The sequence below is a fragment of the Microvirga sp. HBU67558 genome, from assembly GCF_018069605.1.
Classification (GTDB): Bacteria; Pseudomonadota; Alphaproteobacteria; order Rhizobiales; family Beijerinckiaceae; genus Microvirga; species Microvirga terrae.
In genome coordinates, this window is the sequence record NZ_JAGPUP010000559.1 from 56831 (window position 1) to 138694 (window position 81864).

Annotated in this window: 72 protein-coding genes, 1 tRNA gene and 1 pseudogene (1 of these 74 running past the window's edge); 20 read left to right on the forward strand and 54 right to left on the reverse strand. The window is 63.5% G+C overall.

Annotation, left to right across the window (positions count from 1 at the left end; genetic code table 11):
- Together rpmB and KBI52_RS28380 are read left to right on the forward strand one after the other, a co-directional pair.
- Window positions 1-180: the 3' portion of a 50S ribosomal protein L28 gene (gene rpmB / locus KBI52_RS28375; protein WP_173948114.1), read on the forward strand. The gene continues 111 nt to the left of window position 1, outside the view; the window shows 180 of its 291 coding nt (coding positions 112-291); its start codon lies beyond the left edge, outside the window; the stop codon is at window positions 178-180.
- A 100-nt stretch (window positions 181-280) separates the two neighbouring features.
- Window positions 281-913, forward strand: a complete 633-nt coding sequence (locus KBI52_RS28380; protein ID WP_173948113.1) for a queuosine precursor transporter — start codon at window positions 281-283, stop codon at window positions 911-913.
- A gap of 94 nt (window positions 914-1007) precedes the next feature.
- Here the strand turns inward: KBI52_RS28380 and KBI52_RS28385 are convergent, their stop codons facing one another.
- The 8 genes from KBI52_RS28385 to KBI52_RS28420 form a co-directional block, all read right to left on the reverse strand.
- Complete coding sequence (locus KBI52_RS28385) at window positions 1008-1757, reverse strand: peptidase (protein ID WP_173948112.1); 750 nt, start codon at window positions 1755-1757, stop codon at window positions 1008-1010.
- Window positions 1758-1810: 53 nt separating this feature from the next.
- Window positions 1811-2629 (reverse strand): transglutaminase family protein, encoded by an 819-nt coding sequence (locus tag KBI52_RS28390; protein ID WP_173948111.1) that lies wholly within the window; start codon window positions 2627-2629, stop codon window positions 1811-1813.
- Between the two features lie 3 nt (window positions 2630-2632).
- Window positions 2633-3577: an alpha-E domain-containing protein gene (locus tag KBI52_RS28395; protein WP_173948110.1), complete on the reverse strand. Its 945-nt coding sequence runs from the start codon at window positions 3575-3577 to the stop codon at window positions 2633-2635.
- A 15-nt stretch (window positions 3578-3592) separates the two neighbouring features.
- The gene (locus KBI52_RS28400; protein ID WP_173948160.1) at window positions 3593-4990 is read right to left on the reverse strand and encodes a circularly permuted type 2 ATP-grasp protein; all 1398 of its coding nucleotides are present in this window, start codon (window positions 4988-4990) and stop codon (window positions 3593-3595) included.
- Between the two features lie 205 nt (window positions 4991-5195).
- The gene (locus KBI52_RS28405; RefSeq protein ID WP_173948109.1) at window positions 5196-6200 is read right to left on the reverse strand and encodes an esterase-like activity of phytase family protein; all 1005 of its coding nucleotides are present in this window, start codon (window positions 6198-6200) and stop codon (window positions 5196-5198) included.
- Window positions 6197-8107 (reverse strand): cobaltochelatase subunit CobT, encoded by a 1911-nt coding sequence (gene cobT / locus KBI52_RS28410; protein ID WP_173948108.1) that lies wholly within the window; start codon window positions 8105-8107, stop codon window positions 6197-6199. The genes KBI52_RS28405 and cobT overlap by 4 nt, the downstream gene beginning before the upstream one ends.
- A gap of 146 nt (window positions 8108-8253) precedes the next feature.
- Entirely contained in the window at window positions 8254-9243 is a 990-nt protein-coding gene (gene cobS / locus KBI52_RS28415) for a cobaltochelatase subunit CobS (protein WP_173948107.1), read from the reverse strand.
- 116 nt (window positions 9244-9359) lie between these two features.
- Complete coding sequence (locus tag KBI52_RS28420; RefSeq protein WP_173948106.1) at window positions 9360-9989, reverse strand: J domain-containing protein; 630 nt, start codon at window positions 9987-9989, stop codon at window positions 9360-9362.
- An 89-nt stretch (window positions 9990-10078) separates the two neighbouring features.
- Between KBI52_RS28420 and KBI52_RS28425 the strand changes: the two genes are divergently transcribed.
- Complete coding sequence (locus tag KBI52_RS28425) at window positions 10079-10345, forward strand: BolA family transcriptional regulator (protein WP_173948159.1); 267 nt, start codon at window positions 10079-10081, stop codon at window positions 10343-10345.
- 123 nt (window positions 10346-10468) lie between these two features.
- On the opposite strand, the gene KBI52_RS28430 is transcribed toward KBI52_RS28425, so the two are convergent.
- Window positions 10469-11635, reverse strand: a complete 1167-nt coding sequence (locus KBI52_RS28430; RefSeq protein ID WP_210812449.1) for an acetyl-CoA acetyltransferase — start codon at window positions 11633-11635, stop codon at window positions 10469-10471.
- Window positions 11636-11817: 182 nt separating this feature from the next.
- Here KBI52_RS28430 and KBI52_RS28435 point away from each other — a divergent pair, with 182 nt between their 5' ends.
- Together KBI52_RS28435 and KBI52_RS28440 are read left to right on the forward strand one after the other, a co-directional pair.
- Window positions 11818-12396: a TIGR00730 family Rossman fold protein gene (locus tag KBI52_RS28435; RefSeq protein ID WP_173948104.1), complete on the forward strand. Its 579-nt coding sequence runs from the start codon at window positions 11818-11820 to the stop codon at window positions 12394-12396.
- A complete protein-coding gene (locus tag KBI52_RS28440) occupies window positions 12393-12803 on the forward strand; it encodes an NUDIX domain-containing protein (protein ID WP_259060434.1) in 411 nt (136 codons plus the stop codon). Before KBI52_RS28435 ends, KBI52_RS28440 begins: the two co-directional genes overlap by 4 nt.
- On the opposite strand, the gene KBI52_RS28445 is transcribed toward KBI52_RS28440, so the two are convergent.
- Both KBI52_RS28445 and KBI52_RS28450 read right to left on the reverse strand, forming a co-directional pair.
- Window positions 12791-13939 carry a 2OG-Fe(II) oxygenase gene (locus tag KBI52_RS28445; protein ID WP_210812450.1) on the reverse strand — a complete coding sequence of 383 codons (1149 nt, stop codon included), beginning with the start codon at window positions 13937-13939 and terminating at the stop codon, window positions 12791-12793. The two genes, KBI52_RS28440 and KBI52_RS28445, sit on opposite strands and share 13 nt — an antisense overlap.
- Window positions 13940-14010: 71 nt before the next feature.
- Window positions 14011-14913: a DMT family transporter gene (locus tag KBI52_RS28450; RefSeq protein ID WP_173948101.1), complete on the reverse strand. Its 903-nt coding sequence runs from the start codon at window positions 14911-14913 to the stop codon at window positions 14011-14013.
- Window positions 14914-15103: 190 nt separating this feature from the next.
- Here KBI52_RS28450 and KBI52_RS28455 point away from each other — a divergent pair, with 190 nt between their 5' ends.
- From KBI52_RS28455 to KBI52_RS28465, 3 genes are all read left to right on the forward strand, one after another.
- A complete protein-coding gene (locus KBI52_RS28455) occupies window positions 15104-16516 on the forward strand; it encodes a D-alanyl-D-alanine carboxypeptidase family protein (protein ID WP_210812451.1) in 1413 nt (470 codons plus the stop codon).
- Between the two features lie 116 nt (window positions 16517-16632).
- On the forward strand, window positions 16633-17544 hold the full coding sequence (locus KBI52_RS28460; protein WP_173948099.1) for a DMT family transporter: 912 nt from the start codon (window positions 16633-16635) through the stop codon (window positions 17542-17544).
- A gap of 4 nt (window positions 17545-17548) precedes the next feature.
- Window positions 17549-18685, forward strand: coding sequence for a GTP-binding protein (locus KBI52_RS28465; RefSeq protein WP_210812452.1), 1137 nt, complete (start codon window positions 17549-17551; stop codon window positions 18683-18685).
- A gap of 31 nt (window positions 18686-18716) precedes the next feature.
- Here the strand turns inward: KBI52_RS28465 and KBI52_RS28470 are convergent, their stop codons facing one another.
- From KBI52_RS28470 to KBI52_RS28480, 3 genes are read right to left on the reverse strand one after another with little or no spacing between them, the layout of a single operon-like run.
- The gene (locus KBI52_RS28470) at window positions 18717-19484 is read right to left on the reverse strand and encodes an ABC transporter permease (RefSeq protein WP_210812453.1); all 768 of its coding nucleotides are present in this window, start codon (window positions 19482-19484) and stop codon (window positions 18717-18719) included.
- A gap of 7 nt (window positions 19485-19491) precedes the next feature.
- Complete coding sequence (locus KBI52_RS28475) at window positions 19492-20283, reverse strand: ABC transporter ATP-binding protein (protein ID WP_173948096.1); 792 nt, start codon at window positions 20281-20283, stop codon at window positions 19492-19494.
- Between the two features lie 60 nt (window positions 20284-20343).
- Window positions 20344-21381: an ABC transporter substrate-binding protein gene (locus KBI52_RS28480; RefSeq protein WP_210812454.1), complete on the reverse strand. Its 1038-nt coding sequence runs from the start codon at window positions 21379-21381 to the stop codon at window positions 20344-20346.
- Window positions 21382-21684: 303 nt separating this feature from the next.
- On the opposite strand from KBI52_RS28480, the gene KBI52_RS28485 reads away from it, so the two are divergent.
- Window positions 21685-22692, forward strand: a complete 1008-nt coding sequence (locus KBI52_RS28485; RefSeq protein WP_173948094.1) for a TerC family protein — start codon at window positions 21685-21687, stop codon at window positions 22690-22692.
- Window positions 22693-22850: 158 nt separating this feature from the next.
- Here the strand turns inward: KBI52_RS28485 and KBI52_RS28490 are convergent, their stop codons facing one another.
- Complete coding sequence (locus KBI52_RS28490; protein WP_173948093.1) at window positions 22851-23312, reverse strand: Lrp/AsnC ligand binding domain-containing protein; 462 nt, start codon at window positions 23310-23312, stop codon at window positions 22851-22853.
- Window positions 23313-23426: 114 nt separating this feature from the next.
- Between KBI52_RS28490 and putA the strand changes: the two genes are divergently transcribed.
- Window positions 23427-26525 carry a bifunctional proline dehydrogenase/L-glutamate gamma-semialdehyde dehydrogenase PutA gene (gene putA, locus KBI52_RS28495; RefSeq protein WP_210812455.1) on the forward strand — a complete coding sequence of 1033 codons (3099 nt, stop codon included), beginning with the start codon at window positions 23427-23429 and terminating at the stop codon, window positions 26523-26525.
- A 141-nt stretch (window positions 26526-26666) separates the two neighbouring features.
- On the opposite strand, the gene KBI52_RS28500 is transcribed toward putA, so the two are convergent.
- The 9 genes from KBI52_RS28500 to KBI52_RS28540 all read right to left on the reverse strand — a co-directional run bounded on the left by KBI52_RS28500 (window position 26667) and on the right by KBI52_RS28540 (window position 35921).
- Window positions 26667-27182 carry a 2'-5' RNA ligase family protein gene (locus tag KBI52_RS28500; RefSeq protein ID WP_210812456.1) on the reverse strand — a complete coding sequence of 172 codons (516 nt, stop codon included), beginning with the start codon at window positions 27180-27182 and terminating at the stop codon, window positions 26667-26669.
- Between the two features lie 39 nt (window positions 27183-27221).
- Entirely contained in the window at window positions 27222-27623 is a 402-nt protein-coding gene (locus KBI52_RS28505) for a F0F1 ATP synthase subunit epsilon (RefSeq protein WP_173948090.1), read from the reverse strand.
- A 116-nt stretch (window positions 27624-27739) separates the two neighbouring features.
- The gene (gene atpD / locus KBI52_RS28510) at window positions 27740-29194 is read right to left on the reverse strand and encodes a F0F1 ATP synthase subunit beta (RefSeq protein WP_210812457.1); all 1455 of its coding nucleotides are present in this window, start codon (window positions 29192-29194) and stop codon (window positions 27740-27742) included.
- A 22-nt stretch (window positions 29195-29216) separates the two neighbouring features.
- Window positions 29217-30089 carry a F0F1 ATP synthase subunit gamma gene (locus tag KBI52_RS28515; protein ID WP_173948088.1) on the reverse strand — a complete coding sequence of 291 codons (873 nt, stop codon included), beginning with the start codon at window positions 30087-30089 and terminating at the stop codon, window positions 29217-29219.
- 55 nt (window positions 30090-30144) lie between these two features.
- Window positions 30145-31674, reverse strand: coding sequence for a F0F1 ATP synthase subunit alpha (atpA, locus tag KBI52_RS28520; RefSeq protein ID WP_173948087.1), 1530 nt, complete (start codon window positions 31672-31674; stop codon window positions 30145-30147).
- On the reverse strand, window positions 31674-32246 hold the full coding sequence (locus tag KBI52_RS28525) for a F0F1 ATP synthase subunit delta (protein WP_173947412.1): 573 nt from the start codon (window positions 32244-32246) through the stop codon (window positions 31674-31676). The genes atpA and KBI52_RS28525 overlap by 1 nt, the downstream gene beginning before the upstream one ends.
- Before the next feature lie 242 nt (window positions 32247-32488).
- Window positions 32489-33049: a histidine phosphatase family protein gene (locus KBI52_RS28530; RefSeq protein ID WP_210812458.1), complete on the reverse strand. Its 561-nt coding sequence runs from the start codon at window positions 33047-33049 to the stop codon at window positions 32489-32491.
- Between the two features lie 49 nt (window positions 33050-33098).
- A complete protein-coding gene (locus tag KBI52_RS28535) occupies window positions 33099-35261 on the reverse strand; it encodes a primosomal protein N' (protein ID WP_173947414.1) in 2163 nt (720 codons plus the stop codon).
- Window positions 35262-35300: 39 nt separating this feature from the next.
- The gene (locus KBI52_RS28540; RefSeq protein WP_259060433.1) at window positions 35301-35921 is read right to left on the reverse strand and encodes a bifunctional 2-polyprenyl-6-hydroxyphenol methylase/3-demethylubiquinol 3-O-methyltransferase UbiG; all 621 of its coding nucleotides are present in this window, start codon (window positions 35919-35921) and stop codon (window positions 35301-35303) included.
- Between the two features lie 177 nt (window positions 35922-36098).
- On the opposite strand from KBI52_RS28540, the gene KBI52_RS28545 reads away from it, so the two are divergent.
- Window positions 36099-37007, forward strand: coding sequence for a tyrosine recombinase XerC (locus KBI52_RS28545; RefSeq protein ID WP_247654706.1), 909 nt, complete (start codon window positions 36099-36101; stop codon window positions 37005-37007).
- 5 nt (window positions 37008-37012) lie between these two features.
- On the opposite strand, the gene KBI52_RS28550 is transcribed toward KBI52_RS28545, so the two are convergent.
- Together KBI52_RS28550 and lpdA are read right to left on the reverse strand one after the other, a co-directional pair.
- Window positions 37013-37636 (reverse strand): thymidine kinase, encoded by a 624-nt coding sequence (locus tag KBI52_RS28550; RefSeq protein ID WP_173947416.1) that lies wholly within the window; start codon window positions 37634-37636, stop codon window positions 37013-37015.
- A gap of 9 nt (window positions 37637-37645) precedes the next feature.
- On the reverse strand, window positions 37646-39046 hold the full coding sequence (lpdA, locus tag KBI52_RS28555) for a dihydrolipoyl dehydrogenase (RefSeq protein WP_210812459.1): 1401 nt from the start codon (window positions 39044-39046) through the stop codon (window positions 37646-37648).
- Between lpdA and KBI52_RS33530 the strand changes: the two genes are divergently transcribed.
- Complete coding sequence (locus KBI52_RS33530; RefSeq protein WP_256439521.1) at window positions 39045-39170, forward strand: hypothetical protein; 126 nt, start codon at window positions 39045-39047, stop codon at window positions 39168-39170. The two genes, lpdA and KBI52_RS33530, sit on opposite strands and share 2 nt — an antisense overlap.
- On the opposite strand, the gene odhB is transcribed toward KBI52_RS33530, so the two are convergent.
- From odhB to sdhC, 13 genes are all read right to left on the reverse strand, one after another.
- A complete protein-coding gene (gene odhB / locus KBI52_RS28560; protein ID WP_173947418.1) occupies window positions 39167-40405 on the reverse strand; it encodes a 2-oxoglutarate dehydrogenase complex dihydrolipoyllysine-residue succinyltransferase in 1239 nt (412 codons plus the stop codon). The two genes, KBI52_RS33530 and odhB, sit on opposite strands and share 4 nt — an antisense overlap.
- 24 nt (window positions 40406-40429) lie before the next feature.
- On the reverse strand, window positions 40430-40750 hold the full coding sequence (locus KBI52_RS28565; RefSeq protein WP_259060432.1) for a YciI family protein: 321 nt from the start codon (window positions 40748-40750) through the stop codon (window positions 40430-40432).
- 20 nt (window positions 40751-40770) lie between these two features.
- The gene (locus KBI52_RS28570) at window positions 40771-43731 is read right to left on the reverse strand and encodes a 2-oxoglutarate dehydrogenase E1 component (protein ID WP_173947419.1); all 2961 of its coding nucleotides are present in this window, start codon (window positions 43729-43731) and stop codon (window positions 40771-40773) included.
- A gap of 60 nt (window positions 43732-43791) precedes the next feature.
- Entirely contained in the window at window positions 43792-44679 is an 888-nt protein-coding gene (sucD, locus tag KBI52_RS28575) for a succinate--CoA ligase subunit alpha (RefSeq protein ID WP_114768157.1), read from the reverse strand.
- Between the two features lie 12 nt (window positions 44680-44691).
- Window positions 44692-45891 (reverse strand): ADP-forming succinate--CoA ligase subunit beta, encoded by a 1200-nt coding sequence (gene sucC / locus KBI52_RS28580; RefSeq protein WP_173947420.1) that lies wholly within the window; start codon window positions 45889-45891, stop codon window positions 44692-44694.
- Window positions 45892-46001: 110 nt separating this feature from the next.
- Window positions 46002-46964 (reverse strand): malate dehydrogenase, encoded by a 963-nt coding sequence (mdh, locus tag KBI52_RS28585; RefSeq protein WP_210812460.1) that lies wholly within the window; start codon window positions 46962-46964, stop codon window positions 46002-46004.
- Between the two features lie 224 nt (window positions 46965-47188).
- On the reverse strand, window positions 47189-47818 hold the full coding sequence (locus KBI52_RS28590) for a TetR/AcrR family transcriptional regulator (RefSeq protein WP_173947422.1): 630 nt from the start codon (window positions 47816-47818) through the stop codon (window positions 47189-47191).
- Entirely contained in the window at window positions 47815-49008 is a 1194-nt protein-coding gene (gene zapE / locus KBI52_RS28595; RefSeq protein ID WP_262265598.1) for a cell division protein ZapE, read from the reverse strand. The genes KBI52_RS28590 and zapE overlap by 4 nt, the downstream gene beginning before the upstream one ends.
- A 236-nt stretch (window positions 49009-49244) precedes the next feature.
- On the reverse strand, window positions 49245-49832 hold the full coding sequence (locus KBI52_RS28600; RefSeq protein WP_210812461.1) for an AprI/Inh family metalloprotease inhibitor: 588 nt from the start codon (window positions 49830-49832) through the stop codon (window positions 49245-49247).
- A 167-nt stretch (window positions 49833-49999) separates the two neighbouring features.
- On the reverse strand, window positions 50000-50782 hold the full coding sequence (locus KBI52_RS28605) for a succinate dehydrogenase iron-sulfur subunit (protein WP_173947424.1): 783 nt from the start codon (window positions 50780-50782) through the stop codon (window positions 50000-50002).
- A gap of 14 nt (window positions 50783-50796) precedes the next feature.
- Entirely contained in the window at window positions 50797-52620 is a 1824-nt protein-coding gene (gene sdhA / locus KBI52_RS28610) for a succinate dehydrogenase flavoprotein subunit (protein ID WP_173947425.1), read from the reverse strand.
- 11 nt (window positions 52621-52631) lie between these two features.
- Window positions 52632-53051, reverse strand: a complete 420-nt coding sequence (gene sdhD / locus KBI52_RS28615) for a succinate dehydrogenase, hydrophobic membrane anchor protein (RefSeq protein WP_173947426.1) — start codon at window positions 53049-53051, stop codon at window positions 52632-52634.
- Window positions 53052-53063: 12 nt separating this feature from the next.
- Complete coding sequence (gene sdhC / locus KBI52_RS28620) at window positions 53064-53459, reverse strand: succinate dehydrogenase, cytochrome b556 subunit (protein ID WP_210812462.1); 396 nt, start codon at window positions 53457-53459, stop codon at window positions 53064-53066.
- A gap of 200 nt (window positions 53460-53659) precedes the next feature.
- Between sdhC and KBI52_RS28625 the strand changes: the two genes are divergently transcribed.
- Window positions 53660-54547 carry a LysR substrate-binding domain-containing protein gene (locus tag KBI52_RS28625; protein ID WP_173947428.1) on the forward strand — a complete coding sequence of 296 codons (888 nt, stop codon included), beginning with the start codon at window positions 53660-53662 and terminating at the stop codon, window positions 54545-54547.
- A gap of 113 nt (window positions 54548-54660) precedes the next feature.
- A complete protein-coding gene (locus KBI52_RS28630) occupies window positions 54661-55332 on the forward strand; it encodes a hypothetical protein (RefSeq protein ID WP_173947429.1) in 672 nt (223 codons plus the stop codon).
- Window positions 55333-55377: 45 nt separating this feature from the next.
- Here the strand turns inward: KBI52_RS28630 and folD are convergent, their stop codons facing one another.
- The 3 genes from folD to KBI52_RS28645 are packed head-to-tail and all read right to left on the reverse strand — an operon-like array spanning window position 55378 to window position 56898.
- On the reverse strand, window positions 55378-56280 hold the full coding sequence (gene folD / locus KBI52_RS28635; RefSeq protein WP_210812463.1) for a bifunctional methylenetetrahydrofolate dehydrogenase/methenyltetrahydrofolate cyclohydrolase FolD: 903 nt from the start codon (window positions 56278-56280) through the stop codon (window positions 55378-55380).
- A complete protein-coding gene (locus tag KBI52_RS28640) occupies window positions 56277-56594 on the reverse strand; it encodes a DUF167 family protein (RefSeq protein ID WP_210812464.1) in 318 nt (105 codons plus the stop codon). The genes folD and KBI52_RS28640 overlap by 4 nt, the downstream gene beginning before the upstream one ends.
- Window positions 56595-56607: 13 nt before the next feature.
- Window positions 56608-56898 (reverse strand): YggT family protein, encoded by a 291-nt coding sequence (locus KBI52_RS28645; RefSeq protein WP_210812465.1) that lies wholly within the window; start codon window positions 56896-56898, stop codon window positions 56608-56610.
- Between the two features lie 181 nt (window positions 56899-57079).
- On the opposite strand from KBI52_RS28645, the gene KBI52_RS28650 reads away from it, so the two are divergent.
- Both KBI52_RS28650 and KBI52_RS28655 read left to right on the forward strand, forming a co-directional pair.
- Window positions 57080-57155, forward strand: a tRNA-Ala gene (locus KBI52_RS28650).
- A gap of 110 nt (window positions 57156-57265) precedes the next feature.
- Complete coding sequence (locus KBI52_RS28655; RefSeq protein WP_210812466.1) at window positions 57266-58234, forward strand: site-specific integrase; 969 nt, start codon at window positions 57266-57268, stop codon at window positions 58232-58234.
- 73 nt (window positions 58235-58307) lie between these two features.
- Here the strand turns inward: KBI52_RS28655 and KBI52_RS34310 are convergent, their stop codons facing one another.
- The gene (locus KBI52_RS34310) at window positions 58308-58613 is read right to left on the reverse strand and encodes a hypothetical protein (protein ID WP_371823224.1); all 306 of its coding nucleotides are present in this window, start codon (window positions 58611-58613) and stop codon (window positions 58308-58310) included.
- Window positions 58614-58688: 75 nt separating this feature from the next.
- Window positions 58689-59012, reverse strand: a complete 324-nt coding sequence (locus KBI52_RS28660; protein ID WP_210812467.1) for a hypothetical protein — start codon at window positions 59010-59012, stop codon at window positions 58689-58691.
- Window positions 59013-59722: 710 nt separating this feature from the next.
- Between KBI52_RS28660 and KBI52_RS28665 the strand changes: the two genes are divergently transcribed.
- The 3 genes from KBI52_RS28665 to rnhA all read left to right on the forward strand — a co-directional run bounded on the left by KBI52_RS28665 (window position 59723) and on the right by rnhA (window position 63351).
- On the forward strand, window positions 59723-60208 hold the full coding sequence (locus KBI52_RS28665; protein WP_210812468.1) for a hypothetical protein: 486 nt from the start codon (window positions 59723-59725) through the stop codon (window positions 60206-60208).
- Between the two features lie 978 nt (window positions 60209-61186).
- The gene (locus KBI52_RS28670) at window positions 61187-62479 is read left to right on the forward strand and encodes a DEAD/DEAH box helicase family protein (RefSeq protein WP_210812469.1); all 1293 of its coding nucleotides are present in this window, start codon (window positions 61187-61189) and stop codon (window positions 62477-62479) included.
- 392 nt (window positions 62480-62871) lie between these two features.
- On the forward strand, window positions 62872-63351 hold the full coding sequence (gene rnhA, locus KBI52_RS28675) for a ribonuclease HI (protein WP_210812470.1): 480 nt from the start codon (window positions 62872-62874) through the stop codon (window positions 63349-63351).
- 204 nt (window positions 63352-63555) lie between these two features.
- Here the strand turns inward: rnhA and KBI52_RS28680 are convergent, their stop codons facing one another.
- From KBI52_RS28680 to KBI52_RS28720, 9 genes and pseudogenes are all read right to left on the reverse strand, one after another.
- The gene (locus KBI52_RS28680; RefSeq protein WP_210812471.1) at window positions 63556-63810 is read right to left on the reverse strand and encodes a trypco2 family protein; all 255 of its coding nucleotides are present in this window, start codon (window positions 63808-63810) and stop codon (window positions 63556-63558) included.
- Window positions 63811-64070: 260 nt separating this feature from the next.
- Window positions 64071-64511 (reverse strand): contact-dependent growth inhibition system immunity protein, encoded by a 441-nt coding sequence (locus KBI52_RS28685; RefSeq protein WP_210812472.1) that lies wholly within the window; start codon window positions 64509-64511, stop codon window positions 64071-64073.
- A 182-nt stretch (window positions 64512-64693) separates the two neighbouring features.
- Window positions 64694-65176: a contact-dependent growth inhibition system immunity protein gene (locus KBI52_RS28690; RefSeq protein ID WP_210812473.1), complete on the reverse strand. Its 483-nt coding sequence runs from the start codon at window positions 65174-65176 to the stop codon at window positions 64694-64696.
- Between the two features lies 1 nt (window position 65177).
- Window positions 65178-74897 (reverse strand): hemagglutinin repeat-containing protein, encoded by a 9720-nt coding sequence (locus tag KBI52_RS28695; RefSeq protein ID WP_210812474.1) that lies wholly within the window; start codon window positions 74895-74897, stop codon window positions 65178-65180.
- 89 nt (window positions 74898-74986) lie between these two features.
- Window positions 74987-75856, reverse strand: a complete 870-nt coding sequence (locus tag KBI52_RS28700) for a tetratricopeptide repeat protein (protein WP_173947448.1) — start codon at window positions 75854-75856, stop codon at window positions 74987-74989.
- Between the two features lie 14 nt (window positions 75857-75870).
- Window positions 75871-77661, reverse strand: a complete 1791-nt coding sequence (locus tag KBI52_RS28705) for a ShlB/FhaC/HecB family hemolysin secretion/activation protein (protein WP_210812475.1) — start codon at window positions 77659-77661, stop codon at window positions 75871-75873.
- A 92-nt stretch (window positions 77662-77753) separates the two neighbouring features.
- Window positions 77754-79715, reverse strand: a complete 1962-nt coding sequence (locus tag KBI52_RS28710; protein WP_210812476.1) for a filamentous hemagglutinin N-terminal domain-containing protein — start codon at window positions 79713-79715, stop codon at window positions 77754-77756.
- Window positions 79712-80116 (reverse strand): annotated as a pseudogene (locus KBI52_RS28715) (invasion associated locus B family protein); the annotation flags it as partial. The gene KBI52_RS28710 and the pseudogene KBI52_RS28715, both read right to left, overlap by 4 nt.
- 595 nt (window positions 80117-80711) lie before the next feature.
- Window positions 80712-80948 carry a hypothetical protein gene (locus KBI52_RS28720; protein WP_210812477.1) on the reverse strand — a complete coding sequence of 79 codons (237 nt, stop codon included), beginning with the start codon at window positions 80946-80948 and terminating at the stop codon, window positions 80712-80714.
- Between the two features lie 299 nt (window positions 80949-81247).
- Between KBI52_RS28720 and KBI52_RS28725 the strand changes: the two genes are divergently transcribed.
- The gene (locus tag KBI52_RS28725) at window positions 81248-81475 is read left to right on the forward strand and encodes a hypothetical protein (RefSeq protein WP_173947453.1); all 228 of its coding nucleotides are present in this window, start codon (window positions 81248-81250) and stop codon (window positions 81473-81475) included.
- Window positions 81476-81558: 83 nt separating this feature from the next.
- Here KBI52_RS28725 and KBI52_RS28730 read toward each other — a convergent pair whose 3' ends face one another.
- Window positions 81559-81717, reverse strand: a complete 159-nt coding sequence (locus KBI52_RS28730; RefSeq protein WP_173947454.1) for a hypothetical protein — start codon at window positions 81715-81717, stop codon at window positions 81559-81561.
- Between the last annotated feature and the right edge of the window lie 147 nt (window positions 81718-81864).

The following is an 81864-nucleotide window of genomic DNA, read 5'->3' on the forward strand; positions in this document are numbered from 1 at the left end:
CTCCAGTCTGACACCCTGCAGCGCTCCGTGCGCCTGCGCGTCTCCGCCAATGCGCTCCGCTCGGTCGAGCACCGCGGCGGCCTCGACGCCTTCCTGGCCAAGGCCAAGGCTGACGAGCTCTCCACCACCGCCCTGGCGGTGAAGCGCGAGATCGAGAAGAAGCTCGCCGCCGCGAGCTAATCTTTCGGTCCGCCGATCAGATCTGCGTTGCGGGCGGCCTTGAGGCCGCCCGTTTTGCATTGCTTCAATGGCTTAGCTGCCGTCCCGGGAAGATCCTGCCATGACCAAGCTCGACCGCCGCGACTTCCTCATCGCCCTGACGGCGATGACCCTGATCGTTCTCTCGTCGAACATCCTGGTCCAGTATCCCTTCCAGCATCTGGGCCTGGGCGATTACCTGACCTGGGGCGCCTTCAGCTACCCGTTCTCGTTCTTGGTCACCGACCTGTCGAACCGGCGCTTCGGCCCCAAGGGCGCCCGCCGGGTGGTCTATGCCGGGTTCGTCCTGGCCGTGCTGCTCTCGGTCGTTCTCGCGTCGCCGCGCATCGCCATCGCGTCGGGGGCGGCCTTCCTGGTGGCCCAGCTTCTCGACATCCAGATCTTCTTCCGCCTGCGCGGCCATGCCTGGTGGATGCCGCCCTTCGTATCCTCGGTGATCTCGTCGGGCCTCGACACGGCGATCTTCTTCTCGTTCGCCTTCTATTGCGGCGTGGTGCCCGGCCTCGGCCTCACCATCAGCGACGCGCTCGGCCAGGTTGGCATCGCGGATCAATGCATCGCCCTGCCCTGGGCAAATCTGGCCGTGGCCGACTATCTGGTGAAGCTCTCGCTCGCTGCAATCGCGATCGCCCCCTACGGAGCGGTCCTGCGGCTCATGCGCTCCGAGGCGAAGCACCACCATCAGACGGCCTGAGACATCACCGGGCCTGGAGGAGCCGAGCCCTCGTCGCGGAAGCGACCTTCCGCCCTCGGACAGCCGGGCCGGCGGCCCCGGCGATGACCTGCGATCAGAGGACCTCTTCCGCATAGGGCGGATGCGGGATGGCCTGATGGGCCGCGCGCAAGGCGGCCGACCAGCGCTCGCGCAGATCCCGGAAATAGGGCTCGTCCTCCTGGATCCGGTAGGTGATCTGGGTTTTCAGGGCATCGCGCTTGGCCACCACGATGTCGATCGGCAGGCCGACGCCGAGATTCGACTTCAGGGTCGAATCCATCGAGATGAGGCCGAGCTTCAAGGCCTCCACGAGGCTGGTGCCGTGGGAGATCGCGCGGTCCAGGATCGGCTTGCCGTATTTGGGCTCGCCGATCTGCAGGAAGGGCGTGTCGATGGTCGCCTCGATGGCGTTGCCGGCGGAATAGATCTGGTAGAGCCGCATGGGCGCGGCGCCGATCTGCCCGCCGAGCAGCATGGTGACGTCGAAGGTCATCTGGCGCTTCTCGATCTCGACCCCGTCGACCTCGTAGACCTGGCGGATGGCGCGGCCGACGAGCTGGGCGGCCTTGAACATGCTGGGCACCGTCAGAAGCGTCTCGACGGCGCCGGTTTCGGGATTTTCGAGTCCGTCGCTCAACAGGGACAGGACCGACTGGCTCGCCGACAGATTGCCGGCCGTCGCCAGGGTGATGATGCGCTCGCCGGGCCTCTCGAACAGGTGCAGCTTGCGGAAGGTCGCGATGTTGTCGACGCCCGCATTCGTGCGCGTATCGGCGATCACGACGAGACCATCCCGCACCAGGATGCCGACACAGTACGTCATGGGGGTTCCTCCAGGGGCCTTCTGGTCGAGTTGCTGCGCTGTCGAGGCCATTCTCACGCCTGTGCTTGACGGGCGCTTTCGATCCTCAGACGAACGTCGAGCGCTTCACGGGTGATTCCGTAATAGCTTCCTCGAACCGGGGCCGCATCAAGATAATCGAGCCCGATGGCCAATCTGACGTAGTGTTCCGTTGCGGAAACGGCGTTTGCCGGGTCGAAGCTCACCCAGCCGAGATCCGGGAGATGGGCCTCGGCCCAGGCATGCCCCGCCTCCTGCTCGGTCTCGCCGGGCTTGTGCAGGTAGCCGGACACGTAGCGGGCCGGGATCCGCAAGAGGCGGGCGGCGCTCAGGAACACGTGGGTGAAGTCCTGGCAGACCCCGTGGCCGGCCGCAAAGGCATCCGCGCCTGCGGTCGCGGCGCTCGTCGCCTGCGTGTCGAAGCGCAGGCGCTCGGGGATGGCGTTCATGAGCGCGTGGGCCTGGTCGAGCGGATTGGTGAAGCGGCCGGCCGTGAGCCCGGCGAATTCGCGCAAGGCGGCGTCCGGCCGGGTCAGCGGCGTCTCCCGCAGATAGAAGAGCTCCGGGAAGCGCTCGACCCCTCCCCGGACGAGGCCGGCCGTGTCCGTGGTCTCGACCTCGCCGGCCACGCGCAGGGTGATCTGGCTCACGGGACCCGAGACCGACAGGCTGTGGACGATGTTGCCGTACCAGTCCTCCCGGCGCATCAGCCGTCCGTCGCCGTCCATGTCGATGGTCCAGGACAGGACCGTCTGGTTGTCGGAACCCCGCGGGGTCAGACGCAGGAGCTGGATCGCCGACTTGGCGGGCTCGCTGTAGTGATAGACCGTCTCGTGGGTGATTCGGATGCGCATGGGTCAGCACAGATACTGGTTCGTGATGGCGTGTCCGAGGCGGTTGTTCTCGGCAAGGAACTCCTGCAGGAACTCGTGCAGCCCGTGCTGGAAGATGTCCTCGATGTTCTGGTTCGCCAGCCGGGCATGAGTGGCCCGCGCCTGACGCTGCGCCGATCCCGACGTGCCGTAACGGTGGGAGATGTCGTCGAGATGGCGTGAGAGCGCGGCATAGCAGGCGGCCAGCGACCGCGGCATCTCCTCGCGCAGGATCAGGAGATCCGCCACCAGCCAGGGCCTCAGGTTCTGGTGATAGACCCATTGATAGCTCACCAGCGCCGAGACCGAGCGCAGAATGGCCGCCCACTGGTAGTAATCGATGCCCCCGCCCACTGCCGCATCCTGCGGCAGGAGCACGTGATACTTCACGTCCAGCACCCGCGCGGTGTTATCGGCGCGCTCGATGTAGAGGCCAAGGCGCGAGAACCAGTACGCGTCGTTGCGCAGCATGGTGCGCATGGCGGAGCCGTCATAGCGCAGGGACGCCTCCTTCACCAGGTTCAGGAAGCGGGGGAGGTCCTCCACGTTGATCGACCGGGCCTTGTAGCGGCGCAGATCGAGCCAGGCGGAATTGATCGCCTCCCACATCTCGGAGGTGAGCGCCGAGCGCACGGAGCGGGCATTCTGCCGGGCCGTGTCGAAGCAGCACTGGATGCTCGACGGATTGGCCTCGGAGAAGGCCAGGAACTCGATCACGTTCTCGGGCGTCGCCTCTCCGTGGACGGCGCGGAACTGGTCGATCCCGCCGGCAGTGATCAGGGCGGATTCCCATTCGTTGGTCTCGACGCCGTTGTAGGAGATCGGCATCGACGCCATGCGGTAGGCGACATCGAGGATGCGGGCCGTGTTCTCGGCCCGCTCCACGTAGCGGGAGAGCCAAAAGAGGCTGTCGGCATCACGGCTCAGCACGAGAAACGCTCCGGCTCATTCACTCAACACCCAGGTATCCTTGGTCCCGCCGCCCTGGCTCGAATTGACCACGAGCGAGCCCTCCGTCAGGGCCACCCGGGTCAGACCGCCCGGCACCAGCCTGACGCCGTCGCGCCCGGTCAGGACGAAGGGGCGCAGATCCACGTGCCGGGGCGCCAGCCCCTTCTCGGTGAAGATCGGGCTCGTCGACAGGGCGAGCGTCGGCTGGGCGATGTAGTTGTCGGGGCTGGCCAGGATCCGACCCTTGAAATGCTCGCGCGCTTCCGCGGTCGCATGCGGGCCCACCAGCATGCCGTAGCCGCCCGAACCGTTGACCTCCTTCACGACGAGCTCGTGCAGGTTGTCGAGCACGTAGGAGAGCGAGTCCTGCTCGCGGCAGCGCCAGGTCGGCACGTTCTTCAGGATCGGCTCCTCGCCCATGTAGAAGCGCACGATGTCGGGCACGTAGGAGTACATGGCCTTGTCGTCGGCCACTCCCGTTCCGGGCGCATTGGCGATGGCCACGTTGCCGGCCCGGTAGGCGGCGATCAGGCCCGGCACGCCGAGGGCGGAATCGGGCCGGAACACCAGCGGGTCGAGGAAGTCGTCGTCGATGCGGCTATAGATCACGTCGACGCGCTTGGGCCCTTCGGTCGTGCGCATGTAGACCATCTCGTCGCGCACGAAGAGGTCGCGTCCCTCGACCAGTTCCACGCCCATGCGGTCGGCCAGGAAGCTGTGCTCGTAATAGGCGGAGTTGAGGGATCCCGGTGTGAGGAGAACGACGGTCGGGTCCCAGGGGGAGCTCGCCGGCGCGACGGATTTGAGGGTGCCCAGGAGCTCGTCGACGTAGTTCTCAATCGGCCGGATGCGCTGCATGCCCACGAGTTCGGGGAAGAGGCGCATCATCACCTCCCGGTTCTCCAGCATGTAGGAGACCCCGGAGGGCGTGCGCAGGTTGTCCTCAAGCACGTAGAAGTCCTGGTCGTCGACCCGGACGATATCGATTCCCGCCACCTGCACGTAGATGTCGCTGTTCAGGGACAATCCATGCATCTGCGGGCGGTAATACGGATTGAGATAGACGAGTTCCGGCGGCACGATCCCGGCGCGCAGGATCTCGCGCGCGCCATAGATGTCCTTGAGGAACATGTTGAGCGCCTTGACCCGCTGCTCGAGGCCACGGGCGAGGCGGGTCCATTCCTGGCCCGACAGGATGCGCGGGATGATGTCGAAGGGGATCAGCCGCTCTTCGGCCTCCGTATTGCCGTAGACCGCGAAGGTGATGCCGACCCGGCGGAAGAAGAGCTCCGCCTCCTCGCGGCGGTGTTCCAGCAGTTGCGGCGGCGCCGATTTCAGCCAGTCCTGAAGAATGCGATAGGCATCCCGGCTGCGGCCGTCATGGCCGCTCATTTCGTCGAAGATCGCCTGTGCCGCCACCGGATCTCCTCAAGCCTTTCGAGGCGGACACCCGGCGCAACAATTGGCGCCGGGCCCGCAGAAAGGAAGCTTAGTTGCCTAAAACCTAGGGCTTCAAGCGAGACGAAGGGATAGAGGCAGGCAAAGATTGGTGAGAAAAATGGCAATTGCCCTTGCGGAAGGCAGGGTCGCCGACAGCTCAGACCGCAAGCGCGAATTCGAGCAGCACGGTTCTCTGCAGGGAGCTGAAATTGTCGTCGGAAATCAGGGACAGGACGATGTCGCCGCTGTCCCGATGGACGGCGAGCCCCTCCATGTTGTCGATCTGATGCGAGGCTTCGCTCTCGTAGAGGATGTCGCCGTCCACGCTGGCGCCGGCCTTGAATGCACCTGCCTCGATGCGGCGGAGACGGCAGCCGAAGCCGCCGAAGAGCGAGAAGCGGCGCTCCAGGATCACCGCATCGCCATCGGGCAGGAACGCGAGATCGGTGACGTTGTAGCCGTCCGAAAGGGCAATCTGAAAGGCGCCCTGCCGCGGCCCCGTGAGGATGAAGCCGCTGCCGCCCTCCGCGATCCCCACGAGGGCCCCGTTCAGGGGCGAGCGCTGGGGCGCGACGCCGAGGGCTTCCAGGCCGCCGTTGCTCGGCAGGTCCCGCAGTTCCTTCGGCACGGGAATGGGCACGCCACGGATGATGCTTCCCGTCGCCGTCCGCTCGAACCGGATGACCGCATGGTTGCGCTCGACGCCCACATAGGCGGCATTGCCGGCAAGCGCGAGGCTCTCCGTGTCGTAGTAGCGCGAGCGCCTCAAGGGAACGCCGTTGCCCAGGATCAGAGGCGAGAGCACCGGGCCGGACAGGCCCGACAGCCGTCCGTCCGACGTCTCGATCCGGGCTTTGAGAACCTGCGCATTGTCGGCCAGCGCGACGATGTCCTGGCCGCTCGCCGAGCGCCACAGGCCGGAGAAGCCGCCGAAGGCCGTCACCGGCGAGCGCAGAGCGACCCCGGAGCGGAACATCAGGGCCCCGAAGCGGCTGCGATCCGGATCGGTGGTGGAGAGCCTGCCGATCGGCCTCGCCTCCACGTCGATGGGCGTGGCGCCCCGGAAGGCCTGCGGGCGCTGCGCCAGGGCGACGCCCGTGCAGGCGAGCGTCGCCGCGGCAGCGCCCGCACCGGTCAGGAAGCCGCGACGGGTGAGCCTCAAGCGACGGCTCTACGGCGGGGCGCGCCCCTGGAAGCACCTCTGGCCGGCGGGCCGGCATTCTCCTCGAACAGCTCGGCGAGCTTCTCGGTCATGACGCCGCCGAGCTCCTCCGCGTCCACGATGGTCACGGCGCGGCGGTAGTAGCGCGTCACGTCGTGGCCGATGCCGATGGCGATGAGCTCCACGGGTGAGCGGGTCTCGATCTCCTCGATGATGAAACGCAGATGCCGCTCGAGGTAGTTGCCGGGATTGACCGAGAGGGTCGAGTCGTCCACCGGCGCGCCGTCCGAGATCACCATCAGGATGCGCCGCTGCTCGGGCCGTCCGAGCAGACGCTTGTGCGCCCAGTCGAGGGCCTCGCCGTCGATGTTCTCCTTCAACAGGCCCTCGCGCATCATCAGGCCGAGATTCTTGCGCGCACGGCGCCAGGGCGCGTCCGCCGACTTGTAGATGATGTGGCGCAGGTCGTTCAGGCGGCCGGGATTGGCCGGCTTGCCGTTCTGCAGCCAAGTCTCGCGGGCCTGCCCGCCCTTCCAGGCCCGAGTGGTGAAGCCGAGGATCTCGACCTTCACGCCGCAGCGCTCCAGGGTGCGGGCGAGAATGTCCGCACAGGTGGCCGCGACGGTGATCGGGCGCCCGCGCATGGAGCCGGAATTGTCGAGGAGGAGCGTCACCACCGTGTCGCGGAAGTTGGTGTCCTGTTCCTGCTTGAAGCTCAGGGGCTGGAACGGGTCCATGACGATGCGCGGCAGGCGCGCCGGATCGAGGGCGCCCTCTTCGAGGTCGAACTCCCAGGACCGGTTCTGCTGCGCCATCAGGCGGCGCTGCAGGCGGTTGGCCAGGCGCCCCACCACCCCCTGGAGATGAGCGAGCTGCTTGTCGAGATAGGCGCGCAGGCGCGTCAGCTCGTCCGCGTCGCAGAGGTCTTCCGCGTGGATGATCTCGTCGAATTTTGGGGTATAGGCCTTGTAGTCGGGCCCCCGCGCCTCGTTGGAACGGGAGGGCGGACGCCAGGATTCGCCGGCATCCTCCGAATCCGCCTCCTCGGATTCCTCGGGCAGCTCGCCGGAAGGACCGTCGGCCTCCTCCGTGGCACCATCCTCCATTTCGTCGCTCGAATCCTCGCTGATTTCCACCTCGGCGCGATCGCCCTGGCTCTCCTGCTCGGATTCACCCTCACCCTGCTGTTCCTGCTCCTCGGACTCGCTATCGTCCTCGTTCTCCTCATCCTCGGAGTCGAGCGCCGACTCGTCGGCCATGTCGAGGGAGGAGAGCAGGTCGCGGATCGAGCGGGCGAAGCTGCGCTGGTTCTCGATGTTCTTCAGCAGGCCATCGAGGTCGCGTCCGGCGCGATCCTCGATGAAGGCGCGCCAGAGATCGACGATCTTGGCCGCGGAGGCCGGCGGCTTCGCGCCGGTCAGGCGCTCGCGCACCAGGAGAGCGAGGGCGTCCTCCAGGGGTGCGTCGGCCCGATCGGTGATCTCCTCGTATTTGCCGCCGCGGTGGTAGCGGTCCTCCAGCATGGCCGAGATGTTGGACGAGATGCCGGCCATGCGCCGGGAGCCGATGGATTCCACGCGCGCCTGCTCGACCGCGTCGAACACGGCCCGGGCGGCCTGGCCCTCGGGGGCGAGCTTCCGGTGCAAGGTGGTGTCGTGGCAGGCGAGGCGGAGCGCCATGGCGTCGGCATTGCCGCGCAGAACCGCCACGTCCTGCGCGGTCAGCCGCCGGGGCGGCTCCGGCAGGCGCGCCTTGTCCTGACCCATGAGCACCGGACGGTCGGACGCGAAGGCGACCTCGAGATCGGGCTTGCGGGCGATCGCCTTCATGGTGCCGGCGATGGAGCGCTTCAGCGGCTCCGCCGGCGCTTCCTTCTTCTCACCCGGCTTGCGGTTCGAGATGGACATCTTTGCCTGTCGCTTCCGATAAGCCCTTGTCCCGAGGAGGCCGAGGGCCGTCTCGACGGACGCGAGCGCTTCCAGAAATCCCCCGACCCGGCATCCTCGTCCTTCGAGAGGCTCTGCTCCTCACGATGAGGATGCCCGATCGTCGATTAGCTCAGCACCATGTTCACGGCGCTCTCCGGCAGTTCCTTGCCGAAGGAGCGCTGGTAGAACTCCGCCACGAGGGCGCGCTCGAGCTCGTCGCACTTGTTGAGGAAGGTGACCCGGAAGGCGAAGCCCGTGTCGCCGAAGATCTCGGCGTTCTCCGCCCAGGTGATCACCGTGCGCGGGCTCATGACCGTCGAGAGATCGCCGTTCATGAAGGCCGAGCGGGTGAGGTCGGCCACGCGCACCATCTTGTTGACGATGTCCCGGCCGGACGCATCCTCCTGGTAGTGCTTCGCCTTGGAGAGGACGATGTCCACCTCCTTGTCGTGCGGCAGGTAGTTGAGCGTCGTGACGATGGACCAGCGGTCCATCTGGCCCTGGTTGATCTGCTGCGTGCCGTGATAGAGGCCCGAGGTGTCGCCGAGACCCACGGTGTTGGCCGTGGCGAAGAGGCGGAAGGCCGGGTGAGGCCGGATCACGCGCTTCTGGTCGAGGAGCGTGAGCTTGCCCGACTGCTCGAGCACGCGCTGGATCACGAACATCACGTCCGGGCGGCCGGCGTCGTATTCGTCGAACACGAGGGCCACGTTGTTCTGCAGCGCCCAGGGCAGGATGCCGTCCTGGAAGGCCGTGACCTGCTTGCCCTCCTGCAGCACGATCGCGTCCTTGCCGACGAGATCGATGCGCGACACGTGGCTGTCCAGGTTCACGCGCACGCAGGGCCAGTTGAGGCGGGCGGCCACCTGCTCGATATGGGTCGACTTGCCGGTGCCGTGATAGCCCGTGATCATGACGCGGCGGTTGCGCGCGAAGCCCGCCAGGATCGCCAGCGTCGTGTCCCGGTCGAACAGGTAGTCGGGATCGAGATCGGGCACGTGCCCCTCGGCCTGCGAGAAAGCGGGAACTTCCAGATCCGAGTCGATGCCGAAGACCTGTCGCACGGACACCTTCATGTCAGGCAGAAGGGTCGCTGTCTCGGTATGTGCCGTCATAGGGGCCTCTCGGTCTTTGAAGGGTGTCTCTCAAATGTCATGGGCTTCTTAACCTCCATGACGGAATGGCGCAATTTCCTAATGCGCCTAGCAGCTTTGCCTGAAGCGGTATCGGTTCAGCACAGGCCGGCGGTCTTGAGGGCGTCGTGCGCCTTGATGATGTCGCGCAGGCGCTCCTCGAAGGAACGGTCGCCCCCGTTCGCGTCGGGGTGAAAGCGCTTCACCAGGGCCTTGTACTGGGCCTTAATGGTGGGGCCGTCGGCGGTCTCGTCGAGGCCCAGGATGTCGAGGGCCCGGCGCACCGCTCCCGTATGGCGCGGCCGCTTCGGCTCGGGCCGCGCCCGGCTGGTCCTGGCCTGGGTGAAATCCTCGCCCTTGAGAATGCCGAGGGGATCGAAATAGCCCCAGTCCCGCGGCTCCGCCTTGGCGCCCTGCTCCTCGCTCTGGCCGGAGGCGTTCATGCCCATGGTCCAAGTCGGGCGATGGCCGATGATGGAATCCTTCTGGAAGGCGGCCACGGCCGAGTCGGACATGCCGGCGAAGTAATTGTAGGAGGCGTTGTATTCGCGCACGTGCTGGAGGCAGAAGCGCCAGTACTGGCCCTCCCGGTCACGCCCCTTGGGCGCGCGGAATTCCCCTGCCGCCTTGCAGGAGGGGTGCTCGCACACGGGTCCCTTGGCCTCCTGCGGTTCCTCGCAGGAAGGCTTGATCCGGATGCGGTCGAAAAGAGGCGAGTTGAGATCCATGATTCAGCGATTATGAGTGGCTTGGGGCCTTGAGCCAAGGCCTGAACGCTTTTCGCCGCAGACCCGTTCAAAAAGGTTTACAAATCAGCATGACCCTTCAGCACTGGATCACACGGACTTTGCAGGACAGCCTGCAGCCGGCCGAACTGACCGTCACGGACGAATCAGAAAAGCACCACGGCCACGCCGGCTGGCGAGAGGGCGGAGAAACTCATTTCCAGGTTTATATCGTGTCGGAGGCCTTTTCCGGCAAGAGCCGGGTCGAGCGTCACCGGCTCGTCAACGACACCTTGAAAGGCGCCTTCGACCGGGGCCTGCACGCCCTGGCCATCCAGGCCAAGGCGCCGGGAGAATAAGCGAAAGCCGCTGGCTTGTCATGGCCGGCCCTGACCCGGCCATCCCGATCCGGTGAAGCGCAGCGCCTCAAGCAGATGGGATCAGCGGGTCAAGTCCGGTGATGACGAAGCCGTGCGGCTTCGTCATTTGATCCGCTCGAGCACGCTCACGTAGTTCGCCACCGCGGCCCCGCCCATGTTGAAGACGCCGCCGAGCACCGGGTTCTTCACCTGGATGCCGCCGGCCTCCTCGCAGAGCTGCATGGCCGAGAGCGCATGCATGGAGACGCCGGTGGCGCCGATGGGATGGCCCTTGGCCTTGAGGCCGCCGGAGGGATTCACCGGCAGCCTGCCGTCGCGGTTCGTCCAGCCTTCCTTGACGGCCGTCGCGCCCTGGCCGCGCGGGGTCAGGCCCATGGCCTCGTATTCGATGAGCTCCGCGATGGTGAAGCAGTCGTGGGTCTCGACAAAGGACAGATCCGTGAGCTGGATACCCGCTTGAGACAACGCGCGCCGCCAGGCTTCCGCGCAGCCCTCGAACTCGATGATGTCGCGCTTCGACATGGGCAGGAAATCCTGCGCGTGGGCCGTCGCCCGGAAGGCCACCGCGCGCTTCATCCGCAACGCCGTCTCGGTATCGGCCAGCACCAGGGCGGCGGCGCCGTCGGACACGAGCGAGCAGTCGGTGCGCTTGAGGGGACCGGCCACGTACGGATTTTTCTCGCTCTCGGCGCGGCAGAAATCGAAGCCCAGATCCTTGCGCATCTGCGCATAGGGATTGTCGACGCCATTCCTGTGGTTCTTGGCCGCGATCAGCGCCAGGGCGTCGGACTGGTCGCCGTAACGCTGGAAGTAGGTGCCGGCGATCCTGCCGAACACGCCGGCGAACCCGCCCGGCGTGCCGCCGTCCTCGGGCAGATAGGAGGCCTTGAGCAGGATGTTGCCGATCTCGGGGCCGGGCGTCGTCGTCATCTGCTCTACGCCGACCACCAGCACGGTCCGGGCGCGCCGCGCCTCGATGGTCTTGATCGCCTGATGCACGGCCGCCGAGCCGGTCGCGCAGGCATTCTCGACCCGGGTCGCCGGCTTGAAGCGGAACTTGTCGCTGGCCTGGAACACCAGGGAGGCGGTGAAGTCCTGGGCCGAGAAGCCGCCGTTGAAATGGCCGAGCACCACTTCGTCCACGTCCTCGGGCTGGAGCCCCGCATGGTCCAGCGCCTCGTTGGCGACGCGGACGATCAGGCTCTCGACGGTCTCGGTGTCGAGCTTGCCGAACGGGGTATGAGCCCAGCCGACGATGCAGGCGGTCATGGATGTCTCCTCGGGGATTGTCTTGTTGGACGACAAGGTGGCCCTCTTTGCGGCTTTCAGCAAGTCGGGCAGGCGATGGCAGGTCTGCGCCGAGCTCAAGGCCTCAACCTGCTTCCAGGCCTTGAGCTCGGCGCAGACCTGTCGTTCATCGATCCGTGACGCGAATCAGGAAGGACGATCCCATGCGACTGTGTGTCTTCTGCGGCTCCAGCAGCGGCCACGACCCGGTCTATCTCGAGGCAGCCCGGTCCCTCGGCGAGACTATGGCCGCCCAAGGCATCGAACTGGTCTATGGCGGCGCCTCCGTGGGGCTCATGGGGACGGTGGCGGACGCCGTCCTGGGACGGGGCGGCCACGTGACCGGCGTGATGCCGCAGGCGCTGGTGGACAAGGAGATCGCCCATGGCGGATTGAGCGATCTGCGGGTGGTGGGCTCCATGCACGAGCGCAAGGCCCTGATGGCGGAGCTCGCCGACGGCTTCGTCGCCCTGCCCGGCGGGCTCGGCACCTTCGAGGAGTTGTTCGAGGTCTGGACCTGGGCGCAGCTCGGCTATCACCGCAAGCCCTGCGCGCTCCTGAACGCGGGCGGCTTCTACGACAAGCTGACCGACTTCCTGGACGACGTGGTCGATCGTGGCTTCGTGAAGCCGGTCCACCGGGCGATGCTGATCGTCGAGAACGAGCCCGCCGCCCTGATCGAGGCCGTGCGCGCCTATGAACCGCCCAAGGTCGACAAATGGATCAAGGCGGGCGAGCGGTGATCGAGATCGTCGCCGCCCTGGTACGCGACGGGCGCGGCCATGTCCTGCTCGTGCGCAAGCGCGGCACGGAGAGCTTCATGCAGCCCGGCGGCAAGCGCGAGCCGGGCGAGGCCGACCTGCATGCCCTCGCCCGCGAACTGCGCGAGGAGCTCGGCTGCGGCCTCGTTCCGGGCTCCGCGACGAGCCTCGGCCTCTTCGAGGCGCCGGCGGCGAACGAGCCAGGGCGGCAGGTGCGGGCCGCCCTCTACGCGGTGAGGCTTGCCGGCGCGATCGTCTGCCAGGCCGAGATCGAGGAATACGCCTGGATCGACCCGCGCGATCCGGGCGACGTTCCGCTCGCCCCTCTCACGCGGGACGCCATCCTGCCGCTCGCCCTGTCCCTGGAGGAGACCTGTCAGGCCTTGTAGGCCCCCACGCCCTCGCCGAGATGGGCGTTGTTCGCCTCGCGGATCCTGGCCGCCTCCTCGTCGTAAAGGAAGGGCAGGAAGGCGAAGCGGCGGCCCTGCGTGACGCGCGACACCGCATGGAGCAGCGGGCACGAGAACACCACGGCCCCGCCGGGCGGAGCCTTGTAGCTGCGTGGTCCGAATTCCGGGAAGCTGACTTCGCCGCCTTCGAAATCGCCGTTGAGATTGATGGAAACGGCGAAGCGGCGATGGGCCGTGCCGCTCGTCGTGTTGTCCCGGTGCGCCCGGAAATGCCCGCCGTCCTCCGCCGCGTAGCAGGAGACGATGTAGCGCTCCATGCGGGTGGGCTTGAAGAAATGCACCCGCTCGATTTCCGGATTGATGCGACGGACGATGCGGTGCTGCACCTGCCGGATCAGGTTCGCATCCTCGATCGTGTAATCCTTGCGCCGCTTGTGGTTCGGATCATGGACCGCGACGGTCTTGCCGCCGACTTCCCGCATGAAGCCCGATTCCTGCCCGCCATGCCGCTCGTAGAGACCGATCAGGTGTTGGCAGAATTCGGGCTCGAACACGTCCGGGATGACGAGCACCGGCGCCGGCATCTCAAAGCCGGCGAACCGCTCGACCGGCGGCAGGGCCCGCAAGTAGGCCATCACCTTGTGGCGGTCGCTCCCGTCCGGCTCGAAGGGGAAGACGGCGCGCACGCGCAGGGTCGGATTGAGCACCATCCAGAAGCGTCGGATCGGGATCTGCGACGGACCCTCCGGGCTGTTGCGCGGAAGCGCCCCGTAGAGGCGCCCGACGGCGCCGTCGAAATCCCAGAAATGACGGATGCCCGGGACGATCTGCTTGGCCCGCGCTTCCGCCTCGTCCGACGGGTCGACGCTGACGCCGAAGATCGCGATCCTGTCGTCGTCGAACAGATCCCGATTCTCCTCCTGAAAGGACGCGAGGGTCGCGCGCCCGACCTTGTCCGAGCCCGTGCCGTAGAAGCACAGGACGACATAACGCCCGGCCACGGAATCGAAGCTGTAGTTCGGATTGCTGGACGAGTTCTGTTTGAACCAGGGTACCGGATCGCCGACCTGGAGGACGCGGTAGGCGGGTTGGGCGATCTCAGCGGCATCGGTCATGGGGAACAGGTCCGGACACGGTCACAGGAACGAAACAATGTTCATTAACACGCGTCTGCCGCAGCGACAAGCTAACGTTGCGCCCACAGGAGCAGCCCGACCCCCGCCAGGATCAGCAGCATGCCGGCCAGTTCCCGCCGGCTGGTCGTCTGCGCCAGGAAGCGGTGGGACACCGCCTGCGCCATGAGGAGTTCGACGAGGGCGAGGGTGCGCACGTTCGCGGCCGTGGTGAGCGCGAAGCCGATGAACCAGAACTGGGACGCGAGCGCGCCGAGGAAGCCTGCTCCAAGGGAAGGTCGCCAGGCCGCGAAGCTCGCCACCAAGGCCTTGCGGTCGAAGAGCCCGAGCCAGATCAGGAGGATGACCGTCTGCAACCCTAAGCCCCAGACAAGGGTCGTGGACGCCCGGATCAGGGCGGAGCCCCCGTCGAGCGACAGGATGGCGCCGCGAAAGCCAATCGCCGCCAGGGCGAAGAAGGCTCCCGAGGCGAGGCCGAAGAGAACGGGCTTCGGGCCGGACGAGGCGAGATTCGTGCCCGGCTTCACGGACATGAGCAGAACCCCGCCTGTCGCCACCAGGATCGCCAGCGCCATGGCGGGCGTCAGGTGATCCCCCAGCAGCACCAGGCCAAACAGGGCCACCTGTACCGGTTCCGTCTTCGTATAGGCGGTCACCACCGAGAAGGCGCGCTCCCGCATGGCCGCGAGCATGAGGGCCGTGGCCAGAATCTGCGTGACGGCGCCGGTGAGAGCATAGGCCAAAAAGCTTGCGTTCGGTCCCGGAACAACCTCTCCCGTCACGAGGTTCATCACGACCAGGGCCAGAAGCGCGAAAGGCAGGCCGTAGAGGAAACGGACCTGCGTGGCACCCACGGTTCCGATCGTCTCGGTCAGACGGCGCTGGGTGGCGTTGCGTCCGGTCTGAGCAGCCGCGGCGGCCAGGGTCACCGGAATCCAGAGAAGGGATGTTGTCATATCGATCTTCAAACCGCGCCGCTCTTGCCACTCTCTTGCCACGGATTTCGTTAAGAAGGGCGTACAAACAAGCAAAAATCGACCCAGCCTAGCCAAGGTCTAGGTTTGGGACTAAAAATGGCCCAGCTGACAGGCGGGGCTTGATCGAGATCCTCTCCTATCGTTGGACGAAGCCAAGGAGTCGTTCCGCATGAACGTTAGCCGAGCCCTCCGCGTGACAGCCTTTGCCCTTGCCGCCCTGATGGGTGGTTCGGCTCTGGCCGCCGGCGGCCCTGCTCTTGTCGTTGAACTCGAATCCGGCCGCGTGCTGCACGCGGAGCGGGCAACCGATCCCTGGTACCCGGCCTCGATCACCAAGCTGATGACCGCCTATGTGGCGCTCGACAAGGTGCGCTCCGGCCAGATGAGCATGGAGACGCTTCTGACCGTCACCGACGGTGCGGCGGCCCTGCCCCCGTCCAAGATGGGCTTCAAGCCCGGCACGGAGATCCGCCTCGACAACGCCCTCAAGATCATGATGGTGAAGTCGGCCAACGATATCGCGGCGACCATCGCGGAAAACATCGGCGGCTCGATCGACGGCTTCGCCGAGCTGATGAACGCCCATGCCCAGCGTCTCGGCATGATGAGCAGCCATTTCGCCAACCCGCACGGCCTGCCCGACGACCGCAACCAGACCTCGGCCCGGGACATGGCGGTTCTGGCCCGGGCGCTGCTGCTGGAATTTCCCCAGTACCGGGATCTGTTCGACATCGGGGCGGTACAGTTCGGCCGGCGCATCATGCGCAACACCAACGGGCTCATCGGCCGCTATCCGGGGGCCGACGGGATGAAGACCGGGTTCATCTGCTCGGCCGGCTTCAACGTGGTGGCCAGCGCCACCCGCAACGGCCGCCACCTCATCACGGTCGTGCTCGGCGCCCCCTCGGCCAACGAGCGCACCATCAAGGCGGCCGAGCTGTTCGACCGCGGCTTCAGCAGCAAGGTGAACTTCACCAATCCGGAACTCGCGGCCCTGCCCGCTTCGGCCAATGCCACGCCGCCGGACATGCGTCCGGTCATCTGCGACCGGCGCGGACCGATGCCGCAGGAAGAGGATGCACCGGCGGTCGCCGAGACCGACAGCAACATTCCGAACCTGTTCTCCTCCGAGGTGATGGCCTTTGCCGGAGCGACGACGGAAAAGCCCGTACGCACCGTGCTGGGGCCCCGCACGGCCGTCGAGCCCGAGCGCGTGTGGATCGGGCTCAATCCTCCCTCGGAATCCGAACTGGCCGCTCAGGCGGCCGCGGAAGACGCCGCCGAGCAGGCCCGTAAGGCGAAGACCAAGAAGGCAACCGCCTCCAAGAAGGCGCCAGCCAAGGGATCTGCTCCGAAGGACGCGGCCGACAAGGCGTCGGACGACAAGGCCGACGACAAGGAGCCCGTGAAGACGACGGCGAAAGGCAAGGATCAGCCGCGCGCCAGCGTCGCGGTCAAGCCGGTGACCGGCTCCTCGAAGCCGGCCGCCAAGACGCCTGCGGACAAGACGCCTGCCGACACGAAGGCGAAGGCGCCTCAGAAGGCGGACGCCGCCGCAAAGCCCAAATCCGTCGCGAACTGATCCGCGACGCCCTCATGTCCTGCGACGCCCGGTCATCGACCGGGCGTTTTGCCTGATCCCTTGCTTTTGCGGGCGATCCGCGCGAACGGTGCGGAGACTTGAACCTCAAGGTCGCGATGACCCGCTCCTCTTCTCCAGCCAACGGCCTGCTCTTCGCCCTCACGTCGGCCGGCCTCTACGGCTTCAACATCGTCTATGCGCGCATCGCATCCTTCACAGGGGCGAGCGGGTCGGCCATCGTGGTCTACCGGGTTCTTTTGATGCTCGTCCTGGTGGGCCTCGTCGCCGCGATCCTGCGAAGCTCGCTCGCGATGGAGCGGGAGGAACGAGGCAAGCTGCTCCTCGTCGGCGTTTCCAGCGCCCTCCAGGGCATCGGCTACCTCTCGTCCGTCGCCTTCATTCCCGTGACGGTCGCGGCTGTGGTCTTCTACACCTATCCCATCATCATCGTCCTCGTGAGCCCCTTCGTGGAGAAGACGCCGCTGACGCAGGCCCTCGTCGCAATCGTCGCCGTCGCGACCCTCGGGGTCTGCCTTGTTGTCGGACCGGCCTTCTCCGACCTCGACTGGCGCGGCCTCGCGCTCGCGTTCGGGGCCAGCATCGCGACGGCCGTCCAGTTCTTCGCGGCCGCGCGCTGCACCAGGACCGGCGTTGTGGCGAAGGTGTTCTGGATCCAGTTGATCATCCTGCCCACCGCCATCCTCGTCAGCCTCGCGACCGGCCAATTGGCACCCCCGTCGATCCTGGCCCTCGCGCCCTTCGCCGTCACGATGACGATCGCCGGCTACGTGGGCGGGTTCGTCCTGCAGTTCCTGGCGCTCGGGCGCATCTCGGCCGTGGCGGCCGGAATCCTCTATTGCGCCGAGCCGGTCGTGGCCGCCGTGTCCTCGGCCCTGATCCTCAACGAGACCCTGGCTCCCCTGCAGATCGCCGGCGGGGCTCTTGTGCTGGCCGCTATCGTGGCCAACGTTCTCCTGGAACAGCGCCGCCGCCTGAAGGACGCCGCCCTGGTGCCGATTGCCGATTGACAGGATGACCGCCATGACCCCTCCCGCCCTGATCCCGCTTACCATCCTCACCGGCTTCCTGGGCTCGGGTAAAACCACTCTGCTCAACCGCCTCCTGAAGGATCCGGCCCTGCAGGACACGGTGGTCATCATGAACGAGTTCGGCGAGATCGGGCTCGACCATCTCCTGGTGGAGACCGTCGACGAGGGCATGGTGCTGCTCTCCGCCGGCTGTCTCTGCTGCACCGTGCGCGGCGACCTCATCGCGACCCTCGAGGACCTCCTGCGCAAGCGCGACAACGACCGCATCCTGCCGTTCAAGCGCGTGATCATCGAGACCACGGGCCTGGCCGATCCGGCGCCGATACTGCACGCGGTGCTCTACCATCCCTATCTCTCGCTGCGTTACGCCGTAGAAGGCGTGGTGACGGCGGTCGATGCGGTCAACGGCGCCGCAACCCTGGATGCGCATCGGGAAGCCGTGAAGCAGGCGGCCGTCGCCGAGCGCATCGTGATCACCAAGACCGATCTCGTTCAGGACCCGGACGGCCTCGTCCGCCTGCACGAACGGTTACGCCAGCTCAACCCGGGCGCTGCCCTTCTGGCCGCGGATGCTCCGGCCGAGGCGGTCGTCTCGGGTGGTCTCTTTGGCCTCGACGGCAAAATCGGCGACGTGGCCGAATGGCTGAAGACGGAAGCCGTGGAGGCGGCGGAGCACGCGAGCCATGCGCACCAGCACGGACATCACCATCATCACGGGCAGGACCATCACCATCATCACGACGTGAACCGGCACGATGACAGGATCCGGGCCTTCTGCCTCACCAGCGATCAGCCGGTCCGCCAGGGCACCCTCGACATGTTCCTCGACCTTCTGCGCTCGTCCCAGGGCGCAAAGCTGTTGCGGGTGAAAGGTCTCGTGGCGCTCGCGGAGGATCCGGATCATCCGGTGGTCATCCACGGCGTCCAGCACGTAATCCACGTTCCGGCCGTTCTGCCGCGCTGGCCGAGCGCCGACCGGCGCAGCCGCCTCGTCTTCATCGTGGACGATCTGGAGCGGGACACCGTGGAGAGGCTTTGGAACGCCTTTCTCGGGCGCCCCGCCGTCGACCAGCCCGACGCGGCGGCGCTCTCCGACAATCCTCTGTCGTTGCGGAGGTGAACCCTGGTTCGCTCCCTCCGAAAGAAGGAGACTAGGCCGCCATCTGTGAGCGCTGGGCCCAGCCGGTCATCGAGCGCTCCACGGCGGCCGTGATCGCGTACATAATGACGCCGAGAACCGCCAGGACCACGAGGGCGGCCCAGACGAGGGGCACCTCGAAGGCGGCGGATGCGCGGGTGAGCAGGTTGCCGATGCCGACATTGGACGCGTTCTGCTCGCCGATGACGGAACCAACATAGGCGAGCGTGATCGCCACCTTGAGCGAGCCGAAGAAATACGGCATGGCCCGGGGCACGCCGACCTTGAATACGATGTCGCGCTTCGAGGCCCCGAGCGCCCGCAGCACGTCCTCCATTTCGGGCTCCACCGTCGAAATGCCCGTTGCGACGTTCACCACGATGGGAAAGAACGAGATCAGGAAGGCGGTCATCACCGGCGGCACCCAGCCGACGCCGAACCAGAACACCAGGATGGGCACCACGGCGACCTTGGGGATCGAGTTGAAGCCCACGAGCAGCGGGTACGAGCCGGCATTGATGAGTCGCGAGGAGCCCAGCACCATGCCGAGCAGCAGGCCGAATCCCACCGCGAGGCCGAAGCCCGCCAGCGTCATCCAGAGGGTGTGCATGGCGTGATAGGCGAGCTGGGTCCGATACTCCCATACGGCGAGCAGAATCGTGGAGGGCGCGGGCAGGATGAAGCTCGAGATCCTCAGGGCGTGGCAGAGAACCTCCCAGAGCACGAAGAAGCCGATGGTGAAGACCCAAGGGGCGAGAGCGAGCTGGTTCTTGGTTTTCATGGATCTTTCACGCCGCCTGACGCGCCTTCGCAATGTGGCCACGCAGTTCATGGACAAGTTCGGAGAATTCCGGCGTATAGGTGATTTCGAGATCGCGCGGCCGTGGAAACGGCACCTCCTTCTCGGCGACGATCCGGCCCGGCCGGGCGCTCATGCAGAAGATCCGGTCCGCTAGGAACGCGGCCTCGCGCAGGTCGTGGGTGACGAGAATGATCGTGACCTTCTGGGCCGCGTGGAGATCGCGCATCACGCACCACAACTCCTCGCGGGTGAAGCTGTCGAGGGCGCCGAAGGGCTCGTCGAGCATCAGGAGCTTCGGCTCGTGGATCAGGGCGCGGCACAGAGAGGCCCGCTGCTGCATGCCGCCCGAGAGCTGCCAGGGAAATTTGTGCCCCTGCCCAGTCAGGCCTACCTGGGCGAGCAGGCTTTCGGCCTTCCCCACGTACTCCGCCTTGTGGCGGCGCAGCCGCGAGCGGTGTGGCTCGACGATCTCGAGCGGCAGGAGGATGTTGTCGAGCGTCGTCCGCCAGGGCAGCATGGTAGGGTTCTGGAAGGCCATGCCGGCAAGCTTGACGGGAGCTCCCACCTGCTTGCCATCGACGATCACCGTTCCCTCGCGGGGAAACTGCAGCCCGGTGGCGAGCTTCATGAGGGTGGACTTGCCGCAGCCCGAGGGGCCGACGATGGCGGCGAACTCGCCCTCGCCGACCTTGAGATTCAGGTTCCGGACCGCGGGCAGGCCGTCCTCGGCCCGGGCATAGACGTGGGTGACGTCATGGATATCGACGAAGGGTTTCATGAAGCCGTGCCGGTGAGCCAAAGAAAAAGCCCGGCTGTTGTAACGGCCGGGCTCAGCTGATCAGTTCACTTTGCGCTGGTCAGCGGCGGGCAAGAACTCCTCCGTGAACACGGCGCCGACTTCAGGTTTGTTCTTGTAGGTGAAGGTCAGGCCGATCTGGTCGAGGGCCTTGGCGAAGCGCTCCTTGTCGATGCCGCCGAAGCCGTTCTCCTTGACCCAAGGGGTGATCATGTTCTGCTCGAGCACCATCTTGAGGCGTTCGAGTTCCACGTCCTTCTTGGCCACGTCGTTGCGCTTGATGACCGAATCGACCGCGCTCGAGGGATCCTTCACCGTGTCCTGCACGCCCTTCATGATCGCGCGCAGGAGGCCCTTGACGGCCTCCGGCTTCTCCTGGGCGAATTTCTGCGACACGATGATGGTGTTGCCGTAGAGATCGACGCCGTAATCGCTCATGAGCATCACGACGATGTCGTCCGCCGGGACACCGCGCGATTTCAGGTTGATGTAGGACGACATGGAGAAGCCGAACACCGCGTCGACCTCTCCTTGCGCCAGCATCGGCTCGCGGACCGGGAAGCCCACGTTCTCGAACTTCATGGTGGAATCGTCGATCTTGTTGACCGCCTTGAAGATCGGCCATTGCGCATAGGCGCCGTCCGCCGCCGGGGCGCCGAACTTCTTGCCCTGCAGGCTCGACACCTCCTTGGTGATGCCGCGGCTCTTGCGCCCGATGAGCGCGAAGGGGGGGCGGTCGTAGATCACCATCACGGCCTTGATGTCGGCACCCGGATTCTCGTCGCGAAAGCGCACGAGGGAATTCACGTCGCCGAAGCCCGCGTCATACGTGCCGGACGCCACGCGCGAGATCGGCTCGCGCGAGCCTGCCGCCGGATCGATGGTCACGTCGAGCCCCTCGGCCTTGAAGTAGCCCTTGTCGATCGCAACTGCGAAGGGGGCCGCCGGCCCCTCCCAGCGCCAGTCCAGCGAAAACCTCACCGGCGTCTGGGCCTGGGCGGACGCGGATCCGAGGAGCACGGCCGCGCCGGCCAGCATCCCCGTGATCCACCTCGCCTTGGTCGAACGATCCGCAAACATCACCGTCACCTCTGATTGTTATGGCCCGGAGCCTCGTGGCGCTCTTTAGGGCCGCCTGCCCGGTTCCTGACCATGCAATCAGATCGGCTCTCCGGGTCAAGTCTCTTGGCCGGGCACCCCTGCCCTCAGGACGGGCATCTGACGGAAAATTGAGCAGAAAAAGTCGGGTTCCGCGCTCTTGACGGCCGGACGGGCTCTCCCCACGTTGGATCCCATCGGTGACCGGGCCCCTCTGGCAGGACGTGAGCACACGACTGCGATGTCGGAGCCGATGCTTGAACAGAAGCAATCAAAGGTCCGGTTATGCCAGAATTCCTGCTCATGGAATGGCTGGGGAAGCCCGTCTGGATGTGGACGGCTTTCCTGAGCCTTGTCGTTTTTCTCCTCGCTTTCGATCTCGGTGTCCTGAACAGGAAGGACCGGGAGCTCGGCGTGAAGGAGAGCCTTCTCCTGTCCGCCTTCTACATCGGCATCGCGACCGCCTTCGGCGCTTATATCTGGTGGTCGTTCGAGACCGGCCTGCTGGTGACCGAGGACGGCACACATGCGGGCATTTCCTACTTCACGGGCTTCTTCATCGAGAAGTCCCTGTCGATCGACAACGTCTTCGTGATCTCGCTGATCTTCAGCTATTTCGCGATCCCCCGGAAATACCAGTATCGCGCCCTCGTCTGGGGTATCGTTGGCGTCATCATCCTGCGCGGCATCATGATCGCCGTGGGCGCGGCCCTGGTGCAGGAATACGCCTGGATGCTCTATCTCTTCGGCGCCTTCCTCATCGCAACGGGGATCAAGATGCTGATCGTCCCCGAGAGCGATCCCGACATCGAGAAGAACCCCCTTGTCCGTTTCCTGCGCAAGCACATGCGGGTGACGAACCGGCTTCACGACCAGCACTTCTTCGTGCTCGAGCCGGATCCGAAATCGGGCCGGATCGTCACCTGGGCGACGCCGCTCTTCCTGGCCCTCGTGGTGATCAACGTGGCCGACCTGATCTTCGCGGTGGACTCGGTGCCGGCGATCTTCGCGATCACCACGGACACCTTCGTGGTCTACACGGCCAACATCATGGCGATCCTGGGCCTGCGGGCACTCTATTTCGCCCTGGCCGCCATGGTGCACCGGTTCCACTACCTGAAATACGCCCTCGCCCTGGTGCTCGTCTTCATCGGCGGCAAGATCTTCTGGAACCAGCTTGTGGGCAAGCTCGATCCCACCATCTCGCTCGGCGTCACCCTCACGCTGATCGCCGGCGGCGTCCTCTACTCCCTGTGGAAGACGAAGGACGAGGAAAAGACGGTGGCCGGCTAAGGCACTTCCTGCGCGATCACCGGCCTTTCGCCGGTGAGGACGCCCACCACGTCATGGCCGGCCTTGTGCCGGCCATTCCGACTGTCGGAAGCGCTCAGCCTCTCGCATCGGGACCACCGGCCCCAGGCCGGTGATGGCGGAAAGGCACGCCACGGCCATCACACGGGCAGCATCCCGTCGCTCTTCACCTCCTCCATGACCGCATAGGTGCGGGTTTCCTTCACGCCCGGCAGGGCCAGCAGGATCTCGCCGAGGAAGTGGCGGTAGGCGCCCATGTCGGCCACGCGGGTCTTGACCAAGTAATCGAAGCCGCCCGCCACCATGTGGCACTCGAGAACCTCGGGGGCCCGCTTCACGGCGGCGGCGAATTTCTCGAAGACGTCCGGCGTGGTCTTGTCGAGAGAGACCTCCACGAAGACCAGGAGCTCGAGGCCGAGCCGGTGCGGATCGAGCCTGGCGCCGTAGCCGGCGATGACGCCCTCCCGCTGCAGGCGCTTCACCCGTTCGCCCGTGGACGTGGGCGACAATCCCACCTTCTCGGCCAACTCCACGGTGGCGATGCGGCCATCGGCCTGGAGAGCTTTGAGGATCTTGCGATCGATCCGGTCCAAATCCGCCATTCGCACGGTCTTTCCAGCTTTTCTCCGCTCTTTCTAAGGCAAGACCCCAAATTTTGCCATCGAAGCGCGGTCTCAGGCCACCTATATTTCTGGAAACATCCAGAGGACATTCCGATGAGCCCCGCCCCCAACGCCGCCCTGCCCTTCAACCCACCTTTCGCGGAAGACGATAAGGCCCTCGCCGCCCGCCTTCTCGCGAGCGCGCGCCTCTCGCCGGAGCGGGAAAAGCGGGTGGACGAGCAGGCGACCCGCCTGATCGAGGCGATCCGCGCCAAGGGCGGCGGACTCGGCGGCGTCGAGGAGATGCTGCGGGAATACGCGCTCTCCACCAAGGAGGGTCTCGCGCTCATGGTGCTGGCCGAAGCGCTGCTGCGGGTGCCAGATGCCGCCACGGCCGATCGGCTGATCGAGGACAAGCTGGGCCAGGCCGACTTCGCCGGCCACGAGGCGAAGTCCGACGCATTCCTCGTCTCGGCCTCGGCCTGGGCGCTCGGCATCACGGCGCGGATCATCCAGCCCGGCGAGACCCCGGAGAGCATCCTGGGCCAGCTCACCAAGCGCCTGGGCCTGCCCGCCGTGCGCACCGCCACTCGCCAGGCCATGCGGGTCATGGGCAACCACTTCGTGCTGGGCCAGACCATCGACGAGGCTCTGAAGCGCGCCACCTCGTCCAAGGGCCGCCTCTACCGCTATTCGTTCGACATGCTGGGCGAAGGCGCCCGCACGGCCGATGACGCCCGCCGCTACTTCGATTCGTACGCCTCCGCCATCGACGCCATCGGCCGCTCGGCCGGCAACGAGCCGCTGCCGAACCGGCCCGGCATCTCGGTGAAGCTCTCGGCCCTGCACCCGCGCTACGAGGCCACGAGCCGCGAGCGGGTCATGCGCGAGCTGGTGCCGCTCGTGATCGAATTGGCGCAAAGGGCGAAATCCTACGATCTCAACTTCACCGTCGACGCGGAGGAGGCCGACCGGCTGGAGTTGTCGCTCGAGGTGATCGAGGCCGTGCTCGCCGATCCATCGCTCGCCGACTGGAAGGGTTTCGGGCTCGCCATCCAATCCTACCAGAAGCGGGCTGGATCGGTGATCGACGCGATCGCCGCCATGGCGGAGCGCTACGACCGCCAGCTCATGGTGCGCCTGGTGAAGGGCGCTTATTGGGACACGGAGGTGAAGCGCGCTCAGGAGCGCGGCCTCGACGACTACCCGGTCTTCACCCGCAAGGCGATGACGGATCTTCACTACATGGCCTGCGCCGAGAAGATGCTGTCCCTGCGGCCACGCATCTATCCGCAATTCGCCACCCACAACGCGCTCACCGTCGCGTCAATCATCGAGCGGGCCGGCGGCACGGAGGGCTACGAGTTCCAGCGCCTGCACGGCATGGGCGATGCGCTCTATGCCCGCCTTCTCGAGGACAGGCCGGGCCTTGCCTGCCGGGCTTACGCGCCGGTGGGCGGCCATCGCGATCTTCTCGCCTATTTGGTGCGCCGTCTCCTGGAGAACGGGGCGAATTCCTCCTTCGTGTCGGTCGCGGCCGATACCAACGTACCGGTGCAGTCCCTCCTGAAGCGTCCGGCGGACATCATCGTGTCGGCCGACAGGGCGCGTCACCCGAAGCTCCCGCTGCCGCGCGACCTCTATGGCCCTGAACGTGCCAACTCGCGGGGCGTGGAATTCGGTCACCAGGCGTCGCTCGATGCCCTCCTCGCGGAGATCAGGGCAGGCGGGCAGCAGAACTTCAAGGCGGTGCCGCTGATCGACGGCAAGGCCGCGTCCGGGGTCGCCCGGCCGGTGGTCAGCCCGGTCGACGGCAGCACCGTGGCCGGCCAGGTAACGGACGCCGCGCCGGAAACGGCCGACCGGGCGATGGCGGCCGCGCAGGCGGGCTTCGCCGGCTGGAGCCGCACGGACGCGAACACGCGTGCGAAAGCCCTCCAGCGGGCCGCCGATCTTCTGGAGGAGCGGCGCGGGGCGCTGCTGCACCTGTTGCAGGTCGAGGCCGGCAAGACCCTGGACGATGCGCTCTCGGAGGTGCGCGAGGCCGTCGATTTCCTGCGCTACTATGCCGTTCAGGGCCGCACCCTCTTCGGCGCCGGCGAGGCGATGCCTGGTCCCACCGGCGAGAGCAACGTGCTGCGGCTGCGCGGGCGCGGCGTGTTCGTGGCGATTTCGCCCTGGAACTTCCCGCTCGCGATCTTCCTCGGCCAGGTCAGCGCCGCGCTGATGGCCGGCAACGCCGTTGTGGCGAAGCCTGCCGAGCAGACGCCCCTGATCGCGGACCTCGCCGTGCGCATTTTGCACGAGGCGGGCGTCCCGAAAACGGCGCTTCACCTGGTGCCCGGTGACGGGCGTGTCGGCGCGCGTCTCGTGGAGCACAAGGATGTGGCCGGTGTGGTCTTCACCGGCTCGACAGAGGTCGCCCGCATCATCAACCGCACGCTCGCCGGCAAGGACGCCGCCATCGTTCCGCTGATCGCCGAGACCGGCGGTATCAATGCGATGATCGTCGACGCAACCGCGTTGCCGGAGCAGGTCGCGGACGACGTTGTCATGTCGGCCTTCCGGTCGGCCGGTCAGCGCTGCTCGGCCCTGCGGCTGCTCTGCGTCCAGGACGACGTGGCCGACCGCATGATCGAAATGATCGCCGGCAATGCCCGCGAGCTGAAGATCGCGGACCCGCGCGAGATCTCGACCCATGTCGGTCCTGTGATCGACCGCGAGGCGAAGGACAAGCTCGATGCCCATATCTCGGCGATGAAGACATCGGCGAAGGTGCATTATGCCGGTGAAGCGCCTGCGGCGGGCACCTATGTGGCGCCGCATATCTTCGAGCTGAACAAGCCGCACGATCTCGCCCAGGAGGTGTTCGGCCCGGTGCTGCACGTGGTGCGCTACAGGGCGGACCGGCTGGAGGAGGTGCTGCGCGCGATCGAGGGCAGCGGCTACGGCCTGACGCTCGGCGTCCACTCGCGCATCGACGCGACGGTCGCGCGTGTCGTCCAGGCGCTGTCGGTGGGCAATGTCTACGTCAACCGCAACATGATCGGGGCGGTCGTGGGCGTGCAGCCCTTCGGCGGGCACGGCCTGTCCGGCACGGGACCGAAGGCCGGGGGCCCGCACTATCTCCTGCGCTTCGCCACCGAGCAGACGGTGACGATCAATACGGCCGCGGCGGGCGGCAACGCCAACCTGATCGCCATGGGGGAATAGGGCACGCGCTGGGTCGATCGCCCGGGTTACGCCTCTTCCTCGTCGTCGCCGGCCTTGTGCCGGTGATCCCGCTTGGTTGTAGGGCATCGCTCGTCGGGTCGGGATGGCCGGGACAAGCCCGGCCATGACGTGGTGTATCGGTCAGGCGGTGAAGTCGAAGAGGCCGACCATCTCCCACGGCCCGCCGCGATACCACCACAGGTCAAGCCCGAGCGCCTCGGCTTGAAAGGGCTGGAAGCTCTCCGTGAGATGTTCCAGGAGAGCCCTTGCCCGGGTGGGATCGACCTTGTTCTGCACGGTCACGTGCGGTTGGTGGTTCTGCCGGTCCTGGGGCTTGAGCCAGTCGTTCCACGTCAGCGCCAGGGCGCGACGCAGGTCGGCGAGGTCCGCGGAGTGGAGCGTATAGGCGACTCCGCGTCCGAGGGACCGAAGGCCTGTGACGGCGAGGGAGAAGGGCGCCCGACCGGTGATCGTCCGCTCGATGTCGCTCTGGATGGCGGGACGATGCTCGCCCGGCAGCGCATGGAACAGGGTGAGATGGGCCGGGATGAAGTTGCGGTCGGGCGGAAAGTAGCGCTGTCGCTGCGCGTCAAAGAAGGCGAATGACCCTTCGTCGAGCCGGAGCGTGAGGATGAGCGGAGCGCTGACGGGGACCATGACATAAAAAACCCGGCTCGTGGCCGGGTTGTTTCAGTCTCAGAAGTTCAGCGCCGCCTTGGCTTCGCGCAGCTGCGCGATCGCCGATTCCGCCGCGTGCTTCGCGGCCGGCTCGTTGGAGGCGTCGTAGTGCATCTCGGCGGTCAGGATTTCCTGGTCGAGGATGTCCTGGGTCAGCTCTTCCTCGGGAAGGGCGCGCTCCGCCAGAACCGTGAGGCCGTTCTGGTTGATGTCGGCGAAGCCGCCGCGCACGAGAACCCGTCGTCCGTTACCGGGCGTGCTGGTGATGACGAGGAACCCGGTCTTGAGGGTGGTCATCACCGGCGAGTGGCCGGCCAGAACCGTCATGTCGCCCTCGGTTGCCGGCAGCACGACGGCGTCCACGTCGCCGGAGAACAAGACGCGCTCAGGGGACACGAGTTCGAAGTTGAAGGTAGCCATCTGTGCTCCTCGTCATCCCGCGGCCACCGGGCGGTCGGGAATCGTTTGGGAGATACGCTTGGACACGAGCATCCCGGAGCGTGGGCGCACTGCTCCGGGATGACGTCTGGTTTGACTTAGGCCGCTTCGGCCGCCAGGCGCTGGGCCTTCTCGACGGCTTCCTCGATGGTGCCGACCATGTAGAAGGCAGCCTCCGGGAGGTGATCGTACTGGCCTTCGACGAGACCCTTGAAGCCCTTGATGGTGTCTTCGAGCGACACGAGCTTGCCGGGCGAGCCGGTGAACACTTCGGCCACATGGAAGGGCTGCGACAGGAAGCGCTCGATTTTTCGGGCGCGGGCGACGGTGAGCTTGTCCTCTTCGGAGAGTTCGTCCATGCCCAGGATCGCGATGATGTCCTGGAGCGCCTTGTAGCGCTGCAGCACCTGCTGGACCTGACGGGCGGTGTTGTAGTGCTCGTCACCGACGATGGCGGCCGAGAGCATGCGCGAGGTCGAGTCGAGCGGGTCCACGGCCGGGTAGATGCCCTTCTCGGCGATCGAGCGCGACAGCACGGTCGTGGCGTCGAGGTGGGCGAACGAGGTGGCCGGCGCCGGGTCGGTCAGGTCGTCGGCCGGCACGTAGATGGCCTGCACCGAGGTGATCGAGCCCTTGGTCGTGGTGGTGATGCGCTCCTGCAGGGCGCCCATGTCCGTGGACAGGGTCGGCTGGTAGCCCACCGCCGAGGGAATACGGCCGAGAAGCGCCGAAACCTCGGAGCCTGCCTGGGTGAAGCGGAAGATGTTGTCCACGAAGAACAGCACGTCCTGACCCTGATCGCGGAAGTTCTCGGCGACGGTCAGGCCGGTGAGTGCGACACGGGCGCGGGCGCCCGGGGGCTCGTTCATCTGGCCGTACACGAGGGCGCACTTGGATCCGGCGGCCGAGCCGTTCTCGCGGGGGTCGACGTTCACCTTCGACTCGATCATCTCGTGATAGAGATCGTTGCCCTCGCGGGTACGCTCGCCGACGCCGGCGAACACGGAGTAGCCGCCGTGCGCCTTCGCGACGTTGTTGATAAGCTCCATGATGAGCACGGTCTTGCCGACGCCGGCGCCGCCGAAGAGGCCGATCTTACCGCCCTTGGCGTAGGGGGCGAGAAGGTCGACCACCTTGATGCCCGTCACGAGGATCTGACCCTCGGTGGACTGCTCGGCGTAGGAGGGAGCCGGCTGGTGGATGGCGCGGGTGCCTTCGCCGACGATCGGGCCAGCTTCGTCCACGGGCTCGCCGATGACGTTCATAATGCGGCCGAGGGTGGCGGCGCCGACGGGCACCGAGATCGGCGCGCCGGTATCGGTGACTTCCTGACCGCGGACGAGACCCTCGGAGGTGTCCATGGCGATGCAGCGCACGGTGCTCTCGCCCAGCTGCTGCGAAACTTCGAGTACGAGGCGGTTGCCGCCGTTCGTGGTCTCGAGAGCGTTCAGGATCTCTGGCAGGTGGCCGTCGAACTGCACGTCGACAACGGCGCCGATGACCTGGGTGATGCGACCGGTCGCTTTGCCGGCAGTGGTAGCGGTGTTGGCCATGATTGGCTCCTCTCGGATGTCGTCAGAGCGCCTCGGCGCCCGAGATGATTTCGATCAGTTCCTTGGTGATCATCGCCTGACGGGACCGGTTGTAGGTCATCGTCTGCTTCTTGATCATTTCGCCGGCGTTGCGGGTCGCGTTGTCCATGGCGCTCATGCGGGCGCCCTGTTCGGAGGCGGCGTTCTCGAGCAGCGCACGGAAGATCTGCACGGTGAGGTTCCGCGGCAGGAGCGTGGTGAGGATCTCGCCTTCCTCGGGCTCGTAGTCGTAGACCGCGTCGGTGGCACCGGCGCTGGCCTCGATCTGGGCCGGGATGATCTGCTGCGCCGTCGGAATCTGGGCGATCACCGAGCGGAAGCGCGAGTAGAACAGGGTCGCCACGTCGAACTCGCCCGCGTCGAAGCGGCCGAGGATCTTCTGGGCGATCTGGTCCGCCTGCTCGAAGCCGATCTGGCGCACCGCCCGCAGGTCGACGGACTCGATGATCTGCTCGGCGAACTGGCGACGCAGGATGTCGTAGCCCTTCTTGCCGACGCAGATGATCTTGACCGTCTTGCCTTCGGCGAGGAGCCGGTTGGCATGGTCGCGGGCGAGGCGTGCGATCGAGGAGTTGAACGCCCCGCACAGGCCGCGCTCGGCCGTGCAGACGACCAGCAGGTGAACGCGCTCGGAACCGGTGCCGGCTAGGAGGCGCGGCGTCTCGGGCCCGACCGTGATGCCGGACGCGAGGTTGCCGAGCACCACGGCCATGCGCTCCGCGTAAGGACGCGCGGCTTCCGCTGCGGTCTGCGCACGGCGCAGCTTCGCGGCGGCCACCATCTGCATGGCCTTGGTGATCTTCTGCGTCGCCTTGACCGAGGCGATGCGGTTACGAAGGTCTTTCAAGCTCGGCATCGAGCGGCCCTACCCTCTCCGGAAATCCGGCTGGATCTTACGAGAACGGATGTCTTTACGAGAAAGACTTGGCGAAGGTCTGGACCACGTCCTTGAGCTTCGCTTCCGAGTCGCTCGACAGGTCCTTCGAAGCCCGGATGGCATCGAGGATATCGGCGTGCTTGCCGCGCAGGAGCGAGAGCAGCCCGTCCTCGAACGCCCGCACTCGGTTGAGGGGCAGGCTGTCGAGGTAGCCGTTCACGCCGGCGTAGATCACGGCGACCTGCTCTTCCATCTTCAGCGGCGAGAACTGCGGCTGCTTCAGGAGTTCGGTCAGACGCGAACCCCGGTTCAGGAGGCGCTGCGTCGTGGCGTCGAGGTCGGAGCCGAACTGGGCGAAGGCCGCCATCTCGCGGTACTGGGCCAGCTCACCCTTGATCTTGCCCGCGACCTTCTTCATTGCCTTCGTCTGGGCCGAGGAGCCCACGCGCGACACCGAGAGGCCGACGTTCACGGCCGGACGGATGCCCTGGTAGAACAGGTCCGTCTCGAGGAAGATCTGGCCGTCGGTGATCGAGATCACGTTGGTCGGGATATAGGCCGACACGTCGTTGGCCTGCGTCTCGATGACCGGCAGAGCGGTGAGCGAGCCGGCGCCCTGGCTGTCGTTGAGCTTCGCGGCGCGCTCGAGCAGGCGGGAATGGAGGTAGAACACGTCGCCCGGATAAGCCTCGCGGCCGGGAGGACGACGGAGCAGGAGGGACATCTGACGGTAGGCCACGGCCTGCTTGGACAGGTCGTCGTACACGATCACGGCGTGCATTCCGTTGTCGCGGAAGAACTCGCCCATGGCGCAGCCCGAGAAGGGTGCCAGGAACTGCATCGGAGCCGGGTCCGAGGCGGTGGCCGCGATGATGATGGAATATTCCAGCGCGCCTTGCTCTTCGAGAACCTTGACGAACTGGGCCACGGTGGAGCGCTTCTGGCCGACCGCGACGTACACGCAGTACAGCTTCTGCGATTCGTCGTTGCCCTGGTTGAGCGGCTTCTGGTTGAGGATCGTGTCGAGCACGACGGCGGTCTTGCCGGTCTGGCGGTCGCCGATGATCAGCTCGCGCTGGCCGCGGCCGACCGGGATCAGGGCGTCGATGGCCTTGAGGCCCGTCGCCATCGGCTCGTGCACCGACTTGCGCGGAATGATGCCGGGAGCCTTCACGTCCACGCGGCGGCGCTCGGTGGCCTGGATCGGGCCCTTGCCGTCGATGGGATTGCCGAGCGCGTCGACGACGCGGCCGAGGAGACCCTTGCCGACTGGCACGTCCACGATGGCGCCCGTGCGCTTCACGGTCTGGCCTTCGGCGATCTCACGGTCGGAGCCGAACACCACGACGCCGACGTTGTCGGTCTCGAGGTTGAGGGCCATGCCGCGCACGCCGCTCTCGAATTCGACCATCTCGCCGGCCTGGACCTTGTCGAGGCCGTAGCAACGGGCAATGCCGTCACCGACGGACAGGACCTGCCCGACTTCGGTGACTTCAGCCTCGGTACCGAAGTTCTTGATCTGCTCTTTGAGGATCGCGGAGATCTCAGCGGCTCGAATGTCCATCAGCGGACCTCTTTCATCGCTAGACGAATGGAATTGAGTTTGGTGCGCACCGAGGCATCCACCATGCGGGACCCCATCTTTACGATGAGACCGCCGATGAGGCTCGGGTCGATTTTGACGTCGACGGAGACGTCAGCCTTGGCGACGTCGCGCAGCGCCGCCTTGATTTCGTTCAGGACCGTGTCGGACGGCGCTTCCGCCAGGATGACCTGCGCCCGGACGATACCCTTGGCATCGGATTCCAGATTCTGGAAGGCGCGGATCATGTCGGGCAGCGCGAAGAGCCGGCGCTTGGACGCGACCAGGCGGATGAAATTGCCCGCAAGGCCCGAAATGCCGGCCTTGTCGAGAATGGCCCCGATCGCGTTGGACTGCTCTTCGGCCGTGAAGATGGGATTCTGGATCAGGCGCTGCAAGTCTTCGCTGCCGCGGATCAGCTGATCGAAGCGGGCCAGGTCGCCGGAGACGGCATCCACGGCATTCGCTTCGCGAGCGAGTTCGAACAGCGCCGAAGCATAGCGCAATGCTACGCCCGACAGGAGGGGTCCTTCTTGCGAACCGCTTTGCGCCACGTAACCGTCTCTCTCGTGTCTTAACGGGCCTCGGACCGGGGCAGCCTGCAATTGAGGCCCTCGGGAAACCCGTCAGGTGTGGAAATGAGCCTGGGGCGGGAGCCTTCTCCGCCCGTCAGGCGAGGGTGCACTAGCATGGGTTTTCCCAGGGCGCAAGGCGAGCTGGGCCCTGTCTGGCCGGGAAAAAACCGAGCCGTCGGTTATGGTGAAGGCTCGCAGGAGCCGCGTCGGCGCAAAATGCTTCAAAGCTCCAGCGCGGCCACCTCGCAATTGGCCAGGAACCGCCCGGTGAGCCTGCTGAAGAAGGTGCCGTGCCCGACGACGGCGATCATCGCCTCCGGCCGCTCGGCGAGCCACTGCCGGAACCGCTCGACCCGCTCCTCGAAGACGTGAGGCGGTTCGGACACGAAGCCGCGCTCGTTCACCTCGCCCTCGCTGTGCCACCAGACCTCGTCCAGGTGACCGAAATGCAGGTGCGGAAAGTCCCGGGACAGCTGGGAGACCGCGCGGCCCACGTCGCAGCTGCTCTCCAGGTGCTCGCGGTGGAGGCACTCGACCAGGATCGGTGGGGCGGCCGGATGCGTCCCGAACAGGCCCATGGTGGTCTGGATCGCCCGGGTCAGGGGCGAGGTCACGACGAGTTCATAGGGGTGCTGGCGCAGCTCCGGCGCCCGCTCGGCCACCTGCTGCTGGCCGAGTGCCGTGAGAGGCGCATCGAAATGGCCCGGATCCTCGCCGTGCTCGGCCCAATGGGCGTTGAAGGTGGATTGGCCGTGGCGGATGCAATGGACGATCTTGGTCATGGGCCCTGTCTTGGTGTTGGGAGTTCGCTTGATCACAAAAAGCTCTCGATTACAAAAAACTTTGGGGATCCACGTCGATGGACACGCGGGTATTGCCGCGGATCTTCGGGCAGCGGGCCATCCAACCCCGGAGATAGGCCTGAAGATCCACCTCGCGCTCGGTTTTCACCAGCAATCGGAAGCGGTAGCGGCCGCGGATGAGGGCGAGCGGCGCCTCGGCCGGTCCGAGCACCGTCACGCCGGGCGACGGCTCGGCCACGAGGGCCATGGCCCGGGCGTGCCCCTCCGCGGCCTCGCGGTCCTCGGCCGAGACGATCAGGGAGGCGAGCCGCCCGAAGGGGGGCAGGCCGGCCATCTCGCGCACCCGGGTCTCCTCCTCGTAGAACCGTTCCGCGTCTCCCGAGATCAGGGCCGCGATCACCGGGTGGTCGGGCTGCCAGGTCTGGACCAGCGCCCGGCCCGGCTTCTCGCCGCGCCCGGCGCGGCCGGTCACCTGCTGGAGCATCTGGAAGGTGCGCTCGGCGGCGCGCGGATCGCCCGAGGTGAGGCCGATATCGGCATCGAGCACGCCCACCAGGGTCATGAGCGGGAAATTGTGCCCCTTGGCCACAAGCTGGGTGCCGATGACGATGTCGAACTCGCCCGTGGCGATCGCCGCGAGTTCGGCCCGCAGCCGCTCGGTGCCGCCGGGAAAGTCGCTCGAGAGCACGATGCAGCGCTTGTCCGGGAACAGCTCCGCGGCCTCCTCGGCAATGCGCTCCACGCCGGGGCCGCACGGCACCAGCGAATCGACGCTGCCGCATTCGACGCAGGCGTGGGGCGTGCGCTCCACGTGGCCGCAATGGTGGCACACGAGGGCCCGTCGGAAGCGGTGCTCCACCAGCCAGGAGGAACAGTTGGGGCATTCGTAGCGGTGGGCGCAGGCCCGGCAGAGGGTGAGCGGGGCATAGCCGCGCCGGTTGAGGAAGAGGAGCGCCTGCTCGCCGCGCCCGACCGTATCCTCCACGGCACCCACCAGGGTCGGCGAGAGCCAGCGCCCCTTGGGAATGGCCTCCTTGCGCAGGTCCACGGCGCGGATCTGGGGCATGGAGCGGCCGCCGAATCGCTCGGGCAGGCGCACATGGCGGTAGCGCCCGCGCTCCACGTTGACCCGGCTCTCGATGGACGGCGTGGCGGAGGCGAGCACCACGGGGGCGTTCTCGATCCTGCCGCGGACCACCGCCATGTCGCGGGCATGATAATGCACCCCGTCGTCCTGCTTGTAGGCGGTCTCGTGCTCCTCGTCGACGATGATGAGGCCGAGATCCGCGTAAGGCAGGAACAGGGCCGAGCGGGCGCCCGCCACCACCTTCACGTCGCCCGCCGCGATGGCCGTGTAGAGCCGCTCGCGCCGGCGCCCCGTGACGCCCGAATGCCAGGTAGCGGGCTTGACCCCGAACCGGGCCGCGAAGCGGTCCAGGAACTGCGCCGTCAGGGCGATCTCGGGCATGAGGATCAGGGCCTGCCGGCCGGTGCGGACGGCCTCGGCCACGGCCTCGAAATACACCTCCGTCTTGCCGGATCCCGTGACGCCTTCGAGAAGAATCACGGGCGGATGCTCCTCGGCCATGGCGGCGACAATCTCCTCGGCCGCCGCCTTCTGCCCGTCGGACAGGGCCGTGTGGCCGAAACCCGGGTTGGGCGTCTCGGCGACGGGCTCGGCCAGCAGGGTGACCGTCTCGAGGGTTCCCTCGTCGATGAGCCCGTCGACGACGCCGTTGCTCACACCGGCCGCATGCGCGAGCTCGCTCTTGAGCCGCACCGCTCCGTCCTTGGCAACCTCGATCACCTTCTGCCGGGCCGGCGTCAGGCGCTTCGGCAGGGCGCCGGCCAGCCTCACGCCGACGCGGGCCACCTCCTGCCGGTCGGGATCCGGGATCTTGAGCCCCATGGCGAGCGCCGAGCCCTTGGGCGCCAGGGTGTACCAGGCGATCCAGTCCAGGAACTTGCGCATCCTGGGCGACAGGTTCGGCGCCTCGATCACGCCCGTGACCTTCTTCAGGTTGCCGCCCTGCCCCTCGCGCAGACCCCAGACGACGCCGGCCACCTCGCGGTTGGCGAGTGGGACCTGCACCACGTCGCCCTCCTCGAGGGCAAGGCCGTCCGGCACGGCGTAGGAATAGGCCGTGTCCAGCGCCAGCGGGATGAGGACATCGGCGATCTTGGCGGCCATCAGCGGGAGAGCGCGAACGAGGAGAACATGAGCGACAGCTTAGACCCGATTTTGCCTCTCGAACGCAAGTATGGTCCAGCTCACGCCCTGGCGGCCGCGCATGTCGGGAAACGCGTGTCTCGCGAGAAGAGCGAGTCCCAGCGACCCTGCCTGGGATATCAGAGGGTCGATGGGCACCTCGAACATCCTTCGGCCCGCCGGAACCGGTCCTTTTCGGACGGTCATGACGATTCTGCCCCGCGGGGCGAGCAGCTCCGCAAGATGCGGCAAAGCCCGGCTTCGCTCGCCCTCGTCGAGATGCATCCACACGGCCGTCATCAGGATGAGATCGAAACGCTCGCCACCGGCCCGCACCTGCGCCAGATCCGGCAGCCCGTCGTCGATCCAAACGATGGTCGGTTCGGCATGGAGGCGTTGAGCGTGACGGCGCAGCTCGGGCGTGGGCTCGACCGCATGGACCCGGAAGCCGCGCCGCGCCAGGGCCGCGGCATCGCGGCCCGTGCCGGCTCCGATGTCGAGGGCCCTGCCCGGCTCGGGCAGCAAATCGAGCACGGGACGATAGAGATCCTCGAAAACGAGGCTCTCGTAGGTCTCCACGAGACCGTCGGCCTCTTCGCCATACCCTTGGGTCCCCGGAAGGCTCATTCTGTCCTGGCTCACGCGCGGTCTCCCTGTTGGACTGACCGGGATCTTATCCCATCCGGTCGCGATGGGGCGTCGGTGCTTCACGTTTTGGCAAGGCGGCGAAGCGATACTGGGACCGTGACGGACGCAACGAATTCATCCTCCGTGCTCGATCTCGTTCTCCCCGGGGCGGATGACACCCGCCGCGAGGCGATGGCTTGGCTCGCCTCGCTGGCCAAGGAGCGGCGGCTCTCGGCGAAGACAGTCGAGGCCTACGCCCGAGATCTGCGCCAGTTCCTGGCCTTTCTGACCAACCATCTCGGCGAGCCGCCGAGCGTGAAGGGCATCCTGGGCCTGAAGCCCCTCGACATCCGCGCCTTCCTGGCCGCCCGGCGCATGGATCAGGTCGGCAGCCGCTCGCTCATGCGCCAGCTCGCCGCCCTGCGCTCCTTCGCCCGCCATCTGGAGCGGGAGGGCTTTGGGACGGCCTCGGCCTTCGCGGCAATCCGAACGCCCAAAGTGGACAAGAACCTGCCCCGTCCCCTCTCCGCCTCCGCGGCCGTCGCCGTGACGGATGTCGAGACGCGGATCTCGGAGAGCCGCAAGGCCTGGATCCTGGCCCGGGACGCCGCCGTGCTGTCGCTGCTCTACGGCGCGGGCCTGCGCATTTCCGAGGCGCTCGGGCTGCAGCGCCGGGACGCCCCGGTCGCTGGAATCGACACCGTCACGGTGACCGGCAAGGGCGGCAAGATGCGCAGCGTGCCGGTCATCCCGCCGATCCAGAGGGCCGTGGAGACGTATCTGCAACTCTGCCCTTACGCGATTCCGCCAGAGGGTCCGCTCTTCGTCGGCGCTCGGGGCGGGCCACTCTCGCCGCGCATCATCCAGCTCGCCGTGGAGGAGCTGCGAGGCGCCCTCGGCCTGCCGGACAGCGCCACGCCCCATGCCCTGCGCCATTCCTTCGCGACGCATCTTCTCGCCAAGGGCGGCGACCTGCGCGGCATCCAGGAGCTCCTGGGCCATGCCTCGCTCTCGACCACCCAGCTCTACACGAAGGTCGACGCCGCCCGCCTCATGGACGCCTTCAACGCGGCCCATCCGCGGGCCAGGGTGAAGAGCTAGAGCTCTTACTCTGCCGCCACGGGCTGGGCCAGCAGCTGCCGGGCCGCGGGGCCGATGTCTCCGGCCGTCCAGTGGGGACGGCAGACGGACACGTAGCGACCTTCGCCGCCGATCTCGACCACCTCGCCCGAGCGCACGGCCTCGCCGTTGCGGTCGTATTTCAGGATCATCGTGGCCTTGCGGCCGCAATGGCAGAGCTGCTTGATCTCCTGAAAATCGTCCGCCAGGGCCATCAGGGCCACGATCGCGTCGCTGAACAGGGTGCCGTAGACGTTGTTCTTGAGCCCATAGGCCATGACGGGGATCCTCAGCTCGTCGACAATCCAGGCTAGCTGGCGGATCTGGTCCGCCGTCATGAACTGGACCTCGTCGATGAGCACCGCCGTCACCGGCCGCCTGGCATGCTCCGCCGCCACGAGGGCGTCGATGGCGTCTTCCTTCCGCAGGGGAGTCGCGTCGGCCTCGAGACCGAGGCGCGACTTGACCTTGCCGATGCCGAACCGGTCGTCGATCACGCTCGTGAACAGCAGCACATGGCCGCCGTTCTCGATGTAATTGTAGCGGACCTGCAGGAGATGGGTGGTCTTGCCTGCGTTCATCACCGAGTAGAGGAAGTGGAGCTTTGCCATCCGGCAATCCTACATGTGGATCGCGCGCTTTTCGACCGCGAGAGCTGCTTCCTTCACAGCTTCCGCCAGAGTCGGATGCGCATGGCAGGTGCGGGCCATGTCCTCGGACGATCCCCCGAACTCCATGGTGATCGCCGCCTCGTGGATGAGGTTGCCGGCTTCCGGGCCGATGATGTGGACGCCCAGCACCTTGTCGGTGGCGGCATCGGCCAAGATCTTCACGAATCCGTCCGTGGTGCGGTTGACCTTGGCGCGGCCATTGGCCGTGAACGGGAACTTGCCGGCGTTATAGGCGGTTCCGGCCGCCTTCAGTTCCTCCTCGGTCTTGCCGATGGAGGCGACCTCGGGGAACGTGTAGACCACGCTGGGGATCACGTCGTAGTTCACATGGCCCGCCTTGCCGGCGATGATTTCCGCAACGGCAACACCCTCGTCCTCGGCCTTGTGGGCAAGCATGGGGCCGGCGATCACGTCGCCGATGGCGTAGATGCCCGTGACGTTGGTGGAGAAATGCGCATCCGTCTGGATGCGGCCGCGATTGTCGAGCTGAACGCCCACGCGATCGAGGCCGAGCCCCTGCGTGTAGGGCACGCGGCCGATGGCGACCAGCACCACGTCGGCCTCGATGGTCTCGGAGCTGCCGCCGGCGGCCGGCTCGAAGGTGAGCGTCACGCCGCTGCCGGTCTTCTCCACCTTGGTGACCTTGGAGCCGAGCTTGAACTGGAAGCCCTGCTTGGTGAGGATGCGCTGGAAGTTCTTGGCGACCTCGCCGTCCATGCCAGGCAGGATGCGGTCGAGATATTCAACCACCGTCACCTCGGAGCCGAGGCGGCGCCACACGGAGCCGAGCTCGAGGCCGATCACGCCGGCGCCGATGACCACGAGACGCTTCGGAACGCTCTCGAGCTCCAGCGCACCCGTGGACGAGACCACGACCTTCTCGTCGATCTCGATGCCTGGCAGGCGCGTCACGTCGGAGCCCGTTGCGATGATGATGTTCTTCGTCTCGAGCATCTGGTTCGAGCCGTCCTCCGACGTCACCTCGACCTGGCCCGGAGCCGCGATGCGCGCGGTGCCGATGAAGGCGTCGATCTTGTTCTTCTTGAGCAGGAACTCGACGCCCTTGGTGTTGCCGTCGACGCCCTCCTGCTTGAAGGACTGCATGGTCTTGAGGTCGAGGGTCGGGGCGGACACGCCGATGCCGAGCCCGGCGAAGTGATCGCGCGCCTCCTCGAACATGTGAGAGGCGTGCAGCAGGGCCTTGGACGGAATGCAGCCCACGTTAAGGCAGGTGCCGCCATGGGTCTTGCGCTTCTCGACGACGGCGGTCTTCAGGCCGAGCTGCGCGGCCCGGATGGCGGCCACGTAGCCGCCGGGGCCGGTGCCGATGACGATGACATCGTAGGACATGGATTTACCCTCGCTGCGTCATCACCGGGTCCGTCCCGGCGATCCCGATGCGGTGAAGCGCGGAGCCTCTCCGATCGAGATGGCCGGGACACGCCCGGCCATGACGGATATGGTGAAAACTTAGAGATCGAGGACGAGGCGGGCCGGATCTTCCAGCGCGTCCTTGACCCGCACGAGGAAGGTGACCGCTTCCTTGCCGTCGACGATGCGGTGATCGTAGGAGAGCGCGAGATACATCATCGGGCGCACGACGATCTGGCCATTGCGGACAACCGGGCGATCCTCGATGCGGTGCATGCCGAGAATGCCCGATTGCGGCGCGTTGAGGATCGGCGTCGACATGAGCGAGCCGTAGATGCCGCCGTTGGTGATCGTGAAGGTGCCGCCCTGCATCTCATCGATGGACAGCTTGCCGTCGCGGGCGCGGCGGCCGAAATCGGCGATCTTCTTCTCGATGCCGGCGACAGACAGGTCGTCCGCATCACGCACGACCGGGACCACGAGGCCCTTCTCGGTGCCGACCGCGATGCCGATGTGGTAGTAGTTCTTGTAGACGAGGTCCTGCCCGTCGATCTCGGCATTGACGGCCGGAACGTCCTTGAGGGCCTGGATCACCGCCTTGGTGAAGAAGCCCATGAAGCCGAGCTTGGTGCCGTGCTTCTTCTCGAACACGTCCTTGTACTGGCTGCGCAGGTTCATCACCGCGCTCATGTCCACGTCATTGAACGTGGTCAGCATGGCGGCGGTGTTCTGAGCGTCCTTGAGGCGGCGCGCGATGGTCTGGCGCAGCTTCGTCATCTTCACGCGCTCTTCCCGCTCGGCATCGACTGGAGCCGAGGGGGCGCGGACCTGGACCGGGGCGGCCTGCGCGGGCGCCGCAGCGCCGCCCGTGGCGATGGCCGCGAGCATGTCGCCCTTGGTCACGCGGCCGTCCTTGCCGGTGCCGGGAACGCCCGCCGGACTGACGCCGCTTTCGGCCGCGAGACGGGCCACGGCCGGTCCGTTGTCCCTGGACGCGCCGGCAGGAGCGGCCGCCGGAGCCGGGGCCGGCGCCGGAGCGGAAGCAGCCTTGGGCGCCTCCGCCTTCGGGGCAGCCGCAGGAGCCGCGGCGGCTGCCGCGCCGCCCTCCACGATGGAGCCGAGCACCGCGCCGGGGCTCACCGTCTCGCCGTCCTTGGCCACGATGTCGCCGAGGGTCCCGCTCGCGGGAGCGTTGACCTCGAGCGTCACCTTGTCGGTCTCGAGCTCCAGCACGGGCTCGTCGGCCTTCACGGGATCGCCGGGCTTCTTGAACCAGCGGCCGATGGTGGCCTCTGACACGGATTCGCCAAGGGTGGGTACGCGGATTTCGGTTGCCATGGATTACGCCTTAGGGACGGCCCTTCACAGAGGGTTCGGTTGATGGGTCGTCCGCAGGATGGCCTGCGGGACCAGGTGAATGTCATATCGGAAGCCGCCGCCGCCGGCGATCACGGGGTCGTCGCTCGTGAGGGCGGCCGCCGCGTCGGCGTCCTTCGCATCGATGATGGCGATGCCCCAGATCCCGGCCGGATCGAGCACGGGCCCGACGACCAGGGCGATGCCCCGGTCGGCGAGATCCTGCCAGTACGCCGTATGCTTCTGCATCAGCTCCGCCTCGGACGGCGTCATGTCGCCCGGAAAGGTCGGCCGCGGAGGCAGAAGCTTGCAGAGATGGATCGGCACGGGTCGGGTCTCCGGTCGCGTCAGGCCGCGTAGGCCTCGTCGAGGAAGGCCTGCAGCTGGGCGGTGTGCTTGGACATGAGGCCCGTCGCCGTGGCCGCGGAGGCGGGACGTCCCACGTAGCGGGGGCGGTCCACCTTCGAGCCGGCCGTCTTGAGCACCCATTCGAGATAGGGCTCGACGAAGGTCCAGGAGCCCATGTTCTTGGGCTCTTCCTGGCACCACACCACGTCGGCCTTCTTGAAGCGGGAGAGCTCGGCCGCCACGGACTTGGCCGGGAACGGATAGAGCTGCTCGACGCGCAGCAGGTAGACGTCGTCGATGCCCCGCTTCTCGCGCTCCTCGAGCAGGTCGTAATAGACCTTGCCCGTGCAGATCACCACGCGCCGGATCTTGTCGTCCTTCACCAGCTTGATGCCCTCGCGCCCGAGCTGCGCGTCGTCCCGCAGCACGCGGTGGAAGGAGGTCCCCTCCGCGATGTCGGCGAGGCTCGACGTGCAGCGCTTGTGGCGCAGCAGCGACTTCGGCGTCATCAGGATCAGCGGCTTGCGGAAGTCGCGCTTCAGCTGACGACGCAGGATGTGGAAGTAGTTCGACGGAGTCGAGCAGTATCCGACCTGCATGTTGTCCTCGGCGCACATCTGCAGCCAGCGCTCGAGACGGGCGGAGGAATGCTCCGGACCCTGGCCCTCGTAGCCGTGCGGCAGCAGGCACACGAGACCCGACATGCGCAGCCACTTGCGCTCGCCGCTGGAGATGAACTGGTCGAACACCACCTGCGCGCCGTTGGCGAAGTCGCCGAACTGGGCTTCCCACAGGGTCAGCGCGTTGGGCTCAGAGAGCGTATAGCCGTACTCGAAGCCCAGCACCGCCTCTTCCGAGAGCATCGAGTTGATGACCTCGTAGCGGGCCTGGTTCTCGCTGATGTGGTTGAGGTTGGTGTAGCGCTCCTCGTTCTCCTGGTCGGTGAGAACCGTGTGGCGCTGCGAGAAGGTGCCGCGCTCCACGTCCTGGCCGGAGAGGCGCACGCGATGGCCTTCGAGCAGGAGCGAACCGAAGGCGAGCGCCTCGGCCATGGCCCAGTCGAGCCCCTCGCCGGTCTCCAGCATCTTCTTCCGGTTGTCGAGGAAGCGCTGGATCGTGCGATGGAGATGGAAGCCCTCCGGGATCGTCGTGAGCGCCTTGCCGATCTGCTGCAGGGTCTCGACCGACACGCCGGTCTGGCCGCGGCGCGGATCGTCCTGATCCTCGCGCACGGCCTTCAGGCCGGACCAGCGGCCATCGAGCCAGTCGGCCTTGTTGGGCTTGTAATTGGACGCGATGTCGAACTCGGCGTCGAGCTTCGAGCGCCAGCTAGACTTCATCTCCTCGACCTCGGCCTCGGTGACGACCCCCTCCGTAACGAGCTTCTTGGAGTAGAGCTCGACGATCGCCGGATGCGACCGGATCTTGCGGTACATGAGCGGCTGGGTGAAGGCCGGCTCGTCGCCCTCGTTGTGGCCGAAGCGGCGGTAGCAGAACATGTCGATGACGACGGGCTTCTGGAAGCGCTGGCGGTACTCCGCCGCCACCTTGGCGGCGAACACCACGGCCTCCGGGTCGTCGCCGTTCACGTGGAAGATCGGCGCCTCGACCATCTTGGCCACGTCCGACGGATAGGGCGAGGAGCGCGAGAAGCGCGGATCGGTGGTGAAGCCGATCTGGTTGTTGATGATGAAGTGGATCGAGCCACCCGTGCGGTGCCCGCGCAGGCCGGACAGTCCCAGGCACTCCGCCACCACGCCCTGGCCGGCGAAGGCCGCGTCGCCATGGATCAGGAGCGGCATCACCGCGCCGCGGTTCTCCGGCGTGCAGCCGTGCTGGTCCTGCTTGGCCCGGACCTTGCCGAGCACCACGGGATCGACGATCTCGAGGTGGGACGGGTTGGCGGTCAGCGACAGGTGGACGTTGTTGCCGTCGAATGTACGGTCGGAAGAGGCGCCGAGATGGTACTTCACGTCGCCCGAGCCTTCCACGTCGTCGGGCGCGAAGGAACCGCCCTTGAACTCGTGGAACAGGGCCCGGTGCGGCTTGCCCATCACCTGGGTGAGCACGTTGAGGCGGCCGCGATGGGCCATCCCGAGCACGATCTCCTGCACGCCGAGATTGCCGCCGCGCTTGATGATCTGCTCGAGCGCCGGGATCAGCGACTCGCCGCCGTCCAGACCGAAGCGTTTGGTGCCGGTATAGCGGACATCCAGGAACTTCTCGAAGCCTTCCGCCTCGACGAGCTTGTTGAGGATGGCGCGCTTGCCTTCCTTGGTGAAGGTGATCTCCTTATCTGGACCTTCGATGCGCTCCTGGATCCAGGCCTTCTCGACCGGATCGGAGATGTGCATGAACTCGACGCCGAGCGTCTGGCAATAGGTGCGCTCCAGGATCGCCACGATCTCGCGGATCGTGCCGAACTCGAGGCCGAGCACGTTGTCGAGGAAGATCTTGCGGTCCCAGTCGGCTTCCGTGAAGCCATAATGAGACGGATGCAGCTCCTGATCGTTCGGACGGGGATTGATGTCGAGCGGGTCGAGCTTCGCATGCAGGTGGCCGCGCACCCGATAGGCGCGGATCAACATGATGGCGCGGATGGAATCGCGGGTCGCCTGCTGCACGTCGATCTGGCTGATCTCGACGCCCTTGGCCTGCGCCTTCGCCTTGATCTTGTCGCCGACCGCCTTCTCGACCTGGGCCCAGTTGCCGTCGAGGGCGGAGACGAGTTCGCCATTGGCGTGGATCGGCCAGTTGGGCTTCTCCCAGGACGGGCCGTTGGCCGCCTTCTCGACAGCCTGCTTGTCGTCCTTCAGGGCGCCGAAGAATGCCTGCCACTCGGCATCGACCGAGGAGGGATCCTTCTCGTAGCGGGCCTGCAGATCCTCGATGTAGGAGGCGTTCGCCCCGTAGAGGAAAGCGGTGTTCAGGAAGTTTTCGTTGGCGTCTTGGCGTGCCATGGCAATTGTCGATCCAAATGAGGGACGGCCGCCCCGGCGCCGGGGCGGCCCTGTGCTGGGTTATTGGCCCTTGAGAACCTCGACCAGGGTCTTGCCGAGGCGAGCCGGCGACGGGGACACGCGGATGCCCGCGGCCTCCATGGCGGCGATCTTGTCCTCGGCGCCGCCCTTGCCGCCCGAGATGATGGCGCCCGCATGGCCCATGCGGCGTCCGGGAGGAGCCGTGCGGCCCGCGATGAAGCCGACCATCGGCTTCTTGCGGCCCTTCTTGGCCTCGCGGGCGATGAACTCGGCCGCCTCTTCCTCGGCCGAGCCGCCGATCTCGCCGATCATGACGATCGACTCGGTCTTGGGATCGGACAGGAACATGTCGAGCATCTCGATGAACTCGGTGCCCTTCACCGGGTCGCCGCCGATGCCGACCGCGGTGGTCTGGCCGAGGCCTTCATTGGTGGTCTGGAACACCGCCTCGTAGGTGAGGGTGCCGGAGCGCGACACGATGCCGACGGAGCCGGGCTTGAAGATGTTGGCCGGCATGATGCCGATCTTCGACTCGCCGGCCGTCACGATGCCGGGGCAGTTCGGCCCGATGAGGCGCGACTTGGAGCCTTCCAGCGCCCGCTTCACGCGCACCATGTCGAGCACCGGGATGCCTTCGGTGATGCAGACGATGAGCGGGATCTCGGCCTGGATGGCCTCGCAGATGGCGTCTGCGGCGCCCGGCGGCGGAACGTAGACGACCGAGGCATCGGCGCCGGTCTTCTCGCGCGCTTCCATGACCGTGTCGAACACGGGCAGGTTCAGGTGCGTCGAGCCGCCTTTGCCCGGCGAGGTGCCGCCGACCATCTTGGTCCCATAGGCGATGGCCTGCTCGGAGTGGAAGGTCCCGTTCTTGCCGGTGAAGCCCTGGCAGATGACCTTGGTGTTCTTGTCGATGAGGATGGACATCAGCTCGAAACCTTACTTTCCGCCGCGCACGGCGTTCACGATCTTCTGGGCGGCGTCGTCGAGGTCGTCCGCCGGGATCACGTTGAGGCCGGATTCGCGGATGATCTGCTTGCCCTCTTCGACGTTCGTGCCCTCGAGGCGCACCACCAGGGGAACCTGCAGGCCGACGGTCTTCACGGCGGCGATCACGCCGCGGGCGATGACGTCGCACTTCATGATGCCGCCGAAGATGTTGACCAGGATGCCCTTCACGTTCGGGTCGGCCGTGATGATCTTGAACGCTGCCGTCACCTTCTCCTCGGACGCGCCGCCGCCGACATCGAGGAAGTTCGCCGGCTCCTCGCCGTAGAGCTTGATGATGTCGAGCGTCGCCATGGCGAGGCCGGCGCCGTTGACCATGCACCCGATGGTGCCGTCGAGCGCGATATAGGCGAGGTCGAACTTCGAGGCCTCGATCTCCTTCTCGTCCTCTTCCGTGAGGTCGCGCAGCTCCATCACCTCGGGGTGACGGTAGAGGGCGTTCGAGTCGAACGAGATCTTGGCGTCCAGGCACTTGAGGTGCTGGTCCTTGGTGACGATGAGCGGGTTGATCTCCAGCATCTCCATGTCCTTCGCGATGAAGGCCTTGTAGAGCTTGGTCACCAAGTCCTCGGCTTCCTTGGCGAGCGACCCTTTGAGGCCGAGCGCCTTGGCGACCGTGCGGCCATGGTGAGGCATCACGCCGGTCGCCGGATCAACCGAAAAGGTCAGAATCTTCTCGGGGGTGTCGTGGGCCACCTGCTCGATGTCCATGCCGCCTTCCGTCGAGACGACGAAAGCGACCTGGCCGGTGGCGCGGTCGACGAGCATCGACAGGTAGAGCTCGGTGTCGATATCGGAGCCATCCTCGATGTAGAGGCGGTTGACCTGCTTTCCGGCCTCGCCGGTCTGGATCGTCACAAGGGTGTTGCCGAGCATCTGCTTGGCGAATTCCTTGACCTCTTCGACGGACTTGGCGAGGCGCACGCCGCCCTTCTCGCCGGCGGCGGCTTCCTTGAACTTGCCCTTGCCGCGGCCGCCCGCATGGATTTGGGACTTCACGACCCAGAGCGGTCCGCCGAGTTCCTTGGCGGCGGCCTCTGCCTCGTCGGCCGAGAAGATGGCCTTGCCGCGGGAGACGGGCAGGCCGAATTCCTTCAGGACTGCCTTGCCTTGATATTCATGGATGTTCATCTGTTTTCCTCTTCGTCATGCCTGGGCTTGGCCCGGGCATCCACGCCTTTTGCAGCGTGGCGAGTGAAGACGTGGATGGCCGGCACAGGGCTGGCCATGACGCGAATGGGTTAGGCGAGGGCCGAGTTGATCTGCTTGCAGGCGTCGACGAGACCCTGCACCGAGGCGACGGACTTCTCGAACATGGCCTTCTCGTCGGCCGAGAACTCGACCTCGACGATGCGCTCGACGCCGTTCTCGCCGATCACGATCGGCACGCCCACGAACATATCCTTCACGCCGTACTGGCCGTTGAGATAGGCCGCGCAGGGCAGGACGCGCTTCTTGTCCTTGAGGTAGCTTTCGGCCATCGCGATCGCCGAGGCGGCGGGCGCGTAAAAGGCGGATCCGGTCTTGAGCAGGTTGACGATCTCGCCGCCGCCCTTGCGGGTGCGCTCGACCATGGCGTCGAGCTTACCTTGAGAGGTCCAGCCCATCTTCACCAGGTCGGGCAGCGGGACGCCGGCGACCGTGGAATAGCGCACCAGCGGCACCATGTCGTCGCCGTGACCGCCGAGCACGAAGGCGGTCACGTCCTCGACCGACACGTTGAACTCTTCGGCCAGGAAGTGGCGGAAGCGGGCCGAGTCCAGCACGCCGGCCATGCCGACAATCTTGTTTTGCGGCAGGCCGGAGAACTTCTGGAGCGCCCACACCATGGCGTCGAGCGGGTTGGTGATGCAGATGACGAAGGCGTTCGGGGCGTATTGCTTGATGCCGTTGCCGACCGCTTCCATGACCTTCAGGTTGATGCCGATCAAGTCGTCGCGGCTCATGCCGGGCTTGCGCGGCACGCCGGCCGTCACGATGATCACGTCGGCGCCTTCGATGGCCGCGTAGTCGTTGGCGCCCTTGTACCTGGCGTCGAACCCGTCGACCGGCGCGGATTCGGCGATGTCGAGACCTTTGCCCTGGGGAATGCCTTCCGCGATATCGAAGAGAACGACGTCGCCGAGTTCCTTCAAGCCGACGAGATGGGCAAGCGTTCCGCCGATCTGGCCTGCACCGATGAGCGCGATCTTTTTCCGGGCCATGGTCTGTCCTTGGTTTTTGGCATGAGCCTTTTTTGAGGTGGCGCTGTTTGCCATGAGAGATGGGCCGTCATCAAGCGACCAAAAGGTTAACGGGTCCGGCTTTGACCCGTCGGAAAAGTCTCGACAAGCTTAACGGTTCGAAAAGTCTTCATGATTACAGGATCTTGACTGCTCGAGAAGGGTCGGAATTTTTCTGTTACATTTTTTGCAAATTGTAACTGGCGTTATACGCTACCGTTCGCCAGGGCTCTCAGGACGACCCGGATCATGGTGGCGAGACGCTGGTCGAGGATGGTCTGAGGGACCTCCGCATCGAGACGAACCGTAAGCGGATTGATGAAGCGGTAGACGGAATCGGTCACGAAGGAATGAGCCTTCTCGCGGTCCCGGGGGTCGAACTTGCCCGTCGTGATCCCCTCGTCGAGCACCCGGTCGATCAGCACACGCATCCGGGACCGGTGCTTGCGGATCAGAGGACGGGCGGTCTCGGTGGCCGTGCAATAGACGTCGAAGAGATGCCGGTCTTCCTTCAGGAGATCCCGGTGAATCCGGGCCCAGGCCTGGATCAGGCGCTCCAGCTTGTCGTCGGCGGGATCCGGGGAATCCGCGATGTCCGCGATGGTCGCCTCCATCCGCCGCAGCCATTGCCCGGCCACCGCGTCGATGAGAGCCGCCTTGCTGGCGAAGTAGCGGTAGACGTTGGCATGGGTCATGCCCGCGGCATCGGCGATGCCGACGACAGTGACGTGCCTGGGGCCATGTTCCTTGAGCTGGTGCGCCGCGATGGCGAGAAGGCGGGTGTCGGCGGGGGCGGTCTCGGTCGACCGCACGGCTGCGCCGGAGGGCCGCTTCATGTCTCGGCGAGCCCCGTGGTGCTGCCTGAGGCTTCCGAATCCGAGCGGCCATGCGGCAGGGACAGGTATTCCTCCGAGCGCATCTCGATGAGCCGGGACACCGTGCGGTCGAACTCGAACGCCTCGCGCCCGGTATCGGCGTGATAGAGCTCATGCACCTCTGCCTCGGCCGAGGCCAGGAGCTTCACGTGGGCATCGTAGAGGGCGTCGATGAGCAGGATGAAGCGCTTCGCTTCGTTGCGGCGCTCGAGGGACATCGTCGGGATGTTCTCGAGAATGACCGTGTGGAACGCCTCCGCCAGCGCGAGGTAATCGGCGGCGCCGAGCGGCTTGGAGCAGAGATCCCCGAAGGCGAAGCGCGCCACGCCGCCGGCGGCCTGCGGCACCTCTACGGGATGTCCCTTGACGGTCATCACCAGGGACTTGCCCTGCTCGCGTCCCGTCAGGCTCTTGAACGCCCGGGTCAGGGCCGCATGGGCGTGCTCGTCGGCCGGCGTGTAGAAGACCGGGCTGCCGGCGAGCTTTTCGAGCCGGAAATCGGTGCGGGATTCGAGCTTCACCACGGCCATCCGCTCCTGCAGCAGCCCGATGAAAGGCAGGAAGAGCGAGCGGTTCAGGCCACCCTCGTAGAGCCGGTCCGGCTCCACGTTGGAGGTGGCCACCACCACCACGCCCCGGGCGAACAGGGCCGTGAACAGGCGCCCGAGGATCATAGCGTCGGCGATATCCGTGACGGTGAACTCGTCGAAGCACAGCACCCAGGCCTCGTCGGCGAGCGCCTCCGCCACCGGGCCGATGGGATCGTCGCCCGAGACCTGGCCGGTTTTCAGCTTCTGCCGGTAGTCGTGGATGCGCCCGTGCACGTCGGCCATGAAGGCGTGGAAATGGACCCGGCGCTTGCGCCGGACCGGGAGCGCCTCGAAGAACAGGTCCATCAGCATGGTCTTGCCGCGCCCGACGGAGCCCCAGACGTAGAGCCCCTTCGGCGGCGCGCTGCTCTTCTGGCCGAAGAGCCAGCCGAGGGCGCTGGGCTTGCGGGCCAGCCGATGGTTGGCGAGGCTCTCGGCCAGCGCCTGGAGCCGCTTGAGCAGGGAAACCTGGGCCGGATCGCGTTCGATGGCGCCGGACGTGACCAGGGCGTTGTAGCGGGCCGTGATGGATTGGGGCGAGGAGAAGGAGGTGTCGTTCACGGGATGATCGATACCCCTCCGGGCCCTGCAGCGCAAACGTCTTCGGGCCGGGCGCTTCGAAAAGTCGGCCCGTTCCGGCGCCGGACCGGCCGAGCGCTACTGCCGTTGTCACCGGCCTCGCGCCGGTGATCCCAACCAAGAGAAGCTCGGCGCCTGACCGGACCGGGATGGCCGGATAAGCCCGGCCATGACGTCGGAGGATCATTCACCAAGGGCGGGTCGGTTTTGCCGGCCGATCAGCGCGAGAGGGAGAGCGGCGCGCCGGACTTGGCGAGAACGCCGCTGAGGGACGAGGACGAGCCGCGCAGGCGCGCCGTCACGGCACCGCCGGTCTGGTAGAGATAGACTTCTCCGTCCCGGTAGTCCCAGGCATTGACCTTGGACAGGTCCTGGTTCGAGCAGCCGGAAGCGGAGGCCCGATAGAGATCGAGAGCGGGCGAGCTCGACAACTGGACCCGACAGGAGCCCCCGGACGTCTGGACGCTCCAGTTGCCGACCATCGCGGTGCGGCTCGCGGGAGCCGCCGCAGGTGCGGGAGCCGGCGCCCCGATGGTCGGGGGCGGGGGCGCGGGCGGAAGGCCGGCGATGTCGGTTCCGCCGGCCGGGGGAGTCGTCACGTCGGGTGCGACGGGTGCGCCGGCGAGCGGGGGCAGCGGCGCCGCCTCGACTGGTCCCGACGGCACGGCCTCGACGGGCGGAACCTCGGTGATCGGCGCCGCCGCTGCGCTGCGGGTCGGGGGTCCGCCGAGCCGCGTGGAGGAGCACGCCCCGAGCGCCAGGGCGGAGCAGATTACAGCGGTCGTCAGCCAGACAGGCTTCGTCATCTTGGTCCTCGCGGGCATGGCCGTCCCTTCGGACGGGTTATGACGGCCCAGGCTACGGGAAGGAATATGAACCCAGGCCAACATGGTTCCGGCTTCGACATATGGGATCGGCGGAGACAAAAAAAGGCGCCCGAGGCGCCTTTTTGTGGGATTGTTGCATGGAAGCGTCACACGACTCGCGCGATCATCATCTTCTTGACCTCGGCGATCGCCTTGGCCGGGTTGAGGCCTTTGGGGCAGGTATTGGCGCAGTTCATGATCGTGTGGCAGCGGTAGAGCCGGAACGGATCGTGCAGATTGTCGAGCCGGTCGCCGGTGTTCTCGTCGCGGCTGTCGATCAGCCAGCGATAGGCCTGGAGCAGGGCCGCCGGTCCCAGGAAGCGGTCACCGTTCCACCAGTAGCTTGGGCAGGAGGTAGTGCAGCAGGCGCAGAGAATGCACTCGTAGAGCCCATCGAGCTTGGAGCGCTCCTCCGGGGTCTGGCGCCACTCGGTCTCGGGCGCGGGCGTCTCCGTCTGGAGCCAGGGCTCGACCGAGGCGTGCTGAGCGAAGAAGCTCGTCAGGTCGGGCACTAGATCCTTGAGCACCGGCATGTGCGGCAGAGGATAGATCTTGATCGAGTCCGACGCGCAATCGTCGATGCCCAGCGTGCAGGCCAGCGTGTTGCCGCCCATGATGTTCATGGCGCAGGAGCCGCAGATCCCCTCACGGCAGGAGCGACGGAAGACCAGCGTCGAATCGACGTTGTTCTTGATCCACAGGAGCGCGTCGAGAACCATCGGGCCGCAATCGTCCCGGTCGACGTAATAGGTGTCGATGCGCGGGTTCTGCCCGTCGTCCGGGTTCCAGCGGTAGATGCGGAATTCCTGGACGTTCGAAGCCCCTTCCGGCTTCGGCCAGGTCTGGCCTTCGGTGTACTTGGAGTTTTTGGGAAGCGTGAACTGAGCCATCGTTTTCGTCTTCCTTAGTACACGCGAGCCTTGGGCTCGATGTACTGGATGTCGTTCGACATGGTGTAGGTGTGCACCGGGCGGTAATCGAGGGTCACCTTGTGCGAGGTGTCGTCGAGCCAGGCGAGCGTGTGCTTCATCCAGTTCTTGTCGTCGCGCTCGGTGAAGTCCTCGCGGGCATGGGCGCCGCGAGATTCCTCACGGTTCGCCGCGCCCTCCATGGTGACGACCGCCTGGCCGATCAGGTTGTCGAACTCCAGCGTCTCGAGGAGATCGGTGTTCCAGATCAGGGAACGGTCCGTGACCTTGATGTCGGCGGCCGCGTTCCACACGTCGTGGATGAGCTTCCTGCCCTCTTCCAGAACCTCGCCCGTGCGGAACACCGCGCAATTGTTCTGCATGGTCTTCTGCATCTGCAGGCGCAGATCCGCCGTCGAGGTCGAGCCGTTGGCGTAGCGGAACTTGTCGAGGCGCGAGAGCGAGAGCTCGTCGGCGTTCTTGGGCAGGTCCGCGTGACGGGCGTTGGGCTCCAGGATCTCGGCGCAGCGCAGGCCCGCCGCGCGGCCGAACACCACGAGGTCGATCAGCGAGTTCGACCCGAGGCGGTTCGCCCCGTGCACGGACACGCAGGCCGCTTCGCCGAGCGCCATCAGGCCCGGCACCACCGTGTCCGGGTTGCCGTTCTTCAGGGTCAGCACCTCGCCGTGATAGTTCGTCGGGATGCCGCCCATGTTGTAGTGGACAGTCGGCAGGACCGGGATCGGCTCCTTCGTCACGTCGACGCCGGCGAAGATCTTGGCGCTCTCCGAGATGCCCGGCAGGCGCTCGTGCAGGATCTTGGGATCGAGGTGGTCGAGATGGAGATAGATGTGGTCCTTGTTCTTGCCGACGCCGCGGCCGGCGCGGATCTCCATGGTCATGGCGCGCGAGACCACGTCACGGGAGGCGAGGTCCTTGGCGGACGGCGCATAGCGCTCCATGAAGCGCTCGCCTTCCGAGTTGGTGAGATACCCGCCCTCGCCGCGCGCGCCCTCGGTGATGAGGCAGCCCGAGCCGTAGATGCCGGTCGGATGGAACTGCACGAACTCCATGTCCTGCAGCGGCAGGCCGGCGCGCAGCACCATGGCGTTGCCGTCGCCCGTGCAGGTATGGGCCGAGGTGGCGGAGAAATAGGCGCGTCCATAGCCGCCCGTGGCCAGGATCGTCATGTGGGCGCGGAAGCGGTGGATCTCGCCGGTGGACTGGTTGAGGGCCACGACGCCGACGCAGCGGCCGTCGGAATCCATCATCAGGTCGAGGGCGAAATACTCGATGAAGAAGTTGGTCTGGTTCTTCACCGCCTGGCCGTAGAGGGTGTGCAGGATCGCATGGCCCGTACGGTCGGCGGCCGCGCAGGTGCGCTGCGCCGTGCCCTTGCCGAAATCGGTCGTCATGCCGCCGAAGGGGCGCTGGTAGATCTTGCCCTCGGCCGTGCGGGAGAAGGGAACGCCCCAGTGCTCGAGCTCGTAGACCGCCGCAGGCGCGTTGCGCACGAGGTACTCGATGGCATCCTGGTCGCCGAGCCAGTCCGAGCCCTTGACGGTGTCGTACATGTGCCAGCGCCAGTCGTCCGGCCCCATATTGCCCAGCGACGCCGAGATGCCGCCCTGAGCGGCCACCGTATGCGAGCGGGTCGGGAACACCTTGGTGATGCAGGCGGTGCGGAGGCCAGCCTGCGAGCAGCCGACGGTGGCGCGAAGACCCGCGCCGCCCGCACCCACGATCACCACGTCGAAGGTGTGGTCGATAATGGTATAGGCCTTGCCGTTGACGGCGGCGCCGTTCGTTGCTTGAGCCATGTGAGAATTCCTTAAGCGAGGATGCGGCCGAGGCTGACCTTGAGGATGGCGTAGAGGCACGCCACCGCGATGATCACGGCATAAAAATTGTTGGCCATGGTGGCGGCGATCTTCTGGCCCTTGTGATGGACGTAGTCCTCGATGACGATCTGCATGCCGAGCCGCATGTGGTTCGTGACCGAGAGCACCGCGAGGATCAGGATGATCGCGACCAGCGGATGCGAGATGACGGCGATCGCGTCCTGGTAGGAGGGCGAGGCGGCAAGCGCCGCCACGATGATCACGAAGGAAATGATCAGGGGGACGTTCGACACCGCCGTGACGCGGTGGATCCACCAATGCTCGACCCCGTGCCCGGAGGCCCCGAGGCCCTTCACGCGGGCGAGCGGGGTGCGCATGGAAACGCGGGTATCAGCCCTGTTGTCGGCCATGTGTCCTTCTCCTTAGAACGCGATGAAGGCGACGATCCAGATCGCCAGAGTAAGGGCGACCGAGCCGATGAGGGTGAAGCGGGCCATGTTGATGCGCTGGGCCGGCTCCATGCCATGGCCGAAATCCCACACCAGGTGGCGCACGCCGCCCAGCATGTGGTGCATGAGGATCCAGGTGTAGACGAACAGGATCAGATACCCGAGAGGCGAGCCGAAGAACCACTGCACCGCATCGAAAGCGGAGGGCCCGGAGGCGAGCGCCACGAGCCAGATGGCGAACAGCGCGATGCCGCCGTAGAGGGCGACGCCCGTGATGCGGTGGGCGACGGACATCGCCATCGTCCAGCTCCACCGGTAGATCTGAAGATGCGGGGACAGGGGCCGCGGGGCCACTTTCGCCTCAGCCATGGTGTTCACTCCTGATCGGCGACGTCGGCCGCCCGTAGTTTGGAATGGTTCGTAACGGAAGCGCGGCAACACCGCAATGCACCTTCTGCCGAACGCGCGGCAACCGGCACACTTCGTCAGCCGCGAAGTTTGCTCTAGGCTCGCTTATCGCACAATTTCTAATTATTCTTATCTCCCTTCGCGGTTGACGAAGGAAACCTATGCAATTCGATTTGACGGACCTGAGCCTCTTCCGCCACGTCGTCGAGGCCGGCAGTATCACCCACGGGGCCGAACGGGCCCATCTGGCGCTGGCGGCGGCAAGCACCCGCATCCGCAACATGGAAAAGTCCCTCGGCGCTCCCCTCCTTCTGCGAACCCGCGCCGGCGTGACTCCGACGCCAGCCGGCCGGACCCTGCTCCAACATGCCCGCACCCTCCTCGCCCAGGCGGAGCGCCTGCGGGAGGATTTGGGCTCCTACACGGGCGGATTGACCGGACAGATCCGGATCCTCTCCAACACCAATGCCCTCACGGAGTTCCTGCCCGAGGCCCTCGGCGCCTTCCTGGCCGAGCACCCGCAGGTCTCCATCGACCTGGAGGAGCGCCTCAGCGACGAGATCGTCGGCCTGATCGCGGAGGGCGTCGGGGATCTCGGCATCGTGGCCGGCACCGTCGATACGGGCCGGCTGGAGACCTACCCGTTCCGCAGCGACCGATTCGTGCTCGTGGTGCCGAAAAGCCATTCTCTGGCCGTCCGCGCCAGCATTCCCTTCGCCGAGGTGCTGGAGCACGATTTCGTCGGCCTCGACCGGGCAAGCGCCCTCCAGCGCTTCCTCGCCGGCAAGGCGACGCGCATCGGCAAGCCGATCCGCCTGCGGGTGCAGCTGAGGAGCTTCGACGCCGTCTGCCGCATGGTGGAGGCGGGCGTGGGCCTCGGCATCGTGCCCGAGACCACCGCCCGCCGCGCCGCCCGCACCACAGACATCATTCCGGTCGAACTGGAGGACGCCTGGGCGGCCCGCGACCTCACCCTGTGCATTCGCGCCCTGAAAGACCTGCCGCCTTCGGCGCGGCAATTGGTGGAGCATTTGCGCAAGGAGGCTTGATCCATGTCCCGGCCATCCTCACAACGCCGTGAACAGGGAATAATTCTCCGGCTGAAGCGTCTCTACGACCGTTCGCCCGCACAGCGCGGCAGGACACCAGCAAGGAGGACGCAATGCAGGGATTGGACCGCCTATCGCTTATCGCCATCGGCCTCGTGGCCGTCGCCCCCCTGGGCGGCGCGCAAGCCCAGAGCGCCCAGGGCACCACGTTCTTCGTGACCAGCACCGGCTCCGGCAAGGGCGCGGATCTCGGCGGGCTGGACGGCGCGGACCGGCATTGCCAGACTCTGGCGGAGGCCGCGGGCATTCGCGGCAAGATGTGGCGGGCCTATCTCTCCACGCAGGCGACGGGCGGCGCGACGGCCACCAATGCGAAGGACCGCATCGGCCGGGGTCCCTGGCAGAACGCCAAGGGCGTGGTGATCGCCAAGGACGTGGCGGATCTGCACGGCGCCGGCAACAATCTCACCAAGCAGACGGCGCTGACCGAGAAGGGCGAGCCGGTGAAAGGCCGCGGCGACCAGCCCAACGAGCACGACATGCTCACCGGTTCGCAGCCCGACGGCACCGCCTTCGCGGGCAGCCAGGACATGACCTGCGGCAACTGGACGAAGAGCGGCACGGAGGGAGCGGCCATGCTCGGACACCACGACCGCACGGGCCTCGACGAGTCGCCTCCGGCCAAGTCCTGGAACTCGTCCCACGCGTCCCGCGGCGGCTGCAGCCAGGACGCCCTGAAGGGCACCGGCGGCGCGGGCCTGTTCTACTGCTTCGCGGCGAACTGATCCGCCCCGGATCCGGAAGCGGCATCCGCTGCCGGATCCGATGTTTTAGGCAGCGAAATCCACCGCCGGCATGGCGAGGCCGCGCCGCAGGCAGGCGGCCTCGAGCGTGTTGCGCAGCAGGCACGCGATGGTCATGGGGCCGACGCCGCCGGGCACCGGCGTGATGGCGGACGCGACCCCGGCGGCCTCCGCATAAGCCACGTCGCCGACCACCTTGGTCTTGCCCTCGCCGGCGGCCGGGTTCGGCACTCGGTTGATGCCCACGTCGATCACGATGGCGCCGGGCTTGATCCAGTCGCCGCGCACCATCTCGGGCCGCCCCACGGCCGCCACGAGGAGATCCGCGCCGCGGCACACATCGGCCAGGTCGCGGGTCTTCGAATGGGCCACCGTCACCGTGCAGCTCTGGGCGATGAGCAGCTGCGCCATGGGCTTGCCGACGATGTTGGAGCGCCCGACCACCACGGCATCGAGCCCCGACAGATCCCGCCGCACCGACTGCGCCAGCAGCAGGCACCCGAGCGGCGTGCAGGAGACCAGGCCCGGCACGCCGGTCATCAGCCGGCCAGCATTGATCGGATGGAAGCCATCCACGTCCTTGGCCGGATCGATGGCTTCGATCACCTTCTGGGCGTCGATTTGCCGGGGCAGCGGCAACTGCACCAGAATGCCGTCCACGGCCGGATCGGCATTGAGCCGGGCGACGAGGTCGAGAAGCTCCGCCTCGCCGGTGGAAGCCGGCAGCCTGTGCTCGAAGGAGCGCATGCCCACCTCGACGGTCTGGCGCGCCTTGTTCTTCACGTAGAGCTGGCTCGCCGGATCCTCGCCGACGATCACCACGGCGAGCCCGGGGGTGAAGCCCTGGTCGGCCAGATCACTGACGGCCCCGGCGATGCGGCCGCGCAATCCCTCGGCATAGGCTTTTCCGTCGATGATCGTGGCGCTCATGGGATGTCCCATCCTGTCAATGCGGCGAGCGCGGCGGAAAGCTTCTCCCCCTCGCCCGCAATGTGAAACGTCTTCAGCCGCGCGGTGGCGCCCGCTTCCAGGCTCACCGCCGAGGCGGGAACCCTGAGCGCCTTGGCGAGGAGGCGCCGGACACCCTCATTCGCGGCCCCGTCCTCAGGCACCGCCCTGACCCGGACCTTCAGCACCGTCCGGCCGTCCGCCAAGCTCTCGAGCCCGTCGAGCACATCCCGCCCGCCCCGGGGCGTCACGCGGACCCGGACCTCCAGGCCGCCAGGGCGGAGGCTCCAGGCCAAGGCCTTCCCCCCCTTAGAAGGCGATCGGCATCAGGTAGTCGACGATCAGGTTCTGGATGAAGATGATCAGCAGGATCAGGATGATGGGCGAGATGTCGACCCCGCCCAGATTGGGCAGGATGCTCCGGATCGGGCGCAGGACCGGCTCGGTCACCGCATCCAGGAAGTTCCAGATCGAGCGGACGAAATCGTTGCGGGTATTGACCACGTTGAAGGCGACCAGCCAGCTCAGGATCGCCGAGGCGACGATGAGATAGGTATAGAGCTGCAGGGCCAGCAGAATGACGTTGAGAAGGGCGCGCATGGGAAACCTGTCGGGGATCGGCGATGCTCATGTAGCGACTGAAGCGGGGCTGAACAACCCATAAACCCCGGCTGGCCGGATCCTCCCGTCCGGAGATGGTCTCGAACGTCTCACCCGGCCGATTGACAGACCAAAGCCGGCAGGCCTAAAACCACCGCTACTTGGCTCGATTCAATCGACCGGGGCTGTAGCTCAGATGGGAGAGCGCTGCAATCGCACTGCAGAGGTCAGGGGTTCGAATCCCCTCAGCTCCACCAAGTGCTAAGATGCTGAATTGCCTTGTCTTTCAGCTCTAGGACTAGGACGCCCCTACCAGCCAAATAAGCCAATCCGTCACAGCGTTGTCACAGCTAGACGGAAAACGATAATGGCGACCATCCGCAAGCGCGGCTCTTCCTGGCAAGCTCAAGTCCGGCGAGAAGGCTACCCTCCCCTATCAAAGACGTTTCCTTCCAAGTCTGACGCCGCAGCGTGGGCAAGGGACCAGGAACGAGCTATCGACCGCGCTGAACTCCCGACCACTGCGCGTGCCTTGAAGGGCATGACCGTGGGCGACCTTCTGCGCCGATACAGCGAAACAATAACCCCAGCCAAGCGCGGGGCAGAACCTGAGCAATATAGGATCAAGACCATCCTGGCTCATGCCGTCGCTCAGGTATCTCTCAATAAGCTGTCTCCTGCGGCGGTTGCTCAATACCGCGATGACCGACTCAAGCTCGTCAAACCAGGAACCGTGAGGCGTGAGCTTGCTATCGTTCAACACTGCTTCGAGGTTGCTAAGAAAGAATGGAGTCTGCCCATCCTCAATAATCCTGTTCAGCAGATCACAATGCCCGAGGCTCAGAGGTCACGCGAAAGGCGACTGGAAGAAGGAGAGGGCAACACTCTAGCATCAGCCGCCTCAGCCTCGGTTTGGTACCTTCGTCCCTTGATTGCCCTTGCCATTGAAACAGGGATGAGGCGCGGCGAACTCCTGTCTATCTGGTGGAAGGACGTTGATATGACTGCTCCGACCATCCGCATCCTAAAGACCAAGAACGGCCATCCTCGCACAATCCCGCTCACTCCTAAGGCGGTCGAGATACTGGCCTCTTTGGAGAGGAAAGTCGAGCGGGTATTCCCTGTGACGCCTAATGCTGTGCGTCTTGCATGGGAGAGGCTGAGGAAGAGAGCTGGTCTTGAGGATTTACGGCTGCATGACCTGAGGCATGAGGCTGTGTCTCGCTTCTTTGAATATGGTCTGAGTGTGCCTGAGGTTGCTCTTATCAGTGGGCATCGTGATCCACGGATGCTGAGCCGCTACACTCATCTCGGACCGGAGAAGGTGGCTGTATAGGATCAGCCAACGCAACAATTGTGGACCTCACTAGTTTGAGACCCGAAGGTTACGTTCTTCCTCCCTAGACCTTCTAACTAGCCCCATCAGTTGAGCAATCCTGGCGGGGCTTTTCTTTGTGAGTGATAGTTTCGTCCGACACCTTCGCCTCTATGAAAGGCACGGTCAGAAGCAGCCCACCCGCCTCATCAACAATCTCAACCACATAGCGACCCTGCTGCTCAGCAGTGAGTTCATCCCAATATGGGACGACCTCCATAAAGACATCTGCTACCCTCCTAGCGACGCGCTGAGCAGCATCAACATCGGAAAGGTCTAAAGTTTCAGGATACCTGACTCGGCTGTGCTGGTTATAAAGGAACAGATTGTAACATGGCATGGCGCAGGAATATTAGCCAAGAAAGCCGCAGCAACAATCTACTCATAGGTGTTATTTCCAACGCCTCCCTACAAGTCAGTTCATGTGACCGGAAGGCAAATGTCCGGCCATCATTCGCTCCTTCTCGTACGCCAAGGCTACACTCATAGCTGACCAGCGCCCTTCGGCTTCACGAACCTTGGTGACGCCTTGCTCATAGACGGCCAGCGCAGCCTCTTCCTTATCGAACAGGCTGTTGAGTGGCCCAAAGGACTGCTGCTGGTAGGCAAGGTCCAAAGCCTGATCCAGAGTCTCACGGATCGTGGCGAGGGCATGGGCGGCTTCACGACGATTGAGCCGCGCCTCCTCAAGATCACGATAAGCCTGATGAAGAGCCTTTAAGCAGACATTATAGGTCACATCCCCATGTTACCTCTCCCCGCATTGGTTGAGATAACCGTACAGGCTCTCGGAGCAGCGGCCTTCACATGGATCAATAAATAAGCTCAGGTTTGCTGCTCTTTTGGGGGAGGCGGTGTTGCTCAGCGACGAGACTGCGGGGAGCAAACCGCCGAGGCAAGCTGGCTTCCGTGCACAATACGCTCTCCTTGACCAGCGCAGCCTTTGCTTTCGTACTGACGCTCATCGTCGCCTGTTGAAGTTAGGCAGTGGCTCACATCAAAAGAGACCGACTAGCACCTTCCGCTGAGCTAGGAGTTCGACCCGTTCAGCAGGAGCGACGCCTAATGACTGCTCCTGGTATTCAGACACACCGGAGACTTGGGCTTCTGGCTGAAGCGGTGTCCAGGACCACCAGTGTAGGATGAGCTTATAGATGGCTGGGATTGCCCCTAGCCCCTTACGCTGGATGATGCGGCTACGCAGAACCGTACCGATGAAGAGGAGCAGGGTTTTCATACCTGATAAGTAAGTAGCAAACTCGGCCATAACAAGCCTAGGGAGCCATGCACTGACTTCTGACGCTAGGGCAACAGTTGCGATTTGACGTGACTTTAGAGATGCGGTTCAGGGTAATGCGGCTCATATCCTAACGGAAGAACACAGTGACAATCCAATTTCCGCGACTGCATAGTCCTGAACTGAAACCGTACATTGAGCCATTTGGACGGATGATGCTGGCGTATGGCCGTGCCGCAGTCGCTGTTGTTACCCTGGCTCAGCTTGAACATGAGAATGAAGCAGCCGCTGTAGACTTCGTAGACAGGTCAGGGACTAAGGACTTGCCAAAGCAGATGAGGCGGCTCTTTCGGGGAAGACTCGAAGAGGACCGGTTCCTCCAAATGGATGCGGCGGTCACGCGCTTCAAAGAGATAAGTGAGAAGCGTCATCACTTAATCCATGGCGAGTGGTGGTTTGATGTCTTCGATGGTGGTCATCTCGTCGTGAGAAAGGTACGGAGGGGTAAGATTGAACATCTCCTGGATGTAACTCCGTCAGTTCTCGAAGATTGGACTCAATCACTAGAGGACATTGCCGATGAGTTGGATGAGGTTTGGTACAGCGTTGACGCAGTGAGGAGCAAGCCAACTGATGAGGAGTTGATTCAGTTACAAAACTGGCTTGACCAAGAGGATGCTGATAACGACTCGCTCTGAGGCCCACCTAGCAGAAGCGTCTTCCTAAGGCTTGCGCTGAGCTTACGGTATTTCTCCTCTCATTAAGCAGAGCGCCGTTCTGCTGCTGATCAATCGGAAGGGTGCGCGTGGGACCCAGCACGAGGCTTTCTGTCGCCCATTAAGACAACGTCGCTCTTGCTCATTCCTGAGCTGGACAGAGGATCCAGTCGCACCGCCTGAGGATTGTTCCACCCATTAAGCAAAGCGATTTCAGAGCCGCTTCACGGCCGGAAGATTAGCCTGGCGCTCAGCCCAAAGAATTGTGTCGTCCATAAAGCAAAGCGTTTTCAGCTCCTAACTCATGAGCGGGATATTAGCGGTTAGCTCAGCTCAGAGAGTTGTACCTACCATTAAGCAACGCGCATCTCCATTTGCATCAACAGGCGGAACGTCAGCCTTCAACTCAGCTCAGAGAATTGTGTCTTCCATTAAGCAAAGTGCCTTGCACACTAGCATGACTGCTCCTGACAATCAGTGGAACGCTCAGAGAGCCAATACCGCCACCATAAAGAGAACTCCGATGACAGGCGGGACATTAGCTTTAGGGACAGCTCAGAGAATTGTAACTTCCATTAAGCAAGGCGCTTCACGTACTCGCAACGACTACCACCGCGCTGGGACGCAGGAGACAGCTCAGAGACGCCATTCTCCCTCCCATAAAGTAAAACGTCTCTGCGTTACGGTGCGCTCAATGTTTGAAAGGTCGCAACCCGCCTGACGGACAGTCCAGATTTTGCAATACAAAACTTGGACTAAACTGGAACAGATTATTAGTTTTCAATACTTTAGGGGACGCACCCTTAAAGAGAGAAGCAGAGAGATGTATGGGGTAGACCCATTCCTTAGCTTCAACCTCAACACCATCATCAACAAGCAGACTGATCACTAGTGTGTGGTCGGTTTCCAGTAGAGCTGTGTCTTGAGACAACAGCCTACTCTCATTCCTTAGGAACATTCATGACTATCACAATCATCGACTCCATCATGGGGTCAGGGAAGACAACCTATATGATCTACCTGATCAACAAGACCCATGAGGAGTCTTTAGGTCAGTCCTTTCTCAATCCTGATTATCAGGCTCCTCGTTTCCTCTATGTCGCTCCACTGCTGTCTGAGGTTGATAGGATCAGTAAGGCTTGCCATAACCTCAACTTTCGTGACCCTCAGCCTGTAGAGGGTCGTAAGCTCCACCACCTCTCAACACTGATCGAGGAAGGGGCTAACATCTGTACGACCCATGCTCTCTTTCGGCTCCTCACTAGAGACATTTACGAGAAGCTCAGTCAGCAGAACTACACACTGATCATTGATGAGGTTCTGGACTGTGTGACTATGTTTGACGGTCTGTCAGCGTCAGACAGGAAGCTCCTGCTTCAAGATCATCTCGTCTATGCAGACCCAGACACGAAGCGTCTCAAGTGGAACCATAGGGACTACCCTCGCTACTCAGGCAAGTTCAACTCAATCCGTGACCTATGTGATAACGGCAATCTCGTCCTCTATCGTGACACAGCACTGATCTGGGAGTTTCCGACCCACTTCCTCAAGTGCTTCAATCAGGTTTATGTCCTGACCTATATGTTCCACGGCTCTCCAATGTCTGCCTACCTCAGAGCTGAGGGTCTGGACTTTGAGATGATGACATTGAGAGATGGTCAGCTCGTCTCATGGCGGGATCACGCGGATGAGACTGAGAAGAAGGCAGAGCTGAGAAGGCTGATCACTGTCTATGAAGGTCCGGCCAATGACAGAGGTAAGCCTAAGGGTCGTGAACACCCTATGTCCTCTGGCTGGTATGAGAAGCGCACACCGGAGGAGTTAGCGAAGCTCAAGGCTTCCACTGAGCATTGGTTTAGGATGACTGCTCAGACCCCTGCTAACGACAATGCGTGGACCGCCTACAGCAAAGTCAGAAAGCCTCTTAAGGGCGCTCGATACGCTAAGGGCTGGATACCGAATAACGCTAAGGCAACGAATGACTACAGGCACAAGAAGTCACTCGCCTACCTCTGCAATCTGTTCCACAACCCCATGATCAAGGGCTACTTTGAGGACAGAGGGATCGCTGTCTATGAGGAGCTTCATGCCCTGTCTGAGATGATCCAATGGATATGGCGGAGTCAGATCAGAGATGACCTGCCAATCAAGGTGTTTATCCCATCAGAACGTATGAGAAGCCTGTTTATCAAATGGCTTAACACCGCAAGCGTTCAAGAGCTGATTGAATTGGATCAGAAGCTAGCTGCTTAACAACTACCCTCTCGGACTCTGCAACATTCGGCTGAGAGAGTTATCCGCCTTATGGTTTTGGTCCGATATTCTCAGGTCGCTGGCCGCACCTACCGACCAACAAAGGCCGAAGCCAGGATCGTAGTTGCATACGCTGACATGATGAAGAACGGGCCAAGCACTGAGGCCGATACGAGCAGGACCAGTGAGTTTTTGAGAGTACGCATCGTGAGCCTTTCCACTGTCTAGCCCAAAGCGTAAGACACGCAACGCTAACCATAGGTTAACCTTGGCTTTAAAATCTGATGGCTTGACGGAAAGACAGGAAGCTCACTGTGAACGCCGTCGCTTACCAGACGATCTTAACGCCTTCCGATGCTTATAGTCGCCTTCACTAAATGATCGAAAATCACATGACCAAAGAGACTACTGAACACGCCATTGTCTTCACTGATGGCGCTTGCCTTGGAAATCCTGGACCAGGAGGCTATGCAGCCGTTGTCACTATTGCAGGGGACGAGCAGATTATTGTGGGCCGAGACACGGCAACGACAAATAACAAGATGGAAATGCTTGCTGCTATCAAAGCGCTTGAAGCTGTTCCTCACTCCATTCCGATTATCATTCACAGCGATAGCCAGTACGTCATCAAAGGCGCGACCCAGTGGCTTAAGGGCTGGAAAGCAAAGGGTTGGCGTAAGGCTGATGGTAAGCCTGTGCTGAACCAGGAACTCTGGCTAGAGATAGACAGGCTGATCCAAGGCCGGAAGATCGCTTGGCAATGGGTCAAGGGTCATGCAGGGCATGAGCAGAACGAGCGCGTTGATCGACTTGCTAATGCTGAGTCTCAGAAGGCGGCTGAGGCGATTGGGATTGCTGGAAGACTACGCTAAGGGCTAATCTACCGCTGAGCTATGCCCCTCTCGGAAGCTAATCACGGCAACTGAGAGGGTTTCCTGATCTATGGGTTTGTTAGGGTATTTTCTGAACTGCGTTGCTGCTGACCCACTAGCCCCAAACAAAACCCAATCCATTGTCGGTGATTGCGGAAATAGTTGAATGGCTGCTAGAGCATGATGATAGAGTTGGTTGAGGGATCAATCAGAACCCAACAGCAAATCACCATTGATCCCTTTAAGATTAATCGTTACCTCATGCTCTGTCGTGTTCTCCCGTGCAGTCTCGACATCCGCACTCGCAACATAGATCTCAACACCACCAGCCGTTGAACGTTTATCAACGACCGCTATCCGGGTTTTGATTGTGGCAGCATCTAAAGTAAACATAGGATCTTCAGCGCCTAAACTGGCTTCACGCAGTTCATTCTTCAAAGACCCAATCAATTCCTTCAATCTCATGCTCATTTTAACCTACCTGTGATAGCTGTTTGTCGCTCGTGATAATGTTCTTACCTTCCGTTGCCTCCACCATAATCAACATCCCTGGAGGTGTTGGAGTGGATGGTGAATGTTCATCAATGGCCGTTGGCCGCGACGGCGACGGCGCACGTTCAGGTTCCCAACGTTTGGTCTGCAGCTTATTTGTGAGCGTTCGAATGTTGCCTCCGCCTCTAAGTTCACGGACTACATGCAGGCTCTCAGGATAAGTAATTTTAGAACCCGTAGCTAAAATTGGCCGTAGCTTGCTCCTTTCCCTGACCACTCCAACCTTCGAGTTTCTCGTGAATGGTTGGCTCAATCCTTAACGAACCATCTGAAATAACCATATTGCAGCTAAGCATGTTCTTGAACAAAGCCCTTTTGGTTTTGTATTTATACCTGTTGATCAAATCACCGACCCAAAGAGCATAGTCTCTTTCCACCCGTAAAAGGTCAAAAAAATCAGGAATTTCTTCTAGTGACAAAAATCTACTTCTACTCAAGCACTCATTGATAGTAGAGCCTAGGATTTCATTATCTACATCTATTGAGAGCAAACGATAAACTTCGTTGGCCTCTATTGCAGAGCTACGGTAGCCTGATTGAATGACAATGCATATAAAATCATCATTTTTATATGCGCTTGACCACTTTCTTTGAGTGATGATTTTCATTTTATCACAGTCACGATTACTTTAATATTTTGGCTGGTTCCCGCGGCATAAGCAATAGCTCTAAGCTTGATGTCGTCCTTGGCGTCGAAGCTCACATGGCCGTTCGAGAGCACGCTCGCCGCCACGATTGTGGCGTTGCGGCCCGCATGAATCGTGATCCCCTCGCCGCCTCTCGATCCCGCTCACAGACAACGGCTGAGAGCGAGCCTCAAGGCTACCCCTATCTCCTCCAGAGGCGCATCAGTAGGAACAAATACGTCCTCGGACTTTTCGAGTCCCTCCCAGCCTTCAAGCTTGTCGTGACGCATGGGACAGATTCTGATCTGTCCTTCAACGAGATAAATCCCACAGTTTTTCATGTTCTTGAACATGGCGCGCTTGGATTTATAGGAATATCGCTCCATGATCTTTGCCACCCATGCATCATATAGCTCTGCGACTCGCTCGCGACGGCTCTGGGCTTCCGCAAGCGGTAGGAATCTGCTCTGAGATAGGCTCTTTAGGATCGCTGCTCCGAGAGCCAGATCGGAGGCATTCGGCTCCATTAAGAACTCCTCCGCCTCATGGTCCACCATAGATGACCTGTACCCAGAATTGGCTTGTATGGAGATAAACTCTCTGTTGATTAGAGCATTGGCACTCTTTGTCCAAACTGGCACATCCATCTTACTTCACCACTGTTACCTTCACGACCAGACTACTGCTTCTGGTTTGCGCGTAGGAGATTGCTTTCGCGATATATTCCCATTGCGCCGCAGTTGTTCCCTGGGGAACAGCAACCTGGAGCTCGCGCAGTTGGATCTTGTCAGGATTTACCGACACGCGGTCTAAATTGTTTGTCTTATTGTACGCAAGCACGTCATCGATATTCGCCTTCAGCGAGTAATAGACCTGCTTCGGGTCCGCGAGCTTCGCAGCCGTCATTGTATCCAATGTCTTCGCACTCGTGGCAACACCGCTTGCTTCATCAAAGAAGTCGAAGGTCTTGAAGTTGGCAGGGAGCCTGGACTCTTTTGGCAGTTGTCCTGCCAAATAATCCTCCCAGGGGATGCCCTGATCCAGAATGCCCCCGCCCCATTTGATATTGGCATCAAGAATTTTTGTTCCTTTGAGCGAGATTTTGCCCAAGCCGAGATCAACAGCTTCAGCAATCTTCGGAACTGCGGATTTGAGAGCTTTAAGTGTTCCTTTGCCAAGAGCCCCGCTTGCGCCGCCGGATGCAATGATTGACCCGACTTCATATGCCAGTTCGCCTTCGATGCGCCCCATGGCGACATAATCGCCTCGCTCTGCAGCTTGCGCGTACAGGATGGCCTTATCCTGGACACCATTGATCATCTCCACAGCCGCGCCTTTAAGAGTGCCGGCAGGGTCTTTGAGCATGGTCACAACTTGGTCGCGCATCGCGCCGAAGAACTGCTCCGCCTCCTTGCGGCGTGGATCCTCCGCGCCATAGGTCAAGGCAACGGCATAGCCGCCGAGATCGCCCATCGCCCGCAGGTCGCTTCCGGCTGCGGCAAGCGTTCCTGCTGCAAATCCGATGGAGGCGGCCCCATGTCCGATTGTGCCCCGCTCCAAGATGCCTAAGGCCACCTTTCCTGCCGCATACCAGCAGCTGTCCTGCTCGCTCTTCGTCAGGTAAACGGTCTCGCCGTTGCTCAACTGCACCGGACAGCCGCCGCTGGCATAGGCAGGCGCGAAGAGAAGATCGTGCAGGTTGAAGCTCTGTTGGCCGCAATTCGACAGGCTCTTCGCCAAAGTCTTGTAGTCGAGTTCGCCGCTATTGAGCGCAGCACCGACACGCGAAGCATTTGGGCCGGCGAGTTGGCTCAGGATCCCACCGAGTGCCTTGTCCACCGTCTTGCCGAGCGTGCCGCCCGACGCAAGAAACTGATCGATGCCATTTTTGACATTGGCGGGAAGGTTCTCAAAGTTCCGGATATTCTGTTGAATGCCCTCGAAGCCGGACGCGATCTCCTGGACTGCACTGATCGAGGCATAGACCTCGACCCCTTCGCGCTCGTTCTTGGTGATCACCTGCGCTTCGTCGACATCGCGGTTGATACCCTTGACGTCCTGCTCTTGCTTGTCCGTGTCGCGGACGATGATCGTGCCTGCGCCGACCGTGGCCTGCGTCACCTGCTCGATGTCATGGCTGGCATAGGAGCCCTGCACGCTCACCCCGGGGAGCTTGCCGGGAGCGCCAGGGGTCGTCACGCCCACCTGCGCGCTGATCGATGTGCTCGTGTCGTGGTCGAGGATGTCGCTGAACCCGAGCGTGCCGGTGTCGAGCGTCAGCTGGCCCGTGTCAGCGTTCAGCACCGCGCCATTCAGCTGCGTGTGCTTCTCCACATAGACGTCGAGCTTGTTCGTGGCGAACAGGCCCGTCTGCTCGCTCACCCAGGCCTTGTCCGACGTGCTCCTGCTCCCGCCCGCCGATACCGAGACCCAGGACGGGCCGATGATCCCAATCGTCGCCGAGCCCGAGCCGTTGACCGCCGACGCGCTGCCATGCGCCGTGTCCTGGCGCGAGGCCATCGTCAGATTGCCGCCGATGTCGGCGTCGATGTTCGCGGACTTCACCACCGCGCCGGCAAAGGTGGCATCGCCGCCGGTCTTGAGCGTCGCCTTGCCGCCCGCGCTCAGATGCGCGTTGAGCTGCGTCTCCTGCCAGCTCGACGCCTTGTCCTTGGAGAACCCGCCCTCCACCGTCAGCCCGAGCGTGACCCCCGACGCCCCAAGGCTGCCCGAGAGCCCCACCCCGGCATTCCAGCTCTCGGCCTTGCTCGACGTCTCGGCATAGCTCTGCGCGCTCTCCACCGTCAGCTTGCCCGTCACGTCGATCAAAAGATCCTTGTCGACTGTGATCTGCGTGCCGACGAGATGCGCATCCCCGCCGGCAGCCAGGCCGAACGTGCCGCCCTTGATCGTGGTCGGCACCGCGTTGTAGGCCACCGCCCGGCTCGACGAGGATGAGCCCGAGGCGCCCAGCATCAGGCTCGCGCTCGCCGTCGGATTGGTCAGGCTTTTGAGCGCATCGGTCGCCTGCAGCACGCCCGAGACCTGGCCCAGGATCCTGTAGCCCACCCCGCCATAACCCGACGTGAAGGTGCCCACCGATTGCTGCAGCTGCTGCGCCGCTCCCGTCACGTTCTGACTCACCTTCAGCGTAATGCCGGCAAACATCTCCTTCGACGATTGATACGAGCTCTCCCGGTTCAACCCGGCCAGCAGCTTGATGTCGTCCTTGGCGTCCAGGCTCACATGGCCCTGCGAGAGCACGCTCGCCGCCGTCATGACGATGTCGTCGCCCGCCGTCACCGACACGCCCTTGTCGCCCTTGATGAGCGAGCGCGCCACCGTCACCTTGTCGTCGGCCGAGGACTGGCTCGAGGCATGATAGCCCGCGCCAACGCTGAAGCCGCCGTTCCCGCCCGACCATGTCAGGCCGATGCCCTTCTCCTTCTTCGAAGACGTCGAGCCGGCGGCATCGAACCCCGTGCCGACGATCACGTCGCGCTTGGCATCGAGCGTCACGTAATCCTTGGCCGCCACCACCGAGCCGATGATCTTGATGTCCCGGGTCGCCTTGACCGTCACGTCGCCGTCCGCGCTCAGCGAGGAGGCGACGTTGCGCGCCTCGTAGCTGGTGTTTGCCGTCTTCGTCGAGCGGTAAATGTCGACGCCGCTGCCTGTGAAGAACAGTCCGACGCCGCTCTTCTTCTGCGAGAAGGCGGTCTCCTTCACGTCCTGCTCGGAGAGCACGTGAACGGAGGCCTTGGAGCCCGCGATCGCATGTCCGTTCGCGTCATAGCCGGCCAGAACCGCAAGGTCGTTCTTGGCCATGAGGTGGCTCGCCGCCACCTCGATGTTCCCTGTCTCCGAGCGCACGGTGAGGTTCTTGCCCGCCGACACCACCGAACTCAGGTTCGTGAGGCTATGCTCCGACGCGCTGAAGCTCGACTTGGAGAGAAGGCCGTTCTTCTTGCCGCCCGCCTGCATGTCATGTTCGTCGAACACGGACGCGATGGAGACACCCTCCTTGCCGACGAGCAGCGCATCGCCCTTGGCAGTGACGGTCGAGCCGAGAATGTCGAGCTTCTTCTCGGCCTTCATGACCAGATCGCCGCCGGACGAGACAAGGCCACCCACATGGGTCACGTCGGTGGTCAAGCTCCAGTTCTTGGTCTTGCCCGAGAAAACGCTGTTGGTGATCGTCTGCGCCTCTATGCGGATGCTGCCGCCTGCGGTCAAGGAAAGCCCCTGGCTCGCGATGATGGAGCCGCCGCGGTTGATCAGGTCGCCCTTGGTGGCGATCATCATCGTCTTGGCGCTGAGCATGCCGCCGGCCTGGGTCTCGAACAGGGCCGTCAGCTCGCCGCTTCGGGCGACCCGTTTTTCGTTCAGGAATTCGTTGGCGTCGATGCTCAGAGAGTTGACCGCCAGGATCGTGCCTGTGTTGGTGACCTTGTCGGCCTGGATCGAGATGTCGTTGGCGAACATGGCGCCACCCGTGACGGCGGCGTACTTGGCGAGGTCCTTTTCCGGCAGGATGACCTGGGGCACCAGTACCTTCTTGCCGTTGACGACCTGATATTCGTACCAGAGGATCGGCTTGGTGATCTTGGCGCGCTGCGCTTTCGTCAGCGTGTCGCCGATCTTAATGTCCTGGTTCTCCCGCAGGAAATCGACCGTCGCCTCATACAGCGCCTCCTGCTGCTCCTTGGGATTGCGATACTTCGGATCGAGGATGGCGCGGCCGGTCTGCTCGAGCAGCGCCTGCTGGATCAGCCGCCGTTCAGTGGCGGGATCCGCAAAGAAGGCGAGATCTTTTGCGCTCGCGTTAACCTGCGCGAAGATCCAGCTCGGATTGCGCTCGTTCTGCCCAGACGCGATCGGCGTCGCATAAAGGAAGGACACGCGGCCATTGACCTTCACGTCCTTGTCGGCGGGTCGTTTGATCGGCTTTCCATTCGCATCGACCGATGCTTCGAGTGTGTCCCCTGATTTTCCACTGACATGACCGCTGCTAGCGCTCGGATCCTCGACATAGGCCGGGCCGCTGCCAGGCACGAGGCCCGCGCCCAGCAGCTGAAGAGCATCCGCGAGATCGATGACGGGATCGGGAATATGGGACGGCGCCGTACCGATGTTAGGGTTCGTGATGCCGACCGTGACCGTATGGCTCTTGATGATGATCTGATCGGCCTGGACAGTGCCGTGCTGCGCGTAGATGTTAGAATTATGAGCGTAAGTGCCGCCTGCATAGAAGAGCGCCGGAGTCTTGTCGTAGGAGTGATCGATCCCGTCAAAGATCTGACCGACGTTGGTATCGCCACCCGTCTTGATGATGGTCTCATGGCGTATCAATGTGCGAGCCAGATGCTCGATCTTATTGGCAGTTATAGTTAGGTTTAAACCCGCAGCGACAGTCGAGGCCTCGTTCAGAACCGTACCGGCATTGATATTGATCGATCCATCCGCCTGAATGGTCGACGGCCCCGATGTTTCAAGCTGCTTGGTGAAGAAGCTGGTGTACTTCCAGTCATAAGGGTATCCGGTGGCCGCCGAACCATCGGCAACCGTTTTTATGGCCGTGCGGACATTGCGAAGGTCGTCGCCCACATTGATGGTAAGGTTGCCGCCCGATTGGATGACCGACGCGAAATTGTTCAGATCATTGTGGGCTTGTAGGACCATATTGCCACCGGAATAAATCACGTCTCCGCCGGGCGCCGAGGGGTTATTAGCGCCGTTGGTGATCGATCCACCGGTCGACACGAGGGTGAGGGTTCCGCCCGCGGCGACGACAGCATGATTGAAAATGTTGCCGGCAACCGTGAAGCTCGGGTCTCCCTTGACCTTGAAATCCTGGTCGAAGGTCCATCCCCCCTGCGTCAGGGTGAAATTGAGATTCTCGCCGAAGTTGAACCATCCTTCGGCAATCGTATCCTTCTTGAAGAAACCGGCACTGACCGTCTGAGCATTGACGACGGCCTTCTCCGTTCCTTGCAGCAGGGAGTTCGTCCCGATGGTCAGGGCTCCGGATACATCGACGCTGAGCAGCTTGCTTGAGATCGAGGCATAGTTCGTTCGACTGACGCCTTGGTTCTTCAGGCTGCTGGCCCTGATGAGGATCTTATCCTCGCCGCTGATGACGCCGGCATTGACCATGTCGCCCGTCGAGGTGAGCGAGACTTCCTTGCCTTGGATCGTTCCATCCTGCCGATTGGTGATCGGACCTGCGGTGACCTCAAGTTTCTCGGCCGCCTGAATCACGTTGCTGTTGTCGACTGCGCCGACCACCGTGACCTTTATGCTCTTCAGGGCCTGGAGATTACCCGTGTTCGTCAGCTTTCCTTTGATATCCAGGACACCATTGTACTCACTCTTGACGGTCCCGGCATTCGTGAGATCCCCCATCGCCGTCAAGGTGATCCCGCCCGCGCCGATAACCCCGCCGGCGACGTTCGTGATTTCGTGGGCGGTCAAGGTCAGGAGCCCACGCGCGTCGATCCTACCTGCATTCGCAAACGCGCCCGGAAGGTTGACCGTGAGATCGAACGCGTTCAGCGACGAGGAGGTGGTTCCGTAATAACTGGATGCCTTAAGGATCAGCGTGGCACCGGCGATCTTGCTCTGGTTGATAATCGAGTCTGCGACATCGACCGAGAGAGTTTGATTGGTCGCCAGCGTTCCGGAATTGGTCAGTCCTCCTCCGCCGGTGATCGTGAGAGAAGTGTCTGCTTCGACAGAACCTTGGTTGGTGATGTCTCCGCTCGCCTCCAATTTCACAATCGCGCCAGCCATGCGGCCGGCGCTGTCCCCGACGACGGGACCATTGGAGATGTCGCGTGACTTGATGAAGAGATCCGCTCCGCCGTTCACGAGGCCATTGTTCGTAAAGTCGCCGGTCAGATGCAGGGCCACAGTGCCGCCACCGAGCTTTGCCGACTGCGACGCGCTCGAGAAGGACGACGCCGTCACATCGAGCGCACCAGCCGCAGCCATGACACCTGTCGACACGATGTCCCCGGACGCGGCGTTCAGCGTGAGTTTACCGCTCTCCGCCATGATGCTGCCTGCATTGGCAATAGATCCTTCGGCAGTCAGAACGAGGTCCTTCACCGCCGCGATCGTGCCCTCATTCGACAGAGGGCCCACAGCCTTGATCGTCGCTCCCCCTCCGCCGATCGAGGAAGCAATACCTCGGTTCATCAGTGAGGCCGACTCGACCGTAAGGCCAACCGAGCCGTAGATCGTCCCGGAATTGTCGAGAGCATCGGAGGTGATTTTGAGTTCCTTTGAGGAGAGCTCGGCACCTGCAGTGGCCGTGTAGGAGCCTGCCGTCAGTTCCAGGCTGGAGCCGGAACCAATCTTGCCACTGTTGACTGCATGACCCGAGGCGGAGACGAGGGCATCGACATTGGCAATCAGGGAGCCGCTGTTGACGAGAGTTCCCGTATGGAACGAGATTTTCTGAGCGGATTCGATGGCACCGCTATTTGTCAAACTGCCGAGAGCCTTCTCTGCGCTACCTAATTTGATTGTCTGGGCGAGGATCTGTCCCGCGCGTGTGTCTATAATCGTTGGCCCATTCGAGACCGAAGCCGCCTGAATGTCGATCAGGTCGGAGCCGGAGATGAATCCAAGATTGTCCAGATTTCCGGACAGGCGGAGTGTGACCGTCTTACCGCCGAGTTGAGCCTGCGCTGTGGAGCGATAAGCGCCTGCCGTCAGCATCAACTCCCCGTCCGTTGCAAGAGTGCCGCCGTTGATCACTGTTCCAGCCGCGGAGGCGGTCAGGCCATCGGTGCCACTGACGATCCCCTGGTTGTCGGTATTACCGACCTTGGCGGTGAGCTTGACGGATTTCGCGGTCAGAACACCTGCCGTTCCATCCACATTCGAGGGGCCGAGAAGAATGGAACCGGCAGCGACATCGACACTGGTCTGACCGCTGATCAATCCGAGACTGGAAAAGGCACCGCTTACATCCACCGTGATGGTCGTGCCGCCCAGGCGGGCGGCAGTCGTACCGGACTCGAACGCTGTAGCCGTGATCGCCATCGCCCCTTTCGCGATGAGGTCAGATCCGGAGATTATCTTTCCGCCTGCAGTCAGCGTCAGATCTCCATCGCTGGACAAGAGCGCCCCGGTGGATGTCACATGACCGCCAGCTTTGACGATGAGCCCCGACACGCCTCCGACCGTACCGTCATTCGTCACGCTGCCCTTGATGTCGAGGTCTGCATCGGCGGCCGTGATTGCGCTTCCCACGCCAAGGTTGGACAGAGAGCCAGCCTTCAGGGCAAGGTGGTCCGAGGCCGTCGCCTTTCCTTTGTTCTCGAACAGGTTAGTGACGGTGAGAGCTGCTGTTGCTCCGGATAAAACAGCTGAATCGCTACCAGCACGGTAACTCAAGCTGTGAAGGCTCAAGGCACCGTCTGTCCGAATGCTGTTCCTGTTGGAAATATCGCCGGCTTCCAACGTCAAACGCTCGACACCAAGCACCTGTCCACTGTTCTCAAGCGCACCGGAGAGGATCAAATCAGTCATTTTCGCGGCCAGCTCAGCAGCTGACGAGTTGGTACGATAACTCGTGGCTTTCACATTCAGGGAACCGTCGGTCTGAACGGTTCCATCGTTCAGAATGTCACCCGCAATGATCTTGAGTGCCCGCTCGGATACAATTTGCCCCAGATTCTTGAAACTCCCCGCAACGTTGAGGGACATTTCGGGACCGTAGATGACACCTGTATCGGTGTTGGAGAGCAGGCCGGCCTCGATGACTGTCTTTTGACGGCCATAGATTGTGCCTGCATTGTCGAGATGGTCGCGGAGCGTCAGCAGCACGCTATCTTGCACCAGCTGGCCGGTCTTCGCGTTGATGAAGCTGTTACGGATCGCGAGATCGAGGTTACCGTAATCGAGGATCGTTTCATTTGTGAGCCGATCTTTAGCGTCGATCAGGAGCTGATTCTTGGCCTGAAAGATGGTTCCTTCTCCAAGTTTGAGTTCCTGCCCAGCAACCTTGACACTGTCGTGGGTGGCAATAATCGTCGTGCCTTCCAGGGCGGCGCTCTCAAGGCCGGCAATGGAAACGTCGCTGCCGCTGATCTCAAGATTCTTTCCGCGAATCGCCTTGCCCTCGAAGGCGATTTTACCATTGGATGCGACCACGCCCTCTGCAATCAAGCGATCGCCAGATACGAGACTGACTGCATTGCCCGCCTTGAGCACACCGCGGGCGGCCAGCGACTGAACCGCCTCCATGACGATGGCGTCGCCTGCCGCTAGTTGTCCCTCAACGGACACCGTAATCCGCTTGCCCGCGGCTGTGATGCGGCCGAGGGCTTGATTGTTACCCGCGAGCGTGATCTGTCCATCCGCTTCAATCTGAAGGTCGCCATTGGTTTTTGCGGAAGCAAGGGCCGCGTCGCCAAAGGACTTGATCACAATCGAGGCCGCAGAGGCCGACAGGTCTCCCTTCAGGTCAATCCCAACATCGACATCTCGCGATAAGATCGACAGAGTGCCAGCTGTAATCTTGCCCGTAGCACTCGACTGAATTGCAGAACCTTCAATGATCGGCAGTTTGGAGAGATCGTTCGGAACGATCTGGTCGCCCCTCTGGTCATAGACCATGGCTCCGGCGCGAAGCCGTACACTGTCTTTGGCCTGGATAGGGCCATTGATCTTGAGCTGACGGGCGATGAGGTCCACATCGTCGATAGGCGAGTCCATGCCCAGCAGGCCCTTGCCTGCGACCGAAGCCGTTCCACGGCTGACATCGAATTTAACCGTGCCGCGTTTTTGATCGGGGAGCGGCGTGCCGGTGGAGAGCGTGACGCGGTCGCTGTTGATGAACGAGCACCCGACGCAGCCCACGCCATTGGGATTAGCGATGATGACGTCTGCTTTGCGACCGAACACCTCCGTCGGACCGTTCAGAGTCGATGTGGCGCTGCTGGTTACCTCGTTGAGAATGACACGTGCCGGACGCTGGTTAGCCAAATTCGGGTTCGCGACGACCTTCCCGCCGAGGATCGACGTTCCAGTCAGCTTCGAATTGTTCAGGATGACGCCCCGGGTATCGACGTCATAGCGCTGGAATTTGTTGTGAGAGATGCCGCCGAACGACGGCTTGGCGATGTCGATGACCGGCGTGCCGTTGGCCGAGGCACCGACTTTCGGCTTGAACTGAATGGGCGCTCGAGGATCGGAGATCACTTGGCCCATGGCAGCGGGCGCATAAAGGGACATTACAAGCGATATGATGGCTAAGCCCAGGCCGGCTTTGTGCCCAAGCCCCTGCCGCATGCTCTTGCTGAACGCACGCACCGACGTCTCACGAACAAGTCGGCCAAACACAAGCTTCGACATATCGCTTCCCCCGCCGGCATGGCCGGCATCAGCCCTATTCCTGGTGCAGGATCGGCCTTGGTCGCTCCTGCGTCTTGAACAAGGACGATTTATTCAGCTGCTTTCCAGCTGCGTGCCGCAGCCTGAGCCTTCTCGACATCTTCCGGCGACAGCGCTTCGGAGACGCGCTGCAGCGCGATGCTGGCTTGCGGGTGCTGCCGAGCGGAGGCGAGGTTGTAGTAGAGGTGCGCCTTACCGAGATCTTTCGGTATCGGATTGCCGGCCTCAAGCATGATGCCGATCTCGTATAAGCCAACAGGGTTGCCCTTGAGTGCAGCCTTCTCAAAATAGGCACGGGCCTTCTCAAGATCTTTCGCGCCGTTAGAGCCATCACGATAGGCAAACCCCAGCGCATTCATGGCGCCGATATGACCATGGTCTGCCGCCTTGGCGTAATAGGTCATCGCCTTGGCAATATCCTTGGAACCACCCTGACCCTGCGCCAGCAGACCGGCGCAGTTGAACTCCGCATCCGCATCGCCGAGATCCGCACTCTTGCAAATCATCTCGCGTGCCGTCTTGTAATCCTGGAGCATACCCTCGCCACGAAAGGACATGAGGCCAACACGGTTCATGGCCTTCGCGCTGCCTTTGTCAGCGGCCGCAAGATAAAGAAGACGCGCCTTCTCCGGATCGCCTTCCAAACCGACACCCAGCTCAAGCATGCGTCCAAGATAGAACGCGCCGTCTGCCTGTCCGGCATTGTAGGCTTCATTGAAAGCTTTGAGCGCCGCCTCGTAATTTTTGGCTTCGAGGCTTGCAAGCCCGTCCTTGATCAAGTCGCCCGTTGCGGCAGGTTGCGCCGGCTGCGCAGTCTGAGGCTTGTCGGCGGGCTTTGCTGCCGGCGGCTTAGACTGCGCCAGTGCGGCGGAGCTTATAAGAGCCAGCAAGCTGGCGCCAAGAATCAAACGTATAGACATAGGCGTTTCCTGGATCATAAGAGTTTGACGGATAGGGTGAGATAGGCTTCCGGCGCCCGCCAATTGCTGGTCTTCGGACCGCCGATGCGGTGGACAGGCTCACCGATGCTGGCGTCGAGATTGACCCGGCCATGTCGATAGCGCAGCCCAACGCCAATGCCAGCCCGTTCAAGAACTTCGCGATTTGCGATGTCGTAGCCGGCACCATAATCTGCGAAAACATACGGCTGAAGACCTTGCAGAGTTTCGTATGCGAACACCCAATCGTCCTTCTGCTCTTCGACCAGATTGGCGATTGAAAAAGCTGGGGCGAATTCCGTGCGAACGATTGCACCCCGGTCGGCACGTACTGCACCATTGGTGAAGCCGCGCACGCTGGAAACCGAGCCGAGCACCAGTTGGTCGTCGGAATAAAGGGGATGGTCTGTCCACTGTGCATTGAGATCGATGCGCAACATGCCAATCGTCTCGAAGACTTTCGAGGTGGAGGCTTGCCCATCGATCTTGACAAACCGCGCTCGAGGCGCAGACGGCGCAATATCCGCCGGATCCTCGGTAGCGCTCGTGATCGCGAGTCCCCGATCGAAGCCGATGCCATAACTCAGCTGAAGCGTCTCAAACGTCCGGGTCTCGGTGATACCGATGCGCCCATGAGGAAGAGTTTGCGGCGTCAGTGAGACACCATTCAGGAAGCGTTCATTGTTTCGCCAAGCCAGGGAGTTATCCAGGGTGATCTGCCGCGCCCGGCTGCGGTAGAGAAGATAACCCAAGGCCGCCGTGACCGTCCCGTCCTGGGTGAACATCTCGACCCCTGGTGTCACCTCGCTCAAGGATTCGGAATACCCGGCATCCAACGAGAGCGTAAAGCGCCGGAATGGCACCGAAAATGCGCCACGGATCTCGTTGGAGTCGAGACCACCCGCATAGGACAGACGCCAGGCGTCATTGATTCCGATGAAGTTATCTTTGGCAACATCCAGCTTGAAGCGGCTCGGAATGGTGTTGCCCGACCCGTTGATGTCGGCGCCGTTGAGCTCATAGCCGGCATTTACCCGAAATGAATCCTCGCCGTTGTTCTCGACAACAACGGTTGAGGTGGCTGGCGCACTTCCGGGTTCCAGCTTGACCTGCGCCTTGCTGGAGGCGACCCGATTGATCTGGTCCACGCCCTGCTGAATGGCATCGATCTGAACGACGTCTCCGGAATCCGTGATGAAGCTGTTCCAGAGCTTCGCCTTCGCACTGAGGTCGCCGGGCAGGAGCTGAAAATTATCGAGGGGATCGTCGATCTTGTCGACCAATTGCGATAGGCTCGTGACGAAGCTCCAAGGTCCCTTGGCCTCTTTGATCTTTGTCCAGCCCTTACTGAAACGCTCCCCGACTTCAAGAGCTTCGTCCCCGCGATTTTCGCGGTACAGCACCTTGTCGATCCGCCCCGCGATGACGTTGATGACAAGGATTTTGCTGGCACGCAGATCCTGCTCCGGCAGATAGCCTTGCGTCGCCACATAGCCTTGATCGGCATAGGTCTCGTTGATCGCGGACAGGATCGCTTTGACCTCGTTGTTGCCGATACAGGCCACAGCCAAGGGTTCGAGCTTCTCTCGCAGATCGTTCCCATCGATATCCACGACACCGCGCACCTCGACCTTCCTCACCTCGGAGCAACCTGCGGACCCAGCTTTCGAGATCTTCCGGGTGAGAAATGAAAGGGTGTTGCCTGCGGGATCTGGGCTCGGTGTCGCCGTCACATCGTCCGACCTGGGAGAAGCGCTTGGGGCTGCAATGACGGAATTGGTCAACATGCATGCTCCAGCAGCTGCCAGAATGACGCCAGCCTGAAATCGAGATGTTTGGGGCCACGTGGAATGAGCAGTCTGACGGGACATGGTGTCACTTAATCCAACCAGAGTCGCAACAGGCCGATATGATTCAGCCCGCGCGGGAACTCAGCCTGGGTCGCCTTCCTCTCCTCAATGCCGGTCTGGATCTTAGTTGCGACGTGGCCGTTGATGGTTCCACCATAGGATAGGACAGGGCTGTTGGAGCTGATCGTCACACGACCTACGGGAGCCAGAAAAGATCCGCCGATCGGTGACAGGGAGACAAGGGCTTCAGTGCCGGAGAAGAAGTTGTAGAGGCCAGCCGGACGGTTTACAAAATCCGGAATGAAGGTGGCACGAGCCGCCACCTTTGGTGCAATGACTGAAAGGTTGCCGTAGGCGACGATGTCGCCGCCATTGTCGATCCGCTGACTTGCCTTGATCTCGGCACTGCCAGCAGCATTGATCTTTCCGCCCGATGGTGTGATCGTGCTGGTACCATGGCTTGAGCATCGCCAGTCGCACGTCTTGGTGAATTCCAGAAGGCCGGTATAGACTCCTGTATTGATCAGGGTGCCGGTATCAATGGTCAGGGAGCCGTCAAGCGCGTCGAGCTCACCGAAGTTAAAGACATGGCCGGCTTTGACGTCCAGGGTCTCGCCGGCAATGAAGGCTAGTTGTCCCGGTACTCGCGGGACACCCCAATCGACGACATGCGTCTGGACTCGTTGCTTCCTGCCGAACAGCCGACCGAAGAACCCGGGCGAGCGCTTGTAAGTCACATAGTTCGTCTCTCCGCCTGCCCCGATCGTTGCCATGCGGTTGAATAAGGTGCCGCCAATCCGCAAAACCGTGTTGGCGTTGGAGAGAATCCGTCCTGTGTTGTTGTCGAGATTGCCACCCGCCTCAACATAGAGGTCATCTTTGGACGCAAAAGCGACGGCGAGCCTCTTGGCGTCCTCCGTGATGAGTTTGATGTTGCCCTTGGCCTTGAGAGTGACCCCGCCCAATGCATCCGGATCCTCATCACTGCGCTCAGAACCTGTGACAGCTCCCAGAAGCGTGATGTCGCCGGCATTCGCGAGCAACGTCACGCTTTTGAACACGGAGCTGAGCGTACTTTGACGCTTCGGATCATTGAGCACCTCGATGCCCTGTCCTGCCAGTTTCAAGCTCTTCTCCGCTTTGATCGTTGCTCCCTTCGTCGTGATCTTGCCGTTCGACGAGATCGTGAAATCGCCGATCGTGGCATGTCCCCGACCGGCATAGCTCACACCAGCCCCGCGCGAATTAACGGAGATGTTGACGCGGCTTGCCGAGAGCGAACCGCTCGGCGTGATATCGATCAGAATCGCGTTGGCCGCATCATCGAGATCACGGCGTGTTGCCAGAGGGCGCAGAGTGGACAGAGGAGAGACCGTCGAATCGAGGGTAATTTCGGATCGTCCAGCTACCAGCGCAATGTCAGCACTCGGACTGACGCTGGTATTCTTGACCGGGCCGTCGATTTTCAGCCGCCCGGCAATCAACTGAAGGGTGGTCATCGCGCCGGATAGACCACCGCCCGTGATCGTTATGTCTCCTTTGCCCGTTTCCAGAACCGTGTTGACTCGCCCCGCGCCGGCATCAACGAATCGTATCGGCCCGGCAGACAACGCCACGCCGCCCGTGTTGATGAAGCTGCCGCCATCGACCGTGATGCCGTTCGGATTGGCGATGACGACATGGGCGCGGGACCCGAGTACCTCGACCGGACCGTGCAGGACACTCCGCCGGCTCGACGTGACCTCATTGACGATGGTCGAAGCATCGACGCCGCGATTGTTGAGCCCGAGGCCGGGCTTCGGGGCCGAGAAGTCTTTGTAAGTGTTGTGGCTGATTCCACTTGAATTCGCCGGAGCAATGTTGACCGTGACCCGGCCCGTGTCCGCAGTCGTCGCGCTCGTGCGCGTCGCGCCGTCCGGTACGGCCTGAGCCCAGGCTTGGCTTGCTCCGTAGAGGCCGACGAGCGCAAAAAGAGAGCGGCGCAGCTTCATGAAGTCCGCTCCAGGCGAACCAGAGCGTCGGCCAAGCCTTTGAGCGAAACGGTCACGTCGGCAGACTTGTCCTTCGCCGTCCAGAGCCGGAAGCTGGCCAGCTTGCCGGAACGAAACTCCTTGGGGATAGGACCGGACAGCGGAAAGCCGGCATGGCATCCGGCGGCGTTGCAGGTCTCGACCAGCAGCTTATAGGGATTCCTGCCATCCACTCTCAGCTCGATCCCACGGGCGATGTAGCCGCCGAGCGGGATCGACACGATGGCGACCGGTGCTTGTTGGTCGCTGCGAACGATGGTGACCGCGAAGACAGTCTCATCGCTGCCTTGCACCGTGAGCCGCTGAACGGCACGACAATCGACCTTCCGTGACTGGGAGACAGGTGCAGAGGAGCCCTGGGCAGAGGAGCAGACAACCTCTTAATCGGCGAAGCGCTCTGCCCGAGGCGCTTCCTGTGCCGAGGCCGCGATCTCCATCCATAGTACGAGCGGCACCCATGCCGCTTTCCGCACCTTCATCGGACCCCCAGACAGTGCTAAACGGGTTCAATTTCTTCGGAACCGCACCTAGCGTGTCCGCAATTCAGGATTGCGATATTATAACGTTTATAAGTTGTAAAGGGGAATCTGTCCTCCCCCCGGAAGGGAGGTCCGGAGCGGATCCGACAGCAAAGGCTTCGAACTCACTTTTATGTAACCATACGCTTGCAATGTCCCAATGCTGATATGGCTTTTCCCGATTATGCGCGAGTCGGTCCCTGTTTCCCATTTTAGGGAAATCATCATCAGGCATCGGTCATCTTTGGTGTTTTAGACTCCAAAGATGCTCCAATCCGGCGCGGCAGCACCTCGGAGGGTGACCCGCCCATGCGCAGCTATCCCTGTCTCAAGATCGTGACGCGAACCGAAAGGCGTCTCGGCATCCTGCCGCCGGATGAAACGGCATAGCTTGGCCCCGACGCTCGGTATCCTCATCCGCAGCGTCCCGCCTGGCCTCTCAATCGCCACACCGGACATTGGCATCTCGGCGCAGGGCCATCACGGCAAATGGCACCAGCCGATTGTGAAAGATGGCGGTGAGGGCGAACAGAAACGTGCAGGCCGTGACGGTGGCCGCCAAGTGGGGCAGGAAATGCGCAACGAGAGCGTCGGGAGGATACCCTGGGTGGCCGTGGCTGAAATGCCGGAAAACGGCAAGTCCAATGCCTGCCAGGAAGCCCAGGACGGCCGCCATAGGAACACTCCACGGCTCTGTTGAAGCCAGCCCCCTGGCGATTCTGACCTTCATCGTGATATGCGCCCCAAAAATCCCTGTCTTTGGATACCACTTCCATACCATCCGGGCAAAGCACGTCGTCCAAGTTACGTTAACGGATAGGCCGCCGCATTTATTCCCGGCCTTGGGATCATCCGGTAGCGGTATTGGCAGACGGCTCTCCGGCCTATAGATACCAGAGCAAGACCTTTGCAGGAACGACACCGTCAAGGTCATCACTGCGCAGCCTCTGGCTGCCTTGGCTCCAGAGACGTCCGATGCGCTGCTACTTTCATCTGGTGAACGAGGACGAGACCGTTCCGGATGAAGTCGGCGTTGAGGTCGCAGATCTGGCCAAGGCAGAGGAGATGGCTCGGCGAGCCATCGAGGATATCAGGAATGCGGCACTGGACCTGGGTGCGTCCTGGCAGGGCTGGCGGCTCGACATTGTCGCCCCATCCGGCCAGATCCTCGCGTCCATTCCTCTTGATCCCGTCGTCCACTGACAACGGACGACGGGACAGACGCATCAGGCAGGTCACGGCTTGTCCATAGGAGCCGCTTGCACACCCATCGGACGTCGAGCGACCTAGCCGCGATCCTCGTCCGCTGCCAACTCCTCCAGCTGCTCGGCCGCCTCAAACAGATGAAACTTGGCCTCAAGCAGCGAGACCTGCTCGGCAAAGGCGCGGATCCTCTCGGCCTGCTGACGATACTCGGCCGCCTTGCTAGGGCGGAACGCATCCATAACGCGTGCCTCCGATGACGCTTCTCGCCTACCAACGTCCGTGGGAGGTCGTTCAGTTCCGGCCCGCGCTTCAAATCACGAAGAAATCCTTGTGAGTGAGCTTGAGGTTTTTGCCGAGCTTTGCGAACTCGACGGCGGCCTTGCTGC

What these genes read in the sequence shown, in the direction of transcription:
- KBI52_RS28380 (WP_173948113.1), top strand. Translation starts at nt 281, where the DNA reads ATGACCAAGCTCGACCGCCGCGACTTCCTCATCGCCCTGACGGCGATG.
- KBI52_RS28385 (WP_173948112.1), bottom strand. Translation starts at nt 1,757, where the DNA reads ATGACGTACTGTGTCGGCATCCTGGTGCGGGATGGTCTCGTCGTGATC.
- KBI52_RS28390 (WP_173948111.1), bottom strand. Translation starts at nt 2,629, where the DNA reads ATGCGCATCCGAATCACCCACGAGACGGTCTATCACTACAGCGAGCCC.
- KBI52_RS28400 (WP_173948160.1), bottom strand. Translation starts at nt 4,990, where the DNA reads ATGAGCGGCCATGACGGCCGCAGCCGGGATGCCTATCGCATTCTTCAG.
- cobT (WP_173948108.1), bottom strand. Translation starts at nt 8,107, where the DNA reads ATGTCCATCTCGAACCGCAAGCCGGGTGAGAAGAAGGAAGCGCCGGCG.
- cobS (WP_173948107.1), bottom strand. Translation starts at nt 9,243, where the DNA reads ATGACGGCACATACCGAGACAGCGACCCTTCTGCCTGACATGAAGGTG.
- KBI52_RS28420 (WP_173948106.1), bottom strand. Translation starts at nt 9,989, where the DNA reads ATGGATCTCAACTCGCCTCTTTTCGACCGCATCCGGATCAAGCCTTCC.
- KBI52_RS28425 (WP_173948159.1), top strand. Translation starts at nt 10,079, where the DNA reads ATGACCCTTCAGCACTGGATCACACGGACTTTGCAGGACAGCCTGCAG.
- KBI52_RS28430 (WP_210812449.1), bottom strand. Translation starts at nt 11,635, where the DNA reads ATGACCGCCTGCATCGTCGGCTGGGCTCATACCCCGTTCGGCAAGCTC.
- KBI52_RS28435 (WP_173948104.1), top strand. Translation starts at nt 11,818, where the DNA reads ATGCGACTGTGTGTCTTCTGCGGCTCCAGCAGCGGCCACGACCCGGTC.
- KBI52_RS28445 (WP_210812450.1), bottom strand. Translation starts at nt 13,939, where the DNA reads ATGACCGATGCCGCTGAGATCGCCCAACCCGCCTACCGCGTCCTCCAG.
- KBI52_RS28450 (WP_173948101.1), bottom strand. Translation starts at nt 14,913, where the DNA reads ATGACAACATCCCTTCTCTGGATTCCGGTGACCCTGGCCGCCGCGGCT.
- KBI52_RS28455 (WP_210812451.1), top strand. Translation starts at nt 15,104, where the DNA reads ATGAACGTTAGCCGAGCCCTCCGCGTGACAGCCTTTGCCCTTGCCGCC.
- KBI52_RS28460 (WP_173948099.1), top strand. Translation starts at nt 16,633, where the DNA reads ATGACCCGCTCCTCTTCTCCAGCCAACGGCCTGCTCTTCGCCCTCACG.
- KBI52_RS28465 (WP_210812452.1), top strand. Translation starts at nt 17,549, where the DNA reads ATGACCGCCATGACCCCTCCCGCCCTGATCCCGCTTACCATCCTCACC.
- KBI52_RS28470 (WP_210812453.1), bottom strand. Translation starts at nt 19,484, where the DNA reads ATGAAAACCAAGAACCAGCTCGCTCTCGCCCCTTGGGTCTTCACCATC.
- KBI52_RS28475 (WP_173948096.1), bottom strand. Translation starts at nt 20,283, where the DNA reads ATGAAACCCTTCGTCGATATCCATGACGTCACCCACGTCTATGCCCGG.
- KBI52_RS28480 (WP_210812454.1), bottom strand. Translation starts at nt 21,381, where the DNA reads ATGTTTGCGGATCGTTCGACCAAGGCGAGGTGGATCACGGGGATGCTG.
- KBI52_RS28485 (WP_173948094.1), top strand. Translation starts at nt 21,685, where the DNA reads ATGCCAGAATTCCTGCTCATGGAATGGCTGGGGAAGCCCGTCTGGATG.
- KBI52_RS28490 (WP_173948093.1), bottom strand. Translation starts at nt 23,312, where the DNA reads ATGGCGGATTTGGACCGGATCGATCGCAAGATCCTCAAAGCTCTCCAG.
- putA (WP_210812455.1), top strand. Translation starts at nt 23,427, where the DNA reads ATGAGCCCCGCCCCCAACGCCGCCCTGCCCTTCAACCCACCTTTCGCG.
- KBI52_RS28500 (WP_210812456.1), bottom strand. Translation starts at nt 27,182, where the DNA reads ATGGTCCCCGTCAGCGCTCCGCTCATCCTCACGCTCCGGCTCGACGAA.
- KBI52_RS28505 (WP_173948090.1), bottom strand. Translation starts at nt 27,623, where the DNA reads ATGGCTACCTTCAACTTCGAACTCGTGTCCCCTGAGCGCGTCTTGTTC.
- atpD (WP_210812457.1), bottom strand. Translation starts at nt 29,194, where the DNA reads ATGGCCAACACCGCTACCACTGCCGGCAAAGCGACCGGTCGCATCACC.
- KBI52_RS28515 (WP_173948088.1), bottom strand. Translation starts at nt 30,089, where the DNA reads ATGCCGAGCTTGAAAGACCTTCGTAACCGCATCGCCTCGGTCAAGGCG.
- atpA (WP_173948087.1), bottom strand. Translation starts at nt 31,674, where the DNA reads ATGGACATTCGAGCCGCTGAGATCTCCGCGATCCTCAAAGAGCAGATC.
- KBI52_RS28530 (WP_210812458.1), bottom strand. Translation starts at nt 33,049, where the DNA reads ATGACCAAGATCGTCCATTGCATCCGCCACGGCCAATCCACCTTCAAC.
- KBI52_RS28535 (WP_173947414.1), bottom strand. Translation starts at nt 35,261, where the DNA reads ATGGCCGCCAAGATCGCCGATGTCCTCATCCCGCTGGCGCTGGACACG.
- KBI52_RS28545 (WP_247654706.1), top strand. Translation starts at nt 36,099, where the DNA reads ATGGCTTGGCTCGCCTCGCTGGCCAAGGAGCGGCGGCTCTCGGCGAAG.
- KBI52_RS28550 (WP_173947416.1), bottom strand. Translation starts at nt 37,636, where the DNA reads ATGGCAAAGCTCCACTTCCTCTACTCGGTGATGAACGCAGGCAAGACC.
- KBI52_RS33530 (WP_256439521.1), top strand. Translation starts at nt 39,045, where the DNA reads ATGGATTTACCCTCGCTGCGTCATCACCGGGTCCGTCCCGGCGATCCC.
- lpdA (WP_210812459.1), bottom strand. Translation starts at nt 39,046, where the DNA reads ATGTCCTACGATGTCATCGTCATCGGCACCGGCCCCGGCGGCTACGTG.
- odhB (WP_173947418.1), bottom strand. Translation starts at nt 40,405, where the DNA reads ATGGCAACCGAAATCCGCGTACCCACCCTTGGCGAATCCGTGTCAGAG.
- KBI52_RS28570 (WP_173947419.1), bottom strand. Translation starts at nt 43,731, where the DNA reads ATGGCACGCCAAGACGCCAACGAAAACTTCCTGAACACCGCTTTCCTC.
- sucD (WP_114768157.1), bottom strand. Translation starts at nt 44,679, where the DNA reads ATGTCCATCCTCATCGACAAGAACACCAAGGTCATCTGCCAGGGCTTC.
- sucC (WP_173947420.1), bottom strand. Translation starts at nt 45,891, where the DNA reads ATGAACATCCATGAATATCAAGGCAAGGCAGTCCTGAAGGAATTCGGC.
- mdh (WP_210812460.1), bottom strand. Translation starts at nt 46,964, where the DNA reads ATGGCCCGGAAAAAGATCGCGCTCATCGGTGCAGGCCAGATCGGCGGA.
- KBI52_RS28590 (WP_173947422.1), bottom strand. Translation starts at nt 47,818, where the DNA reads ATGAAGCGGCCCTCCGGCGCAGCCGTGCGGTCGACCGAGACCGCCCCC.
- KBI52_RS28600 (WP_210812461.1), bottom strand. Translation starts at nt 49,832, where the DNA reads ATGACGAAGCCTGTCTGGCTGACGACCGCTGTAATCTGCTCCGCCCTG.
- KBI52_RS28605 (WP_173947424.1), bottom strand. Translation starts at nt 50,782, where the DNA reads ATGGCTCAGTTCACGCTTCCCAAAAACTCCAAGTACACCGAAGGCCAG.
- sdhA (WP_173947425.1), bottom strand. Translation starts at nt 52,620, where the DNA reads ATGGCTCAAGCAACGAACGGCGCCGCCGTCAACGGCAAGGCCTATACC.
- sdhD (WP_173947426.1), bottom strand. Translation starts at nt 53,051, where the DNA reads ATGGCCGACAACAGGGCTGATACCCGCGTTTCCATGCGCACCCCGCTC.
- sdhC (WP_210812462.1), bottom strand. Translation starts at nt 53,459, where the DNA reads ATGGCTGAGGCGAAAGTGGCCCCGCGGCCCCTGTCCCCGCATCTTCAG.
- KBI52_RS28625 (WP_173947428.1), top strand. Translation starts at nt 53,660, where the DNA reads ATGCAATTCGATTTGACGGACCTGAGCCTCTTCCGCCACGTCGTCGAG.
- KBI52_RS28630 (WP_173947429.1), top strand. Translation starts at nt 54,661, where the DNA reads ATGCAGGGATTGGACCGCCTATCGCTTATCGCCATCGGCCTCGTGGCC.
- folD (WP_210812463.1), bottom strand. Translation starts at nt 56,280, where the DNA reads ATGAGCGCCACGATCATCGACGGAAAAGCCTATGCCGAGGGATTGCGC.
- KBI52_RS28645 (WP_210812465.1), bottom strand. Translation starts at nt 56,898, where the DNA reads ATGCGCGCCCTTCTCAACGTCATTCTGCTGGCCCTGCAGCTCTATACC.
- KBI52_RS28655 (WP_210812466.1), top strand. Translation starts at nt 57,266, where the DNA reads ATGGCGACCATCCGCAAGCGCGGCTCTTCCTGGCAAGCTCAAGTCCGG.
- KBI52_RS34310 (WP_371823224.1), bottom strand. Translation starts at nt 58,613, where the DNA reads ATGCCATGTTACAATCTGTTCCTTTATAACCAGCACAGCCGAGTCAGG.
- KBI52_RS28665 (WP_210812468.1), top strand. Translation starts at nt 59,723, where the DNA reads ATGATGCTGGCGTATGGCCGTGCCGCAGTCGCTGTTGTTACCCTGGCT.
- KBI52_RS28670 (WP_210812469.1), top strand. Translation starts at nt 61,187, where the DNA reads ATGACTATCACAATCATCGACTCCATCATGGGGTCAGGGAAGACAACC.
- rnhA (WP_210812470.1), top strand. Translation starts at nt 62,872, where the DNA reads ATGACCAAAGAGACTACTGAACACGCCATTGTCTTCACTGATGGCGCT.
- KBI52_RS28685 (WP_210812472.1), bottom strand. Translation starts at nt 64,511, where the DNA reads ATGAAAATCATCACTCAAAGAAAGTGGTCAAGCGCATATAAAAATGAT.
- KBI52_RS28690 (WP_210812473.1), bottom strand. Translation starts at nt 65,176, where the DNA reads ATGGATGTGCCAGTTTGGACAAAGAGTGCCAATGCTCTAATCAACAGA.
- KBI52_RS28695 (WP_210812474.1), bottom strand. Translation starts at nt 74,897, where the DNA reads ATGTCGAAGCTTGTGTTTGGCCGACTTGTTCGTGAGACGTCGGTGCGT.
- KBI52_RS28700 (WP_173947448.1), bottom strand. Translation starts at nt 75,856, where the DNA reads ATGTCTATACGTTTGATTCTTGGCGCCAGCTTGCTGGCTCTTATAAGC.
- KBI52_RS28705 (WP_210812475.1), bottom strand. Translation starts at nt 77,661, where the DNA reads ATGTTGACCAATTCCGTCATTGCAGCCCCAAGCGCTTCTCCCAGGTCG.
- KBI52_RS28710 (WP_210812476.1), bottom strand. Translation starts at nt 79,715, where the DNA reads ATGAAGCTGCGCCGCTCTCTTTTTGCGCTCGTCGGCCTCTACGGAGCA.
- KBI52_RS28720 (WP_210812477.1), bottom strand. Translation starts at nt 80,948, where the DNA reads ATGGCGGCCGTCCTGGGCTTCCTGGCAGGCATTGGACTTGCCGTTTTC.
- KBI52_RS28725 (WP_173947453.1), top strand. Translation starts at nt 81,248, where the DNA reads ATGCGCTGCTACTTTCATCTGGTGAACGAGGACGAGACCGTTCCGGAT.
- KBI52_RS28730 (WP_173947454.1), bottom strand. Translation starts at nt 81,717, where the DNA reads ATGGATGCGTTCCGCCCTAGCAAGGCGGCCGAGTATCGTCAGCAGGCC.